This is a genomic window from Zhengella sedimenti, assembly GCF_046506625.1.
GTDB lineage: Bacteria > Pseudomonadota > Alphaproteobacteria > Rhizobiales > Rhizobiaceae > Zhengella > Zhengella sedimenti.
In genome coordinates, this window is sequence record NZ_JBKFFP010000001.1 from 275174 (window position 1) to 385458 (window position 110285).

The 110285-nt window shown below is 65.8% G+C and carries 110 protein-coding genes, 1 tRNA gene and 2 pseudogenes (2 of these 113 running past the window's edge); 55 read left to right on the forward strand and 58 right to left on the reverse strand.

Annotated elements, in window-relative coordinates; all coding sequences use genetic code 11:
- A protein-coding gene (locus ACLB6G_RS01420) for a SulP family inorganic anion transporter (RefSeq protein ID WP_410354322.1) crosses the window boundary here: on the forward strand, window positions 1–1633 show its 3' portion. It extends 62 nt beyond the left edge of the window; the window shows 1633 of its 1695 coding nt (coding positions 63–1695); the start codon falls outside the window, past its left edge; its stop codon occupies window positions 1631–1633.
- On the opposite strand, the gene ACLB6G_RS01425 is transcribed toward ACLB6G_RS01420, so the two are convergent.
- A complete protein-coding gene (locus tag ACLB6G_RS01425) occupies window positions 1625–2413 on the reverse strand; it encodes a C40 family peptidase (protein ID WP_410354323.1) in 789 nt (262 codons plus the stop codon). The genes ACLB6G_RS01420 and ACLB6G_RS01425 overlap by 9 nt on opposite strands.
- Before the next feature lie 156 nt (window positions 2414–2569).
- The gene (locus ACLB6G_RS01430; protein ID WP_410354324.1) at window positions 2570–3082 is read right to left on the reverse strand and encodes a CYTH domain-containing protein; all 513 of its coding nucleotides are present in this window, start codon (window positions 3080–3082) and stop codon (window positions 2570–2572) included.
- A gap of 137 nt (window positions 3083–3219) precedes the next feature.
- On the opposite strand from ACLB6G_RS01430, the gene mbfA reads away from it, so the two are divergent.
- Window positions 3220–4203, forward strand: coding sequence for an iron exporter MbfA (mbfA, locus tag ACLB6G_RS01435; protein WP_410354325.1), 984 nt, complete (start codon window positions 3220–3222; stop codon window positions 4201–4203).
- A 117-nt stretch (window positions 4204–4320) separates the two neighbouring features.
- Complete coding sequence (locus ACLB6G_RS01440) at window positions 4321–4479, forward strand: hypothetical protein (RefSeq protein ID WP_410354326.1); 159 nt, start codon at window positions 4321–4323, stop codon at window positions 4477–4479.
- An 89-nt stretch (window positions 4480–4568) separates the two neighbouring features.
- Here the strand turns inward: ACLB6G_RS01440 and cysK are convergent, their stop codons facing one another.
- The 10 genes and pseudogenes from cysK to ACLB6G_RS01490 form a co-directional block, all read right to left on the reverse strand.
- Window positions 4569–5531, reverse strand: coding sequence for a cysteine synthase A (gene cysK, locus ACLB6G_RS01445; protein ID WP_410354327.1), 963 nt, complete (start codon window positions 5529–5531; stop codon window positions 4569–4571).
- 128 nt (window positions 5532–5659) lie between these two features.
- Complete coding sequence (locus tag ACLB6G_RS01450) at window positions 5660–6676, reverse strand: proline racemase family protein (RefSeq protein WP_410354328.1); 1017 nt, start codon at window positions 6674–6676, stop codon at window positions 5660–5662.
- A gap of 1 nt (window position 6677) precedes the next feature.
- The gene (dut, locus tag ACLB6G_RS01455; protein ID WP_410354329.1) at window positions 6678–7136 is read right to left on the reverse strand and encodes a dUTP diphosphatase; all 459 of its coding nucleotides are present in this window, start codon (window positions 7134–7136) and stop codon (window positions 6678–6680) included.
- A 5-nt stretch (window positions 7137–7141) separates the two neighbouring features.
- Entirely contained in the window at window positions 7142–8452 is a 1311-nt protein-coding gene (gene pncB / locus ACLB6G_RS01460) for a nicotinate phosphoribosyltransferase (protein ID WP_410354330.1), read from the reverse strand.
- Window positions 8453–8521: 69 nt separating this feature from the next.
- Window positions 8522–9052 (reverse strand): GyrI-like domain-containing protein, encoded by a 531-nt coding sequence (locus tag ACLB6G_RS01465; protein ID WP_410354331.1) that lies wholly within the window; start codon window positions 9050–9052, stop codon window positions 8522–8524.
- An 11-nt stretch (window positions 9053–9063) separates the two neighbouring features.
- Window positions 9064–9544: pseudogene (locus ACLB6G_RS01470) on the reverse strand (VOC family protein).
- 42 nt (window positions 9545–9586) lie between these two features.
- The gene (locus ACLB6G_RS01475) at window positions 9587–10048 is read right to left on the reverse strand and encodes an SRPBCC family protein (RefSeq protein ID WP_410354332.1); all 462 of its coding nucleotides are present in this window, start codon (window positions 10046–10048) and stop codon (window positions 9587–9589) included.
- Complete coding sequence (locus ACLB6G_RS01480; protein ID WP_410354333.1) at window positions 10038–10412, reverse strand: DUF1428 domain-containing protein; 375 nt, start codon at window positions 10410–10412, stop codon at window positions 10038–10040. Before ACLB6G_RS01480 ends, ACLB6G_RS01475 begins: the two co-directional genes overlap by 11 nt.
- 30 nt (window positions 10413–10442) lie before the next feature.
- Entirely contained in the window at window positions 10443–10865 is a 423-nt protein-coding gene (locus ACLB6G_RS01485) for a VOC family protein (RefSeq protein ID WP_410354335.1), read from the reverse strand.
- 52 nt (window positions 10866–10917) lie between these two features.
- Window positions 10918–11547 (reverse strand): TetR/AcrR family transcriptional regulator, encoded by a 630-nt coding sequence (locus tag ACLB6G_RS01490; protein WP_410354336.1) that lies wholly within the window; start codon window positions 11545–11547, stop codon window positions 10918–10920.
- A gap of 200 nt (window positions 11548–11747) precedes the next feature.
- Here ACLB6G_RS01490 and ACLB6G_RS01495 point away from each other — a divergent pair, with 200 nt between their 5' ends.
- From ACLB6G_RS01495 to ACLB6G_RS01505, 3 genes are all read left to right on the forward strand, one after another.
- On the forward strand, window positions 11748–13334 hold the full coding sequence (locus ACLB6G_RS01495) for a peptide chain release factor 3 (RefSeq protein ID WP_410354337.1): 1587 nt from the start codon (window positions 11748–11750) through the stop codon (window positions 13332–13334).
- Between the two features lie 138 nt (window positions 13335–13472).
- Complete coding sequence (locus ACLB6G_RS01500; RefSeq protein ID WP_410354338.1) at window positions 13473–14297, forward strand: helix-turn-helix transcriptional regulator; 825 nt, start codon at window positions 13473–13475, stop codon at window positions 14295–14297.
- 144 nt (window positions 14298–14441) lie between these two features.
- Window positions 14442–15101, forward strand: coding sequence for a peroxiredoxin (locus tag ACLB6G_RS01505; RefSeq protein ID WP_410354339.1), 660 nt, complete (start codon window positions 14442–14444; stop codon window positions 15099–15101).
- Between the two features lie 81 nt (window positions 15102–15182).
- Here the strand turns inward: ACLB6G_RS01505 and ACLB6G_RS01510 are convergent, their stop codons facing one another.
- Window positions 15183–16103, reverse strand: a complete 921-nt coding sequence (locus ACLB6G_RS01510) for a pirin family protein (protein WP_410354340.1) — start codon at window positions 16101–16103, stop codon at window positions 15183–15185.
- Between the two features lie 232 nt (window positions 16104–16335).
- Between ACLB6G_RS01510 and ACLB6G_RS01515 the strand changes: the two genes are divergently transcribed.
- The gene (locus ACLB6G_RS01515) at window positions 16336–16641 is read left to right on the forward strand and encodes a hypothetical protein (protein ID WP_410354341.1); all 306 of its coding nucleotides are present in this window, start codon (window positions 16336–16338) and stop codon (window positions 16639–16641) included.
- A gap of 42 nt (window positions 16642–16683) precedes the next feature.
- Here ACLB6G_RS01515 and ACLB6G_RS01520 read toward each other — a convergent pair whose 3' ends face one another.
- The 4 genes from ACLB6G_RS01520 to ubiE all read right to left on the reverse strand — a co-directional run bounded on the left by ACLB6G_RS01520 (window position 16684) and on the right by ubiE (window position 21184).
- On the reverse strand, window positions 16684–17193 hold the full coding sequence (locus ACLB6G_RS01520; protein WP_410354342.1) for an adenine nucleotide alpha hydrolase family protein: 510 nt from the start codon (window positions 17191–17193) through the stop codon (window positions 16684–16686).
- A 144-nt stretch (window positions 17194–17337) separates the two neighbouring features.
- Window positions 17338–18759 (reverse strand): bifunctional phosphopantothenoylcysteine decarboxylase/phosphopantothenate--cysteine ligase CoaBC, encoded by a 1422-nt coding sequence (gene coaBC, locus ACLB6G_RS01525; protein ID WP_410354343.1) that lies wholly within the window; start codon window positions 18757–18759, stop codon window positions 17338–17340.
- A 66-nt stretch (window positions 18760–18825) separates the two neighbouring features.
- Complete coding sequence (gene ubiB / locus ACLB6G_RS01530; RefSeq protein WP_410354345.1) at window positions 18826–20400, reverse strand: 2-polyprenylphenol 6-hydroxylase; 1575 nt, start codon at window positions 20398–20400, stop codon at window positions 18826–18828.
- Window positions 20401–20407: 7 nt separating this feature from the next.
- Window positions 20408–21184 (reverse strand): bifunctional demethylmenaquinone methyltransferase/2-methoxy-6-polyprenyl-1,4-benzoquinol methylase UbiE, encoded by a 777-nt coding sequence (gene ubiE / locus ACLB6G_RS01535; RefSeq protein ID WP_410354346.1) that lies wholly within the window; start codon window positions 21182–21184, stop codon window positions 20408–20410.
- Between the two features lie 139 nt (window positions 21185–21323).
- Here ubiE and ACLB6G_RS01540 point away from each other — a divergent pair, with 139 nt between their 5' ends.
- The 3 genes from ACLB6G_RS01540 to ACLB6G_RS01550 all read left to right on the forward strand — a co-directional run bounded on the left by ACLB6G_RS01540 (window position 21324) and on the right by ACLB6G_RS01550 (window position 23731).
- Complete coding sequence (locus tag ACLB6G_RS01540) at window positions 21324–22316, forward strand: adenosine deaminase (protein ID WP_410355144.1); 993 nt, start codon at window positions 21324–21326, stop codon at window positions 22314–22316.
- Between the two features lie 92 nt (window positions 22317–22408).
- The gene (upp, locus tag ACLB6G_RS01545) at window positions 22409–23038 is read left to right on the forward strand and encodes a uracil phosphoribosyltransferase (protein WP_410354347.1); all 630 of its coding nucleotides are present in this window, start codon (window positions 22409–22411) and stop codon (window positions 23036–23038) included.
- A 144-nt stretch (window positions 23039–23182) separates the two neighbouring features.
- A complete protein-coding gene (locus ACLB6G_RS01550) occupies window positions 23183–23731 on the forward strand; it encodes a TIGR02281 family clan AA aspartic protease (protein WP_410354348.1) in 549 nt (182 codons plus the stop codon).
- 12 nt (window positions 23732–23743) lie between these two features.
- On the opposite strand, the gene deoA is transcribed toward ACLB6G_RS01550, so the two are convergent.
- The 7 genes from deoA to ACLB6G_RS01585 form a co-directional block, all read right to left on the reverse strand.
- Window positions 23744–25057, reverse strand: a complete 1314-nt coding sequence (deoA, locus tag ACLB6G_RS01555; protein ID WP_410354349.1) for a thymidine phosphorylase — start codon at window positions 25055–25057, stop codon at window positions 23744–23746.
- Complete coding sequence (gene deoC, locus ACLB6G_RS01560) at window positions 25057–25824, reverse strand: deoxyribose-phosphate aldolase (protein ID WP_410354350.1); 768 nt, start codon at window positions 25822–25824, stop codon at window positions 25057–25059. Before deoC ends, deoA begins: the two co-directional genes overlap by 1 nt.
- On the reverse strand, window positions 25817–26623 hold the full coding sequence (locus ACLB6G_RS01565) for a purine-nucleoside phosphorylase (protein ID WP_410354351.1): 807 nt from the start codon (window positions 26621–26623) through the stop codon (window positions 25817–25819). The genes deoC and ACLB6G_RS01565 overlap by 8 nt, the downstream gene beginning before the upstream one ends.
- Complete coding sequence (locus ACLB6G_RS01570) at window positions 26620–27012, reverse strand: cytidine deaminase (RefSeq protein WP_410354352.1); 393 nt, start codon at window positions 27010–27012, stop codon at window positions 26620–26622. The genes ACLB6G_RS01565 and ACLB6G_RS01570 overlap by 4 nt, the downstream gene beginning before the upstream one ends.
- 1 nt (window position 27013) lies before the next feature.
- A complete protein-coding gene (locus ACLB6G_RS01575) occupies window positions 27014–27988 on the reverse strand; it encodes an ABC transporter permease (protein WP_410354353.1) in 975 nt (324 codons plus the stop codon).
- Window positions 27988–29130, reverse strand: coding sequence for an ABC transporter permease (locus tag ACLB6G_RS01580; RefSeq protein WP_410354354.1), 1143 nt, complete (start codon window positions 29128–29130; stop codon window positions 27988–27990). The genes ACLB6G_RS01575 and ACLB6G_RS01580 overlap by 1 nt, the downstream gene beginning before the upstream one ends.
- Window positions 29131–29219: 89 nt before the next feature.
- On the reverse strand, window positions 29220–30755 hold the full coding sequence (locus ACLB6G_RS01585; RefSeq protein WP_410354355.1) for an ABC transporter ATP-binding protein: 1536 nt from the start codon (window positions 30753–30755) through the stop codon (window positions 29220–29222).
- Window positions 30756–30886: 131 nt separating this feature from the next.
- Here ACLB6G_RS01585 and ACLB6G_RS01590 point away from each other — a divergent pair, with 131 nt between their 5' ends.
- From ACLB6G_RS01590 to ACLB6G_RS01600, 3 genes are read left to right on the forward strand one after another with little or no spacing between them, the layout of a single operon-like run.
- The gene (locus ACLB6G_RS01590) at window positions 30887–32059 is read left to right on the forward strand and encodes an iron-containing alcohol dehydrogenase (protein WP_410354356.1); all 1173 of its coding nucleotides are present in this window, start codon (window positions 30887–30889) and stop codon (window positions 32057–32059) included.
- A gap of 1 nt (window position 32060) precedes the next feature.
- Window positions 32061–32507 carry an acyl-CoA thioesterase gene (locus ACLB6G_RS01595; protein ID WP_410354357.1) on the forward strand — a complete coding sequence of 149 codons (447 nt, stop codon included), beginning with the start codon at window positions 32061–32063 and terminating at the stop codon, window positions 32505–32507.
- Complete coding sequence (locus tag ACLB6G_RS01600) at window positions 32504–32713, forward strand: SlyX family protein (RefSeq protein ID WP_410354358.1); 210 nt, start codon at window positions 32504–32506, stop codon at window positions 32711–32713. The genes ACLB6G_RS01595 and ACLB6G_RS01600 overlap by 4 nt, the downstream gene beginning before the upstream one ends.
- A 93-nt stretch (window positions 32714–32806) precedes the next feature.
- Here ACLB6G_RS01600 and ACLB6G_RS01605 read toward each other — a convergent pair whose 3' ends face one another.
- The 3 genes from ACLB6G_RS01605 to ACLB6G_RS01615 form a co-directional block, all read right to left on the reverse strand.
- Window positions 32807–33796 (reverse strand): BMP family lipoprotein, encoded by a 990-nt coding sequence (locus ACLB6G_RS01605; protein WP_410354359.1) that lies wholly within the window; start codon window positions 33794–33796, stop codon window positions 32807–32809.
- Between the two features lie 180 nt (window positions 33797–33976).
- Window positions 33977–34636 carry a peptide-methionine (S)-S-oxide reductase MsrA gene (gene msrA / locus ACLB6G_RS01610; protein WP_410354360.1) on the reverse strand — a complete coding sequence of 220 codons (660 nt, stop codon included), beginning with the start codon at window positions 34634–34636 and terminating at the stop codon, window positions 33977–33979.
- Between the two features lie 31 nt (window positions 34637–34667).
- Window positions 34668–34997, reverse strand: a complete 330-nt coding sequence (locus ACLB6G_RS01615) for a hypothetical protein (protein WP_410354361.1) — start codon at window positions 34995–34997, stop codon at window positions 34668–34670.
- A 256-nt stretch (window positions 34998–35253) separates the two neighbouring features.
- On the opposite strand from ACLB6G_RS01615, the gene ACLB6G_RS01620 reads away from it, so the two are divergent.
- The 5 genes from ACLB6G_RS01620 (at window position 35254) to cysD (ending at window position 41446) form a co-directional block, all read left to right on the forward strand.
- A tRNA-Ser gene (locus ACLB6G_RS01620) sits at window positions 35254–35343 on the forward strand.
- A 349-nt stretch (window positions 35344–35692) separates the two neighbouring features.
- Window positions 35693–37258, forward strand: coding sequence for a proton-conducting transporter transmembrane domain-containing protein (locus ACLB6G_RS01625; protein WP_410354362.1), 1566 nt, complete (start codon window positions 35693–35695; stop codon window positions 37256–37258).
- A 16-nt stretch (window positions 37259–37274) separates the two neighbouring features.
- A complete protein-coding gene (locus ACLB6G_RS01630; protein ID WP_410354363.1) occupies window positions 37275–39674 on the forward strand; it encodes a YbcC family protein in 2400 nt (799 codons plus the stop codon).
- The gene (locus ACLB6G_RS01635) at window positions 39674–40510 is read left to right on the forward strand and encodes a DUF6671 family protein (RefSeq protein ID WP_410354364.1); all 837 of its coding nucleotides are present in this window, start codon (window positions 39674–39676) and stop codon (window positions 40508–40510) included. Before ACLB6G_RS01630 ends, ACLB6G_RS01635 begins: the two co-directional genes overlap by 1 nt.
- Before the next feature lie 42 nt (window positions 40511–40552).
- The gene (gene cysD, locus ACLB6G_RS01640; protein WP_410354365.1) at window positions 40553–41446 is read left to right on the forward strand and encodes a sulfate adenylyltransferase subunit CysD; all 894 of its coding nucleotides are present in this window, start codon (window positions 40553–40555) and stop codon (window positions 41444–41446) included.
- Between the two features lie 413 nt (window positions 41447–41859).
- On the opposite strand, the gene ACLB6G_RS01645 is transcribed toward cysD, so the two are convergent.
- From ACLB6G_RS01645 to ACLB6G_RS01670, 6 genes are all read right to left on the reverse strand, one after another.
- On the reverse strand, window positions 41860–42270 hold the full coding sequence (locus tag ACLB6G_RS01645; RefSeq protein WP_410354366.1) for a (R)-mandelonitrile lyase: 411 nt from the start codon (window positions 42268–42270) through the stop codon (window positions 41860–41862).
- A gap of 78 nt (window positions 42271–42348) precedes the next feature.
- Complete coding sequence (locus tag ACLB6G_RS01650) at window positions 42349–43008, reverse strand: class I SAM-dependent methyltransferase (RefSeq protein WP_410354367.1); 660 nt, start codon at window positions 43006–43008, stop codon at window positions 42349–42351.
- A 1-nt stretch (window position 43009) separates the two neighbouring features.
- Window positions 43010–44242, reverse strand: a complete 1233-nt coding sequence (locus ACLB6G_RS01655; protein WP_410354368.1) for a BtaA family protein — start codon at window positions 44240–44242, stop codon at window positions 43010–43012.
- Window positions 44243–44273: 31 nt separating this feature from the next.
- On the reverse strand, window positions 44274–45092 hold the full coding sequence (locus ACLB6G_RS01660; RefSeq protein WP_410354369.1) for a UDP-2,3-diacylglucosamine diphosphatase: 819 nt from the start codon (window positions 45090–45092) through the stop codon (window positions 44274–44276).
- 102 nt (window positions 45093–45194) lie between these two features.
- Window positions 45195–45755 carry a phosphonate metabolism protein/1,5-bisphosphokinase (PRPP-forming) PhnN gene (gene phnN / locus ACLB6G_RS01665; RefSeq protein ID WP_410354370.1) on the reverse strand — a complete coding sequence of 187 codons (561 nt, stop codon included), beginning with the start codon at window positions 45753–45755 and terminating at the stop codon, window positions 45195–45197.
- Between the two features lie 98 nt (window positions 45756–45853).
- A complete protein-coding gene (locus ACLB6G_RS01670; RefSeq protein ID WP_410354371.1) occupies window positions 45854–47011 on the reverse strand; it encodes an NAD-dependent epimerase/dehydratase family protein in 1158 nt (385 codons plus the stop codon).
- A 105-nt stretch (window positions 47012–47116) separates the two neighbouring features.
- Between ACLB6G_RS01670 and ACLB6G_RS01675 the strand changes: the two genes are divergently transcribed.
- Window positions 47117–48136, forward strand: a complete 1020-nt coding sequence (locus tag ACLB6G_RS01675) for a glycosyltransferase family 4 protein (RefSeq protein ID WP_410354372.1) — start codon at window positions 47117–47119, stop codon at window positions 48134–48136.
- Window positions 48137–48147: 11 nt separating this feature from the next.
- Here ACLB6G_RS01675 and ACLB6G_RS01680 read toward each other — a convergent pair whose 3' ends face one another.
- Window positions 48148–49230, reverse strand: coding sequence for a GGDEF domain-containing protein (locus tag ACLB6G_RS01680; RefSeq protein WP_410354373.1), 1083 nt, complete (start codon window positions 49228–49230; stop codon window positions 48148–48150).
- 313 nt (window positions 49231–49543) lie between these two features.
- Here ACLB6G_RS01680 and ACLB6G_RS01685 point away from each other — a divergent pair, with 313 nt between their 5' ends.
- Window positions 49544–50488 (forward strand): acetamidase/formamidase family protein, encoded by a 945-nt coding sequence (locus tag ACLB6G_RS01685; protein ID WP_410354374.1) that lies wholly within the window; start codon window positions 49544–49546, stop codon window positions 50486–50488.
- A 65-nt stretch (window positions 50489–50553) separates the two neighbouring features.
- On the opposite strand, the gene ACLB6G_RS01690 is transcribed toward ACLB6G_RS01685, so the two are convergent.
- From ACLB6G_RS01690 to ACLB6G_RS01710, 5 genes are all read right to left on the reverse strand, one after another.
- Window positions 50554–51495 (reverse strand): Gfo/Idh/MocA family oxidoreductase, encoded by a 942-nt coding sequence (locus tag ACLB6G_RS01690; RefSeq protein ID WP_410354375.1) that lies wholly within the window; start codon window positions 51493–51495, stop codon window positions 50554–50556.
- 12 nt (window positions 51496–51507) lie between these two features.
- Window positions 51508–52356, reverse strand: a complete 849-nt coding sequence (locus ACLB6G_RS01695) for a class III extradiol dioxygenase subunit beta (protein ID WP_410354376.1) — start codon at window positions 52354–52356, stop codon at window positions 51508–51510.
- Window positions 52356–52754 carry a protocatechuate 4,5-dioxygenase subunit alpha gene (ligA, locus tag ACLB6G_RS01700; RefSeq protein ID WP_410354377.1) on the reverse strand — a complete coding sequence of 133 codons (399 nt, stop codon included), beginning with the start codon at window positions 52752–52754 and terminating at the stop codon, window positions 52356–52358. Before ligA ends, ACLB6G_RS01695 begins: the two co-directional genes overlap by 1 nt.
- Before the next feature lie 26 nt (window positions 52755–52780).
- Complete coding sequence (locus ACLB6G_RS01705) at window positions 52781–53719, reverse strand: NAD(P)-dependent oxidoreductase (RefSeq protein WP_410354378.1); 939 nt, start codon at window positions 53717–53719, stop codon at window positions 52781–52783.
- A 108-nt stretch (window positions 53720–53827) separates the two neighbouring features.
- Window positions 53828–55057: a LysR family transcriptional regulator gene (locus tag ACLB6G_RS01710; RefSeq protein WP_410354379.1), complete on the reverse strand. Its 1230-nt coding sequence runs from the start codon at window positions 55055–55057 to the stop codon at window positions 53828–53830.
- Between the two features lie 153 nt (window positions 55058–55210).
- Here ACLB6G_RS01710 and ACLB6G_RS01715 point away from each other — a divergent pair, with 153 nt between their 5' ends.
- Genes ACLB6G_RS01715 through ACLB6G_RS01740 form a run of 6 tightly spaced genes read left to right on the forward strand, consistent with a single transcriptional unit; the run spans window position 55211 to window position 59894 of the window.
- Window positions 55211–55945 carry a PIG-L deacetylase family protein gene (locus ACLB6G_RS01715; RefSeq protein WP_410354380.1) on the forward strand — a complete coding sequence of 245 codons (735 nt, stop codon included), beginning with the start codon at window positions 55211–55213 and terminating at the stop codon, window positions 55943–55945.
- Between the two features lie 23 nt (window positions 55946–55968).
- Complete coding sequence (locus ACLB6G_RS01720; RefSeq protein ID WP_410354381.1) at window positions 55969–56661, forward strand: 4-carboxy-4-hydroxy-2-oxoadipate aldolase/oxaloacetate decarboxylase; 693 nt, start codon at window positions 55969–55971, stop codon at window positions 56659–56661.
- The gene (locus tag ACLB6G_RS01725) at window positions 56654–57724 is read left to right on the forward strand and encodes a 4-oxalomesaconate tautomerase (RefSeq protein WP_410354382.1); all 1071 of its coding nucleotides are present in this window, start codon (window positions 56654–56656) and stop codon (window positions 57722–57724) included. The genes ACLB6G_RS01720 and ACLB6G_RS01725 overlap by 8 nt, the downstream gene beginning before the upstream one ends.
- 16 nt (window positions 57725–57740) lie before the next feature.
- Window positions 57741–58631 (forward strand): amidohydrolase family protein, encoded by an 891-nt coding sequence (locus ACLB6G_RS01730; protein ID WP_410354383.1) that lies wholly within the window; start codon window positions 57741–57743, stop codon window positions 58629–58631.
- A gap of 55 nt (window positions 58632–58686) precedes the next feature.
- Window positions 58687–59049 carry a protocatechuate 4,5-dioxygenase subunit alpha gene (locus ACLB6G_RS01735; RefSeq protein WP_410354384.1) on the forward strand — a complete coding sequence of 121 codons (363 nt, stop codon included), beginning with the start codon at window positions 58687–58689 and terminating at the stop codon, window positions 59047–59049.
- Window positions 59050–59051: 2 nt separating this feature from the next.
- A complete protein-coding gene (locus ACLB6G_RS01740) occupies window positions 59052–59894 on the forward strand; it encodes a class III extradiol dioxygenase family protein (protein ID WP_371274587.1) in 843 nt (280 codons plus the stop codon).
- A gap of 77 nt (window positions 59895–59971) precedes the next feature.
- On the opposite strand, the gene ACLB6G_RS01745 is transcribed toward ACLB6G_RS01740, so the two are convergent.
- Window positions 59972–60787, reverse strand: coding sequence for an acyl-CoA thioesterase (locus ACLB6G_RS01745; RefSeq protein WP_410355145.1), 816 nt, complete (start codon window positions 60785–60787; stop codon window positions 59972–59974).
- A gap of 11 nt (window positions 60788–60798) precedes the next feature.
- Window positions 60799–63258: a DNA topoisomerase (ATP-hydrolyzing) subunit B gene (gene gyrB / locus ACLB6G_RS01750; protein WP_410354385.1), complete on the reverse strand. Its 2460-nt coding sequence runs from the start codon at window positions 63256–63258 to the stop codon at window positions 60799–60801.
- Window positions 63259–63491: 233 nt separating this feature from the next.
- Between gyrB and ACLB6G_RS01755 the strand changes: the two genes are divergently transcribed.
- Together ACLB6G_RS01755 and dxs are read left to right on the forward strand one after the other, a co-directional pair.
- Window positions 63492–64865, forward strand: coding sequence for a cytochrome P450 (locus ACLB6G_RS01755; RefSeq protein WP_410354386.1), 1374 nt, complete (start codon window positions 63492–63494; stop codon window positions 64863–64865).
- A 176-nt stretch (window positions 64866–65041) separates the two neighbouring features.
- A complete protein-coding gene (gene dxs, locus ACLB6G_RS01760) occupies window positions 65042–66973 on the forward strand; it encodes a 1-deoxy-D-xylulose-5-phosphate synthase (protein WP_410354387.1) in 1932 nt (643 codons plus the stop codon).
- Window positions 66974–66991: 18 nt separating this feature from the next.
- Here the strand turns inward: dxs and hemW are convergent, their stop codons facing one another.
- The 4 genes from hemW to rph are packed head-to-tail and all read right to left on the reverse strand — an operon-like array spanning window position 66992 to window position 69947.
- Window positions 66992–68158, reverse strand: a complete 1167-nt coding sequence (hemW, locus tag ACLB6G_RS01765; RefSeq protein ID WP_410354388.1) for a radical SAM family heme chaperone HemW — start codon at window positions 68156–68158, stop codon at window positions 66992–66994.
- Complete coding sequence (locus ACLB6G_RS01770; RefSeq protein ID WP_410354389.1) at window positions 68155–68820, reverse strand: non-canonical purine NTP pyrophosphatase; 666 nt, start codon at window positions 68818–68820, stop codon at window positions 68155–68157. The genes hemW and ACLB6G_RS01770 overlap by 4 nt, the downstream gene beginning before the upstream one ends.
- Window positions 68817–69227: a VOC family protein gene (locus ACLB6G_RS01775; protein ID WP_410354390.1), complete on the reverse strand. Its 411-nt coding sequence runs from the start codon at window positions 69225–69227 to the stop codon at window positions 68817–68819. Before ACLB6G_RS01775 ends, ACLB6G_RS01770 begins: the two co-directional genes overlap by 4 nt.
- 3 nt (window positions 69228–69230) lie before the next feature.
- The gene (gene rph, locus ACLB6G_RS01780) at window positions 69231–69947 is read right to left on the reverse strand and encodes a ribonuclease PH (protein WP_410354391.1); all 717 of its coding nucleotides are present in this window, start codon (window positions 69945–69947) and stop codon (window positions 69231–69233) included.
- A gap of 123 nt (window positions 69948–70070) precedes the next feature.
- Between rph and hrcA the strand changes: the two genes are divergently transcribed.
- The 3 genes from hrcA (at window position 70071) to ACLB6G_RS01795 (ending at window position 72647) form a co-directional block, all read left to right on the forward strand.
- Window positions 70071–71141, forward strand: a complete 1071-nt coding sequence (hrcA, locus tag ACLB6G_RS01785; protein WP_410354392.1) for a heat-inducible transcriptional repressor HrcA — start codon at window positions 70071–70073, stop codon at window positions 71139–71141.
- Window positions 71142–71243: 102 nt separating this feature from the next.
- On the forward strand, window positions 71244–71882 hold the full coding sequence (gene grpE / locus ACLB6G_RS01790; protein WP_410354393.1) for a nucleotide exchange factor GrpE: 639 nt from the start codon (window positions 71244–71246) through the stop codon (window positions 71880–71882).
- A gap of 90 nt (window positions 71883–71972) precedes the next feature.
- Window positions 71973–72647: a trimeric intracellular cation channel family protein gene (locus ACLB6G_RS01795; RefSeq protein ID WP_410354394.1), complete on the forward strand. Its 675-nt coding sequence runs from the start codon at window positions 71973–71975 to the stop codon at window positions 72645–72647.
- Window positions 72648–72653: 6 nt separating this feature from the next.
- Here the strand turns inward: ACLB6G_RS01795 and ACLB6G_RS01800 are convergent, their stop codons facing one another.
- Complete coding sequence (locus ACLB6G_RS01800) at window positions 72654–73646, reverse strand: adenosine kinase (protein WP_410354395.1); 993 nt, start codon at window positions 73644–73646, stop codon at window positions 72654–72656.
- Window positions 73647–73790: 144 nt separating this feature from the next.
- Here ACLB6G_RS01800 and ACLB6G_RS01805 point away from each other — a divergent pair, with 144 nt between their 5' ends.
- Complete coding sequence (locus ACLB6G_RS01805) at window positions 73791–74525, forward strand: sulfate transporter family protein (protein WP_410354396.1); 735 nt, start codon at window positions 73791–73793, stop codon at window positions 74523–74525.
- A 23-nt stretch (window positions 74526–74548) separates the two neighbouring features.
- On the opposite strand, the gene nth is transcribed toward ACLB6G_RS01805, so the two are convergent.
- Entirely contained in the window at window positions 74549–75304 is a 756-nt protein-coding gene (gene nth, locus ACLB6G_RS01810) for an endonuclease III (RefSeq protein ID WP_410354397.1), read from the reverse strand.
- Between the two features lie 22 nt (window positions 75305–75326).
- On the opposite strand from nth, the gene ACLB6G_RS01815 reads away from it, so the two are divergent.
- The 3 genes from ACLB6G_RS01815 to ACLB6G_RS01825 all read left to right on the forward strand — a co-directional run bounded on the left by ACLB6G_RS01815 (window position 75327) and on the right by ACLB6G_RS01825 (window position 77749).
- Window positions 75327–75818 (forward strand): DUF2244 domain-containing protein, encoded by a 492-nt coding sequence (locus ACLB6G_RS01815; protein WP_410354398.1) that lies wholly within the window; start codon window positions 75327–75329, stop codon window positions 75816–75818.
- Between the two features lie 76 nt (window positions 75819–75894).
- On the forward strand, window positions 75895–76767 hold the full coding sequence (locus ACLB6G_RS01820; RefSeq protein WP_410354399.1) for a methylated-DNA--[protein]-cysteine S-methyltransferase: 873 nt from the start codon (window positions 75895–75897) through the stop codon (window positions 76765–76767).
- Between the two features lie 85 nt (window positions 76768–76852).
- Window positions 76853–77749 (forward strand): ribokinase, encoded by an 897-nt coding sequence (locus ACLB6G_RS01825; protein WP_410354400.1) that lies wholly within the window; start codon window positions 76853–76855, stop codon window positions 77747–77749.
- A 3-nt stretch (window positions 77750–77752) separates the two neighbouring features.
- Here the strand turns inward: ACLB6G_RS01825 and ACLB6G_RS01830 are convergent, their stop codons facing one another.
- Window positions 77753–78694, reverse strand: a complete 942-nt coding sequence (locus tag ACLB6G_RS01830; protein ID WP_410354401.1) for a nucleoside hydrolase — start codon at window positions 78692–78694, stop codon at window positions 77753–77755.
- Between the two features lie 109 nt (window positions 78695–78803).
- Here ACLB6G_RS01830 and ACLB6G_RS01835 point away from each other — a divergent pair, with 109 nt between their 5' ends.
- Entirely contained in the window at window positions 78804–79229 is a 426-nt protein-coding gene (locus tag ACLB6G_RS01835; RefSeq protein WP_410354402.1) for an Hsp20 family protein, read from the forward strand.
- A gap of 101 nt (window positions 79230–79330) precedes the next feature.
- Window positions 79331–79588 (forward strand): BQ00720 family protein, encoded by a 258-nt coding sequence (locus ACLB6G_RS01840; protein WP_410354403.1) that lies wholly within the window; start codon window positions 79331–79333, stop codon window positions 79586–79588.
- 69 nt (window positions 79589–79657) lie between these two features.
- Here ACLB6G_RS01840 and ptsN read toward each other — a convergent pair whose 3' ends face one another.
- The 6 genes and pseudogenes from ptsN to lptC all read right to left on the reverse strand — a co-directional run bounded on the left by ptsN (window position 79658) and on the right by lptC (window position 84672).
- Window positions 79658–80122, reverse strand: coding sequence for a PTS IIA-like nitrogen regulatory protein PtsN (ptsN, locus tag ACLB6G_RS01845; protein ID WP_410354404.1), 465 nt, complete (start codon window positions 80120–80122; stop codon window positions 79658–79660).
- Between the two features lie 64 nt (window positions 80123–80186).
- Entirely contained in the window at window positions 80187–80768 is a 582-nt protein-coding gene (gene hpf / locus ACLB6G_RS01850; RefSeq protein ID WP_410354405.1) for a ribosome hibernation-promoting factor, HPF/YfiA family, read from the reverse strand.
- A 231-nt stretch (window positions 80769–80999) separates the two neighbouring features.
- On the reverse strand, window positions 81000–82532 hold the full coding sequence (gene rpoN, locus ACLB6G_RS01855) for an RNA polymerase factor sigma-54 (RefSeq protein ID WP_410354406.1): 1533 nt from the start codon (window positions 82530–82532) through the stop codon (window positions 81000–81002).
- 174 nt (window positions 82533–82706) lie between these two features.
- Window positions 82707–83435: pseudogene (gene lptB / locus ACLB6G_RS01860) on the reverse strand (LPS export ABC transporter ATP-binding protein); the annotation flags it as partial.
- Between the two features lie 126 nt (window positions 83436–83561).
- The gene (locus ACLB6G_RS01865) at window positions 83562–84107 is read right to left on the reverse strand and encodes an LptA/OstA family protein (protein WP_410354407.1); all 546 of its coding nucleotides are present in this window, start codon (window positions 84105–84107) and stop codon (window positions 83562–83564) included.
- A 4-nt stretch (window positions 84108–84111) separates the two neighbouring features.
- Window positions 84112–84672 carry an LPS export ABC transporter periplasmic protein LptC gene (gene lptC / locus ACLB6G_RS01870; RefSeq protein ID WP_410355146.1) on the reverse strand — a complete coding sequence of 187 codons (561 nt, stop codon included), beginning with the start codon at window positions 84670–84672 and terminating at the stop codon, window positions 84112–84114.
- Between the two features lie 356 nt (window positions 84673–85028).
- Between lptC and sppA the strand changes: the two genes are divergently transcribed.
- From sppA to olsB, 10 genes are all read left to right on the forward strand, one after another.
- Window positions 85029–85997, forward strand: a complete 969-nt coding sequence (sppA, locus tag ACLB6G_RS01875; protein ID WP_410355147.1) for a signal peptide peptidase SppA — start codon at window positions 85029–85031, stop codon at window positions 85995–85997.
- A gap of 54 nt (window positions 85998–86051) precedes the next feature.
- Window positions 86052–86333, forward strand: coding sequence for an integration host factor subunit beta (locus ACLB6G_RS01880; RefSeq protein ID WP_410354408.1), 282 nt, complete (start codon window positions 86052–86054; stop codon window positions 86331–86333).
- A 57-nt stretch (window positions 86334–86390) separates the two neighbouring features.
- Complete coding sequence (locus tag ACLB6G_RS01885; protein WP_410354409.1) at window positions 86391–86720, forward strand: LapA family protein; 330 nt, start codon at window positions 86391–86393, stop codon at window positions 86718–86720.
- 10 nt (window positions 86721–86730) lie between these two features.
- Window positions 86731–87699, forward strand: coding sequence for a bifunctional Delta(1)-pyrroline-2-carboxylate/Delta(1)-piperideine-2-carboxylate reductase (lhpI, locus tag ACLB6G_RS01890; protein ID WP_410354410.1), 969 nt, complete (start codon window positions 86731–86733; stop codon window positions 87697–87699).
- 392 nt (window positions 87700–88091) lie between these two features.
- Window positions 88092–89042, forward strand: coding sequence for an RsmD family RNA methyltransferase (locus tag ACLB6G_RS01895; RefSeq protein WP_410355148.1), 951 nt, complete (start codon window positions 88092–88094; stop codon window positions 89040–89042).
- Entirely contained in the window at window positions 89039–89890 is an 852-nt protein-coding gene (locus tag ACLB6G_RS01900) for a TrmH family RNA methyltransferase (protein WP_410354411.1), read from the forward strand. The genes ACLB6G_RS01895 and ACLB6G_RS01900 overlap by 4 nt, the downstream gene beginning before the upstream one ends.
- Window positions 89887–90378: a signal peptidase II gene (gene lspA, locus ACLB6G_RS01905; RefSeq protein ID WP_410354412.1), complete on the forward strand. Its 492-nt coding sequence runs from the start codon at window positions 89887–89889 to the stop codon at window positions 90376–90378. The genes ACLB6G_RS01900 and lspA overlap by 4 nt, the downstream gene beginning before the upstream one ends.
- Before the next feature lie 56 nt (window positions 90379–90434).
- Window positions 90435–91430, forward strand: a complete 996-nt coding sequence (gene acuI / locus ACLB6G_RS01910; protein ID WP_410354413.1) for an acrylyl-CoA reductase (NADPH) — start codon at window positions 90435–90437, stop codon at window positions 91428–91430.
- An 83-nt stretch (window positions 91431–91513) separates the two neighbouring features.
- Complete coding sequence (locus tag ACLB6G_RS01915) at window positions 91514–93766, forward strand: PAS domain-containing hybrid sensor histidine kinase/response regulator (protein ID WP_410354414.1); 2253 nt, start codon at window positions 91514–91516, stop codon at window positions 93764–93766.
- Window positions 93767–93931: 165 nt separating this feature from the next.
- Window positions 93932–94756 (forward strand): l-ornithine N(alpha)-acyltransferase, encoded by an 825-nt coding sequence (gene olsB / locus ACLB6G_RS01920; protein WP_410354415.1) that lies wholly within the window; start codon window positions 93932–93934, stop codon window positions 94754–94756.
- Between the two features lie 15 nt (window positions 94757–94771).
- On the opposite strand, the gene mutS is transcribed toward olsB, so the two are convergent.
- The gene (mutS, locus tag ACLB6G_RS01925; protein WP_410355149.1) at window positions 94772–97417 is read right to left on the reverse strand and encodes a DNA mismatch repair protein MutS; all 2646 of its coding nucleotides are present in this window, start codon (window positions 97415–97417) and stop codon (window positions 94772–94774) included.
- A gap of 204 nt (window positions 97418–97621) precedes the next feature.
- Between mutS and ACLB6G_RS01930 the strand changes: the two genes are divergently transcribed.
- From ACLB6G_RS01930 to ACLB6G_RS01955, 6 genes are all read left to right on the forward strand, one after another.
- A complete protein-coding gene (locus ACLB6G_RS01930) occupies window positions 97622–99907 on the forward strand; it encodes an NADP-dependent malic enzyme (RefSeq protein WP_410354416.1) in 2286 nt (761 codons plus the stop codon).
- 50 nt (window positions 99908–99957) lie between these two features.
- Window positions 99958–102753, forward strand: coding sequence for a [protein-PII] uridylyltransferase (locus tag ACLB6G_RS01935; protein ID WP_410354417.1), 2796 nt, complete (start codon window positions 99958–99960; stop codon window positions 102751–102753).
- Between the two features lie 31 nt (window positions 102754–102784).
- Window positions 102785–104368: a murein biosynthesis integral membrane protein MurJ gene (gene murJ, locus ACLB6G_RS01940; protein WP_410354418.1), complete on the forward strand. Its 1584-nt coding sequence runs from the start codon at window positions 102785–102787 to the stop codon at window positions 104366–104368.
- A gap of 147 nt (window positions 104369–104515) precedes the next feature.
- Window positions 104516–105583 (forward strand): tryptophan--tRNA ligase, encoded by a 1068-nt coding sequence (trpS, locus tag ACLB6G_RS01945; protein WP_410354419.1) that lies wholly within the window; start codon window positions 104516–104518, stop codon window positions 105581–105583.
- Window positions 105584–105702: 119 nt separating this feature from the next.
- Window positions 105703–106194 carry a universal stress protein gene (locus ACLB6G_RS01950; protein ID WP_410354420.1) on the forward strand — a complete coding sequence of 164 codons (492 nt, stop codon included), beginning with the start codon at window positions 105703–105705 and terminating at the stop codon, window positions 106192–106194.
- 110 nt (window positions 106195–106304) lie between these two features.
- Window positions 106305–106877, forward strand: a complete 573-nt coding sequence (locus ACLB6G_RS01955) for a NifU family protein (protein ID WP_410354421.1) — start codon at window positions 106305–106307, stop codon at window positions 106875–106877.
- Between the two features lie 85 nt (window positions 106878–106962).
- Here the strand turns inward: ACLB6G_RS01955 and ACLB6G_RS01960 are convergent, their stop codons facing one another.
- A complete protein-coding gene (locus ACLB6G_RS01960; RefSeq protein ID WP_410354422.1) occupies window positions 106963–107580 on the reverse strand; it encodes a L,D-transpeptidase in 618 nt (205 codons plus the stop codon).
- Between the two features lie 214 nt (window positions 107581–107794).
- On the opposite strand from ACLB6G_RS01960, the gene cueR reads away from it, so the two are divergent.
- Both cueR and ACLB6G_RS01970 read left to right on the forward strand, forming a co-directional pair.
- Window positions 107795–108196: a Cu(I)-responsive transcriptional regulator gene (gene cueR, locus ACLB6G_RS01965; protein WP_410354423.1), complete on the forward strand. Its 402-nt coding sequence runs from the start codon at window positions 107795–107797 to the stop codon at window positions 108194–108196.
- A 49-nt stretch (window positions 108197–108245) separates the two neighbouring features.
- Complete coding sequence (locus ACLB6G_RS01970; protein ID WP_410354425.1) at window positions 108246–108746, forward strand: MmcB family DNA repair protein; 501 nt, start codon at window positions 108246–108248, stop codon at window positions 108744–108746.
- Window positions 108747–108749: 3 nt separating this feature from the next.
- Here the strand turns inward: ACLB6G_RS01970 and ACLB6G_RS01975 are convergent, their stop codons facing one another.
- Together ACLB6G_RS01975 and ACLB6G_RS01980 are read right to left on the reverse strand one after the other, a co-directional pair.
- Window positions 108750–109313: an ActR/PrrA/RegA family redox response regulator transcription factor gene (locus tag ACLB6G_RS01975; RefSeq protein ID WP_410354426.1), complete on the reverse strand. Its 564-nt coding sequence runs from the start codon at window positions 109311–109313 to the stop codon at window positions 108750–108752.
- 64 nt (window positions 109314–109377) lie between these two features.
- On the reverse strand, window positions 109378–110285 hold the 3' portion of the coding sequence (locus tag ACLB6G_RS01980) for an ActS/PrrB/RegB family redox-sensitive histidine kinase (protein WP_410354427.1). The gene runs 427 nt beyond the window's last position; only the last 908 of its 1335 coding nucleotides appear in the window; its start codon lies off the right edge, out of view; the stop codon is at window positions 109378–109380.

Below are 110285 nucleotides of genomic sequence, written 5' to 3' on the forward strand. Positions count from 1 at the left end.
CGTGCTGCGCGAGGGCTACACGCTGGACTGGCTGCGCGCCGACGCGCTTTCAGGGCTGACGGTCGCCATCGTGGCGCTGCCCTTGTCGATGGCAATTGCCATCGCATCAGGCGTCGGGCCTGAACGCGGCCTCTACACGGCCATCGCCGGCGGTTTCCTGGTTTCGCTGCTCGGCGGCAGCCGCTACCAGATCGGCGGACCGGCCGGCGCCTTCATCGTGCTGGTCGCGGCAACCGTGACGGCCCACGGCGTCGAAGGGCTGATCCTGGCGACATTCCTGTCCGGCATGATGCTGGCCGTTGCCGGATGGCTGCGGCTCGGCTCCTACATCAAGTTCATCCCCTATCCGGTCACGGTCGGGTTCACCGCCGGTATCGGCATCATCATCCTGGCGAGCCAGTTGCGCGACCTGTTCGGCCTGACACTTGCGGGTTCGGAACCGGGACCACTGTTGGAGAAGCTTAGCGCGCTGGCAGCAGCAGCGGGGACGGCCAGTCCGGCGGCCATCGCGCTGGCCTTCGGCACCATCGCCTTCATTCTCGGCCTGAAGCGGGTCCGCCCGGGCTGGCCGGGCATGATCCTGGCCATCGCGCTGGCTTCGATCGTTGCGTGGGCGCTGGCCCTGCCCGTGGAAACCATCGGAACCAAGTTCGGCGGCATACCGCGCACCCTGCCCGCGCCCGCCCTGCCCGACCTGTCTCCCGCGCTGGTTGCCGCCGTGCTGCCGGCGGCCGTCTCCTTCACCCTGCTCGGCGCCATCGAATCGCTGCTGTCGGCCGTCGTGGCCGACGGCATGACCGGACGGCGGCACCGCTCCAATTGCGAACTGGTCGGCCAGGGCTTCGCCAACATGGGCTCGGCACTGTTCGGCGGCTTCTGCGTGACGGGCACGATCGCGCGGACCGCGACCAATGTCCGTTCCGGCGCCCGCAGTCCGGTATCGGGCATGCTCCATGCCGTCTTCCTGCTGGTCTTCATGGCGGTCGCCGCGCCGCTGGCCTCCTATATCCCGCTCGCGGCGCTGGCCGGCGTGCTGGCCATCGTCGCCTGGAACATGGTGGAGAAGCATGCCATAGCCGCGCTGGTGCGCGCCTCGCGCGGCGACGCGCTCGTGCTCGCGGTGACCTTCGTGCTGGTCGTGTTCCGCGACCTGACGGAAGGCATCGTCGTCGGCTTCGCGCTCGGCGCCATCCTGTTCATCGACCGCATGGGCAAGATCATCGCCGTCGAGCCGGACAAGCCCTTCGCCGTAACCGACCGGGCCGACCGGCTGACCGATCCCGCGACGGCCGAGACCGGCGACGATCCGGGCGTCGTCGTCTACCGGATTTCCGGCGCCTTCTTCTTCGGCGCGGCCTCGACGGTGGGGTCCGTGCTCGACCGCATCGCCGACAAGCACCGGGTCTTCATCCTCGACTGCTCGGCCGTGCCCTTCCTTGATTCCACCGCCGCCAACGTGATCGAGGGGAGCCTGCGCAAGGCGGAGCGGGCACAGGTGGCGATGATCATCTCCGGCGCATCGGATACCGTGCGGCACATGCTGGAAAGCCAGGGCGTGGCGCCGCCGCGCGTGCGGTTCGCCCCCGACATCGCCGCCGCGCGGGACATGGCGGCCGGCACGACGTCAGCCTGACCGGCTTTCCCGCTCCGGCTGACGGCCCCATACGATCTTGCGATAGTCGAAATCGCTCTCCAGCGTCGGTTTCACGATGGCGAAATAGGGCGACAGGTCGAAATCGCGCGGCGTGAACAGCGTGTGATGGCGGATGTGCAGGATTTCCGACCGCGAATAGGTGGAGGCCGCGGCGGCGCGGCCGGGCGCGCGCGTGACCTCCGGCAGGATGGGATAGGGCACCGACTGGAAGGCCTGGGCGATGAGCGATGAGCAGATGGCGCGCGTCGGATCGCCCGATCCGAAGGCGATCAGGCGGCGGCGCCAACGCACCGGAACAGGAGGAAAGGGCATGAAATAACGCAGCATGTCCAGGATATGCCGCATGTCATATTGCAGGCCGATGCCATCGACCATGAAGGCGACCACGCGGTTGCGGTCGGCCTTCGACAGGCCATGGGCGCGGCAGATGCGCGTATTGTAGGTGCGGTATTTCGAAAGCGGAACCGAAATGCAGCCTTCACCCAGCACCACCTCCACCAGGCGGTGACGCTCGCCGCCGTCGGCCGGCGGGTCCAGGGCATCGCCCACATAGACGGCGGCATGGCTCCATGTGGACTGGGTGAGGTACTTGATCGCGGCCGAGACATGCTGGTTGCCCTCGACAAGCAGGATGTCGCCCGGTTCGAGCACCGCCTTCAGGGTCTCCGGGTCGGACGGGGTATAGGGCGCGTAGCCGGACGACTCGGTTTGCAGCCAGCGGGCCAGGCGGCGGCCGATCCGGTCAAGCAGATTATCCATTGCGGGCCTCCCGTGCTTGCAACGCATTGGAGCAAGGCGGGCCGTCGCGATGCAAGGCATCAATGCCGCGTTCCGGCAGATGTGACCGGGCCGTGACCGGCGCGGGGGGAAGCCAAGGACAGTTCGGCGGGCAAGGGGGGAAGAAGGCGACGGCGCTCAGGCGACGTCCTCGGGAAGACCCTTCAGGGCAAGCTGGGTGTTGGACCAGCGCGGATCGCCGGTGACCTCGTCTCCGCACCAGGACGGCAGTGGCGGATCGTCGTCCTCGCTGTCCAGTTCGACCTCGCAGACGACCGCGCCTTCCAGCGCCCCGTGAAAGACATCGATCTCCCAGACAAAGCCTTCATGGGCGGCGAGATAACGGGTCTTCTCGATGACATTGCCGATACAGCGGTCGAGCAGGCGCCGCGCATGCGCGATCGGCACGGGATATTCGTATTCCTCGCGCACCATGCCGGTTCCGGCCTTGACAGTCAGCCAGGCAGAACCGTCACCCTTGATGCGAACCCGCACCGAATTGCCGTTGCTGATGGCGATATAGCCCTGAAGGACGAGCGTGCCCGAATCCGCCTCTTCCCGCCAGCCCGTGCCTGCGACAAGGAATTTGCGCTCGATCTCGATCATGTCACGGTTTCCCGTCTGGCCGGCATCCCCGGCAAGGTCGGCCATGGGCCGTCAGGCGTCAAGCCCATGCCGGCAAAATGCCTGGCGGACATTTCCACCCCGGTCCGGTGGGGCGTCATCTTGCCGCTTGACCGGGCCGGCCTGTGTTTCTAGTTTAGAATCATTCCAAACTGGAGCCTCCCATGCTATCGCGGTTTTTCGGAGCGTCGAAACGCTCATTCGACAGTCTGAGCGAACAGGAAATCCTGGCGCTGGCCATTTCCTCCGAGGAAGACGACGGGCGCATCTACCGGGCCTATGCCGACGGGCTTCGCGAAGACTATCCCTCTTCAGCCAAGGTGTTCGACGAGATGGCCGCGGAAGAGGACGAGCATCGCCGCCGGCTCATCGAGACCCATCGTCAGCGGTTCGGCGAGACGATCCCGCTGATCCGGCGCGAGCATGTGCGCGGCTACTACGAGCGCAAGCCCGACTGGCTGGTACGCCCGCTCGGCATCGAGAAGGTGCGCGACATGGCCGAGCAGATGGAAGCGCAGGCGCACCGCTTCTACCTGGAAGCGGCCAAGCGCACGTCCGATGCCTCGACGCGCAAGCTGCTCGGCGACCTGGCGGCGGCCGAAAAGGCGCATGAGAGCCTTGCCCAGCGCCTCGGCCTGAAGCACCTGACGGAGGACGCGCGGGCGGAGGAAGACGACACGGAGCGACGGCAGTTCATCCTGACCTATGTCCAGCCCGGCCTTGCGGGCCTGATGGATGGCTCCGTCTCCACGCTGGCGCCCATCTTCGCGACCGCCTTCGCGACCCAGGACACCTGGACGACCTTCCTCGTCGGCGTCGCGGCGTCGCTGGGCGCGGGCATTTCCATGGGCTTCACGGAAGTGGCATCCGACGACGGCGTGATTTCCGGACGCGGCTCGCCGATCAAGCGCGGCCTTGCCACCGGCATCATGACGACGGTCGGCGGCCTCGGCCATGCGCTGCCCTATCTCATCCCGCATTTCTGGACAGCCACGAGCGTTGCCATCGCCATCGTCTTCGTGGAACTCTGGGCCATCGCATGGGTGCAGAACCGCTGGATGGAGACGCCGTGGAGCCGCGCGATCTTCCAGGTGGTTCTCGGCGGCGCGCTGGTGTTCGCCGCAGGCATGCTGATCGGCAACGCCTGACAGCGCGGCGGCGGCCGTTCAACAAGGATTCATTTCTTTGTGCCATCATCCCCGGCATGACACCCATTCGGTCGCGGCCGGCGCGCAGCCGCCGCGCCGCATCCGGAGACCAGAGCGATGGACCTGCCCCGCGCCGTCCGCCGCACGACGGCGGCATTGTTCGAATTCATCTGGCCGAGCTACCAGCCGGAGCGCCATTACATGCGCGGCCCCGGACCGGCCTGCGCAAAGCGGCGCCAGAAAACCGGCGAGTTGCACGGCACCATGCCGTTCTGAAGAAGGCCGGCCCCCGGGCCTCCCGGCATTCCTGAACAGGACGGCCCGCCGCGCAGGCGGGCCCATGCCTGACCGATCCGGAGAAGCGGTCAACCCAGCCCGTCGAACAGCGCCGTCGAAAGATAGCGTTCTGCGAAGGACGGGATGATCACCACCATCAGCTTGCCCGCGTTCTCGGCACGCGATCCGACCTCGATGGCGGCCGCGAGCGCCGCGCCGGATGAAATGCCCACCGGCACGCCTTCCAGCCGCGCCACAAGGCGCGCATTCTCGAAGGCCCGGTCGTTGGACACGGTGACCACCTCGTCATAGACCGCGCGATCCAGAACGGCGGGCGCGAAGCCGGCGCCGATGCCCTGGATCTTGTGCGGGCCGGGATCGCCGCCCGACAGGACCGGCGAATCTGCCGGCTCGACCGCGACCACGCGCAGGTCCGGCTTGCGGGTCTTGAGCACCTGCCCGGCGCCGGTGATGGTGCCGCCGGTGCCGATGCCGGAGACGAGAATGTCGACGACGCCATCGGTATCATTCCAGATCTCCTCGGCCGTGGTGCGGCGGTGGATTTCCGGATTGGCGGGATTCTCGAATTGCTGCGGTATGACCGCGTCCGGCAGTGCAGCGGTCAGTTCCTCGGCCTTGGCGATGGCGCCCTTCATGCCCTTCGGCCCCTCGGTCAGCACCAGTTCGGCGCCGAAGAGCGCCAGCATCTTGCGCCGTTCCACGCTCATGGTTTCCGGCATGGTCAGGATCAGGCGGTAGCCCTTGGCCGCCGCCGCAAAGGCCAGCGCGATGCCGGTATTGCCCGATGTCGGCTCGACGAGCACCGTCTTGCCGGGCGCGATGCGGCCATCGGCCTCCATGGCCTCGATCATGGCCACGCCGATGCGGTCCTTCACCGAGGCTATGGGATTGAAGAACTCCAGCTTGGCCACGAGATCGGCTTTGATGCCCGTTTCGGCGGCGAATTTCGGCAGGCGGACCAGCGGTGTGTTGCCGATCGTCTGGGTGATGGAATCATAGATGCGGCCGCGGCCTTGCGTCCTGTCTGACATGGGTTCCTCCGGATGATTTTCTCCAGAGCCTAGTCGCGCGGCATGAAATTGGCGAGTGCCGGCGGCATGGCCGCTGCCCGGATTGTGGAAAATGATTCCTTTTGGAGACCAATAACAGGATTGAATTTCTATGTAACGAGAAAGCCGCCGCGCAGCGGATCGTCATCCTCGACGATGAACTGCGCCTTGCCGGTGTAGTGGGCCCGTCCGGAGACGCGCGCCACGATGGTGACGCCGGCAGCGTTGCGGTCGACCGCCGCGATCTCGCCCGTGAAGGCGGAACCGACAATGCTCTCGAAGACACGCGGCCGGCCGGCTTCGATCAGGCCGCGCGCATGCATGAGGGCAAGGCGGGCGGTAACGCCGGAGCCTGTCGGCGACCTGTCCACCTGACGTTCGGCGAAAACGCAGATGTTGCGCGTCGGCTCAGCCGGCCCGCCGTCCTTCCCGTCGGTCAGGATGGTGCCGTAGAGGAAGCCGAGGCGTGGATCGTCGGGATGGCTGATCGTGGCGGAGGCGCGCAAGGCATCGGTCACACGGGCAGCGGCATCGATGAAGGCTGAGGCCGGATCCTTCCCGAAGGCAAGGCCGAACTGCGCGGCCTCCGCCACCGCGTAGAAGGCGCCGCCATAGCCGAGGTCGTAGCGAACGGGGAAACAAGCGGCGCCGCGCCAGTCGATTTCGACCGTCTGGTCCAGCGCGGCGGCGAAGGCCGGAACGCTTTCGAACGAGACGGCGCCCGGCCTTCCGTCCTCGATGTCGACTGAAACGGTGACAGGCCCGCAAGGGCATTCGATGAGGAAGCGTGTTACCGGCTCCGTGACAGCGACGAGGCCCTCGTCGATGCACCAACGGCCGAGCGCGATCGTGGCATGGCCGCACATGGTGGACCATCCTGCATTGTGCATGAAGAGGACGCCCAGCACGGCACCGGGCACGCCAGGCGCGACCGGCAGGACGCCATACATGTCGAAATGACCGCGCGGCTCCCACATGAGCAATTTGCGCAAGTGGTCATGGTTGGCCATGGCGAAGGCGCGCTTGTCGAGAATGGTGGCGCCGGGCACGTCCGGCCAGCCGCCGGTGACGATGCGGACCGGTTCGCCGCCGGTGTGCATGTCGGTGACGGAAAGCGCGCCGGTCACGTCAGTTCGTGCCTGTCGAGCCGAAACCGCCGGCGCCGCGCGCCGTGCCGCCCAGATGGGTGCGTTCCTCCAGCACCGCCCGGGACACCGGCGCCACAACCAGTTGCGCGATCCGCATGCCCCGTTCGACCGTGAACGCCTCCTGTCCGAGATTGACCAGCAGCACCTTCACCTCGCCGCGATAATCGCTGTCGATGGTGCCCGGCGTGTTGAGGCAGGTGACTCCGTGACGGAAGGCAAGGCCCGAACGCGGGCGGACCTGCGCCTCGAAACCGGCGGGGATTTCCAGCGCGAGGCCGGTCGGGACGAGGGCACGTTCGCCTGGCGCCAGCACCAGCGGCGCATCGGCCTGCACGGCGGCACGCAGGTCCATTCCGGCGGCACCCGGTGTTTCATAAGCCGGCAAATCAAGACCGCGGCCATGGTCGAGCCGAACGACTCCAAGCACCGGATTTGTCATTGCGTTCAAACCTCGACCTTGTGCGAGACCCGTTCCTCGCCGCCGAAAATACGTACGTAGTCGGCGATGACGGCAGCATCGCCGGTCGCCTTTTCAGGGTTGTCGGACAGCTTGACCGCCGGCCTTCCGTTCGCCTCGGTGATCTTGCAGACCAGCGAAATGGCCTTCAACTGCTCGTTTCGCTGCGGCGCGCAGTCCTTGAAGTCGTTGGTGAGGTTGGTGCCCCAGCCAAAGGCCATGCGAACCCGGCCATGGAAATGGCGGTGGGTCTCGATGATCGTGTCGGTGTCCAGGCCGTCGGAGAAGATCAGGATCTTGTCGCGAGGATCGCGGCCATGGGCGCGCCACCATTCCACGATGCGCTCGCCACCCTCGACCGGCGGCGCGCTGTCGGGCCGGAAACCGGTCCAGTCGGCCACCCAGTCGGGCGCGTCGCGCAGGAAGGCCGCCGTGCCGAAGGCGTCCGGAAGAACGATCAGCAGGTTGCCGCCGTAAAGCTTGTTCCAGTCCTCCAGCACCCGGTAGGGCGCGGCCCGCCTGGCGGCGTCAGTATCGGCAAGCGCTGCATAGACCATGGGCAGTTCATGGGCATTGGTGCCGACCGCCTCCAGGTCGCTGTCCATGGCGAGAAGCACGTTGGAGGTGCCGGTGAAGGCATCGCCGATGCCTTCCTTCAATGCCTGAACGCACCAGCGCTGCCACAGGAAGGAATGGCGCCGCCGCGTGCCGAAATCGGAAATGCGCAGGTCCGGCAGGCGCTTCAGCCGCTCGGTTTTCTCCCACATCTTCGCCTTGGCGCGGGCATAGAGCACATCGAGCGCGAAGGGGCCCATGCCGCGCATGGCGGCGCGCGAGCGCAATTCGTTGATGATCGCCAGCGCCGGGATCTCCCACATCGTCGTCTCGGCCCAGGAGCCGGTGAACTCCAGCTCGAACTGGCCGTCGCGCACCGCCAGTTCGTAGGGCGGCAGGCGGAAGGTCTCGAACCATGAGAGGAATTCCGGCTCGAAGATCTGCTTGCGGCCATAGAAGGTGTTGCCGGCCAGCCAGATCATCTCCTTCTTCGACAGGGTCAGGGAGCGGGCGTGGTCGAGCTGGTCGCGCAGTTCGTGCACGTCGATCTCGTCGGCAAGGCGGACGCTCTGCTTGCGGTTGATCAGCGAAAAGCGCACCTGCACATCGCGATGCATCTTCCAGATCATCTGGAGCATCAGCAGCTTGTAGAAGTCGGTATCCAGAAGGGAGCGGACAATGGGGTCCAGCTTCCACGTATGGTCATAGACGCGCTTGGCGATATCCGTGGTCGTCGCAGTCATGGCGCCCCTTCCTTCGTGCCAGGCAAGAAGTCTTAGGCGAGGCGGCTGCGCAAGCCAAGGGGGCCGCTTTCAATCGGCGAGTTTGACCAGGAGATCCGTCTTCCAGCGCGCCGGATCGTCCGTATCCATCGGAGTCACCCGGTAGATCTCCGCTTGCGCCACTGGAAAGCGGCTTCCGGCCTCGTTCCGTTCATCGGCGGACAGGCCGCGGCCGCGCAGCCAACCGGAAAGCATGCAGAAGGCATCATGCAGTCGGTCGTAGGGACCGGTGAAGGTGGCCGTGGCATATCGTCCGGCGGGCAGCTCCCCGGCGAGGACTTGCGCGTCACCCGGCACGGCGTGTTCCAGCAACATGGCGACTTCCATTCCGACGCGTCCATCCGCACGGAACGCTTTGTAGCGGAAGCACCCCGCCATGCCGGTCAGGCCCCGCTCATGCATCCACCCATGAAGGTCCGGGAACAGCGGCGGCGCGAAACGCGGCAGGTCCGCCATGGCACCCGACGCGGCGATGGCGACATAGGGAACGGCGTCCCGGACAGTGACAGAGGGTACGGAAAGGCCCGCGCCCTCGAAGGCGGTTTCAGTGACAGGCAGCACGGGCGTCTCCCTCAATCCGCGCAGGCGGCTTCCAGCTTGGCGATGTCGATCCTCGTCATCGTCATCATGGATTCCATCGCCCGCCTCGCCTTGTTCCGGTCCGGGCCGGTGGTCAGTTCGATCAGGCGCCTCGGCGTGATCTGCCAGGAAAAGCCCCAGGCATCCCTGCACCATCCGCAGGCGCTTTCCGTACCGCCATGCCCGATGATCGCATTCCAGTACCGGTCCGTTTCCGTCTGGTTGTCCGTCAGCACCATGAAGCTGACCGCTTCGTCCGGCCTGAAGGCCGGGCCGCCATTCAGGCCCAGGAACGGCCTGCCAAGGACCGTGAATTCGACCGTCAGTTCATCGCCCTGCCGCCCCCCCGGGATAGTCCGAAGCGGCCGCATTAACCCTGCCGACATGGCTCTCGGGGAAGGTGGCGGCATAGAAGGCCGCCGCCCTGGCCGCCTCGCCGTGGTCGAACCAGATGCATGTCACCAGTTCGGGCATCGTCCTGTCCTCTCGTCTTGCCGGTCCGGCTTCCGGGTCCGGTTACAGCGTTTTCGCCAACGCCTCGAGCTGATCGGTGGCGGCGTTCCAGCCGGTGTGGAAACCCATCTCCTCATGCTGGCGCTTTGCGGCCTCTGTCCAGTGACGGGCCATCCAGCGATAACCCGTTGCGCCATCACCGGCATCGGCGAATTCGACAATCGCGACCATGAAAGGGTCGGGTTTCGGCTGCCAGTCCGGCATGAAGGCGTCGGTCATGACCAGGCGCCGGCCCTCCGTCACCTCCAGCCAGACACCGGGGCTGCCGTGGCTTTCGCCATCCGGCCCGTTCATGCGGGTAAAGAACTCGCCACCGGGGCGCAGGTCCGAGCGGACCTCGGAAACGAACCAGGGCTTGGGGCAGAACCACTGTTTCAGCAATTCCGGCTCGGTCCAGCAGCGCCAGACCCTGGCCCGCGGCGCATGAAGGACGCGGTCGACCACCAGTTGACGCTCATCGCTCATCGGTCTCTCCTCCGGCCTTCATCACGATATCGAAGCCGCCGAAGATCATGCGGCTGCCATCGAATGGCATGGGATTGGTTTCGGGCGACATGCGCGGATCCTCCATCATGCGCGCCATGCCGGCATCGGCGACCGCCTTCGACGGCCAGACAATCCAGGAAAAGACCACGATCTCATCATCCTTCTTGCGCACGGCCATCGGCATGGAGGTCTTTTCACCGTCGGGCACATCGTTTCCCCAGCAGTCGACGATTTCCAGCGCGCCATATTCCCTGAACAATTCGGCCGCCACGCGGGCATGATCGATGAAGGCCTGCTTGTTGGCTTCCGGTACGGCGGCCAGCATTCCCGTCACAAAGGTCATGGCATTTTCCTCCCTGTTGGTTCGCCGCGCTCAGACGGCCATCTTGTTGCCGGCAAAATTCAGCATCCACGGCGTGCCGAACCGGTCCGTGAACATGGCGAAGCGCTCGGCCCAGAAGGTCTCCGCCGGGGCCATCGAAACGGCCCGCGCGTCCCGCGCCAAGGCCGCGTATATGCGGTCGAACTCCTCCAGCGAGGCGGGCGCGAGCGAAACGGAAAAGCCCTGCGGCTTGACGTACCATTCCGCCGGAACGTCGGACGCCATGACGTTGGCCGTGCCGAGGCGCATGTTCATGTTCATGACCAGATCGTCGCCTCCGGGCATGCGGCTTTCCGCGCCGGGCGCGTCTCCATTGGTGAAGACCCCGGTGATCTCGCCGCCCAGGACTTCGGCGTAGTGTTTCATGGCTTCCATGCAATTGCCGGGAAAGTTCAGGTAGATGACAGGTTCCATGACATTGCTCCCTCTATTCGCCTTGATCCGGCCCGACGGCCGGCATTCCCGATCATTCCCGGCGTCCTGCTCGGCCTGGCGGTGCGTTCACGGGCCGCAGTCCGCCTGAACCGTGGGGAATGCCGAAGAGCAATTCGACATGGCGGCGCAGGTGATCGACCATGGCGCGGGCGGTGTCCGGCCCGCCCTTCGCCTTGGCCAGCACGAAAGCGCCTTGCAGCGCAGCCTGGGTGAACGCAGCAAGGCTTTCCGGCGACCAGTCGGCCTGCGGGCAACGCGCGGCCCTAGCCTCGGCGATATCGGCGACCAGCGTCTCCGCATGGCCAAAAATGGCCCCGGCGGCGGCGTCGCGGATGGCCGGACTTTCCAGGTGGATTTCCTGTGCCAGCGTTCCGGCCACGCATGTGAACTCCGCCGTCGAGCCTTCCAGGATCATGTGGCGGAAATCGACATAGCCCAGCACACGGTCCAGCGGATCGGCGAGGTCATGGTAGGGCGCATCCGCAAACAGGGACGATGTCACCTCGCCCCAATGCGTGGCGACCGCCGCGGCCCAATCCTCCTTGGAACGGAAATGATGAAAGAACCCGCCCTTGGTGATGCCGGCTGCTGCGCAGATGTCATCCACCCGCGTGGCCGCGTAGCCCTTTTCCCTGATGAGCGTGAACCCCGTATCCAGCAATTTCCGCCTCGTTTCCTCGCGTGCGGCCGTTTTCGCATTTCCGCGCATTGTCGAATTCACCCCAGCCCTTTCCAGTTTAAAATACCGACTAGTTGGTATGTTTGTCAACTTGCCCAGGCAAGTCATGCCATTTCGGGTTTGGCATGGCGCGGCTGACTTGCTACAAGCCCGGCCAATCGAGAGACCGGATTTTCCCACCCATGGCCGAGACAAACGAACAGGCGGTGGCGCGCCGCCGCACCTTTGCGATCATCGCCCACCCGGACGCGGGCAAGACGACGCTGACAGAGAAGCTGCTGCTCTTCGGCGGGGCGATCCAGCTTGCCGGAGAGGTCAAGGCGAAGAAGAACCGCGTGCAGAGCCGTTCCGACTGGATGACGATCGAGCGCGAGCGCGGCATCTCAGTCGTCACCTCGGTGATGACCTTCGAATACAAGGACTGCGTCTTCAACCTGCTTGACACGCCGGGCCATGAGGACTTCGCCGACGATACCTACCGGACGCTTTCAGCGGTCGATTCCGCCGTGATGGTGATCGACGCGGCCAAGGGCATCGAGCCGCGCACGCTCAAGCTGTTCGAGGTCTGCCGCCTGCGCGACATTCCCATCGTCACCTTCGTGAACAAGATGGACCGCGAAAGCCGCGACCCGTTCGAGATCCTTGACGAGGTTGAACAGAAACTGGCGCTGGACACCGCGCCGGTGAACTGGCCGATCGGCCGCTCCAAGACCTTCTGCGGCACCTATGAACTGGCCAGCAACGCGGTGCGCGGCTCCGACGAGGACGTCGAGCGGACCCCGGTGAACGGTCCGCAAGCCGAGGCGGCCTGCGGCAAGCTGCCGGAAAACGAGCGCGAAGCCTTCATCGAGGAAGTGGACCTCGCCCGCGAGGCCTGCAAGCCGTTCGACCGGCAGGCCTTCCGCGAGGGTCATCTCACGCCGGTCTATTTCGGCTCGGCACTGAAGAATTTCGGCGTCCGCGACCTGATCGACGCGCTGGTGGATTACGGGCCGGCGCCGCGTGCCCAGGAGGCCGACATCCGCCGCGTCGAGGCGACGGAAGACAGGATGACGGCCTTCGTCTTCAAGATCCAGGCCAACATGGACCCCAACCACCGCGACCGCATCGCCTTCGCGCGCGTCTGCTCGGGCACGCTGTCGCGCGGCATGAAAGCCAAGCTGGTGCGCACCGGCAAGCCGATCACGCTGTCGGCGCCGCAATTCTTCTTCGCCTCGCAGCGCCAGCTTGCCGACGAGGCGAGGGCCGGCGATGTCGTCGGCATTCCCAACCACGGCACGCTGCGCATCGGCGACACGCTGACCGAAGGCGAGGACCTGCTGTTCCATGGCGTGCCGAACTTCGCGCCGGAGATCCTGCGACGGGTGCGCCTGATGGACGCCATGAAGGGCAAGAAGCTCAACGAAGCGCTGCAGCAGATGGCCGAGGAAGGCGTGGTGCAGCTTTTCAACCCCGAGGACGGCTCGCCCTCCATCGTCGGCGTTGTCGGTGCCCTGCAGATCGACGTGCTGCGCGAACGCCTCGCCCAGGAATACCAGCTTCCGGTGGATTTCGAGCCGGCGCGCTTCTCCGTCTGCCGCTGGATGGAAGCGGAGAAAGGCGAATTGCAGCGGTTCATTGACGCCCATCGCGGTGACATCGCCCGCGATCTCGACGGCGATCCGGTCTTCCTGGCGCAGAACGCGTTCTCGCTGAACTACGAGGCCGAACGCTGGAAGGCGGTGACATTCAAGGCGGTCAAGGATTACCAGGTTCGCGCCGCGGCGTGACGCCCCGCAGAGGCTGAACCGGAAAAAGAATGAGGGAAAGCAGCAGGCCGGGGCAAGTGGCGTGCGGCTTTCCCTCATGAAAACGGGGCGATTGGGACCACCCCCTCCTGCCGCATCAGGAGTATAGTTAGTAAATTCTTGTTTATCCTTTTCGACAATATGGGGATTTCCCCAAGCGGTCACCGCCTGCTAATGAGAAGCAGGGCGGGGAATCAAATGCTACTTCCGGAATTCATCGAAAATCGTCTCGGCACGTTCGGGACAGAGAGTATCGACGCGGATTTACTCTGGTCGGCGCTGGAAGAGTGGCTGGCTGGTGAATTCGAGGTGGATGGTCTCTTCTACGGCACCTACCCGGTAGGCGTGACCGCCAACGGGCTTTCTTCCCTGCACGAGCGCGGCCTGTGGAAAGTCACCTATCCCGCCGCCTTCCTCGAGGCGGTGGCCAACAATCCGTTGAGCGATGATCGCGTGACCGCCTTCATCCTGGAACACCGGCGGCCCTGTTTCTGGCACCGCGATGAAACCTGGGCCGGTGCCACCGAAACCCAGATACAGCGGCGCGCGCTGAACCGCCTGCATGGCATGGATGTCGGCCTCGGCCTGCCGGTCCTGTACGGTTCGGGCCAGATCTGCGGCGGCTTCGGGTTGCGGCACGGTCCGCAGGACGCCGAAGCCTTCGACCGGCTGCTGGAGGGCCGGGTCGACAGTCTCGCGGAGCAGCTGGCAGCGTTCGATGCGGTCTTCCGCACGCCTTTCGCGCGGACCCGTTTCGCGCTGTCGCGTCAGGAAATCCGGGTGCTTTCGCTGGTTGCAGGGGGCATGACCGTTGCGCAGGCGGGCTGGGAAATGAACCTGTCCCCCAAGACAGCGGAAGCCTACCTCGCCGCAGCACGACGAAAGACACGATCGCGCAGCACGGCGGAGGCCGTTGCCAAGACGATCTTTTTCCAACTCGCCTGACGGCAGGCAGGACAGCCGCGTTTCGAGGCCCTGCCGGCTGAGCCTGTGCATGCTGCGGCGCACAGTCGCAGTCAAAACCGGCAGGCACTTTCAATATATGGGGAGGGAATCACTCTTCCCGAACAATCAATCTGAGGACCTGACATGGCGCTCCGCATCAATGATACCGTTCCGAACATCACCGTCGAGACCGATCAGGGCTCCTTCGCCCTGCATGACTTCATCGGCGACAGCTATGCCATCCTGTTCTCCCATCCCAAGGATTTCACGCCGGTCTGCACCACCGAGTTCGGTGCCGTCGCCCAGCTCAAGGACGCCTGGGAAAAGCGGGGCGTGAAGGTGCTCGGCATCTCTGTCGACAATGTCGAGGAGCACAGGAAGTGGAAGGGCGACATCGAGCAGGTCGCCAAGGCGCCGGCCTTCTTCCCCATCGTCGCCGACACGGACCTTGCGCTGTCCAAGGCGTTCGACATGCTGCCGGCGGAGGCCTGGCTGCCGGACGGCCGCACGCCCGCACACACGGCCACCGTGCGCTCCGTCTTCATCATCGGCCCGGACAAGAAGGTGCGCCTGATGATGACCTATCCGATGTCGGTGGGCAGGAACTTCGCGGAGGTGCTGCGCGCGCTCGACGCCGTGATGGCGACGGACGGCGTGCCGATCGCCACGCCGGCCAACTGGACGCCCGGCGAGGACGTGATCGTCGCCCTGTCGCTGACCACGGAACAGGCGAAAGAAAAGTTCGGCGAGGTCAATGTCGTCCTGCCCTACCTGCGCACCATCAAGGACCCGAAGGCGGCCTGAGGCATCGCGCCCGCAGAAAAACCCCGGCGGAGCATGAGGCTTCGCCGGGGCTTTTCATTTCGGCAGGTCAAGGCGATTGGCTCACTCGAACCGGGCGCCTTCCCTGATGAAGGAGCCGTTGCGCAGTTCCTTGAAGGCCTGCGCCAGTTCCTCCTGCGTGTTCATGACGATCGGCCCGTGCCACGCCACCGGCTCGCGGATCGGCTTGCCCGAAACCAGCAGGAAGCGCACGCCCTTTTCGCCAGCCTGCACCGTCACCTCGTCGCCGGTGTCGAAGATCACCAGGGTGCGGTTGCCCGACATGTCACGGACATGGATTTCCTCGCCGTTCACTTCCTTTTCCACCAGCACGCCGAAGGGGCGCGAGGCATCGCGGAAGGTGGCCGAGCCCTCGAAGATGTAGGCGAAGGCATTGCGGTAGGTGTCGACCTTGAAGGTCTTGCGCTTTCCCGCCGGCACGGTGATGTCGAGATATTGCGGGTCGGCCGCAATGCCGTCGACCGGGCCGGACTTGCCCCAGAACTCGCCCACGATCACGCGCACCTTCGCGCCGTCGTCATCGGTGATCTCGGGGATCTCCTTCGACTGGATGTCCTGGTAGCGCGGGCTCGTCATCTTCTTGTCGGACGGCAGGTTCGCCCAGAGCTGGAAGCCGTGCATGCGCCCGAAGGCATCGCCCTTGGGCATCTCCTGGTGCAGGATGCCGGAACCGGCCGTCATCCACTGCACGGAACCCGCCCCCAGCGTGCCGGCATTGCCGAGGCTGTCTGCATGATCGACCGTGCCCGACAGGACATAGGTGATGGTCTCGATGCCGCGATGGGGATGCCACGGGAAACCGGCGGCATAGTCTTCCGGGCGGTCATTGCGAAAATCGTCCATCATCAGGAAGGGATCGGTCAACGACGGATCGCCGAAGCCGAAGACGCGGTGAAGATGGACGCCGGCGCCCTCCAGTGTCGGACGGGTGCCGGAAATCTGGCGGATCGGACGAATGGACATGATCTGTCCTCCATGGTTGGGTCCCGGCGAAGATAAGCGTGGAAAATTCCGGCGCAATGCGCGCCATGGCAACGGATTGTTCAACGGAGGGATGCACAATGCCTCCCTGCCGGAAACCCGCCGGTGCCAATCGCGTTGTCCCGACGTTCACGAAGCGGCCACGATCGTGGTCCCTACTGCCAGGACCGGACGGAAACGCGCCGCGCAACCGGACCTCACCGCGGAGACCTCGATGCCACGCCTTGTCACCCTCGCCGGGCTTGCAGCCCTTCTCGCCACGTCGGCCCTGGCCGACGATCACCGCCGCCACAAGGACGACGGGCATGCCTGGATGGCGGAGCGCGTCTTTGTCTACCGCGCCGCGGACGGGCGGCTGCAACAGGGCAACTGGCGCGTGGTCGAGCGGTCGCAGCAGCGCTGCCGGATCGCGGTGCAACGCGCCGATGCACGGCTGAAGCGGCAGGCAGGCGGAGGCCTCTTGGAAAACAAGCGCTTCACGCCCTGCCACCGGATCCTGACCCGGTCCACGGTGAACTGAGGCGGCGCGGGAACGTCCGTCCCGCGCCTTCCGGAACGAAACTCAATAGCCGCGCCGGCATTTCGGGCAGATGCCGCATTCCCTGTCGATCATGCAACTGACGGTGGGGATTTCAGGCGCCATTTCGGCAAGATGCTTGCGCACCTCGGTTGCCGAAATCTCCCGCAAAGGCTCCACGATCTGGAAGTCCGGTGCAACCGGAGCAACGATCTCCCGGATGGCCTTAACCGGAACGCCGATATCATCCTTGTTGAAACCTAGGACGATGCCCCTCATGCCATGCTTGACTGCATAAATCGCGGCATCGGTGACCATGAAGCTGTCTTCAAGGCTATGATAGAGTCCGACCTCTCCGTCACGGGTGGGGTGCACGCCAATCGCCCTCAGATTGATTGACCGGTCGAGCGCCATTGCGTTCGCGACAGCCACCTTTGTCTTGAAAGCGTTCATACCCGTGTAGTGCAAGAGATGCCGCGCCGATTCGTTCTGCGCGAGTATGAAAGTGGAATCGGCACCACCCGAATAGAGAACGAGAAAACCACTGAAATCCATTTGCATCCTCCATCATGAGAGCGATGCGGAGAAAACCTGCAAATCGCCGCACCGGCCCGATCAGCCCCGCTCGTTTGATCGGACACTGCCAGGCCAATGTCAGTGACTTAAATCACTTTGGTTGTATTCATATATTATTCTATTTTAAATAGATGATTCACTCAGCCACTGTGCGATCAGTTGGGCGAGGCGCGCGGCGACCTCGTCCTTGCCCATTTCCGGCCAGGCGTCCTCGCCGGTCTTCGAGACGATGACGACGCGGTTGCGGTCGGCGCCCATGACGCCGGTTGCGCCGATGCCCGTCCCCGCCGAGACGTCATTGGCCACGATCATGTCGGCGCCCTTGCGCTCCAGCTTGCCGCGCGCATGCGTCACCACGTCATTGGTCTCGGCGGCGAAGCCGATGACGAGGCGCGGGCGTCTTTCATGGTGGCCGACGGTCTTGAGGATATCCGGGTTCTCGGCGAGTTTCAGTTCCGGGGCGCCTGACGAACCCTCCTTCTTGATCTTCCGGTCCGCCGCGTTCTGGACGCGGTAGTCCGCCACGGCAGCGACAAAAACGCCGGCATCGGCGGGCAACAGGCTCTCCACGGCCTGCAACATCTCGCGGGCGGTCTCCACGCGGGTCACGGTGACGCCAGCGGGATCGGGGATGGCGACCGGGCCGGAGACGAGTTGCACATCGGCACCCAGGCGCGCCAGGGCGCCGGCAATGGCATGGCCCTGCTTGCCGGACGAGCGGTTGGCGATATAGCGCACCGGGTCGATCGGTTCGTGCGTCGGGCCGGAAGTGACGACTATGCGCCGGCCCTTCAGCGGTTTCGGGCTGCTGTCCAGCATGGCCTCCACGGCGCCGACGATTTCCAGCGGTTCGGCCATGCGGCCCTCGCCGGCCTCGCCGCTCTCGGCCATCTCGCCGCGGCCCGGACCGGCAAAGGCGATGCCGTCGCGCGCCAGCGTCTTGCGGTTGCGCCGCGTGGCGGGATGGTTCCACATGGCCGGATTCATCGCCGGCGCGATCAGGACCGGGCGGTTTGTGGCCAGCAGCACGGTGGATGCCAGGTCGTTGGCCAGGCCGTTTGCCATCTTGGCCATCAGGTCGGCGGTCGCCGGGGCGACAACGATCAGGTCGACCTCACGCGACAGGCGGATATGGCCGACATCGTGCTCGTCGGCCCGGTCGAACAGGTCGGTGAAGACGCGGTCCGCCGTCAGTGCGCCAACGGCCAGTTCAGTGATGAACTGCTTCGCGGCCGCGGTCATCACACAGCGCACCGAAGCCCCGCGCTCGCGCAGGCGCCGGATCAGGTCGAGGCACTTGTAGGCCGCGATGCCGCCGCCGATGACGAGCAGGATCCGCTTGCCGGCCAGTGTCTGACGGATACCGGATGCCCTCTCGACGGGCGCATCCGCCGGGGCGATGGCCGGCGGAATATCCGTGGCCGCAGCGAGTTCGGCGAAATAGATGCGCGCTTCCTCTTCCATGGACCGGCCATTGGCGGCAGCCCGCTGGCGCAATGCATCCTTGATGGCGGGATCAAGATTGCGAATGGTGATCGAAGCCATGATTGCACTCCGGTTCAGTTGTGATTGCAATGCAATCACAATGCGCGCCGCGATGCAATCACCGCGTCACGTCACCTGCCAGGCAATCCAGAGCGCGCAGGCGGCGATGACCCAGAGTGCAACGCGTCCCGAACGCGTGTGCCGGGCCTCGGCCTTGCCGATGGCGCGGGCCGTCTCCTCGTCGAAACGCAAGCCGTTTTCCGCCATGGCGTCGATCTCGCGGGACAGGCGTTCGGCACGGCGGGAAAATTCCGGCGCCTGGCGGGCGAGGTTGACCAGCGCGCCGATGCCCTCGCGGGCATCCTCGGCCATGCCGCGCGGGCCGAGATTGGCACGGATCCAGTCGCCGACAACGGGCTCGGCCGTCTTCCACATATTGAAGGCGGGATCCAGTTCGCGCGCCACGCCCTCCACCACGACCATGGTCTTCTGCAGGAGGAGCAGTTCCGGCCGTGTCTCCATGTCGAAGAGTTCGGTCACCTCGAAGAGCAGGGTCAGCAGCTTGGCCATGGAAATGGTTTCGGCCGACTGGCCGTGGATCGGCTCGCCGATGGCGCGGATCGCCTGGGCGAAACTCGCCACGTCGTGGTGTTCGGGCACGTATCCGGCCTCGAAGTGCACCTCCGCCACCCGGCGGTAGTCACGCGTGATGAATCCGTAGAGGATCTCGGCGAGGAAACGGCGCTCCTTCTTGCCGATGCGCCCGGCAATGCCGAGATCGACGGCGACGACATGGCCGGCATCGTCGACGAAGAGATTGCCCGGATGCATGTCCGCATGGAAGAAGCCGTCGCGCAAGGCGTGGCGCAGGAAGGACTGGATGATGGTCGCCGCCAGCCTTTCAAGGTCGTGGCCGGAGGCGCGCAGCGCCTCGATGTTCGACATCTTGATGCCGTCGATCCATTCCATCGTCAGGACGTCGCGCCCGGTGCGCTCCCAATCCACCCTGGGCAGGCGGAAACCGGGATCCTCCTCGGTGTTCGCCGCCATTTCCGACAGCGCGGCGGCTTCCAGGCGCAGGTCCATCTCGATACGCGTCGATCGCTCCAGCGTGCGCGCCACCTCCACCGGCCGCAGGCGGCGGGTCGCCGGAATGAAGCGCTCCTGCAATTGCGACAGAAGCAGGAAGGCCTCGTTGTCATGGGCGAAACGTTCACGCACACCAGGCCGGATGACCTTGACCGCAACCTTTCGCCAGCCATCGGCATCTTCCACCTCGGCGGGATGCACCTGGGCGATGGAGGCTGCCGCGATGGGTGGCTCGAAGCGCGAGAAAACGTCATTGACCGGACGGCCGAGCGAGGTCTCCACGGCCTTGCGCGCGGCGGCTTCGGAAAAGAAGTCCATCCGGTCCTGCAGGTGGGCAAGGTCGAGGGCGATGTCGCGGCCCACCACGTCGGGACGGGTGGCCATGAACTGGCCCAGCTTGACATAGGAGGGCCCGAGGCGGTTGAGCGCCCGTGACAGCCGCTCGGAGCGGTCGCGCTCGCGCACGCGGCGGCGCGCCAACAGCTTCGCGGCCTGCCAGCCCAGCCGGGGCAGGCCTTCCAGATGCTCGCCGGGCGCGGCGGCGATGACGCCTTCGCGGACCATGATCCAGCCCGCTCGGGCCAGCCGGAAATATGCGCCGATCGTGCTCATCCCGACCCTACAGCTTCCATCCGGAATGCAGCGCGCAGATGCCGCCGGAATAATCGCGCCAGGTGACGCGGTCAAAGCCGGCGCGGCCGATCATGGTGGCGAAATCGCGCTGGTTGGGGAACTTGCGGATCGATTCGACAAGGTAGCGGTAGGGCTCGCCGTCGCCGGTGACCGCCTGGCCGATGCGGGGAATGGCGTTGAACGACCAGGCTTCATAGACCCGGTCGAGGAAAGGCATTCCCACCTCCGAGAATTCCAGCACCATCAGCCGTCCGCCGGTCTTGAGCACGCGGAAGGCTTCGGCCAGGGCCACCTCGATCCGGGGAACGTTGCGGATGCCAAAGGCAATGGTGTAGGCGTCGAAGGTCTCGTCAGGGAAGGGCAGTTCCTCGGCATTGGCCTCCACGAAAGTCACCCGGTCGGCAAGGCCGCGCTTGACCGCGCGGTCGCGGCCGACCGACAGCATGGAGCCGTTGATGTCGAGCACGGTGGCATCGGCATTGCGGGCGGAAGCCTCCACGATGCGGAAGGCAATGTCGCCGGTGCCTCCGGCCACGTCGAGCACACGCCAGCCGGGGCGTTTCGGCGGGTTGAGCCAGGCGACCATGGCGTCCTTCCAGGCGCGGTGCAGGCCGGCCGACATCAGGTCGTTCATGATGTCGTAGCGCTCGGCGACCTTGTGGAAGACGTCGTTGACCAGCCCCTGCTTCTCGCCCGTCTGCACGGTGCGGAAGCCATAGCTCGTCTCCATTCCGCCCGAAGCGGTCGTCCGGTTTCCTGACATAAAATCCACCTGTCACACGTCGCGCGGGACCATAGAAGATAATTTCCGGGCGCGCTATCGTGAAAACCGCGATGAAGCGGCGCAGCCATGGCGCCGCCCCGGCCATCCGGGCCCAACAGGAGGGAAGCACTGCGTGTCCATGCTGCCGAAAGCCGAAATCCACTGCCATATCGAAGGCGCCGCGTCGCCCGCGCTCGTCCTGAAGCAGGCGGAGAAATACAATGCCGACATGTCCGCCTTCATTCGCGGCGATGCCTATGTCTGGCAGGACTTCACCAGCTTCCTGGCCGCCTATGACGCGGCCGCCGCGCTGTTCAGGACGCCGGAGGACTATGCCCTGCTGGCGGAGGATTATCTCGTCTCCATCGCCGCGGAAGGCGCCATCTATGCCGAGTTCTTCACCTCGCCCGACCATGCCCGCCATGCCGGACTTTCGCCGGAGGCCTACACGGAAGGACTGGCGGAGGGGATGGCCCGCGCCAAGACCCGCACAGGCATCGAATCGCGCCAGATCGTGACCGGCGTGCGCCATTTCGGCGCCGAATCGGTGATGGAGGCCGCGCGGTTCGCGACGGGCTGCGACCGGTCCGTGGTGTCGGGCTTCGGCATGGCGGGCGACGAGCGGCTCGGCGCGCTGGCCGATTTCGTTCCCGCCTTCGACCTTGCCCGCGAGGCCGGACTCGGCATCACGGTCCATGCCGGCGAATTGTGCGGCTGGGAAAGCGTTGCCGGCGCGCTGGACCACTTCCGGCCGTCGCGTATCGGCCATGGCGTGCGCGCCATCGAGAACCCCGACCTGGTCGCAAGGATCGCCGGCGAGGGAATCGTGCTGGAATGCTGCCCGGGTTCCAATATCGCGCTCGGTGTGTTCCCGTCCTTCGCCGACCATCCGTTCCCGGCGCTGATGCGCGCGGGATGCCGGGTGACGCTCAATTCCGACGACCCGCCCCATTTCCATTCCACCATCGGACGCGAATACAGAATCGCGCGGGAGCATTTCGGCCTGGACGACGCGGCCCTTGCCGGCGTGACGAGAACGGCCATCGAGGCCGCTTTCGTCGACGGCGATACGCGGGCGGCCCTGCTGGCCAGGATCGACAGCTTCCAGACGGCGCAAGGCCAGGCGTCCTGACGATAAAAGCTGTGGCCTTGCGGCCCGTCCCGGTTTCTCCGGCGGTCAAGCACCGCTAGAGTTGGCCAAACAGAATGCATCCGGAGAAGATCATGGCGAACGTCACCGTCGTCGACCACCCGCTCGTGCAGCACAAGCTGACGATCATGCGCGACAAGCAAACCTCGACGGCCGGCTTCCGCCGCCTGCTCAAGGAGATTTCCCACCTGCTGTGCTACGAGGTGACGCGAAACCTGGAACTGACCACCAAGCACATCGAAACGCCGCTGATGGCGATGGACGCCCCGACGCTGGAGGGCAAGAAGCTGGTCTTCGCGTCGGTCCTGCGCGCCGGCAACGGCCTGCTGGAGGGGATGCTCGATCTCGTGCCCGCCGCGCGGGTGGCCCATATCGGGCTCTACCGCGACCATGACACGCTGGAGGCGGTGGAATACTACTTCAAGGCCCCCGGCGAACTCGACAACCGGCTGGTCATCGTCATCGACCCAATGCTTGCCACCGCCAATTCGGCCATTGCGGCCGTGCAGAAGCTGAAGGAGCGGGGCGCAAACAACCTGCGTTTCGTCTGCCTGCTGGCTGCGCCCGAAGGCGTGGCGAACTTCACAAGGGCACATCCCGACGTGCCGGTCTTCACCGCGGCCATCGACAGCCACCTCAACGAGAAGGGCTATATCGTGCCGGGTCTGGGCGATGCCGGCGACCGGATGTACGGCACCAAGTGACGGCCTGCCGCGGCCCTGTCGACCGCGGAAACGGGAAACCGCCTGTTAACGCTGCCAGGGAACAGTGCTCCTGATCATGCGCCGCGTTAAGGCGAATTGCACGCCTTTGCCCTAGAAAAACGCGCAACACGGGAGTCGCGCGTCATGAAGAAGCTGTTCCTGCTGGGCATGTTCGTCGGTGTCTCGGCATCGGTGCCAATGTTGATCCAGTCCAATCCGGACCTGGTGGAAACCGTTGCCGCAAGCATCAGGCAAGATGGCGACGTGCAGCTCTCCATGGTCAAAACGGCAGCGACACGAGAGCCCACCGGGCAGCTTTCCAGCCGGCATCACCTGATCCGAATCGACGATCTGGGCCATTTTCGTGACGAGTTCCGGCTGAACGGCCGTCCGCTCGAGGCCCTGGTGGATACCGGCGCCACCCTCGTGGCCATCAACAACTCGACGGCCCGGCGGATCGGCATCAGGCTTTCCCGCCCGGATTTCATCTATGAAGTGAACACCGCCAACGGCAAGACCAAGGCGGCTGCCGCCACCATCGAGCGAATCCGGATCGGGCGCATCGAGGTCAGGGACGTGAAGGCGGTCGTCATGGACGACAAGGCGCTTTCCGGCACGCTCATAGGCATGAGCTTCCTCAAGCGGCTGGACAGTTTCCGGGTCGAGGGAAACACGCTGCGAATGGAGCAGTAGCCGCGCCTGGCTTCAGCCGGTGATCCGCCTGAGCACCGCGCGGGCCGGTTTCGGCTTTTCCTGCGCGATCCGGAATGCGGCGGCCACCGCAGCTGCCGCACGTTTCGCGGCATCGGGGCTGCGGGCATGAACACAGGCCAGCGGATCGCCCTTTTCGACGCGCGTGCCGACCGGTACAAGGTCCGACAGCCCGACATGCGGATCGATCGTATCGGCCGCCGTCTGTCGTCCGCCCCCCAGCGCGACGACGGCCACGCCGATGGCGCGCGTATCAACGGCGGCGACATGGCCTGCCCGGGGCGCCGGCACATCCATCCGCTCGGGAGCGGCGCCAAGATGCTGCTGCGCCCTTTCCATGAATTTGGCCGGACCGCCGAGCCGCGTCACCATGCGGGCGAAGACCTCCGCCGCCCGGCCGCTTTCCAGCGCCTCGATGGCGCGTGAGGCGCCTTCATGGTTGGAGGCGGCGATACCGCTCAGCAACAGCATTTCCGCCGCCAGCGCCATGACCACCTTCTCAAGCCGCGGATCGCGGCGCCGGCCGGTGAGGAAATCGACCGCGTTCATGACTTCGAGCGCATTGCCCGCCGCAGAAGCCAGCGGCTCGTTCATGCCGGTGACGAGCGCGTGGGTCTTCAGGCCGGCGCCATTGGCGACCTCGACCAGCCTTCGGGCCAGTTTCGCCGCCTCGCGCCCCGTTTCCATGAAGGCGCCATTGCCGCACTTGACGTCGAGCACCAGGGACTCCAGTCCGGCGGCCAATTTCTTGGACAGGATGGAAGCCGTGATCAGCGGGATCGATTCCACCGTCGCGGTGACATCGCGTATGGCGTAGAAGCGCTTGTCCGCCGGAGCCAGATCAGCGGTCTGACCGATGATGGCGCAGCCGGCTTCCTTCACGCAGGCGCGGAAAAGCGCATTGTCGGGCTGGCTGCGGTAGCCGGGAATGGAATCCATCTTGTCCAGCGTGCCGCCGGTATGGCCGAGACCCCGGCCGGAAATCATCGGCACATAGGCGCCGCAGGCCGCCACGACCGGGGCAAGCATGAGCGAGACATTGTCGCCCACACCGCCCGTGGAATGCTTGTCGGTGACCGGTCCGGGCAGGTCCGACCAGTCGAGCACGGTTCCGGAATCGCGCATGGCGAGCGTCAGCGCCACGCCCTCCTCCGGTTCGAGACCGCGAAAGAAGACCGCCATGGCGAAGGCCGCCACCTGGCCCTCCGAGACGTCGCCAGAGGCAAGGCCCTTCACCAGATGACGGATCTCGTCGTGCGAAAGCGCCCCGCCATCGCGCTTCTTGCGGATGATCTCGCGGGTGAGCATCAATAGCCGCCCCGGTTCGTACCGGCTTCGCCGCCCGCCCCGGCACGGGCGAGAAGATCGGAAAGGATCCCCGAGGCGCCGATGCGGAAGGTTTCAGGCGTCGCCCAGTCCGGGCCCATGATCTCGCCGGCCAGATCGAGATAGGCCTTGCCGTCGGCCAGTGTCCGCACACCGCCCGAGGGCTTCAGCCCGACCGGCCTGCCCGATGCCCGGATCTCCTCAAGCATGGCGCGGGCCGCTTCCAGCGAGGCGCCATGGGCGGTCTTGCCGGTAGAGGTCTTGACGAAGCGCGCGCCGCCGGCGATGGCGGCGCGGGCAGCCGCGCGAACATCCCCGGCGCCCGCCATCTCGCCCGATTCGAGGATCGCCTTGACGGGACGGCCCTGCGCCGCGTCGACAAAGGCCGCGACCTGGGCTGTCACGAAATCCGGCTCGCCGGGAATTTTCGCCCGCGTGATGACCATGTCGATCTCGTCCGCGCCATCGCCAACGGCGCGGCGCGTCTCTTCCAGCGCCTCGGCGTAATCCGCCCCGCCATGGGGGAAGTTGACGACCGTGGCGATGCGGATGCCGGTGCCCGCGAGGCGCTCGCGGCACCGGGCGACGAAAGCCGGCCAGACGCAGACCGCGGCGACGGGCCCGACGGGCGTCACGGCCCGGTCGAGAAGCCGGTCGACATCATCTTGCGAGCAATTGTCGCCAAGCTCGGTGAAATCGAGGCAGGCGATGAGCCGGGCGGCAAGCGCCGCCTCGTCCGGTTCAGCCATTCAGTCCTCCTTGCGCCAGGGCGCGCGTGAGGATCGCGGCAAGCTTGCGTCCGCCTTCGGGCGCCATGTCCTTGGTTTCCTGGTGGGAGAGTTCAGCGCCCGTCATGCCGGCGGCGTAGTTGGTGATGACCGAACAGGCCGCCACGCGCAGGCCCAGGAAGCGGGCGAGGATCACTTCCGGCACGGTGGACATGCCGACCGCGGTCGCACCCATGACGCGGGCCATGCGGATTTCGGCCGGCGTCTCGAAGGACGGCCCCGAAAACCACATGTAGACGCCCTTGCCGAGCGCGATGCCCTCGGCCTGCGCGGCCTTTTGGATGGCGCGGCGCATGGCCGGGTCATAGGCCTCGGTCAGCCCGACGAAGCGGCGGTCGGTCGGTTCGTGGAAGAGCGGATTGGAGCCGGAGAAATTGATGTGATCCTCGATCAGCATGACCGAGCCGGGCGGGATCGCCTCTTCCAGCGAGCCTGCGGCATTGGTGAGGACGATCCGCTCGATGCCCAGGCCCTGAAGGGCCTCCAGCGCGGGACGCATGGCGGCGGCATTGGCGTGTTCGTAATAGTGGCTCCGGCCGGACAGCATCAGAACCGACTGACCGCCTAGATATCCGGCGACAACCTCACCGGCATGGCCCGTCACGCCGCTTTTCGGGAAACCCGGCAGATCGCCATAGGGGATGCGCACGGCCTTCTCCACCCCGTCGACCAGCGTGCCGAGGCCGGAGCCCAGCACGAAGGCGATGCGCGGCGCCAGGCCGTTCAGGCGCTCCACGAGGATATCCACGGTCTGGGTCATTTCAGCGCCTCTGTCCGGAATGCGAGCGGAAGGATGTCGGCCATGGTCATCTTGTCGACAATGCCGGTCTGGTCGCACAGGTAGAGCCGTGCCCCCGGGCCGGCAAACTCGGCGAGGCGCTGGCGGCAGCCGCCGCAGGGGGTGATGCGGTCCATCTTTTCGGCAACGACGCAGATCTCCGCGATCTCGCCGCCGCCATCCATCACATAGTGCGACAGCATGGTGGTCTCGGCGCACCAGCCTTCGGGAAACGACATGTTCTCGATGTTGGCGCCTGTGTGTATTCGCCCGTCAGCCGTGCGCAGGGCCGCGCCGACCGGGAATTTCGAGTAGGGCACGTGCGCGCGGGCCATGGCGGCGCGCGCAGCGGCGAAGAGGTCCGCGGCCATGTCAGCGCTCCTTGACATAGGGCACGCCACCGGCGCGCGGCGGGATGGCCTTGCCGATGAAACCGGCCAACAGGATGACCGTCAGGACATAGGGGAGCGCCTGCATGAACTGGACGGGCACCGCACCGACCAGCGGCAGCGGCTTGCCCTGGAGCGAGATGCCAAGCGCCTCGAGGTATCCGAAGAGCAGGCAGGCGAACATGGCGTTGACCGGCCGCCACTTGGCGAAGATGAGTGCGGCGAGCGCGATGAAGCCCTTTCCGGCCGTCATGTCCTTCACGAAACCGGCATTCTGGGCGACCGAGAGGTAGGCGCCGGACAGGCCGCACAGCACGCCGGTGATCATCACCGCGCGGTAGCGCAGGAAGGTGACCGAGATGCCGGCGGTGTCCACGGCGGCAGGGTTCTCGCCCACGGCGCGCAGGCGCAGGCCGAAGCGGGTGCGGAACAGCACCCACCATGTGACAGGCACCATCAGGAAGGCGACATAGACCAGCAGGTAATGGCCGGACACAAGCTCGCGGTAAAGGGGCCCGAGCACCGGAACGCCGGCGAGGCTGTCGGCGAAGGGCAGGGTCCAGGCCGCGAAACGCTCCTCGCCGACCAGCGATGGCGTGCGTCCGCCCTGCCGGAACCAGGCCTGGCCCAGGATGACCGCGCCGCCGGCGGCGATGAAGTTGATCGCCACGCCGGAGACGATCTGGTTGCCGCGCGCGGTGATGGAGGCGAAGCCGTGAATGAGCGCGAAGAAGACCGACACCAGGATGGCGAAGACGAGGCCGATCCAGGCCGAACCGAAGGCGGTGGCAGCCGCCGCGCCGGCAAAGGCGCCGGCCAGCATCTTGCCTTCCAGACCGATGTCGAAGACGCCGGAGCGTTCCGAATAGAGGCCGGCGAGGCAGGCCAGGAGCAGCGGCGCGGAAATGCGGATGGTGGAGTCGAGGACGTTGAGGCCGAGATAAAGCTGCCAGTCCATCAGTGGCTCTCCCCGCTGGAAATCGGCGCGGCGCGCACATCCTCCTGCATGATCCGGCCGAAGAAGGCCTGCACCGCCGGGCGGAAGAGATTTTCCAGCGCCCCGGCGAAGAGGATGACAAGGCCCTGGATGATGACGATCATGTCGCGGCTGATATTGGGCATCTCGAAGGCCAGTTCCGCGCCGCCCTGGTAGAGCATGCCGAACAGGATGGCGGCGGGGATGATGCCGGCGGGATGCGATCGGCCCATCAGCGCCACCGCGATGCCGACGAAACCCGCGCCGGTCACGAAGTCCAGTTGCAGGCGGTGCTGGTCGCCCATGACCGGGTTCAGCGCCATCATGCCGGCCAGCGCGCCGGAGATCATCATGGTGATGACGATGATGCGCGTTTCCGACACGCCGGCATAGCGCGCCGCGCGCGGCGAGAAGCCCTGGGTGCGGATCTCGTAGCCAAGTTTCGTTCGCCAGATCACCAGCCAGACCACGAAGCTCATCACCAGCGCGAGAATGAAGGACAGGTTGAGCGGCGTGGAGCGCAGCTTGAAGCCGAACATGGTGATCAGCCAGTCGAGCTTGGGCAGGTGGGCGGCGGCCTCGAAGGTGCGGGTCTGCGGCGCCATGGAGCCCAGTGGCTTGAGCGGCCCGACCAGAAGATAGACCATGACCGAGGCGGCAATGAAATTGAACATGATCGTCGTGATGACGATATGGCTTCCGCGGCGGGCCTGGAGCACCGCCGGGATGAACGCCCACAGCCCGCCGATCGCGGCCGATGCCAGAATGGCCAGCGGGAAGTTGATCCACCAGGGGAAGACCGTGTCGAATGCCAGGCAGACCAGCGCCACGCCGAGGCCGGCGATATAGGCCTGCCCCTCGCCGCCGATGTTGAACAGGCCGCAATGGAAGGCGACAGCCACGGCAAGGCCGGTGAAGATGAAGTTGGTGGCATAGAACAGCGTGTAGCCGATGCCAGAGCCGGATCCGAAGGCGCCGGAGACCAGGATGCCGGCGGCCTTGACCGGGTTTTCGCCTGCCAGCAGGACGACAAGCCCGGAAACGAGAAACGCCACCGTCAGGTTGATCAGCGGGATCAGGCCATAATCCGCCCAGGCGGGCAGCTTCGCGTAAGGTGTCGCCATCTAGAACCTGTCCACCGTATATTGCCGAGGTTGGGCGTGAGGCGCTTTTGCATCGCCGGAGCCGGTTTTCCGGCACGCTTCTTGCCAATTCATTCGGCGGCCTCCTGCGCCCCGGTGACGCCGGCCATGAGCAGGCCGAGTTCGCCTTCCGTGGCGTCCGGTCCGCGCTCGCCCGCAATGCGGCCGGCAAACATCACGAGGATGCGGTCGGAGAGCGAACGGATCTCGTCCAGTTCGACGGAGACGAGCAGCACGGCCTTGCCGGCATCGCGCATCTCGATGATGCGCTTGTGAATGAATTCGATGGCGCCGACATCCACGCCGCGCGTCGGCTGGGCGACGACGAGGACCGTCGGATCCTGCTCCATCTCGCGGGCAAGCACGATCTTCTGCTGGTTGCCGCCCGAGAAGTTCGCCGATTTCAGCCGGCAATTGGGCGGGCGGATGTCATAGGCCTCGATCTTGGCGGCGGCATCCTTGCGGATGGCCTCGATGTCGAGAAACGGGCCCTTCAGGTATTTCGCCTGGCCGTGATAGCCAAGAATCGAATTCTCCGCCTCCTCGAAGGGCAGGACGAGGCCGGTGTAATGGCGGTCCTCCGGCACGTGTGCGAGGCCGCGGCGGCGCAATTCCGCAGGGTCGGCGGAGCCGGTCACATGGATCGGCAGGCCGTCGAGCAGCACGCGGCCCGCCACGGCCTGGCGCATGCCGGCGATCGCCTCGATCAGTTCCGACTGGCCGTTGCCTGCCACGCCCGCGATGCCGACGATCTCTCCGGCCCGGACCTCGAAGGACACGTCGTCGACCATGGTGACACCGCGCCGGTCGCGCACGGTGAGGTTTTCCACGGCCAGCTTGACATCTCCGGGATGGGCGGCGCCCTTTTCGACGCGCAGCAGCACGTGGCGGCCGACCATGAGTTCGGCCAGTTCCTCGACGCTTGTCTCAGCCGTCCTGCGGGTGGCGACCATGGTCCCCTGGCGCATGACCGAAACGTTGTCGGTGATCGCCATGATCTCGCGCAGCTTGTGCGTGATGAGCACGATCGTCTTGCCCTGCTCCTTGAGCTGGGCCAGCACGTTGAACAGGTGATCGGCTTCCGCCGGCGTCAGCACGCCGGTCGGCTCGTCCAGGATGAGGATCTCCGCGCCGCGATAGAGGGCCTTGAGGATCTCCACGCGCTGCTGCAGGCCGACGGGCAATTCCTCGATCAGCGCCTCGGTATCGACCTCGAGCGAATAGGTCTTCTCGAGGCGGCGCAATTCGGCGCGCGCATCGGTGATGGCGCCGGACAGCATCTGGCCGCCCTCCGCGCCCAGCATGACGTTTTCCAGGACGGTGAAATTCTGCACCAGCATGAAATGCTGGTGAACCATGCCGATGCCGGTGGCAATGGCGTCGTTGGGTGTGTGGATCGTCACCGGCTTGCCGTTCACCCGGATCGATCCCGAATCAGCCTGGTAGAAGCCGTAGAGGATCGACATCAGGGTCGACTTGCCGGCGCCGTTCTCGCCGATGATGCCGTGGATGGTGCCCTTCTCGACGGTGAGATTGATGTCCCGGTTGGCCTTGACCGGGCCAAAGCTCTTGTTGATGCCGGTCAGTTCGATGGCTGGCGCAGACATTCTCCCCGGTCCCCTTCCTGGCGCCGGCCTTCTCCCTTGTGAATTGTCGGGACCCGCAGCCGGACGGTCGGCTTTAGTCTCGACATTTATTCGCGGCCTTGTCAATTTCCGTTACGCCAAGGAGGAGGCTGATGACACCGTTCACTTTCAACACCACGAAGAGCATCGTGTTCCGCAACGGCGCGGCCGCGGAACTGGCTGAAACAGCGGGGGGACTGCTGGGCCAGAGTGTCCTTCTCGTCACCGATCCGGGCCTCAGGGCGCTTGGCCTGTGCGATCCGGCCATCGATTCGCTTGAAAGGGCCGGGCACGCGGTCACCGTCTATGACAAGGTCGAGGCCGATCCGTCGCGCGCAACACTCATGGCGGCCACACAGGCCGCCCGCGAAGCCGGCGTGACGGGCGTCGTCGGCTTCGGCGGCGGTTCCTCGCTCGACATCGCCAAGCTGGCGGCGCTGCTGGCCGGTTCCGGCGAGGATATCGACGCGGCCTGGGGCGTGGGAAACGCGAAGGGTCCGCGCCTGCCGCTGGTGCTCGTCCCGACCACGGCGGGCACCGGATCGGAGGTCACGCCGGTCTCGATCATCACGGTGGAAAACGACGAGAAGCGGGGCGTCTCCTCGCCCGTCATCCTGCCGGACCTCGCCATCCTGGATGCCGAACTGACGGCCGGCCTGCCCGCGCACATCACGGCGGCGACCGGGGTGGACGCCATGGTCCATGCCATCGAGGCCTATGCCTCCAAGAGCGCCAACAACAACCCCCTGTCCCGCATGATCGCGCGCGAGGCGCTGGTGCTGCTCGGCGCCAATATCGAGGAGGCCGTGTTCAACGGGCGGAACATGGACGCGCGCGCGGCCATGTTGCTGGGCTCGATGCTGGCCGGCCAGGCCTTCGCCAATTCGCCCGTCGCCGCCGTTCATGCGCTGGCCTATCCGATCGGCGGCACGTTCCATGTTCCGCACGGCCTGTCCAATGCGCTGGTGCTGCCGCATGTGCTGCGCTTCAATGCTGCTGAAACCGTCAATGGCTCGCACCGGCTCTACGCTGAACTGGCGCCCTGCGCCTTCCCGGATCTGGGTGGCGAGGGCGGCAGCCAGGCCACATGCGCGGCCTTCATCGAACGGCTTGCAAGCCTTTCGGAGCGGCTCGGCCTGCAGACGAAACTGCGCGACGTCGGCATCGGCGAGGAGCACCTGGCGCAGATGGCAGCGGATTCGATGAAGCAGACGCGGCTGCTGGTCAACAATCCGCGCGCGGTCAGCGAAGCCGACGCGCTGGCCATTTACCGGGCGGCCTGGTGAGATGAGCCGTCCCGTTCCTTCCAGCCGCGCCGCCTACAGGGTGTTCCGCACCATCACCACGCGCTGGTCCGACAACGACATCTACGGCCACATGAACAATGTCGTGCACTACGCGCTGTTCGACACGGCGGTGAACGGCTGGCTGATCGAGGCCGGCGTGCTCGACATCCACCATGGCGGCCAGGTGGGCCTCGTGGTGGAAACCGGCTGCCGCTACTTCGCCGAGATGGCCTTTCCCGACACGGTGACGGCCGGCATACGCATCGCGAAGCTCGGCTCTTCGTCGGTGACCTACGAGATCGGCCTGTTCCGCAATGACGACGGGACGGCCGCCGCCGAGGGGCGTTTCGTGCATGTCTACGTGGACAGGGAAAACCGCCGGCCCATGCCGCTCAACGCCCGCCTGCGCGCCTTGCTGGAAACCGCGCTGTCGGAGGCGGCGCCATGACCGCGAATGACGAACGGATCACCGAACTGGAAATGCGCCTGGCCGAACTGGAACGCATGAACGAGGACCTTTCGGCCCAGCTTGCCGAGCAGTGGAAGGTGGTGGAAGCCCAGCGCGCGCGGATGGATGAACTGATCCGCCGCTTCCTGACCGTGGAACAGGCAGTCCAGCCCGAGATACCGGTCGACAAGCCGCCGCACTGGTAAACGCCCCGGCGGGAAACGCAAAGGCCCTTCCGGATGCAAAACCGCCCGGCGCAAGGACCGGGCGGCTGTTGTCACATGCTGGCACCCTGCCGGTCAGTAGGGGCAGGTTTCGTCCGACATGTAGTCATGGACCTGGATTTCCCCGGCGATGATCTTCGCCTTGGCGTCTTCCACGGCCTTGAGCATGTCCTCGGTCACGAGGTCCTTGTTGTTGTCGTCCATGGCATAGTCCACGCCGCCCTCGGCCAGGCCGAGCACGTTGATGCCGCTGGAGAAACTGTCGTTCTTGGCGTCCATGAACGCGTTGTAGACGGCAACGTCGACGCGCTTGAGCATGGAGGTCAGGACATGGCCGGGCTGCAGGCCGTTCTGGTTGGAATCGACCCCGATGCCGTACTTGCCCTCGTCGGCCGCCGCCTGGAGCACGCCGATCCCGGTGCCGCCGGCCGCGGCGTAGATGACGTCAGCACCCTGGGCGATCTGGCTCTTGGCGATCTCGCCGCCCTTGGTCGGGTCGTTCCAGGCCGCCGGCGTGTCGCCGGTCATGTTCTGGATGACTTCCGTCGCGCCGGCCGCCTTGGCGCCGCCGACATAGCCACAGCCGAACTTGCGGATGAGCGGGATGTCCATGCCGCCGATGAAGCCGACCTTCTTGGTCTCCGATTTCATCGCGCCCATGATGCCGACCAGATAGGATCCCTCATGCTCCTTGTAGACAACGGAGCGGACATTCGGCTTGTCGACCACCATGTCGATGATGGCGAACTGGGTGTCGGGGAATTCGGCGGCCACCTTTTCCAGCGCGGCGGCCCAGGAGAAGCCGGCCATCACGATGGGATTGTTGCCGTCCTCGGCGAACTTGCGCAGGGCCTGTTCGCGCTGCGCGTCGTTCTGGATCTCGAACTCACGGTAGGCGATACCGGTCTCTTCCTTGAACTTCTCGGCGCCGTTATAGGCCGATTCATTGAAGGACTTGTCGAATTTTCCCCCGAGGTCGTAGATGATCGCCGGATCGATGTCTGCGGCGAAGGCCGAGGCGCTCATCGCCGTCGCGGCCAGAAGGCCCATAATCATACGCTTCATGTGTTCGCACCCTGTCGGTTGGTTCTGGTTCAAGGCGGAGTTGCCCGGACAGGCAGCCACGCCCGGCAGACGGGCCGTGCCACGCCCTGGATCAGCATCCTTGCATGGATTTCGCGCCTTGACACCCACTATGTTGACCGGACGGTTCAAAAAAATGCCAGCGGCAGGCGGTGGCTCCCGTCAGCCTGCTTGAGGCGCGGGGAACCGCACGCCGGTCCCGCGCAGGCTGGCAGTTCCGGCGGGATTGCGCGCCAGATATTGCTGGTGCTCCTCGGCGGCGAAGTAGAAGGCCGGCGCGGCCCGTATCTCGGTGACGATCCTGCCGGAATGGACCGGCGCCAGCGCCTGCGCATAGGCATCGCGCGAGGCCAGCGCCGCCTGCTGCTGGGCATCCGTCGTGGTGAAGACGGCGGAGCGGTAACGCGTGCCGATGTCGCCGCCCTGGCGGTTGAGCTGGGTGGGATCGTGGTTTTCCCAGAACAGGCGCAACAGGTGGGTGAGGGGAACAACGGCCGGATCGAACACGACCTTCACGGTTTCCGCATGACCGGTCATGCCGGTGGACACTTCCTGCTGGGTCGGGTTCGGCGTGTAGCCGCCCATGAACCCGGCCGCAGTGACCCACACGCCCGGGGTCTGCCAGAAGAGACGTTCGGCACCCCAGTAGTTGCCCATGGCGAAAAAGACAATCTCATGTCCTTCAGGCGCGGGAGCGTGCAGGTCGCGGCCGCTGACGAAATGCGTGGATGCCGTGGCCAGCGGTTCGGATCGGCCCTTGAGCGCGTCTTCCGGCCTGGGCATGTGCAGCTTCTTGTCGAGCATGTTGCCAAGGAAATGCATGGTCGGTCATTCTCCGGGTGAACGAGGGCCTTCAGGCGTCGCGGGCGAAACGCCCGGCGACACGGCGCGGCGGGCGATAGCCCAGCACGTAGAACAAAAGGGCGAGCACGGCGAAAACGGCAAAGCCGGGCAGGCCCAGGACGGGAGCGAAACCGCTGTCCCAGACAAAGGCGGGCGCATTGCCGCGCACCGCCTGTTCGAGCGCCGCGAGGCTTGCCGGCGATGTCTCGCTCCAGCTTTGGGCCAGCGGCGTGAAAACGGCCCGGTTGGCCGCAAGCGAGCGCGCAAGATCCAGCACGCCCATGATGCAGGCCACGGCCAGGCAGGCCAGTGCGATGAAACGGATGACAAATCGAACCATGCACGCTCCCGTCAGGTCAGCGCCGTCGAGGCGCCCCGGAAAAGCCTTAGTCCAACCGGGCGCCGCGGGCAATTGCCGACCGGGCCGAACGCCCCGCGGCCGATCCGGCGGCATGGCGAAGCATGCTTGAAAATTCGACATCCGGCCTTCATTTAACGGTTGAACCGCAGCGCTTTCCGGCTATAGTCCGCGCCGTTCCAAGGGGGCGGTCGAACGCTCTTCCCGGTTGCAACCGCCGGGACGGAAAGCTGGACATGGTGAGGTGGCCGAGTGGTTGAAGGCGCACGCCTGGAACGCGTGTATACGGGAAACCGTATCGAGGGTTCGAATCCCTCTCTCACCGCCACCCTCTTTATCCAGATGATTGATTCATAAACGCATACCGGCCTCGGGCTTCAGCCTTCCCGCCTGCGTACCCACCTGATCGCCTTGCGTGTTCCCGGTTCGCCAACGCCGGAACCTGACTTCGTGACCGCTTGCCGCCCTGCAATGGCCCCACCGGTGCGAAGGGGAAGCGTCTCAACGATTCCGGATGACCCTCGCGGACGCGCGGCAAGCGCGGATGGCCGGAGGACCAGACCACACGATCATTCCATAAAACAGAACGATATTGAGAATATTATGTATTTTTCTCGTGGTTGGCGATCGCCTATGAGAACGCTCGAACGCAATTTCGACAGCGCCGGAGATATTCCATGACCTCCACATTCTCCCTGTCCTTCCTCTCCCCGCTCATTCTGCTCGCCGGGGCCCTGTTCGCGGCCACCAACGCCGGAAGGCGGCCGGGAGCATTGCCGCGCTGGTCGGAAGCGCTTGCCTTTCTCGCATTCCTGCTTTCGCTCGGCGGGCTTGTTCAACGCCTTGTCCAGGGACCCGCAACCCTCGGCGTGCTGGAGGGCTGGGCGCAAGCCACGCTGCGCGCCGACATTGTCAGCCTTTCGCTGGCACTTCTGGTGTCCTTCATCGGCTGGATCGTCATACGCTACAGCCGGACCTATCTCGACGGCGAGGCAAGGGAAGGCGCCTTTCACTGCCTGATGCTGGCAACCCTTGCCGCTGTCCTGGTCTTTGTGCAGTCGGGCAGCCTGCTGGTGCTCGTCACTGCAACCATCGCGGTCGGCCTGCCCTTGAAGCGGCTGCTGCTGTTCTACCCGGAAAGACCGGAAGCCCGGCGGGCCTCGGCCAAGTTCGCCATCGTCTGGCATGCGGGCGATGTTGCGCTCGCGCTTGCCGCCATCCTGCTGGCAGCTGCCTTCGGGACCGGCGACCTGGCTCTCCTTGCCGCCGTTGCCGGTCAGCAGGGGCTCGGCATCGCGGGTACGCTGGCCGTCATGCTCCTTGTCATTGCCGCGGTTTTCAAGACGGCGGCCTTTCCGCTTCATGGCTGGCTTACCGAGGTCATGGAAGCGCCAACACCCGTCTCGGCGCTGCTTCATGCCGGAATCATCAACTCCGGCGGGGTGATCCTTCTCGCCACGGCGCCGCTGGTCCAGATGAACGCCGGTGCCATGGCGGCCCTGGTGATGATCGGCGGTCTGACCGCACTGTTTGGCGCGGCGGTCATGCTGACGCAGAGTGCCATCAAGACCTCGCTTGCCTGGTCCACGGTTTCCCAGATGGGGTTCATGCTCCTGCAATGCGGTCTCGGCCTCTGGCCGCTTGCGCTGCTGCACATCATCGCCCACTCGCTCTACAAGGCCCACGCATTCCTTTCTTCCGGCGGCGCCGTGTCCGCTGTTGCCGCGCTGCGCCGGCCCGGTCCGGTGGCCGTGCCAAGTTTCGCGGTCGTCCTGCGGTCCTTTGCGCTGGCCATGCTGGTCTATGCGGCAATCGTGGTTCTCTTCACGGTCGCGCTCGGCCCGAAGTCCGCTCAGGCGCTCGCGCTGGGTGCGATCCTGATCTTTGGCGTTGCCTATCTCGTTGCACAGGGTCTGGCCGATCTGGCGCCGGCCGAACTGACAAGGCGCACCATGACCGCGTCCGTGGCCGCGGCAATCGCCTATTTCTCCTTCCAGGCCGCCGCGACCATGATCTGGGGCAGCGCGCTTCCGGCACCACCTGTCCCGGGACCGCTCGAATGGGCGTTGATCGTACTGGCGTTGTTGTCCTTCGGACTTGTCGCCGTCGCGCAGGCCCTGTTCCCGCTGTGGGCACACCACCCGTCGACCGCCGGCCTGCGCGTCCACATTGCAAACGGGCTGTATCTCAACACGCTGCTCGACCGGGCCATTGGCGGCTTCCGGACGGCCGGAACGAAATGAATTCGCGGAGACAGACATGTTCATGAAACATTCCCAGATCGTGCCGGCACGGCTTGCCGAAATCACCAGGGCGGCTGAAAATTCGGCTCGCGCAATTCCGCCAGCCTTCCCGCTGGAAGCCACAGTCGCGGTCAATCCTTTCCTTGGCCAGACCGGCGAGGATCTCGCGACAGCATCCGCCAGGCTTCAACGCGTCGCCGGAATCCGGGCGACACAATCGCCGGCCGATTTCGCCGCCGGGATCAGGACGGGACGGATCAGCGACGGCGATCTCGCTGCCGCCCTTGCCGCCTCGGACTCCGAATCGAAGCCCCCCTCTGTGGAAGCACTCAAGGAGATCGCCGGTCGCGACGTCGAGGCCGGTGCGCCGCTCCCCACGGTTGCCTGGCTTGCCGCCGAAGCCACGGGAACCGACTGGCCATCGATCATCGAAAAAACGATCGGCCTTTGGGCAGCCGGCCATTTCGACAAGGGGCAGGCGCTGTGGTCTCCCGCGCCGGGCCTCGACGCCTATGCCGCATGGCGCGCCTGGGCGACCCACGACCTCACGCCGGAAATCGCCGGCCTTGCGGGTTTCTGCGCCCATGTCAGCACTGCGCCCGATACCGCCGAGCGGGCGATCCTGCGGGCGTCCGATGCGCTCGGCCTTGGCAACGGATCAGCCGAAACGGCCTTTCACCGTCTCTACATGGACCTGGGCGGCTGGTCCCAGCATGCGCGCTGGATGCTGTGGCAGGCCGAATTGAACGGCAGAAGCGACAACACGCTGATCGGGCTTCTGGCCATTCGGCTGGTCTGGGAGGAAGCACTTCTTGCCCATGTGCCTTCCGTCGCGGACAAATGGGCGCAAACCGTTGCCGCCCACGCAAATCCCGTCGCGGCCAGCGAGCAGGATGTGGCGCTCGCCATCCTGCAGGATGCGGCGGACCGCTCTCACCAGCGCCAACTGGCGGCCGCGCTCGCCGGATCGGGAACGCCGGCCATTGAGGACGGCACGTCTCGCCCGTTCCTGCAGGCGGCTTTCTGCATCGATGTCCGCTCCGAGGTGTTCCGCCGGGCACTGGAAAGCGTCGATTCGTCGATTGCGACGATCGGATTTGCCGGTTTCTTCGGCTTGCCGCTCGAGCACAAGGCGCAAGGGTCCGACGTCCCGGAGGCGCATCTGCCGGTGCTTCTCAAACCGGCCATCGAGACGACGAGCCATTGCGATGCGGCCTGCGAGCATCATGTGCGGATCGCGGCACGGACCACCCGCGCATGGGGACGGTTCCGCCAGGCGGCGGTTTCGTCCTTCGCCTTTGTCGAAGCGGCGGGTCCGCTTTACGCCACCAAGCTCGTCAAGGACGCACTTGGCCTTGGCCGGAAGCAGGCCAAACCGGAACCTGCGCCAAGGGTTGAAGGCGGGCTTTCGGCCGACGCCAAGGCGCAAACCGCTGCTGCCGTGCTGAATGCCATGAGCCTGACGGAAGGCCTCGGGCGCTACGTGCTCCTGGCCGGTCATGGCGGGCATGTCACGAACAACCCCCATGAGAGCGCATATCATTGCGGCGCCTGCGGCGGATATACCGGCGAGGTCTCCGCGCGGCTTCTGGCGGTGCTCCTCAACGATCCGGAAACACGGGCCGGCCTGGCGAAGCGCGGCATTGAAATACCCCACGACACGGTGTTCATTGCCGGCCTGCACGACACGACCACCGATACGGTCACAGTGCATGATGACGACTTGCGCTCCAGCCAGCATGACGATCTGCGCAAGATCGAAAAATGGCTTGATGCAGCCGGCCACGCAGCAAGGACAGAGCGCGCGGCAAGGCTGCCTGGCGCGACGCCGCAATCGGTTGCCGCCCGCGCCTACAACTGGGCGGAGGTCCGGCCAGAATGGGGCCTTGCAGGATGCGCCGCCTTCATCGCCGCGCCGCGCGCGGCGACCGCTGGCAAGGATCTCGGCGGCAGAGCCTTCCTGCACAGCTATGACTGGCAGGCGGACAAGGGTTTCGCAACGCTCGAACTCATTGTGACCGCGCCCGTCGTCGTCGCCAGCTGGATCAGCCTGCAATATTACGGCTCCACCATTGCGCCCGATGTCTTCGGCGGTGGCAACAAGCTGATCCACAACGTGGTCGGCGGCATCGGCGTTATCGAGGGAAATGGCGGGCAGCTGAGGCCCGGCCTGCCCCTCCAGACGGTGCACGACGGCGAAAAGCGGGTCCATGAACCCTTGCGGCTGTCAGTGATGATCGAGGCCCCGCGCGAGGCGATCACCGGGGTTCTGGACAAGCACCCGAACGTGCGCGCGCTTTTCGACAATGGCTGGCTGCATCTGTTCACGCTGAAGGAGGGCAGGATCGATGCGCGTTACCGGCCGGGCTTGTCCTGGTCAGATGAAAACGCGACAGGCCAGCCGCGGCCGGCGTGATGTTGCCAAGCCGGGTCGCGCTGGGAACGATGCACGGCAAGGAGGCGGTGATCGCACCGCCTCTCCGGGCGCTCGGCATTGCGCTGGAAGTTCCCGGGAGCCTCGATACCGACCGTTTCGGAACCTTCACGGGGGAGACGGCACGGGCCGGCTCGATGAAGGATGCCGCGCGTGAAAAGGCCCTGGCCGCCATGCGCGCCACCGGGCTCCGGTTCGGCATTGCGAGCGAAGGTTCCTACGGGCCTCATCCGCAGATCCCCCTGATCGCGGCGGGTATCGAAATCCTGTTGTGGAAGGATGACGTGACCGGCTACGAGATTGTGGAGCAATTGGCCGACGAGACCCCGGTTTTCGCGCATGTCGAGACCAGGAACGCCGGGGATGCAGGCGGATTCCTGGAACGGGCCGGCTTTCCGGATACGGGTCTCATCGTGGCTCCGTTGTCATGCCGGACTTCACCTCTGGCCAAAGGAATACGGGACAGGACCACGCTGGACCGTCTCGTGACCGAGGCTGCCCTTGCCAGTGATTGCGGCATGGCCTTCGTGCAGACGGACATGCGCGCGCACATGAACCCGCGCCGAATGAAGATGATCGGCAAGCTTGCAGAACGGATGGCGGCGCGCCTGGCGATGTCCTGCAGTTCATGCGGAGCGCCGGGTTGGGGGCAATTGCGCACCGAGCCGGGCTTGCCATGCGATTGGTGTGGCGGACCGACCTTGCTGCTCAAGCACGAGATCCACGGATGCCCGGCGTGTGGCGCAACGGAGGAAATACCGCGCCGTGACGGTCTCGCGCGTGCCGATCCCCGCTACTGCCCGGCGTGCAATCCTTAGCCGGAAAACAGATCTGTTCCATTGCGAAGAGGACCTTGTGAATTGAGCAAGCTGCCGAACCTCCAACGCCTCGAAAGCGAGGCCATCCAAATTCTTCGCGATGGCGTGGCGGAGGCTGAAAACCCTGTCATCCTGTTCTCCGGCGGCAAGGATTCAACCGTCCTTGCCTGGTTGGCACGCAAGGCGTTTTATCCCTCCCCTCCGCCCCTGCCGATTCTGCACGTCGATTCCACCTGGGAGTTTGCGGACGTCATCGCATTCCGCGATGACTTTGCGCGTGCCCACGGGTTCAAACTGGATGTCTATCGCAACGAGGAAGGTTTCCTACAGGGCCTGAATCCGGTCGATCACGGCGATTACTACACGACAGTGATGCGCACGGAGGCCTTGAAACAGGCGCTTGTGCGGGGCGGCTATGACGTGATTTTCGGCGGTGCACGGCGCGACGAGGAAAGTGTCCGCGCCAAGGAACGCATCGTTTCGGTGCGTGGAAGGGGTCATGAATGGGATCCGAAAAACCAGCGCCCCGAACTCTGGTCGCTCTACAACTGGCACCGCTCCGACGGTCAGTCGCTGCGCGCCTTCCCGCTTTCCAACTGGACGGAACAGGACCTCTGGACCTACATCGTGACACAGGGGATCGCCCTGTGCCCGCTCTATTTCGCAAGGCCGCGGAACGTCACCATGCATCGCGGAAGCCTTGTCGTGGTCGACGATCCGGTCCGGGCCAGTCGATGGGGCTGGACGGTCACGCAAACGCAGAACGTGCGCTTCCGCTCGCTTGGTTGCTGGCCGGTCACCGGAGCAAGCGTGTCCGAGGCCAGCGGTATGGAAGCTGTCTTCCTTGAAACCCTGAGCGCCAATCATTCCGAACGTGGCGGGCGAATTGCAGACGGCAAATCGCTCGAAGAGCAAAAGCGCCAGGGATATTTCTAGGTTCCGGGCGATGTTTCCTGACCGGTCCGCTCCCGGAAGGCATCGGGGACCGGCCTCTCGCGCGCGGCCCACTTCAACATGCTGATCAGGAGCGCTGGATCGCCCGATCCGTTCGGCGCTGGTGTCAGCGGTCGTCTTCGCCGTCTGTGCCGTGCTTCCTCTGATCGCCGCGCAGCTTGCCCCGAAATGCGGACCTGTCTTCCGGTGGCGGAGCCGCCGTGGCTTGCGGGGCCGGCAGGGTGACGTCCCCGGGACGGCGCTGGCCATCGGCGCGACAGCCGCGACCGGTTCTTTGTTCGGAGCCGATGCCGGGCAGGTTTGCCAGGCGTTGCGGGCGGAGGACAATGGGGCATCGACCCCTTTCCTCGCTCTGGTTCCCCATCGCAGCCGTCAAGCCATCTAGGCCGCGCCGGTCAGTGTCCGGGCTGGGCTGCGGCGTAGTCTTCCGGCGTGACCTGTTCGGCCCAGGCCACGGCTGAGCCATTCACCTCTCCCTGGATCGCCATGTGCACCATGGCGCGTTCGGCGGTGGCGCCGTGCCAGTGGCGGAGGTTTTCCGGAATCCAGACCGTGTCGCCCGCGCGGATGAGGCGGGCGGGGCCGCCCTCTTCCTGAACCAGACCCTCGCCGGACAGCACATGCAGCGTCTGGCCCTTCGGATGGGTGTGCCAGGCGGTGCGGGCGCCGGGCGCGAAGGTCACGATGGAACCGTTGAGCGCGGCGGGTTCCGGCGACTGGATGACCGGTTGCAGCAGGACATCGCCGGTGAAATAGTCTTCCGGACCGCGCCGCGTGGGCTGCATGGCGGAAATGGTGATGGGCATGGATCGTCCTTTCACTTGTTCCCTTTCCGCCCGACCCTGACAGATCATGCGGTCCGGTGCCAGCGAAAGAGGCCGCGGTCAGGCCGGACGGCGGATCACGCCATATCGGGCATAATCGCGATGCAGCGATGCGACGCCGTGTTCGCCGCCGATGGCCATGGCCGCGCGCCGCATCCCGTGGTCCAGCGAGGCTCGCGGGGTGACATGGAAGCGCGCCAGCCAGGCATGCAATGCGGCGCGGAACCAGACCGGCAGGCCGTCCTGCTGGCCGAAATCAACGACGTGCAGGCTGCCGCCCGGTTTCAGCGCCATGGCGGCCTGGACGAGCGCGCTTTCCCATTCGGGGATCATGGACAGGGAATAGGAGATGAAGACGCGGTCGAAGGCGGCGTGGCCGAAATGGCGCTGCGTGTCGAGCGCGGTGGCGTCGCCCAGGGCAAGCCGCGTGCGGGCCATCGCGCCGTTTCGTGCCAGCGTCCGGCACGCCGACTTGAGCATCTCGGCGGAAATGTCGATCCCGAAAAGACGGGCGGAAGGATAACGCGCCGCCACTGCCGCCAGGTTGCGACCCGTACCGCAGCCGATTTCAAGCACCGTTCCGCCGGCCGGCGGCTGCAACTCGCCGATCAGATGGTCGCGGCCGAGCAGGTAGAACTTGCGCGTGACGTCATAGACGTGGCGCTGGTGCCGGTAGACGGCATCCATGAGATTGGCATGGGCGGGGGCCGCATTGTCCATGTCAGCGATCCTTCACATAGAGATGGAAGCCGCCGTAGATGGCCGAGCGGTCGCGCCCGGACAGGGCCTGGGATTGCGCCTCGCGGTAGGACCATTGCGACAGGATCGCTTCATCCACGCGCCCCGGCAGCAGGCTGGGCCTGGCGGCAGTGCGGAAGATGACGCGCGCGCCCCGCGCGGCTGTCCGCGTGATCTCGCTCCAGAGGTCGTTGAGTTGGCGGTCCGTCATCCAGTCCTGCGCATCGAGCAGCACATAGGCGTGGCGCGAAGCGGCCGGAAGCGTGCGCAAGTGGTCGGTCACGCTCTCGTTGAGAATTTGCGCGCGGCGGGCATTGGCGCGCAGGGTACGGAAGTTCGCCGCTTCGAGATAGGGCGGCAGCGATGCGAAGCTGCTGCGGTCGTATCGGCGGGCAAAGGCCTGCCAGGCAAAATAATTGTCCGACAGCGCAAAGCCGCAGGCCAGCTTGCGGGTCCGTTCGCGCAGGACACCGGCCATGTCGCCATCCGGCCCGGCCAGCGCCTCGTATTGGGCGGGCGGAATGCCCAGACCGAAAAGCGAGGCCCGGCGCGATGTCAGGAAGCGCACGAAAGGACGGTCGAAGAGCGGGGCGAGCCTTTCCTCGAAGAACCGCTCCTGCTCCTCCCGCGTGGTACATGCCACCAGATCGCGCGGATCGACGCCATGCAGGCGCGCCAGCAAGTGACCGGCGAGGATGAACCGGCCAAGCAGGCCCTGCCGGTGGAATCCGCGGGTGAACATGGAGATGCGGCGACGCCCGTCGAGGCCGCGACGCTCCCACCAGGCGCGGGTCTCGCGGTCGAGGTTGTCGGCGATGAAGCGCTCATAGGCGATGACATTGACGGGATCGTCGCCATGGCCGAAGAACCGCATGAAATCGCCGGGGCCGGGGAGATGAGACGCGGCGGCGAGCTTCAGCCGGCCGAGCGCGACATGGGCAGGCGACAGATCGACCGCCGTGATCGAGCGTGGGCTCGCGGTCAGGTAGGACAGGACATTGCAGGAGCCGGACGCGATGCAGACCATCTCGTGATGGGGCCGGATCTCCAGCGCTTCCATGTCGACGACCGGATCCTCCCAGATCTGCGGATAGACGAGGCCGCGAAACGCGCTGGAGAAAATGCGCTCCAGGAGGCCATCCGGCGAAAGGGCCGGGTTCCGGTGCACGGCTTCGCCCAGCCGCTTGCCGACCGTCAGTGCATTGCCCTGTGTCATCGTGGTCTCTTCCCTTTTCCGGACGGGTTCATCAGGCCGCGCGGCGTGCGCGGGCGGCAGCGGCGGGGACCGGCTCGACATTGCCCGCGCGGGCGCGGGCGGCAGCGATGCGCGCCCAGTCGATGATCTCGAGCCGGCCATCCTCGTGTTCGACAATGGCCGTGCAGCTTTCCACCCAGTCGCCCGTGTTGAGATAGCGGATGGAGCCCATCATCTCGTTGGCGGCATGATGGATATGGCCGCACACGATGCCGTCGGCGCCTTCCTTGCGGGCCTCCTCGGCCAGCACCGTCTCGAAATCGCCGATATAGTTCACCGCACGCTTGACCTTCAGCTTGGCCCATTTCGAAATGGACCAGTATTCCATCCCCAGGAGGCGGCGGCCGCGGTTGAGCCACTTGTTGGCCCACATGGCCAGGGCATAGGCCCAGTCGCCCAGGTGGGCGAGCCACTTGTGGTTCAGCACGACCATGTCGAACTGGTCGCCATGAAGCACCAGCAGGCGCTTTCCGTCCGCCGTTTCATGGATCAGCCGGTCGCAAACCTCGATACCGCCGAAGTGGACACCCTGGTATTGCCGGAGAACCTCGTCGTGATTGCCGGGCACGTAGACGATGCGGGCGCCGGCACGGGCCTTGCGCAGCAGTTTCTGGACCACGTCGTTGTGGCTTTGCGGCCAGTAGAAACCGCGGCGCTTCATGCGCCAGCAATCGACGATGTCGCCGACGAGGTAGATCGTTTCCGCATCGTGTTCGCGCAGGAAGTCCAGGAGCATGGGCGCCTGGCAATCGGGCGTCCCGAGATGGACGTCGGACAGGAAGAGGCTTCGAAACTTTGCCGGCTTGGTCATGCGTGCGATCCGGTCACTGGCTGCGTTCGCCGCCTTAGAACCGATTTGCGTTGCAGTCGTGTGACGGTCCCCGTCGCAACCGCCCTCGTGCACGGCGCGGGATCAGTCCCGAGCGGGACGGTCTTCTTCCATCAGCGCAAGAACACGCCGCCCGGCCGCTTCCACCGGGCCGCTGTTGTCGACCTCGACAATGGCCCCGTTGCGCGCAAAGTCGAGACGCGCGCGCTCCAGACGTTCGCGGATTTCCGCCTCGGTCTCGCGGCCCCGTTCGCCGAGGCGGCGGCGTAGTTCGGCCGGATCGACGGTGAGAAGAATGACAAGCACATTGTCAAATACCGCGCGAATGACCGGAAGGGCCTTTCGCGACCCGTTGACGACCGCCGTGCCGCCGGCGCGCACATGATCGAGCGTGCCGGCAGGAATGCCATAGGAGAGGCCATGGGCCTGCCAGGTGACACAGAAGGCACCCTCGCGCTCCATGGCCTCGAACCGCGCGGGCGTGGCGGCTTCATGGTCCTCGCCGCCTGCATCGGCAGGCCGGGTGATGACACGCCGGACGAAGAGGACGCCGGCATCTTCGCCGACATGGCGGCGCAACCAGCCGATCAGCGTATCCTTGCCCGAACCGCTCGGGCCGACAATGACTACGAGCCTGCCCTGCATGGCCAGCCCTCTCATGCGCGCGCCGAATGGCGCCTGATCGAAAACAGGTAGACGGACGTGTCCCGGCCCGCAAGGCCAGGCGCGCAACCCGTAACGGCCTACCAGCGGGCGGTGGCGACGATCCTGGATCTGTCGCAGCGGTTGGCATGGCGCATGGCCACATCGAAGACCTCCTGCATCAGCCCGTCGGAAAGGCGAGTCGGCTTGAGGCCGAGATTGACCAGCGTGTCATTGGCCACGCGCAGGTCGTTCTCGGGCGCCTCCTTGCGCGGGTTCTCCATGGCCTGGACCGGCACGCCGGTCATGCCCGAGATCATCGCCGCGAGATCGCGGACGCGGTGCGTTTCCGTCATCTGGTTCATGATCCGCACCCGTTCGCCGCGCCGCGGCGGATTGAGGGCCGCCAGTTCGATGCAACGCACCGTGTCGCGAATGTGGATGAAGGCCCGGGTCTGGCCACCGGTGCCGTGAACCGTCAGCGGATGGCCGATGGCCGCCTGCATCAGGAAACGGTTGAGCACCGTGCCATAGTCGCCGTCATAGTCGAACCGGTTGACCAGCGTGTCGACCAGATCGGTCTCGGGTGTGTTGGTGCCCCAGACAATGCCTTGGTGCAGGTCGGTGATCGCCAGACGATCGTTCTTCGCGTAGAACTGGAACAGAATCTGGTCCAGCGATTTCGTCATGTGATAGACGCTGCCCGGATCGGTCGGGTAGAGAATGTCCACGTCGGCGCTCTGGCCGCCCGAACGCAGCGTCGCCCCGATATAGCCTTCCGGGATTTCCATCCCCCTGGTCTTTCCGTAGCCATAGACACCCATGGTGCCCAGATGCACCAGATGGGCATCCGGCGCCGCCTCGACCATGGCGCAGAGCACCCCGTGGGTGGCCGACACGTTGTTGTCCACCGTGTAGCGCTTGTGGCGCGGCGACTTCATCGAATAGGGCGCGGCGCGCTGTTCGGCAAAGTGCACGATCACCTCAGGGCTCAGCCGCTTCAGCAGCGTAACAAGACCGTCATAGTCGCGTGCCACATCCAGCCGGATATCGTTGACCGGGCGATTCCCTGTCGCCCTCCAGGCGGAAAGACGTTCCCCGATGGGTGCAATCGGCGTCAGGCTTCCACAGCCCAGTTCGCGATCGGTTTCGCGGCGGACCAGATTGTCGGCAATCGTGACCTCATGGCCACGGGCCGCGAAATGCAAGGATGTGGGCCAGCCGCAGAAACCGTCGCCGCCCAGAATGAGGACTTTCATGTTCCCTCTCCCGATGGTGCCATTGCCAAATCGGCCACGCGGCCGCCTTTCGCGGCGCACAAGAGCGCAATCACATGAAATCCGTGCGACAGCGGGAGACATGCCATGCGCATCATGATTGCCAGCGATGCCTGGCACCCGCAGATCAACGGCGTCGTGCGCGTCTTCGAGACGACGCGCCAGCATCTTGCCGCCGAAGGGCATGCCGTATTGGTGACGGGACCGGACCGGTTCCCCTCGCTTGCCGCGCCCGGCTATCCGGAAGTCCGGCTGGCGCTGTTTCCCGGGCGCAGCCTGCGCGCGCTGGTGGAGGAGTTCCGGCCGGATGCCATCCACATCCCGGTCGAAGGCCCCATCGGGCTTGCCATGCGGCGCATCTGCCGCAAGGAGGGATGGCAGTTCACCACCTCCTTCCACACCCGCTACGGGGACTATCTCCGGCACCGGACCGGCATGAACCCGGATCATGCGCATCTTTTGCAGCGCTGGTTCCACAATGCCGGCGCGCGCATGATGGTGCAGACGAAGAGCCTGGAGGACGAACTGACCGGGCGCGGCTACCGCAACATCACGCAATGGGGCCGGGGCGTCGACACCACGCTGTTCCGGCCGTGGCGGGGCGTGCCGGGCTATGACCCGGATTTCCTCGATTTGCCGCGCCCGGTCTTCATGTATCTGGGCCGTGTCGCGAAGGAAAAGAGCCTGGAGGACTTCTTCCGCCTCGACCTGCCGGGTTCCAAGGTGGTGGTGGGCGGCGGGCCGAGCCTGAGTGCCTACAAGGCCGCCTGGCCGGATGTCCATTTCCTCGGATACCGCACGGGCGATGACATCGCCAGGCATCTTTCCGCGGCCGACGTCTTCGTCATGCCGTCGCGCTTCGAGACCTTCGGAATGGTGGTGCTGGAAGCGCTGGCCTGCGGCACACCGGTTGCCGCCTATCCCGTGCACGGGCCGGCCGACATCCTGGGCGGGGCCTCCTGCGGCGTGCTGTCGGAAGACCTGCGGCAGGCCGCGCTCGACGCGCTGGCCATCGACCGCCAGGCTTGCCGCGATTTCGCGCTGCAATTCTCCTGGTCGGCCTGCACGGACCAGTTCGCGCACAACCTGGTGCCCTTGCGGGCCTGATTGCCCGCCGTTCAGGCCTCGACGCGGTTTCGCCCGTTCTGCTTGGCGATGTAAAGCTGCCGGTCGGCCCGCTCGATGAAGGACACGTAGTCGTCGTTGGAGGCGAATTCGGCAACGCCGAAGGACGCGGTCACCGTGCCGATGGGCACGTTTGTCTTGGTGACAACCAGTTTCGTCTTCGCCAGGAGATCCCGGATCTGGTTGGCCTTCTTCCATGCCTCGCCCGATTTCGCGCCCGGCAGCAGGATGGCGAATTCCTCGCCGCCGTAACGCGAGGCGATATCGCAATCGTCGGTCTGGGTCTTGAGCAAGCGGCCGAAATATTTCAGCACCTCGTCGCCGATCACATGGCCGAACGTGTCATTGATCTGCTTGAAATGGTCGATATCGGCGAAAACCATGCTCAAGGGCCGGTTGGTCTTCGCGGCCTCCTCCATCTCGCGGGCAAGCCAGATCTGGAATGCGCGCCGGTTGGCAAGCCCGGTCAACGGATCGGTCATCTCGTTGCGCTGTGATTCCTGCAAGGCATCGTGCAGCTTCTCGATCTGGGTACGCGACTGCTCAAGACCGCGCGAGAGGGCCATCGTGTCGTCGCGCATCTTCTCGTTTTCGCTGATGAGGCCGGCAATCGTCTCGCGAATCAGGTCGAGGCTGCTGCTTTCGTGAATGCTGGAAGACTTCGCCGACAGGTCGTCGCAGTATCTGTCGCTCGACAGGACATGCAGGCGGATCATGTTGAGGATGTCGTTGATCTCGGTGTCGAGCCGGGCCTTGGCGTCATCCAGTTCGCCTTGCCTCGCCATGTCAGTGGCCAGGAACTCGTTGTGGATCTGCAGCAGGTCGTAGGTACTGATGGTCGACGATCCGGCGAGCAGGCTGTCCACACGATGACGGATCTCCTCGTTGGACCCTTCCACGTAATTGTACCAGACATCGTAGATCGGCGGCAGCGGTGCGGTCAGGTGACGTTTCGCCCTGGCCATCGCGGCGTCGCCGATCGCGGCGATGCGGTCCAGTTCTTCCATGCCGGACCCGGCCCTGAACGGACGGCCCGCCACCTCTTCGCCTTCGCATTCCTTCGGATTTGCATTCATCACAGCCGTGTCCAGTTTTTCAGAACCGTTCGTCGAGCGCCGCCGCCGCAGCCAAAAAGGTGGATCGGTTGGCCATCGCCTCGCATCCGGAAACCGGCCGGGGCCGTCGCCGGATCAATCGCCACCGATCTGGAAAATCATCCGGCACGAAGGCCGTGAAGTGAAAGGCGTCATGCCACAGGAACCTGTCTTCGATGCGAAATTTAGCGTGCGCTTGTTAACAATCTGTCTAAGGTCCTGACGTTTTTTTCCGGACGGTCAGACCTTGAACGAAGTTGCCCGGACTGCCAGTCTTCCGGCGGAGGAGGCTGCCATGTCGCCACTCCACGCGCACACGATCCACAACCACCATCACCATTTCGGCTGGAACCGGGACAACAGCCCCGTCCTGACGGTGGCGCCTGGCGAGACCGCCGCCTTCGAATGTCTCGACGCCGGCTGCGGACACTATCATCCGGGCAGCACGGCGGCCGACATTGCCACCATGGCGCCGGAAAAGGTCAATCCGGTCACCGGACCGGTCTTCATTGACGGGGCAAGCCCCGGCGACACGCTGAAAATCACCATCGAGGCCTTCAGGCCATCGGGCTTCGGCTGGACGGCACTCATACCGGGTTTCGGCCTGCTGGCCGACCAGTTCCCCGACCCGCGCCTGCATCTGTGGCAATACGATGCGTCAGGACGGCAGGACGCGCTGTTTTCCGGTTTCGCACGCATTCCCGTCCGCCCCTTTGCCGGCACGCTCGGCGTCGCCCCGCACGCGGCCGGAACCCATCCGGTCATCCCGCCACGCAATGTGGGCGGCAACATGGACATCCGGCACCTGACCGCCGGGGCGACGCTCCATCTGCCGGTGGAAGTGGAGGGCGCGCTGTTCTCCATGGGCGATACCCACGCCGCCCAGGGCGACGGCGAGGTCTGCGGCACGGCCATTGAAAGCGCTATGGAAGCAGTCGTGACGTTCGACGTCATCAAGGGCAAAGCGCCGCCGTCGCCACGCTTTCGCACGCCGGGCCGGGTGGCGGACGACATCGGGCGGGAGGGCCACGAGGTGACGACGGGTATCGGCCCGGACCTGATGCAGGCGGCGCGGGAGGCCGTTTCCCGGATGATCGACCTCATGGCGCATGAGCACGGGATGACGCCGGAGGATGCCTACATGCTGTGCTCCGTCTGCGCCGACCTGCGGATCAGCGAGATCGTCAACGCGCCCAACATGGTGGTCAGCCTGCACTTCCCGCGATCCGTGCTCTCCTGAAACGCCAAAGGGGCGCACGGCCCGCCGCACGCCCCTCCGGAACTGTTCCTATCCGGCGTGAAACGTCAGAAGCACTTCTCGATCTTGTCGAGCGTTTCCATGGCGCCCAGCACCTGCCCGACCGCGCCGTTCGGCTCGCGGCCTTCACGGATCGCGGAGACGAATTCCCGGTCGATCAGTTCGATGCCGTTGTTGGAGACGGCGACGCCCGACAGGTCGACGGGCTTTTCGTAGCCGTCATAGAGATCGTCATAGCGGGCGATATAGGTGCCGTTGTCACAGATATAACGGAAGAAGGTCCCGAGCGGCCCGTCATTGTTGAAGGACAGCGACAGGGTGCAGATGGCGCCTGACGGTACCTTCATGCCTATGGACATGTCCATGGCGATGCCGAGTTCGGGATGGATCGGGCCCTGCAGGCCAAAGGCCTGCGAGCAGGTCTCGCCGGTCTGGTACTGGAACAGGTCGACCGTGTGGCAGGCATGGTGCCAGAGCAGGTGGTCGGTCCAGGAGCGCGGCTCGCCCTTGGCGTTCATGTTGGACCGACGGAAGAAATAGGTCTGGACGTCCATCTGCTGGACCTTCAGTTCGCCGGCCTTGATGCGGTTGTGGATCCACTGGTGGGACGGGTTGAAGCGGCGCACCTGGCCGGCCATGGCCACGAGCCCGGTTTCCTTCTGCTTTTTCACCACGGCAATGGAATCGGCCAGGCTGTCGGCCATGGGGATCTCGACGAGCACATGCTTGCCGGCCTCCATGCAGGCAATGGCCTGTTTCGCGTGAAGCTGGGTCGGGGTCGACAGGATGACCGCATCCACGTCCTCGCGCGCGATGCATTCCTCCAGCGTGGTGGCGGCATGGCCAATGCCACGTTCGCGCGCCAGCGCCTCGATCTTCTCCTTCGTCGGGCCCATGACGGACGTGACCTGCACGCCCTCGATATTGGCCAGTGCATCGAGATGCTTGATGCCGAATGCGCCATAGGCGCCGGCGACACAGATCCGCATGAAACTGCTCCCTTAAACGTTTTCCAGAATGATATGGCCGACGGCGGTGTTGGAGGCCGGCACATGGTAGTGGCGATGCACCTCCCGAACCTTGTCGTTCAGCGCGCCGCGCATGACATACCACATGACCATCTCGATGCCCTCGGAGCCGGATTCGCGGAGATATTCGACATGGCTGATATTGGCGCCGGCTTCCGGGTCCTCCGTCAGCAGATCGAGGAAGCGCTTGTCGAAATCCGCGTTGATGAGACCGGCGCGGCCTGCCTGCAACTGGTGGCTCATGCCGCCCGTTCCGAAGACCATGACGTTGAGGTCTTCCGGGTAGCTCTCGATGGCCTTGCGGATGGCCTTGCCCAGCGCATAACAGCGGCGGCCGAGCGGGGCGGGATACTGCACCACGTTGACGGCCAGCGGGATGACCTGGCAGGGCCATTCATCATCCGGCCCGTGCTCGCCGAACATGACCGACAGCGGCACGGTCAGGCCATGATCCACCTCCATCTCGTTCATGATGGTCAGGTCGAACTCGTCGAGGATGACCGACTGGGCGATATGGCTGGCCAGCTTCTGGTGCCCCTTGACAACCGGCACGGGGCGCGGCCCCCAGCCCTCGTCGGCCGGCTGGAACTCGGCCGCGCAGCCCAGCGCGAAGGTGGGAATGCAGGAGGCGTCGAAAGCCGTGCAATGGTCATTGTAGACTAGGAAGATGACGTCGGGCTTGTTCTTCTTCATCCAGTCGCGGGAGAATTCGAAGCCCTTGAAGACCGGCTGCCAGTAGGGCTGGTCCGTGATGCCGGTATCCATCGCCACGCCGATGGCGGGCACGTGGGAGCAGCCCACGCCTGCGGTGATCTTGGCCATTATTCTTTTCCTTTTTCTTCCCACTCGCTCTTGAAGCGGTTGCCTTCGATGGAGCGGCCGCCATGCAGCATCATGTCGCGATAGTCCTCGCGGCTCATGCCGGTCATCTTGGCGGCGAGATCCTGGAAGGTGATGCCGTCGAAGGCGGCGAGCTTGGACGTGTAGTAGATGTTGCCGCCCAGTTCGAGCAGCCGGTTCCAGGCGCGGTCGCGCACGGCCTGCTTCTGGTCCTCGGTCATGGCGAATTTCGCCATGTAGGCTTCCGGGTCGTCGCGCAATTGCTGCCGGTTCTTTTCCAGCCGAAGCGAGATGCAGAACTGGTTGAGCCAGTAGCCCTCGCGGGAGCGGTCGGCATCGAACACGAACGTGCCCGGAATGTCCTCGTATTCCTTTTCCATGGGCCTCTTCCCTTGTTTCCGCGCCTTCAGGCGCGCTTCCTTTCCGCTGAAGCGGCGATGCTTTCCAGGAGTGCGTCGGCCAGCGCGCCGGCATCCTCGCTGATCGACGCGGCATCGAGCTTCATCGCGCCGACCTCGTCCTGCCATTCGGCGGTGGCGCGCGCCATGCGGCCCTGCAATCCGGCCTCGTCCACGGTCAGCGCCACTTCCCGCATCTCGGCGGCGCGGCGGATGCCGTGCGTCATCACGCGCTCCATCATGTAGGCCGCGCGCCGGCGCCAGTCGAATCCGGGGAAGGACGCATCGAGCGAATCGAGTACCGCATCTTCCACGCCATTGGCGCGGCCGGTCAGCACACATTCCAGCACGAGGGCTTCCAGCCCCTTGATCATGACCGAGCGGGTCATCTTGATGGCCGAGGCGGCGCCGACGCCACCATCGACCGGCTTCGCCTTCATGTCCAGCGACGCCAGAAGCGCAAGCGCATCATCGACATGGGAACCGGCGACCAGCAGCGGCGTGCGGTGCAGACCGGGATGGACCGGCGCCATGACGGCGGTATCGACATAGCGCCCGCCCGCAGCCTCGATGGCCGCCTGGGAGTGGCGCTTGGCACCCGGCGAACAGGAATTGCAGTCGAAGAACAAGGCGCCGCGCGGCAGGCAGGCAGCGGCTGCTTCGGCCGCGGCGTTGGCCTGGTCGGCGGTGACGAGGGAAAAAACAACATCCGCGCCATCGAGGGCTTCGGAAAGCGTGTCGAAGCCGTCGGCGCCGCAGCGGTCATAGTCGGCCTGCTTGGCGGCGCGCGCCGCGGGATCGGCGGTCTTGACGTCGAAGGCGCGTGGCGCGAAGCCGTCGACCGCGGACTGCCAGCCGGCGGTGAAGGCCTGTGCGGCCTCGCCGAAACCGATCAGCGCGATGGCCCCCCGGCGCGACGCATCCGGCAGGTCCTGGCGTTCCTGCATGGCGTTTCCCTCGAAATCTTCCTTCATTGCCGCAAACATAGCAGCAAGGCAGCGGCGGCGCACATTGGAACGCCAAGGGCGGTATTGATTTTCTGTATAGCGACAGACTCAGGCAGGATTTCCGATCGCTTCGCGCGCGGCATCGCGGACAAGGCCGAGAAACAGCGATTGGGCCGGGGTCGGACGCCATCCCTCCCGGAAAGTCAGGCCGATGGCACGGCTGCTGGCTTCAAGGGGAACATCGAGCGGCACCAGAAGGCCCTGCTCGATCTCGTGCCGGATCTGGTGCGCCGATATAATGGTGATGTAGTCGCCGCTCGTCAGCAGGCCGCGCAGGAGCGCCAGCGAGGATGACACGACACGCACCGGTGTCTGCTCGCGCTCGTGAATGCGGAGCGTATCGAAAAGGTAGCTCCCGGCCGGTGTCGGGCGGGGCGGCGCCACCCACGGCCAGTCCAGCGTTTCGGCGATGGACACGTTGCGCCGGCCGGCGAGCGGATGGCGGGATCCGGCCACTATGGTCAGCGGATCGTCGAACAGGCGTTCCTGCGCCAGGTCGTCGGCCGGCGGCGGGTAACGCAGCGCACCGATGAGGACGTCGATCTCGCCGGAGCGCAGGCGCGCCAGCAGGGTTTCATATACGCCGTCGATGACGCGGATCTGCACATTGGGACGGGCGGCGACCATGGCATTTATCGCGCGCGGCATGATGAAACTGCGCGCCAGCGGCAGCGATCCGACCGTGATGACGGAGGAATCGCGTCCCAGGTGCTCGCCGATCTCCTCGAAGCCCTGCTTCAATTCGGCAAAGGCCAGCTTGGTGCGCTGGGCGAGGGCCTGGGCGGCATGGGTGAGCGAGACGCCTTCGGGCGCACTCCGGAACAGTTCGATTCCCGTGACTTTCTCCAGGTTGCGCGCGGCGCGATGGACCGAGGGCTGCGAAACCCCGAGCGCGCGTGCCGCCATGGAGAAGTTCGACGCGTCCGACAGGGCGGCCAGCGCACGCAGTTGCGCCGAGGTGATCAGGCGGTCGAAGCGCGTGAAGCCGCGCCCGGCATGGCGAAGGCCGACGCGGCTGGCCTCGCGGGCGCCGGCCTCCACATGGTCGAGCGCCGCCGCCACGCGCTCCAGAAACGTGGCGCCGATCCCGGTGAGGTACATGCCGTCGCTGCGGCGCTCGAACAGGGCTGCGCCCAGTTCGCCCTCCAGCTTGGCAACGGCCTGGGTGACGGCGGGCTGCGACAGATGGACCTGTTCGGCGGCGGCGCTGACCGAATGAAGACGGGCAACCTCGCGAAAGACCCGCAGGTGTCGGAAATTGGGCAGGTTTTCGGTCATGACAAAGCCCCGGGCGTTTGCGCTGGATCATATCCTATAGCAAAAGCTTATGCCATGGCTTGTCTTCGGATTGGCGGGCTGGCCGGTGGCGGCGCTACAGTGAGAAAACGACCATCACGGCAGTCCGCCGTCTGCCACGGGAAGGAAACGCACATGTCCGCCAACAAGACCGCCCTGATCATCTCCGCCCATGCCGCCGATTTCGTCTGGCGGGCCGGCGGTGCCATCGCCCTGCACCAGGAGCTGGGCTACAACGTCACCGTCTGCTGCCTGTCCTATGGCGAGCGCGGCGAGAGCGCCAAGCTGTGGAAGCAGGACGGCATGACGCTGCAGGTGGTCAAGGACGCACGCCGCAAGGAAGCGGAGAACGCTGCCAAGGCGCTCGGCGTGCATGACATCCAGTTCTTCGACCTGGGCGACTACCCGCTCGATTTCGGGCCGGAAGCCCGCGACAGGACCGTCGATCTCATCCGCGCCGTCCAGCCGGCCTTCATGATGAGCCATTCGATGTGGGACCCCTACAATACCGACCACATGAACACGACCAAGTTCGTGCTGGAATGCCGCATGATCGCCCAGGCCTGGGGCCACAATCCGGGCCAGAAGGTGCTCGGCGCGCCGCAGCTTTACCTGTTCGAGCCGCACCAGACCGAGCAGATGGGCTGGAAGCCGGACGTGTTCCTCGACATCACCCCGGTCTGGGAGAAGAAGAAGGCGGCCATCGAATGCATGGAGGGCCAGGAGCATCTCTGGCACTTCTACACCAATGTCGCGGAAAACCGCGGCAACCATTTCCGCCGCAATTCCGGCGGCCAGTCGGGCGGGCGCAATGCGCGTTTCGCCGAGGGTTTCCAGTCGGTCTTCCCGCGCACCGTCGACGAACTCTGATCGCAGAACAAGGAGGCAAGGCCATGGCCGGTTCCACCACGCAAGCGGGCGTCGTCGTCCAGACCATCGAGCGGGCAGATCCGGACGTCATCAAGGGGCTGGCGGAAGCCGGCGTCGCCACCGTTCACGAGGCGCAGGGCCGCAAGGGCCTGCTGGCCTCCTACATGCGGCCGATCTATTCCGGTGCGCAGGTGGCGGCCTCGGCTGTCACCATTTCCGCGCCGCCCGGCGACAACTGGATGGTTCACGTGGCCATCGAGCAGGTCAAGGCCGGCGACATTCTCGTGCTGGCACCGACCAGCCCCTGCGAGGACGGCTATTTCGGCGACCTGCTGGCGACCTCCATGCAGGCGCGCGGCGGCGTCGGCCTGATCATCGATGCCGGGGTGCGCGACACGCGCGACCTGACGGCCATGAAATTCCCGGTCTGGTCGAAGGCGGTGTTCGCCCAGGGAACGGTCAAGGAGACGCTCGGATCGGTGAATGTCCCGATCGTCTGCGCCGGGGAATATGTGCGCCCCGGCGACGTGATCGTCGCCGACGATGACGGCGTCTGCGTGGTGCGCCGGGAGGAAGCGGCCGACGTGCTGGCCAAGGCACGCAAGCGCATGGATGCGGAGGAAGAGAAACGCAAGCGGCTGGCCGCCGGCGAACTCGGCCTCGACATCTACAACATGCGCGGGCGGCTGGCCGAAAAGGGCCTGAAATATGTCTGAGGCGCCCGATAGTGGCATCCGCTGCATGTGGATGCGCGGCGGCACCTCCAAGGGCGGTTATTTCCTGGCCGGCGACCTGCCCTCCGACACGGCCGCGCGCGATGCCTTCCTGCTGGCCATGATGGGTTCGCCCGACAGCCGCCAGATCGACGGTATGGGCGGGGCCGATCCCCTGACCTCGAAGGTCGCGGTTGTAAGGAAATCGGACCGGCCGGGCGTGGATGTGGATTACCTCTTCCTGCAGGTCTTCGTCGACCAGGCCATCGTGACCGACGCGCAGAACTGCGGCAATATCCTTGCCGGGATCGGCCCGTTCGCCATCGAGCGCGGCCTCGTGGCGGCACAGGACGGCGAGACCGGGGTCTCGATCTATATGGAGAACACCGGCCAGATCGCGGTCGCCCGCGTGCAGACGCCGGGCGGGCGCGTGACCTACCGGGGCGACGCCCGCATCGACGGCGTTCCAGGCACGGCTGCCGCCATTCCGCTGACCTTCCGCGACACGGCAGGTTCCTCCTGCGGCGCGCTGCTGCCGACCGGCAATGCGGTGGACGTGGTGGAGGGTGTGGAGGTGACCATGATCGACAACGGCATGCCCTGCGTCGTGCTGCGGGCCGGGGACATGGGCATCACCGGCACCGAGACGCGCGAGGAACTGGAAGCCAACGAACCCCTTCGCGCCAGGCTGGAAGCGATCCGGCTCAAATGCGGGCCGATGATGAATCTCGGCGACGTGGAAAGGAAATCCGTGCCGAAGATGACCATGGTCAGCCCGGCGCTGAATGGCGGCGCGATTTCCACGCGCACCTTCATCCCGCACCGCTGCCATGCCTCCATCGGCGTGCTGGGCGCAGTGTCGGTGGCAACCGCCTGCCTGCTGCCCGGTTCGCCGGCCGCGGACATGGCGTCCATCCCCGAGGGCAGCCGCAAGGCGCTCGCCATCGAGCATCCCACCGGCGAGATGACCGTGATCGCCGAGATGAACGAGGACGGGACGATGGAGAGCGCCGGCATATTGCGCACCGCGCGCAAGCTTTTCGACGGCACCGTCTTTGGCGCCTGACGACGAAGGAAAGAGAATGACCCAATTCACCATGGATCCGGACTGGCTGCCCTTCCACCCGAACCCGTCGAAGCCGGCCTTCACGCCGCCGCCGGGCGCTGTGGATGCCCATTGCCACGTCTTCGGACCCGGCGACGTGTTCCCTTACGCGCCGGAGCGCAAATACACCCCCTGCGACGCACCGAAGGAAAAGCTGTTCGAACTGCGCGATTTCCTCGGTTTCTCGCGCAACGTGATCGTGCAGGCCACCTGCCACGGCAAGGACAACCGGGCGCTGGTGGATGCCTGCCGCGCGGCCGGCGACAAGGCGCGCGGCGTAGCTTCCGTCGGCCCGGACATCACCATGGATGAACTCAAGGCGATGGACGAGGCCGGCGTGCGCGGCGTGCGCTTCAACTTCGTCAAGCGGCTGGTGGACGCCACGCCCAAGGCGGTTTTCCTCGGCATCGCGGACAAGATTGCCACGCTCGGCTGGCACATCGTGGTCTATTTCGAGGCGCAGGATCTCGAAGACCTGACGCCCTTCCTCAAGCAATTGCGCACCACCATCGTCGTCGACCACATGGGCCGGCCGGACATCGCGGCCGGCGTGGACAGCCCCGGTTTCCAGCGCTTCGTCGACCTGATGGCCGGCAACGAAAACATCTGGTCGAAGGTCTCCTGTCCGGAGCGCCTGTCCGTCACCGGGCCGGACGGCTATGATGACGTGGTGCCGTTTGCAAGACGGATCGTGGAGACCTTCCCGGACCGCGTGTTGTGGGGCACCGACTGGCCGCACCCGAACATGAAGTCGCACATGCCCGATGACGGCAAGCTGACCGACTTCATCCCGAAGATCGCCGTCAACGAAGAACTCCGGAAAGCGCTTCTGGTGGACAACCCGATGCGCCTTTACTGGGGTCGATAAAAGAAGGGCCAGCGTGCCCGGAGGGACAGGAGAAACGACGAGAAAGGAAGGGCCCATGGAACAGGCTCCATTCGACCATCACGTCTCCATCCCGGGGACAACGCTCTTTGACGGCCGCCAGGCCATGAAGGGTTACCAGCTCAACAAGATGTGCTACTCGTTCAACGAGGCGGACAACCGGGCGGCCTTCAAGGCGGACCCGGAAGCCTACATGACGAAATACAAGCTGACCGACGCCCAGAAGGACGCGGTGCGCTCGCTCAATGTCCTCAAGATGATCGAGGCGGGCGGCAACATCTACTATCTCGCAAAGCTCGCCGGCATTTTCGGCCTCTCGGTGCAGGATGTCGGCGCGCAGCAGACCGGCATGACGACGGAAGCCTTCAAGGAAAAACTGCTGGCGGCGGGGAGGAAGTAACCATGGCCACGATCATCGGCGGACTGACCACATCCCACATTCCCGCGGTCGGCAACGCGATCGCGAAGAAGCTTTATGACGATCCCTACTGGAAGCCGTTCTTCGACGGCTATCCGGCGGTTCACCAATGGCTGGCCGACCACAAGCCCGACGTGGCGGTGGTCATCTACAACGACCACGGCCTCGCCTTCTTCCTGGACCAGATGCCCACCTTCGCCATTGGTGCGGCACATGAATACCAGAATGCCGACGAAGGCTGGGGGCTTCCCGTCATGGCCCCCTATCCGGGCTATCCGGAACTGTCCTGGCACATCATCGAGCACATGGTGGAACACGAGTTCGACGTGACGTCCTGCCAGGAATTGCCGGTCGACCACGGCTTCACCGTGCCGATGCAGCTTTTCTGGCCCGATCGCGGGCCGGACATGCCGCGCGTGATCCCCGTTTCGGCCAACACCGTGCAGCACCCGATCCCGACGCTCAAGCGTGCCTATGATTTCGGCCGCGCGATGGGCGACGCCATCCGCGCCTGGCCGGAGGACATCAAGGTGGTGGTGCTGGGCACCGGCGGGTTGTCGCACCAGCTCGACGGCGAGCGGGCGGGCTTCATCAACCGCGACTTCGACGAGATGTGCATGGAGAAGATCGTCGACGACCCCGTCGCGCTGACGAAGATCACGCGCCACGAACTGGTGGAGAAGGCCGGCGCGCAGGGCACCGAATTCCTGATGTGGATGATGATGCGCGGCGCGCTGGGCGACAAGGTGACCAAGGTCACCGAGAATTACCACATCCCGATCTCGAACACGGGCGCAGGCACGATGGTTCTCGAGAGCGCCGCCTGAGGCACTTTGCCTTTTCCATGAACAAGGGCCGGAGGCAGCAAGGCTTCCGGCCTTTTCACTTTACCGGAATTCGCGTGTCAGGTCTTGTACCAGGCGACCTGCGCGCCGGTGGCCAGAAGCGTTCCGTCAGCGGCCCAGAGTTCCATGTGCTGGTCGAAGAACTGCGCATGCATGCGCTTGGAGATGGCCTGGCCGAGGACCGGGCCGTCGCCGTGCCGGGAGATCTCGTCCGCCGTGGCGTGGAAATAGGTGGTCAGCGACACGGTGCCCATGGGCGCCCAGGTGCCGCGCACCTTCAGAAGGCGCAGCAGGAAACTGTCGGCGATGGCGGCCAGCGACAGGTGATCGAGCGGGCGGCGCGGCCGGTCGGCGATCCACAACAGCGAGCGGCTGTCGCGCAACGGCTCGAAGGGTTCCGCCGCGATTTCCGGACGGCCCTCGACAAAACGGAACTCATAGGCGTCGATCCACTTGAGCGGGCCCGGCATGGGCATAACGTCCACGGTTTCCGGCGCCGGAGCATCGGGCATGGCGGTGTCGTGATGGGAAAAGACCTCGCCGCGCGCGCCTGTGACGATGGTGGCCGTGCCGCGCGTCTCGCCCTGCTGCGTCAGTTCCAGCAGCCAGTGCTGCGTGTATTTTCCGCCGCGCACCAGCCGGCAGGCGATCTCGAAATCGCCATCGGCAATCGCGCCGCAGAAGTTCACCGTCTGGGCTACCGGATCGCCGGCATTGTCAGGATGAAGCATGACCGCATTGAGGAAGGTCGCCGCGGTCACACCGCCAAAGGGGCCGGCCATGTTGGCATAGACCGGCGACGTCCTTCCGGCGAAGCGGCCTGGCCCCAGTTCCTCAAGCGCGATGGCGGCGTCAAGGGGATGAACGGCTTGCACGGCGTCCAAGGTCACACGTCCAGATTGGCCACGGACAGGGCGTTGTCCTGGATGAACTCACGGCGCGGCTCCACCTCGTCGCCCATCAGGCGGGCAAAGAGCGAATCGGCGTCGGTCGCGTCGTTCACCTTGACCTGGAGCAGGGAACGGGCCGAGGGATCGAGCGTCGTCTCCCAGAGCTGTTCGGAATTCATCTCGCCAAGGCCCTTGTAGCGCTGCATCTGGATGCCCTTGCGCCCGGTTGCGAATACGCCTTCGAGCAATTGCAGTGGGCCGGCAATGGTTTCGGCCTTGTCCTTGCGGCGCAGGACCGGCAGCGTGCCGTAGATTTCACCGAGACGCGCGGCATAGCGGTTCAGCGCACGGGCATCGGCGGAACCGATCAGCGCGCCATCGAGATGCACGGCCTCCCTGACGCCGCGCACCGTGCGTTCCAGCACATAGCCGCCGGAGCCCGACGCATCGGGGTCGTTGGCCGGGCTGACGCGCCCTTCCCAGCCGCGCTCGGTTTCCTCGGCGATGAGATCGAGACGTTCGGCAATGCGGGCCGCCATCTCCGCAGCGCGGGCGGGATCGGCCAGGATGGCGGAATCGAGCGCACCGGCAATCGCGGCCTGTTCGACGGCGGAGCGGTCGTAGCGCGAATGCAGGCCCTGGACCAGGGTTCGAACGGCCAGCGCATCGTCGATCACGGCGCGCAGGTCCTGCCCGGATCGCACCTCGCCTGTTCCCAGTTCAAGCGATGCTTCGTCCAGCCCGCTCTCGATCAGGTAATTCTCGAAGGCCGCCTCGTCCTTCAGGTAGACCGAAGACTTGCCGCGCGTCACCTTGTAGAGCGGCGGCTGAGCGATATAGAGGTGCCCGCGCTCGATCAGTTCGGGCATCTGGCGGAAGAAGAAGGTGAGCAGCAGGGTCCGGATATGGGCGCCATCGACATCGGCGTCCGTCATGATGATGATCTTGTGGTAGCGCAGCTTTTCCGGGTTGAACTCGTCCTTGCCGATGCCCGTGCCGAGCGCCGTGATCAGCGTGCCGATCTGGTCGGACGAGATCATCCGGTCAAAGCGCGCGCGTTCGACATTGAGCACCTTGCCGCGCAGCGGCAGGATGGCCTGGTTCTGGCGTGACCGGCCCGACTTGGCGGAGCCACCGGCGGAATCACCCTCGACGATGAAGATTTCCGACTTGGCGGGGTCCTTTTCCTGGCAATCGGCCAGCTTGCCTGGCAGCGAGGTGATGTCGAGGACACCCTTGCGCCGCGTCAGTTCGCGGGCCTTGCGGGCCGCCTCGCGGGCGGCGGCGGCTTCCACGACCTTGCCGACCAGGGCCCGCGCCTCGGCCGGATGCTCCTCCAGCCATTCGGCAAGCTTCTCGTTCATGAGGCTTTCGACCACGGGCCGGACTTCGGACGAAACCAGCTTGTCCTTGGTCTGGGAGGAGAATTTCGGGTCCGGCACCTTGACGGAGAGAACGGCGGTGAGGCCCTCGCGGCAATCGTCGCCTGTCAGCGTCACCTTTTCCTTCTTCATCATGCCCGACGAATCGGCATAGCCGGTGATCTGGCGCGTCAGCGCACCGCGGAAACCGGCCAGATGCGTGCCGCCATCGCGCTGGGGGATGTTGTTGGTGAAGCAGAGCACGTTCTCGTGGTAGCTGTCGTTCCACCACAGCGCCACTTCCACGGTGATGCCGTCCTTCTCGCCGAGAATGGCGATCGGCGCCTCGACCAGCGGCTTCTTTGCGCGGTCGAGATAGCGCACGAAGGCTTCCAGCCCGCCGTCATAGTGCAGTTCCACCTGCCGGACATCGGCATGGCGGTTGTCGGTGAGCACGATTCGCACACCGGAATTCAGGAAGGCGAGTTCACGCAGGCGGTGTTCCAGCGTGCCATAGTCGAATTCGGTCTTGGTGAAGGTCTCGGACGAGGGCAGGAAGGTCACCTCGGTGCCCGTATAGTCGCCGGCATCGCCAATGACGGCGAGCGGGGCGTCGGCCACACCATGGGTGAAGGTCATCTCGTGCCACTTGCCCTTGCGGGCGATCTTCAGCCGGAGCATGACGGACAGCGCGTTGACCACGGACACGCCGACGCCATGCAGGCCGCCGGAGACCTTGTAGGAATTCTGGTCGAACTTCCCGCCCGCGTGAAGCTGGGTCATGATGACCTCGGCGGCCGAGACACCCTCGCCGGGATGGATGTCGGTGGGAATGCCGCGGCCATTGTCCGTCACGGTCACCGATCCATCGGCATTCAGCGTCACGGTGACGCGGTCGGCATGGCCGGCGAGCGCCTCGTCAATGGCGTTGTCGACAACCTCATAGACCATGTGATGCAGGCCCGAACCGTCGTCGGTATCGCCGATATACATGCCGGGGCGCTTGCGCACCGCATCCAGGCCCTTGAGAACCTTGATGGAATCAGCGCCATATTCCGGGCTTTCGCCGGGCGTTGTCTCGGGCGTTTCGCTCATGGAGATCCGTTTCTTCTTCTCGGGTCCTGGAATGCGCAAGACAGCAGGCGAATCATGCATGCGCACATGCCCAAGATATAGGCGACCCAAGGGTTTTTTCCAAATCCGGAACCCCATTGCGCTGGGGATTTCAGCCCTTCCCGGCAAGGCGGTCCCCTGCCCTGTTTCCAGCCGCCGACTGGCGGACCCGGGCGCAGCGACCTATCTTCAAGGCGAGCCGGAGTGACACGCCCATGGACAGCCGCCCGCAGCCCTTTTTCCCGCCCGCGCCGAAACCGCGGACGTCACCCCCTTCCTTCCTGCAGATGGTGCGCATCGTCTATCGCAATCCGCTGGAACTTTGGGGCGAGCCTTCCTACAACGAACCGGTCATCCATATCCGCGGCGGCATCGGCGGGCCGCTTCTCATCGTCAACGATCCGGTGCTGGTGCGCCATGTCCTGGTGGAAAATGCCCGCGATTTCCGCATGGCGCGGGTGCGCCAGAAGATCCTGCGGCCGATCCTTCGCGACGGCCTGCTGACGGCGGAAGGCGAGACCTGGAAGCGCGGACGCAAGGCCATGGCGCCGGTGTTCACACCGCGCCACATTCGCGGGTTTGCCGGACCCATGCTGGAGCGCGCGGAGCGTTTCGCCAAGGTCTACGAGACTCGGGACGGGCCTTTCGACATGGCCCATGACATGACGCAACTGACCTATGAGATCCTGGCCGAAACGCTCTTCTCCAACGAGATCGCCGGTGAGCCGGAACAATTCGGCGACCGCGTCGAGCGCTTGCTGGAAACCATGGGCCGTGTCGACCCGCTCGACCTGCTGGCCGCGCCCGACTGGCTGCCGCGCATCACGCGGCTCAGAGGACGCAAGGCGCTGGCCTTCTTCCGACAGATCGTGCGCGAGACGATGGAATTGCGGCGTGGCAAGCTGGAACGCGGCGACAATGCGCCGGAAGACTTCCTCACCCTGCTGCTGGAGGCGGAGGGACCGGACGGACTGACGCGCGACGAGGTGGAGGACAACATCATCACCTTCATCGGCGCCGGGCACGAGACCACCGCGCGGGCGCTCGGCTGGACCTTCTACCTTCTGGCGCATGCACCGGAAGAGCGGGCGCGCATCGAGGAGGAGGTGGACCGGGTGACCGCGAGCGTGCCCGATCCCTATGACTGGCTCGCCGCCATGCCGTTCACGCGTGCCGCCTTCGAGGAGGCGCTCAGGCTCTATCCGCCGGCCCCGTCGATCAACCGCGAGGCGATCCGGGACTTCGAGTGGCAGGGCGACACGATCAGGGCCGGCACGCAGGTGCTCATCATGCCCTGGACGCTGCATCGCCACCGCCTCCTGTGGGAGAAGCCCGAAGCCTTCATGCCCGAGCGCTTCTGGCCGGAAAACCGCGAGGCCATCGACCGTTTCCAGTATCTGCCCTTCGGCGCGGGGCCGCGCATCTGCATCGGCGCCGCCTTCGCACTGCAGGAAGCCGTCATCGCCATGGGCGTGCTGATGCGCCGCTTCCGTTTCGCCATGGCACCGGGCGCGCCGGAGCCCTGGCCGGTGCAAAAACTGACGACGCAGCCCGATGGCGGGTTGCAGATGGTCGCCACACCGCGCTGAGGCGGGCGAAACCGGCTCAAACGCCATGCCGCCGCCTCAACTTGCGCCAAAGGTGCACCCCGCTGGTGTCTTTACGCCCGTTGCAAAGATGTGACGGCTGAACTAGTTGAGACCGCAGAAAAATGCATTGCCGCGCGCCCCGCGCAGCGGCATCAACTTCCGGAGGGGCAAAGACCGTGACCCAGGACCGGCCGCATACGCCGCTTCTCGACCAGGTGAAAAGCCCGGCTGATCTCAAGCGCCTGACGGACGGCGAGCTTGCCCGCCTGGCCCAGGAACTGCGCGCCGAAACGATTTCCGCGGTCTCGGTGACAGGCGGGCACCTGGGCGCCTCGCTCGGCGTCATCGAACTGACCGTGGCGCTGCATTCGGTTTTCAATACGCCGCGCGACAAGATCGTCTGGGATGTCGGCCACCAGGCCTATCCGCACAAGATCCTGACGGGGCGGCGCGACCGCATCCGCACGCTGCGCCAGGGCGGCGGGCTATCCGGCTTCACCAAGCGGACGGAAAGCGAATACGACCCGTTCGGCACGGCCCATTCGTCCACCTCGATCTCGGCGGCGCTGGGCTTTGCCGCGGCGCGCGACTTCGGCATGGACACGGGTGACGCCATCGCGGTGATCGGTGACGGCGCCATGTCGGCCGGCATGGCCTACGAGGCGCTCAACAATGCCGGGCACCTGGGCAAGCGCCTGTTCGTCATCCTCAACGACAACGAGATGTCGATCGCCCCGCCGGTGGGCGCCATGTCGCGCTATCTCTCCCGGCTCTACACGGAAAAGCCGCTGCAGGATTTCAAGACCATCGCCAAGAGCGCGCTGGAGCTTCTGCCGCCGCCCTTCCGCGAAGGCGCGGAGCGGGCAAAGCACCTCGTCAAGGGCATGGTCGTCGGCGGCACGCTGTTCGAGGAACTGGGCTTTTCCTATGTCGGACCCATTGACGGGCATGACATGGAACAGCTTCTCTCCGTGCTGCGCACGGTCCGGGCGCGCGCCACGGGGCCTGTGCTCATTCACGCGCTGACCCGCAAGGGCAAGGGCTATGCGCCGGCCGAGCAGGCGGCCGACAAGTATCACGGCGTCGCCAAGTTCGACGTGGTGACGGGCGAACAGAAGAAGGCGAAATCGAACGCGCCGTCCTATACCAGGGTCTTTGCCGAAAGCCTGATCCGCGAGGCGGAAGAAGACGACCGCATCGTGGCGATCACCGCGGCCATGCCGTCCGGTACCGGCCTCGATCTCTTCGGCAAGCGCTTTCCCGCCCGCACATTCGACGTGGGCATCGCCGAGCAGCATGCCGTGACCTTCGCCGCGGGTCTCGCCGGCGCGGGCATGAAGCCGGTCTGCGCCATCTATTCCACTTTCCTGCAGCGCGGCTATGACCAGGTCGTCCACGACGTTGCGATCCAGGGGCTTCCGGTGCGTTTCGCCATCGACCGGGCCGGCCTGGTGGGCGCCGACGGCCCCACCCATGCCGGCTCCTTCGACATCGCCTACCTGGCGAACCTGCCCGGCTTCGTGGTGATGGCGGCGGCGGACGAGGCGGAACTGAAGCACATGGTGGCGACATCGCTTGCCATCGACGACCGGCCCTCCGCCTTCCGGTTTCCGCGCGGCGAGGGCGTGGGCGTGGACATGCCGGAGCGCGGCCAGGTGCTGGCGCTGGGCAAGGGCCGCGTCGTGCGCGAAGGCACGAAGATCGCGCTTTTGTCCTTTGGCACGCGGCTGGCGGAGTGCGTCCGCGCGGCGGAAGAACTGGAGACGCGGGGCCTTTCGACCACCGTGGCCGACGCCCGCTTCGCCAAGCCGCTGGACGAGGACCTGATCGCGCGGCTGGCCCGCGAGCACGAGGTGCTGATCACCGTCGAGGAAGGCGCGGTCGGCGGCTTCGGCAGCCATGTGCTGCACTTCCTGGCGCAAGGCGGCCATCTCGACCATGGCCTGCGCATCCGGTCCATGGTGCTGCCGGACAGCTTCATCCAGCATGACAGCCCGTCGAAGATGTATGACGAGGCCGGCCTCAACGCGCCGCACATCGTGGCGCAGGCGCTTTCGGCACTGGGGATGGACGAAGCCATGGCCGCGACGCCGCCATCGCGGGCGTGAATTTTCCGGCAGGCGCGATCAGCGCGCCAGGTCCGCGACCACGGCGTCGAGAACGATCATGCCGGCCGGCGTGACACGCAGGCGTGAATTGCCCAGGGTTTCGACCAGGCCCTCGCCCTGCAGGAGCGCGATGCGCTCCGCTTCCAGGCCGCGTCCGGAAAGCATCTCGTATCGGGCCAGGTCGAGCCCCTCGCGCAGGCGCAGGCCCATCAGCAGCATTTCGTCGGCTTCCTGCCCGCGGGTCAGCACCTCGCCATCGGCGATGCCGTGGCCCTTGGCTTCCACCTGTTCCAGCCAGGCCTCGGGTTTTCGCTCGGCCATGGTGACGACGCGCCGGCCGTCCTCGATGAAACGCCCATGGGCGCCGGGACCGGCGCCGGCATATTCGCCATAGCGCCAATAGGTCAGGTTGTGCCGGCTTTCGGCGCCCGGTGCGGCGTGATTGGAAATCTCGTAGGCAGGCAGGCCGTGGCTTTCGGTCACCGCCTGCGTCATTTCGTAGAGCGCTGCGCCGGTTTCGGCATCGGGCGTGCTGATCTTTCCGGCGGCATGGAGCGCGAAGAAGGGCGTGCCTTCCTCGATGGTCAACTGGTAGAGCGACAGGTGGTCGGCGGCATGGGCGATGGCCGCTTCCAGTTCGGCCTTCCACGCAGCCGGCGTCTGGCCGGGACGCGCATAAATCAGGTCGAAGGAGAGGCGCGGGAAGGTCCGCCGCGCCAGTTCGATGGCCTGCAAGGCCTCGCGCGCATCATGCAGGCGGCCGAGGAACTTCAGGTCGGCGTCATTCAGGGCCTGGACACCCAGCGAAAGCCGGTTGACCCCGGCCGACCGGTAGCCGGCAAAACGCCCGGCATCGGCGCTCTGCGGGTTGGCCTCCATGGTGATCTCGATGCCGTCCGGCACGGTCCAGAGTTCCGCGATGGCTTCGAGGATCGCCGCAACCGTCGCCGGCTGCATCAACGAGGGCGTGCCGCCGCCCATGAAGATGGAGGTCACTTCCTTCGGCCCGGTGCGCTCGCGCATGGCTGCCAGTTCACGGCGGAAGGCGGCGGCGTAGCGGTCCTGGTCGACCGGCTTGTGGCGGACATGGGAATTGAAGTCGCAATAGGGGCATTTGGCCGCGCAGAACGGCCAATGGACATAAACGCCGAATCCCGGCGTTCCATCGTCGCGGTTCAGGCTCATTGAGCGCCCAGTTTCTCGCGTGCGAAAAGGGCGAAGGCGCGGGCGCGGTGCGACAGGCCGAGGTCGCCACGGCCGGCCTCCCAGCCATGCTTCTCGGTGGCCGGCATCTCGCCGAAGGTGCGTTCGTGTCCTTGCGGCCGGAACACGGGATCGTAGCCGAAACCCTGTGTCCCGCGCGGGGGCCAGACCAGCGTGCCTTCCACCTCGCCGCGGAAAAACTCGGCATGACCATCCGGCCAGGCGAGGCACAGCACGGCGACGAAACGGCCGGTGCGCCGGTCCTCGTTCACCGCTCCGGCCGCCTGCATGCGCTCCTCGACATTGCGCATGGCCATGGCGAAATCGCGCGTGCCGTCGGCCTTCTGCGCCCAGTCGGCGGTATGGACGCCCGGCTGGCCGCCGAGCGCATCGACACACAGGCCGGAATCGTCAGACAGCGCCGGCAGGCCCGTGGCCCGGGCCGCCGCGAGGGCCTTGATGGCTGCATTTTCCTCGAAGGTCGTGCCGGTCTCTTCCGGCTCGGGCAGGCCCAGTTCGCCGGCGGATTTCGCCGCGAAGCCGAAGGGGCCGATCAGGTCGCGGATCTCGGCCAGCTTGCCGGCATTGTGCGTGGCGACAACGATCTCGCGGCTTTCCAGCGGGCGCGCGGTTTCAGCGGTCATTCAAGTCCCCAGATGGATGGCTCGGCGAATTCGATGGAATTGCCGGCCGGATCGCGAAAGAAAATGGAGCGGGCGCCGTTCGGCCAGCGGAAATCGGCTTCAATCGCCACGCCGTGGCCCTGCAGATGGTCGCGCCAGGCATCAATCTCATCGCCGGAAGCGCGGATGCAGACGTGACCCGGGCCATGGGCGCCATGGGGCGGAACGGGCATTTTGGGGTCGGAGGGCGGGCTTGCGGTCGCATCCGGGTTGAACACAAGGAGGACGCCGTCGCCGCAGCGGAAAAAGACGTGCCGGCCCTCGACCTTCAGGATGCGTTCGAGCCCGATCACATCGCGCCAGAAGGCCTCGGCGGCCTCCAGGTCGCCGGCATAGATCGCCGTTTCGAGGATGCCGCGGGCCTGCATGGATCAGCCGATCGCCATCTTCTGCAGGTCGACAATGCGGTTGATGCCCTTGCGGGCAAGGCCCATCAACTGGCCGAATTCCTCCTCGGTGAAGGCTTCGCCCTCGGCCGTGCCCTGGATCTCGACGATCCCGCCCTTTCCGGTCATGACGAAATTGGCGTCCGCCTGGGCCGAGGAATCCTCGATGTAATCAAGATCGAGCACGGGAGCGCCGTTGTAGAGCCCGCAGGAAATGGCCGCGACATGGTCTTTCAGCACATCCGCGACGCGGATCATGGAGCGCGCCTCCATCCAGGAGAGACACTCGTGCAGTGCCACGAACCCGCCGGAGATGGACGCGGTGCGGGTACCGCCATCGGCCTGGATGACGTCGCAATCAACGGTGATCTGGCGCTCGCCGAGCGCATCGAGATCGACCACGGCGCGCAGCGAACGGCCGATCAGGCGCTGGATTTCCAGTGTGCGGCCGCCCTGCTTGCCGGCCGAGGCCTCGCGGCGCATGCGGTCGCCGGTGGCGCGCGGCAGCATGCCGTATTCGGCCGTCACCCAGCCGCGGCCGGAATTGCGCATCCAGCCGGGAACGCGCTCCTCGAGGCTGGCGGTGCACAACACATGGGTGTCACCGAACTTCACCAGGCACGACCCCTCGGCATGTTTCGACACGCCGCGTTCGAACAGGACGGGGCGCATTTCATCGGGCTGGCGTTTCGACGGACGCATGGAAAACCTCGGGCTCGCTCTTGTGGGTCTGACTGGCCTTCTAGCCTTCCCCCGTAGCGCTGGCAAACATTGAGTTCGCCGCCGGTCCGATTATATATTCGTTGTTATGGCAAAGGTTGACCCATGACACAGCATGTGACCGACAGCGCGCTGCAAATGCTCGACGCGCGGGCGCGCGACATCTTCAGGCTGATCGTCGACAGCTATCTGAAGGACGGGGAACCGGTCGGATCGCGCAACCTCTCGCGCCTGCTGCCGCAATCCTTGTCGCCGGCCACCATCCGCAACGTGATGTCGGATCTCGAACATCTCGGGCTCGTCTATTCGCCCCATGTCTCGGCGGGACGGCTGCCCACGCAGGCAGGCCTGCGCTTCTTCGTCGACGCCTTCATGGAAGTGGGCGCATTGTCGGAGGACGAGCGGCGCATGATCGACGCCCAGGTCACCGCATCGGGCGCCGGCCACACGCTGGAGCACATGCTGACGGAGGCCAGCCAGATGCTGTCCGGCCTGACGCGCGGCGCCGGGCTGGTGCTGGCGGCCAAGAGCGAGGCGCCGCTCAAGCATATCGAATTCATCCAGCTCGAACCCGGCAAGGCGCTCGCCGTCCTCGTCTCGCAGTCCGGCGACGTGGAGAACCGCGTCCTGGACCTGCCGGCCGGCGTGACGCAGAGCCAGCTTGTCGAGGCGTCCAACTTCCTCAACGCCAATATCCGCGGCCGGACACTCGCCGAGGCGCGCGGCGAAATCGCACGGGTCATGGAGAAAACCCGGCAGGCGCTGGATTCGCTGTCCGCTGATCTGGTGGAACGGGGCATCGCGGTGTGGTCCGACGACGGTTCGGGCATGCCGGCAAGGCTCATCGTGCGCGGGCGCGCCAACCTGCTGGAACATATCTCGGCCCAGGCGGAACTCGACCTGCTGCGCCACCTCTTCGATGACCTGGAAACGAAGGAAGCACTGGTGCAGCTCCTCGACCTGGCAGAGGAAGGGTCCGGCGTGCGCATCTTCATCGGGTCGGAGAACAAGCTTTTCTCCCTGTCGGGCTCCTCGCTGGTGGTGGCACCCTACCGGGATGCCGAATCGCGCGTTGTCGGCGCATTGGGCGTGATCGGGCCGACCCGGCTCAATTACGCGCGCATCGTGCCGGTGGTCGACTATACCGCGCAGGTGATCAGCCGCATGATCCGCTAGGTGCAAGCCGGCGACCGCTGCGCGCGTCTTGATTTTTGGCCGTCAAAGCTCGATATGCGGCGCAACGCAAGACAAAAGCCCTGCAGTTACAGGACGATTGACATGACAGATGCCTCCAAGGAAACCGGAATGGCCGACGAGACCGGCATGACCGAAGAAAACCCGGAGATGGAAACACAAACCGGCGCGCAAGACGCGGGCAAGGACGATGCCATGGCCGCGCTGGAGACTGAAAACGCCGAATTGCGCGACAGGCTGCTGCGCATGGCGGCGGAAATGGAAAACCTGCGCAAGCGCGCCCAGCGCGACGTGGCGGATGCCCGTTCCTATGCCATCGCCAATTTCGCCCGCGACATGCTGGGCGTCGCCGACAACCTGTCGCGCGCCATCGAGGCGCTGCCCGACCACGCCCGCCGTTCCGAAGAGGCCGGGTTCATCGCGCTCATCGAAGGCGTGGAGATGACCGCGCGCGACATGGGCGGCGCGCTGGAACGCCATGGCGTGAAGAAACTCAGCCCGGAAGGCGAACGCTTCGACCCGAACTATCACCAGGCCATGTTCGAGGTGCCCAATCCCGACGTGCCGAGCCAGACGGTCGTGCAGGTGGTACAGGCGGGCTACGTGATCGGCGACCGGGTGCTGCGCCCGGCCATGGTCGGCGTTTCGTCCGGCGGGCCGAAGGCGGCGCCGCAGGCAGCCGAACCCGGCCCGGTGAACCCGCAGGCCGAGCGCGACGCCTGACACCGGGCTCCGCAAGGACAAAACGGAAGCGGCTCCCCCGGGGCCGCTTTTTTCGTTGAGCGGGCCGAAAACGCGTGGCATGGCTTGGCGATGAACGCGCTGACCCTTCTCGATCTCGCCGGCGTGGCGGTCTTTGCCGCGACCGGGGCGCTGGCCGCCTCGCGCCGGCAGCTCGACATCATCGGCTTCCTGTTCTTTGCCGTCATCACGGGCATTGGCGGCGGTACGCTGCGCGACCTGATCCTGGGCCAGGCACCGGTCTTCTGGGTGCGCGATCCCTCCTACATCCTCACCTGCGCGGCCATCGCCGTCGCCGTCTTCTTCACCGCCCATCTGGTGGAAAGCCGCTACCGCTGGCTGCTCTGGCTCGATGCCGTGGGTATCGCCGCCTACGGGGTGATGGGCGCGGCCAAGGGCCTGGCGGCGACGGGTTCGGCCACCATTGCCATCGTCACCGGCATGCTCACAGCCACATTCGGCGGCGTGGCGCGCGACACGCTGGCCGGTGAACCGTCGGTGCTGATGCGGCCCGAAATCTACGTGACCGCGGCCATGGCGGGCGCGGCGGTCTTCACCACGCTCAGCCTTGCCGGTGCGCCGGTCTGGCTGTCGGCGAGCCTCGGTTTCGCCGTTGCCTTCGGCGTTCGTGGCGGCGCCATCATCTTCGGCTGGCGCATTCCCGGCTACCGGCCCCGGCCGGGCCGGTCGGAGACGGAACTGAAGGCGGACGGCGTGTTGCGGAACACGCAGAAGGACACGGATTGACGGTTTTCAGATCAGTCCGTGCTGGCGGGCCTGCCCACGCAGGTCGACTTGAGGGCGCGGCCCGATCTGCTGGATGACGATGCCCGCCGCCAGCGATCCCAGTTCGCCGCAGGTGGACAGCGGCAGGCCTGCCGTATAGCCGAAGAGGAAGCCGGCGGCGTAGAGATCGCCGGCGCCGGTGGTGTCTGTGACCTCTTCGACGCGCAAGGGTTCGACGGGGATGGTGCTGCCGCCTTCAAGAATGAGCGACCCCTTTTCCGACCGCGTCACCGCGGCAAGCCGGCAATCGGCCCGCATGGCCGAGACGGCCGTGTCGAAATCGCCCGTCTGGTAGAGCGACTTCAGTTCGTGTTCGTTGGCAAAAACGATATCGACCGTGCCCGAGCGCATCAGGTCGAGGAATTCGTCGCGGTAGCGGTCGACGCAGAACGGGTCCGACAGCGTCATGGCCACCTCGCGTCCGGCCTCGTGGGCCAGAGCGGCGGTCTGGCGGATCGCTTCCTTGGCGCGCGGCGGATCCCACAGGTAGCCCTCGAAATAGGTGACCTTCGCCCCCTTTGCCTTGTCTTCCTCGACATCCTCCGGACCGAGTTCGACACAGGCGCCGAGATAGGTGTTCATCGAGCGCTCGCCGTCCGGTGTCACGAAGATCATGGAGCGGGCGGTCGGCGGATTGCCGTCCAGCGGACGGGTGTCGAAGGCGACGCCCTGGGCGCGGATGTCATGGGTGAAGATGCGGCCGAGGCTGTCATTGGAAATCTTGCCGAAATAGGCGGCCCGGCCGCCGAGCGAGGCGATGCCGGCGGCCGTGTTGCCGGCACTGCCGCCCGACATCTCCACCGCCGGGCCCATGGCGGCGTAAAGTGCCTCGGCCCGTTCGGCGTCGATGAGGTTCATGGCGCCCTTGTGGATGCCGTTGGCGACGAGAAAATCATCCTCGCAGCGGGCAATGATGTCGACAATCGCATTGCCGACGCACAGGACATCATATTCACTCATCGCCGGTTTCCCCGCTGCGGCCCGCTCGGCCTTGTATCCGTTCCCTTCGTCTCTACCGCAACGATGCTGCATTGCAAGAAAAACCGGGCTTGCAGGCCCGGCGGGCAATGCCCATGTGACAATCTGCCCGACAAGGAGACGATCATGATCCTCGACGCCGCAAGGCTTGCCGCCAGCCGCCTGTTCACGCCGGAATTCCGTTCCGTGCTGTTCAAGTCGATCGGCCTGACCGTGCTGCTGCTGATCGCCTCCTGGTTCGGCCTGAAGGAAATCTTCGAATGGCTCGCCCTACCCTGGCTCGACACGCTGATGCCGGGCCTGCCCTCATGGGCCAGCTGGCTGGGCTTCGTCGCCGCGCTCTTCGCGGGCCTTGGCCTGGCGCTGGGCCTTGCGCTGCTGGTGGCCCCGGTGACGGCCATCATCGCCGGCATCTTCCTCGATGACGTGGCCGAGGTGGTCGAACGCGAGGACTATCCGGCCGACCGGCCCGGCACGCCCGTGCCGGTGGTCCGCGGCGTCATCCTCTCCGCTAAGTTCCTTGGCGTGGTCATCGCCGGCAACATCGTGGCGCTGCTGCTGCTGCTCGTGCCGGGCGTCAACGTGATCGCCTTCTTCCTCGTCAACGGCTACCTGCTCGGCCGCGAATTCTTCGAGTTCGCCGCCATGCGCTTCCGTCCGGAAGCCGAGGCAAAACTGTTCCGGCGCAAGCATTCCACGACCGTCTTCATGGCCGGCCTCATCATCGCGGCCTTCCTGGCCGTGCCGCTGCTCAACCTGATGACGCCGCTTTTCGCCGCCGCCATGATGGTCCACCTGCACAAGCTGCTTTCAAGGGCCGATCCGGATTTCGGCGCGCGCGAGGCCGCGCGGGCCGCCTGAAACCTGCCACCGGGCGGCCGGCGTCAGCCGATCACCTGGGGCGGCAATTCCACCAGCGCGGCTGGAACGTCGCAGGTCTTGTCGGGCGCCTTGCAGATGTCGGCGATGACGCATCGCTCGCAGTCCGGCTTGCGGGCCTTGCAGACATAGCGTCCGTGCAGGATCAGCCAGTGGTGCGCATGGAAGAGGTAGTCCTCCGGGATCACCCGCATGAGGTTCTCCTCCACCGCGTCCGGTGTCTTGCCGGGCGCCAGGCCGATACGGTTGGCGATGCGGAAGATGTGCGTGTCGACCGCGATGGTGGGAATGCCAAAGGCCATGGACATGACCACGTTGGCGGTCTTGCGGCCCACGCCAGGCAGGGTGACGAGTTCCTCGCGGGTCCGCGGCACCTCGCCGCCGAAATCGTCGACCAGCTTTTGCGACAGGGCGATCACGTTCTTCGCCTTGTTGCGCCACAGGCCGATGGTGCGGATGTATTCGCCGACCTTCTCCTCGCCGAGCGCCAGCATCTTCGCAGGCGTGTCGGCGACCTTGAACAGTTCCTTCGTGGCCTTGTTGACGCCGGTATCGGTCGCCTGGGCGGACAGCGCCACGGCCACCACGAGGGTGAAGGGGTTCACATGGGCCAGTTCGCCCTTCGGCTCGGGCCGCTGGACGGAAAAGCGGCGGAAGATTTCGCGCACCTCGTCCCTTGTGTAGCGGGTGCGCGCACGGGCCGGCTTTCGTTTCCGTGACGGCGAAACGGATGCGGCTTTTTTGATGTTTGGCTTGTCCATTTTTCCCCTATAATATGCAGCCATGAACCACGCTACCGCCGTTGACAGCGAAGAGCCGGTTTTCGATGCGCTCCTGACGCCCCATCGCTCGATGGGAAAGACGGGGTTCTACGTCGTGATGGGCATCTTCGGAACCATCTGGTTCGCCACCGGGCTCCTCTTCTGGTCGCTCGGGGCATGGCCCGTGCTCGGCTTCTTCGGGCTCGACCTGTTCCTGCTGTGGCTCGCCTTCCGGCTGAACTACCGCGCCGCGCGGGCACGCGAAGAGGTTCGGGTCTGGCGCCATGCCATGCTGATCCGCAAGATCGAACCGTCCGGCAAGGTCGCGGAGCACCGCTTCAACCCGTTCTGGGCCAAGTTCCATGTCAGCCGGCACGAGGAAATCGGCGTCACCGGCATGGCTGTCAGCGAGCGCGGGCTTTCCGTACCCGTTGGTGCGTTCCTCAACCCGGATGACCGGGAGAGCTTCTCGCAGGCCTTTGCCGGCGCGCTGGCCACGGTCAAGCGCGGCTGAACGTATTCATCTCACGCAAGAAACGGGTGGCGAGGAGGCATTGCGTCAGCCATTGTCGCGGCATGGAGACCAAGCCATGAACCTTCAGACCCCCATCCTCACCCATGACATCACGCCGCAGGGCACGGATTACGAGACCGTGCGCCAGGTGATCGAGACGCTTTCGCTCGACTATCGCGACCAGCCGTCGCTGGACGCGCTGGCGGCGCGCGTGGGCGAAACGCCGACCGGCCTGCAGAAGCTGTTCACCCGCTGGGCAGGGCTTTCGCCCAAGGCCTTCCTGCAGGCGGTGACGCTGGACCATGCGCGCCGCCTGCTGGACGAGGGCGCACCCATTCTCGACGCCGCGCTGGAACTGGGCCTTTCCGGGCCGGGACGCCTGCACGACCTGTTCGTGACCCACGAGGCGATCACGCCGGGCGACTACAAGGCGCGCGGCGCGGGGCTGACCATCCGCCACGGCTTTCACTCCTCGCCCTTCGGGCAGGCGCTGATCATGGCCACCGAACGCGGGCTTTGCGGCCTTGCCTTCGCCGATCCGGGCGGCGAGGCGGCCTGCTTCGAGGACATGGCGCGGCGCTGGCCGAATGCGCGCTTCGTGGAGGACGCATCCGCGATCGCGCCCTATGCGGCGCGCGTCTTCGATCCCGCGCGCTGGCGGGAAGAGGAACCCTTGCGCGTCGTCATGATCGGCACGGACTTCCAGGTCCGGGTCTGGGAGGCGCTGATGCGCATCCCGATGAACCGGGCCGCCTGCTATTCCGACATCGCGAACGCGATCGGAAAGCCGAAGGCGAGCCGGGCGGTGGGCGCGGCGGTGGGCGCGAACCCTGTCTCCTTCGTCATTCCCTGCCACCGGGCGCTGGGAAAATCCGGCCAGTTGACCGGCTATCACTGGGGCCTGACCCGCAAGCGCGCCATGCTGGGCTGGGAGGCCGGGCAGGCCTGACCGCATTTGCCTGCCGGCTGCCGATTGTGATCCCCGGCGCGGCGCGATAGCTTCGCGCCGCCATGTCCTGCCCGGAGGTTCGTCCATGATCACCGTCATCGGTTCCATCAATCTCGACCTGATCGCCACGGTCGCGCGCCTGCCGGAACGAGGCGAGACGGTGCCGGGCGACGGCTTTTCCACCGCGCCGGGCGGCAAGGGTGCCAACCAGGCACTGGCGGCCGCGCGGGCGGGGGCTGCCACGCGCATGACAGGAGCCGCGGGAAGCGATGCCTTCGCGGGGCAAGCGCTGGCACTGCTGGCCGATGGCGGGGTCGACCTTTCCGGCGTGGCCACCGTGGACGGCCCGACCGGAACGGCGCTCATCCTGGTGGGCGGGGACGGGGAGAACATGATCGCCGTGATCCCGGGCGCCAATGCCGGCGTCACCCCGGAGATGGCGCGCGCGGCGGCCGCATCCGGCGGGCATGTGCTGCTCCAGCACGAGATCCCGCTGGAAACGGTGGACGCGGCGCTGGAGGCCACGCGGGCGGCAAACGGCGTGAGCCTGCTCAACACCGCGCCCTATCGCGCCGAGGCCGCACCGCTGCTGGCAAAGGCGGACTACGTGATCGCCAACGAAACGGAATTCGACCTTTACGCCGGGGCGCTCGGCCTCGCGGGCGCGTCGCGCGAGGCGCGCATGGCCAATTTCGTCCACGTGACGGGACGCACGGTCATCGTCACGCTGGGCAGCGCCGGGGCGCTCGCCATGACGCCGGAGGGCAGCATCGCGGTGCCGTCGCTGCCCGTGACCCCCGTCGACACGGTGGGTGCGGGCGACACGTTCTGCGGCTATTTCGCCGCGGCGCTGGATCGCGGCCTGATCCTTGAAGACGCGCTGCGGCTGGCGGCGGCGGCCGGGTCGCTTGCCTGCCTGAAGCCCGGCGCGCAGCCGGCGATCCCCTTGCTGGCCGAAGTCGAGGCCGCCGTGGCGGCCTGATCCTCAGAGCCGCGCCAGCCGCTCGGTCAGCAGCGCGAAGAAGCCGTCGGCGTCTATGTCACGCATGACATGGGCGTTCCTCGGCCGGTCGGTGACACCCCACCAGTCCACCACGGTGGCGCCCATCGTCAGTTCGGACATGGTCTCCACCGTCACGTTGCAGTGCCGGCCGGAAAACAGCTCCGGGCGCAGCAGCCAGGCGATGACGCAGGGGTCGTGCAGCGGTCCGCCGTCGGTGCCGTATTTCGCCTCGTCGAAGCGCTCGAAGAAATCGAGCAGCGCGGCCGTCGCCTCGCCGACCGGCGTTCCCAGCGCGCGGATGGCCTCGACGCGGGCGCGCGTGGTCAGCGCCTTGTGGGTCACATCGAGCGGCATCATGACGATGTCGATGCCGGAGTTGAACACGACGTCGGCGGCGTGCGGATCGACATAGATGTTGAACTCGGCCGACGGGGTGACGTTGCCCTGCTCGAAATAGCCGCCGCCCATCATCACGATCTGGCGGATGCGCGGGGCGATGCGCGGCTCCCGGTTGAGCGCCAGCGCGACGTTTGTCAGCGGACCGAGCGTGCACAGCGTCACCGTGTCGGGTTCCTCGCGCATCACGGTGTCGATGATGAAGTCCACCGCATGGCCGGGTTGCAGGGCCATTTGCGGCTCAGGCAGGTCGGGGCCGTCGAGACCGGTCTTGCCGTGGACTTCCTCGGCGGTGACGAGGTGGCGCAGCAGGGGCCGCACGGCACCCTTGTAGACCTTCGTCTCCGGCCTGCCGGCCAGTTCGCAGATCTTGCGGGCATTGCGCTCGGTCAGGTGGAGGGGCACGTTCCCGGCGACCGCGCAAATGCCCAGAACGTCGAGTTCGGGGCTGGCCAGCGCCAGCAGGATCGCCACGGCGTCATCCTGCCCCGGATCGGTGTCGATGATGATCTTGCGCGTCTCCGCCACGATTTGTCCCTCTCTTGAATCGGTTCGTTTTCGCGACCATATCAGGTCCATGCAATACGGCGCCAGACGGGCCGGATTGCCAATGGTCGCTTCCCGGAGGACTTTTGACATGACGCGCATGACGCCCTTCTCGAGCCCGCTCATGCTCGGTTTCGACGCGATGGAGAAAACCATCGAACGCATCGCCAAGAATGGTGACGGCTATCCGCCCTACAACATCGAGCGGATTCGCAGCGAGGACGAGAAAAGCATCCGCCTGCGCATAACCCTGGCAGTGGCCGGTTTCCGCGAGAGCGAACTTGAGGTTTCAACCGAGGAAAACCAGCTCATCATCCGCGGCCGGCAGCAGGACGACGAGGACCGTGAATACCTGCATCGCGGCATCGCGGCGCGCCAGTTCCAGCGGGCCTTCATGCTGGCCGACGGCATGCGCGTGCTGGGCGCGGAACTGAAGAACGGCCTGCTCTCCATCGATCTCGACCGGCCGGAACCGGAACGGCTGATCCGCAAGATCGATATCGCGATCCGCGACTAGGGCGGCCTTGCCGGAACCATTCCGTTTCACGACTTGTTAACAGCTCTATGAGGGGATTGTCCCGTGGAGGAGATCCCTTCTTGCCGAAGGAGGCTGATTCCATGACGGAAGACCACGTGAATTCGATCCTGACCGCCAGCGAACTTGCCCATCTGGGCGAGGGCAAGGTCGGTTACGTGCGAAAGATGAAGAGCGACGACCTGCTGGCGGCCTATCCCGGCATCGCGAATATCGCGCCCGGTCTGGATGTCTGGACGCTGTTTGCCGCCGACGGCAACCCGATCCTGCTGGCCACCGCACGCGAGGCCGCGGTCGCAGGCGCCTGGGAGAACGATCTCCAGGAAGTCAGCGTCCACTGACCGGCGGCCTTGCCGAAAAAGAAAAAAGGCGGAGCCAAGGCCCCGCCCGATGCTTTCCCCTGCCGGTTTTCAGGCCGCGTTCGAGGCGGGCGTGCCCGAAAGGAGCGCGTGGATGGCCTCGACATCGGCCGCGCCACGGATCTTGGCCACGGTGTCGGGGTCGCGCATCACCCGCGCAATGCGTGAAAGCGCCTTGAGATGATCGGCGCCGGCCCCTTCCGGCGCCAGCAGCAGGAACACCAGATCGACAGGCTGGTCGTCGATCGCCTCGAAATCGACCGGCGTTTCCAGCCGGGCGAAAAATCCCGTGATCCGGCCGATCGAGCGCAGCTTGCCATGCGGAATGGCCAGGCCATTGCCCGCGCCCGTGGAGCCCAGGCGCTCGCGCTGCAGGATGGTGTCGAAGATCTCCCTTTCGGGAATCCCCGTCAGCCCTGCCGCCTTCTCTGCCAGAAGCTGGAGAAGCTGCTTCTTGGAATTGGCCTTCACCGCCGGGAATATGGCGTTGATGCTCACGAGATCGCCGAGAGCCATGGTCAGCCTTTCTGCCGGTTGCCGGCCCGAAAAAGGAGCAACGCAACCGGAAGCTTGTTGTTTCTTATTCCGCCGCCACCGATCCCGCGTAAGGATCGATCCAGCCGATGTTCCCGTCGGCGCGGCGATAGACGATGTTCACGTGATCATTGGCGGAGTTGCGGAACACGAAGACAGGGCTGTCCTTCATGTCGAGTTCCATGACAGCCGAAGCGACCGTCATCTGCCGAAGGGAAACGGTCGACTCGGCCACGACGGTCGGGGCGAAATCTTCCGGCACTTCCTCGTCCTCGTCGGCCACCGGCGCCATGACGCGGTAGGCGATGTCGAAGCCGGGTTCGCTGTCACGGTGATGATGGCTCTTCAGGCGCCGCTTGTAGCGCCGCAGGCGCTTCTCCAGTTTTTCGGCCGCTTCGTCGAAGGCTGCCTGGGGATCCATGGCACGGCCCGACGACTGCAGCACGAGACCGGTGTCGATATGCAGCGTGCAATCGGCGTCAAAGCGCGAGGCATTCTTCTCGACCGTGACCTTTCCGGAGAACCCGCCGTCAAAATACTTGTCGATCGCCTCGCCGATGCGATCCTCGATGCGCGTCCTGAACGCGTCGCCGATCTCCATCTGCTTTCCCGAAATACGCAAGCTCATGTGGAAAGTCCTCTCTTCCGAAACAGGGCTTCGATTCTACACCGGTGCCCGCAACAGACAAGGCGTCGGGCGCATCCGCCCCGACCGGATTTTTCCGCATGCCCGGTTTCCACAGGTGCGGCACGGAGAACCGCCGGGCCGGGCCTCCGATGGGCCGCGCTCTTAGTGCCGGAAGTATCCGTTGTCAATGAAATAGCCCGGCCGCCGGCAAACACGGGGCGCCGCAGCCTCTCAACCGCGCGCCTTTTCCAGGGCGCGCTTTTCCCGGCGCCGCTGGACCGAGGACGGAATGTTCATGCCTTCACGATACTTGGCGACAGTGCGGCGCGCCACGTCGATGCCGCCGTCGCGCAGTTTCTCCATGATCGCGTCATCGGAGAGGACCGTCGACGCTGTCTCCTCCTCGATCATCTGGCGGATGCGGTGACGCACCGATTCGGCGGAATGGGCGTCGCCACCCTCGGCCGAGGCGATGGCAGCGGTGAAGAAGTAGCGCATCTCGATGATACCGCGCGGGGTCATCATGTACTTGTTGGCGGTCACGCGGCTGACAGTCGATTCATGCATCGAAATCGCATCGGCGATGGTGCGCAGGTTGAGCGGGCGCAGATGCGAGACGCCGTGGACAAGAAACGCATCCTGCTGCCGGACGATCTCGGATGCGACCTTGAGGATGGTGCGCGCCCGCTGGTCGAGGCTGCGCGTCAGCCAACTGGCATTCTGCATGCATTCGGCAAGGAACTCCTTCTCCTCCCGTGTACGGGCGCCGGCCTGCACCTTGCTCGCATAGGCCTGGTTCATCAGCACGCGCGGCAGGGCATCCTGGTTCAGTTCGACCGCCCAGGAGCCGTCGGCGGCCCGCGAGACAAACACGTCGGGCACGACCGGGTCGGCGACGGCGCCCTCGAAGGCGGTTCCGGGGCGCGGATCGAGGCTGCGGATTTCGGCCAGCATGTCGACGAGATCCTCCTCGTCGACGCCGCACAGCCGCTTGAGGCTCTGGAAATCACGGCGTGCCAGCAGTTCCAGGTTCTGCACCATGGCCTGCATGGCCGGGTCGAACCGGTCTTTCGCCTTCAGTTGCAGGGCGATGCATTCGGCCAGCGAACGGGCAAACAGGCCCGGCGGGTCGAAGCGCTGGCACTGCGCCAGCACCGCCTCGACCTCGCCGGTTGCGACACCGAGACGCGTGGCCACGTCCTGCATGTCACCGGAATACCAGCCGCCCGGATCGAGGCCGTCGGCCAGTTCGGCGGCGATGAGGCGGGCCGCCGGCTCGCGGATGGCCAGGGCGATCTGTTCGCGCACGTGGTCGGCCAGCGTGACCGGCGCGGCGGTGACCTGGTCGAGATCGAACGGCTCGCCGCCGCCACCGCCAGATGGCGCCGACTTCCAGTTCGTCTCCATCTGCAGCGGAACGGCCTCGCGCGTACCCGGATCGTCGGGAAACACGTTTTCCAGCGAGGAATCCAGCTTGCCCGATATGTCGGCGGCGCTCCACTCCAGGTCGTCCTGCATCCATCGGTCATCGCCGTCGGCAGCGGCCTGCGGCCCGTCGCCATCGGCTTCCCCGCGCCGGTCGTCCGATCCGTCACGGTCATCGCGTTCGTCGCGCTCGATGAGCGGATTGCGCTCGATTTCCTGCTCGACGAAGCGTTCCAGTTCCATGGAGGTGTACTGAAGCAGCCGGATCGACTGCATCAGCTGCGGCGTCATGACCAGCGATTGCGTCTGCTTGACCTGCAGTTTGGCAGAAAGCGCCATCGGTTTTCCTTGCCCCGGGCCGAAGCCCGCCCTTCGTCGCGCCACCGCCCCCTGCCGCAGCGCACAACAGCCTTGCATAAGACTTGGCCTGAACCTTGCTTGTCAAGAACTACCAAAAGGTATCCGGCCGCGAAATTGCGGGCACGGTGACGCAGCCGGATGACGGACTGGTTATCAGAGGGTGAAGGCTTCGCCGAGATAGAGACGGCGGACATCCGGGTTGGCGACGATATCGCCGGGCCGGCCGTGGGTGAGAACCTGGCCCGCGTGGATGATATAGGCCCGGTCGATCAGGCCGAGCGTCTCGCGCACATTGTGATCGGTGATGAGCACACCGATGCCGCGGGCGGTGAGATGGCGGACGAGTTGCTGGATATCGGCGACCGCGATGGGGTCCACGCCGGCAAACGGCTCGTCCAGCAGCATGAAATTCGGCCGGCTGGCCAGCGCCCGCGCGATTTCCAGGCGCCTGCGCTCGCCGCCCGACAAGGCGATGGAGGGCGACTTGCGCAGATGGGCGATGTGGAATTCCTCCAGCAACTGGTCAAGCTGCCGGGCGCGCTCCTTGCGGTCCGGTTCGACCACCTCCAGAACGGCGCGGATATTGTCCTCGACCGACAGGCCGCGGAAGATGGAGGCTTCCTGCGGCAGATAGCCGATGCCCAGGCGCGCGCGCCGGTACATCGGCAGATGGGTCACGTCATGCCCGTCGATCTCGATGGATCCCCTGTCCGCCGCCACCAGACCCGTGACCATGTAGAAACAGGTCGTCTTGCCCGCGCCGTTGGGACCCAGAAGACCCACCGCCTCGCCGGACCGCACGCCGAGCGACACGCCGTCGACCACCTGCCTGCCCTTGTAGCTCTTGGACAGGCCGCGGGCGATCAGCGTGCCCTTGTAGCGGTCGTCCGGCGGCACGGCTCCGGCCGAGGCGCCGGCGCCACCCGTTCCCGTCCTGCCACCCGGTCTCATTCGCTCAAAGAAGCCCACGCGCCCGTCCCGTCCTGCCCGGTCCCCGTCGTCCCCGGTTCAATTTCCGCCATTGTTCCTGGAATCGCCCGGCGTCAGCAGCATCTTCACGCGCCCGCCGGTACTCCTGCAGGGCTCCAGCTTCGCCAGTCCGGATTTCGTGTTGACCGTCAGCTTGCAGCCGACGATGACATTGGCGCCCTCCGTCAGGACAACCTTGTCCCCCGACAGGACCAGCGTTTCGCTGGACATGTCGTAGACGCCCTTCTCGGCGGTTGCCTCCTGGGTTTCGGAGCGCACATAGACCGTGCCGTCCACCTCGAGGCGGTCGATATCGGCCGAACCGGTGGTCGCCGACCCGCCGTCCGTCTTGTAATAGACCTTCATGCGGCCCGCCTTGAGGACGGTCTTGTCCTGCTGGACGGCGACGTTGCCGGTGAAAATGGCGACGCTCTCGGCCTCGCGCACCTCCAGATTGTTGCTCTCGATCTGGATCGGCTTGCTGGAATCGAGCTTCAGTCCCGTCGCCCGGTCCTGTGCCATGGAAGGCGCAATGAGCCCGGCAAGGACCGCCGCGGCCAGGGCCGGCACGAGGAGAGGTTTCATGGCGTCATTCCTTCCCGGCGGCATCGGCCGCGCCGCGTCCACGTGATTGCTCCGGATCGAGCGTCATCCGCACATTCCTGTCGAACACAAGCACCTTGCCATTGTCCGTGACCCGCATGGAATCGGCGGTAATGCTCGATCCGTCAAGACTGATCTCGACGGGTTCGCCCGTCTCCAGGCTACCTGACCCGACATCGATGCGCGCTCCGGAGAGACGCGCCCGCAGACCGTCGGTCGTGACGATCGAGATCGGGCTGTCGATGTTCAGCGTTCTCGTCGTGTTGTCGTAGCGGCCGCTCGCCGCGGTGACGTCGGCCATCTGCTCGGCGGACAGCGGCAGGCGGGCGACGATGTCTTCCAGGTCGAAGCGCTCCATGTTGCCCGGCTCCTGGATGGCGCGGCTGGCCGTCATCGAATAGGGCAGGTTGTCGCGGGTGTAGCCGTCCAGTTTCGGCGAGGCCATGATCAGCTTTCCGTCGACGAAACCGCTGGACGCCACGTCGATGGAGACCTTTCCAGGTGTCACGACCCAGGAATAGACCGCAAAGACGAGGGTGATGGCCACCGCCGTCAAGGGCAGGACCTTCTTGAGGAACCTTACGCGGCGGGTATGGCGGCGGGCGGCCCGGAAAGCGTCTTCGCGCGCATGTCCATGCGCCGGCGCGGCAGGCCGGGAGCGGCCTGCATTCGGGGCTGTGGCTACGGCCGTTGACAGCGTCATTCTCCTTCAGGCTGATCCGGATGGCGGCATGCGCCGCCACGCTGCAGCCAGCGATTGACCCAACCGTTTCCGCATTGCAAGCCATTGTGGTTATTTTTCGATGAAGTCCCGCCTTCGTCCATCCGGCGGCAAGCCTATGGCATCCGCCATGCAATCGCGCTAGGACTCGCCGCTGCATGCGTTTCGAGGGAGCGACGACCATGGCGCAGGACGCGGACACGATCATCGACAGGCGCCGGCTGCGGCGCAAGGTCACATTCTGGCGCGCGACAGCCTTCGTCGTGGCCGCCATCGGCATCATCGCCGTGGCCACGGCCGGCATGCGCGGCGAGATCGGCGGCAAGTCACGCGATCACATCGCCCAGATCCGGATCGAGGGAACGATCACGGAGGACGAGGAGCTGATCAAGCGGATCGGCGAAGCGGCGGCTTCCGACCATGTCAAGGGCGTTGTCCTGACCATCGATTCGCCAGGCGGGACGACGGTCGGCGGGGAAGCCATCTTCGAGGCGGTGCGCAAGCTCGCGGAAAAGAAGCCGGTGACGGCGCAGGTCGGCACGCTGGCTGCTTCGGCGGGATACATGATCGCCAGCGCGACCGATCACATCATCGCCCGGCAGTCCTCCATCGTCGGTTCGATCGGCGTCATCGCGCAGATTCCGAATGTTTCGGGACTGCTCGACAATATCGGCGTGGAGGTCGACACCATAAAGTCCGCGCCGCTCAAGGCCGAGCCATCGCCGTTCAACGAGACGACGGAAGACGAGCGGGCCATGATGCGGGCCATGATCATGGACAGCTACGAATGGTTCGTCGGGCTGGTGACCGACCGGCGCCCGCTTTCCGAAAGCGAGGTGCGCCTGCTGGCCGACGGTTCGGTGTTTACCGGCCGCCAGGCGCTGGAGCGCAAGCTGGTGGATGCGCTGGGCGGCATGGACGAGGCAAAGGCCTGGCTTTCGGAAAAGGGCGTCGACAGCGGCCTCAAGGTCATCGAGTGGAAGAAGCCGGCCGAGAGTTCCCTTGGCGGCCTGCCGCTGGCCGTGGCCTCGCGCCTGCTCGGGCTGGATGGCAGCGAACTGGCGGCAATTCGCGCGCTGGCCGGCGAAGGACTCTTCCTTGACGGGCTGCTTTCGCTCTGGCAACCTGTTGGCTCAATTCAGGAAAATTGAAATTTCGAGAATGCTGTCGGGTTGCGGGCGGCATGTGCGCAAAAAGGGAACGACATGATCAAATCGGAACTCGTGCAGATCATTGCCACCAAGAACCCGCATCTCTTCCAGCGCGACGTGGAGAACATCGTCAACGCGATCTTCGACGAGATCACCGATGCGCTTTCCAAGGGCAACCGCGTCGAACTGCGTGGTTTCGGCGCCTTTTCCGTCAAGAACCGGCCGGCGCGCGCCGGGCGCAACCCGCGCACCGGCGACACCGTCCATGTCGAGGAAAAGTGGGTTCCGTTCTTCAAGACCGGCAAGGAGTTGCGCGAGCGCCTGAACGCGGACTAAAAGCAGGCCGGGGCGCATCGAGGCGTCCAGGCCGCAATTGCAGGGACCACGATCGCCATGCTCAACCGTCTTGTCACCGTTCTCGTGCTGGTTCCGGTCGCCATCGTGCTGATCGCCCTGGCCGTTTCCAACCGTGGCGCCGTGCCCTTCACCCTCGATCCCTTCAATCCCGGCAACCCCATGCTGACGGTGCAATGGCCGCTCTTCGTCTACCTGTTCCTGGCGCTCGTCACGGGCATGATCCTTGGCTCGGCTGCGACATGGTGGAAGCAGGGCCGCTACCGCAAGCAGGCGCGCCAGCGCGGCCGCGAGGTGAAGGAATTGCGGGCGGCAGAGACAACGAAGGCCACGTCATCCTCCACCGCGCTTGCCGCACCGCGCCAGTAAAGGCGAAGCCATGAAGGTCATCGGTCCGGAAGCGGTCGATTCCGCGCTTGACTATCCTCGTCTCGTCGAGGCGCTGAGAACCGCCTTCCGCGAGGGCATGGTGCAGCCTGTGCGCCATCACCACACCATCGAGCGGCCGGACGATGCGGATTCCGTGCTGCTCCTCATGCCCGCCTGGAACGACTTCATGAAAGCCGGCACATCGGATGGCGGGCATATCGGCATCAAGATCGTCACGGTCAGTCCGGAAAACAACAGCCGCGCCCTGCCCGCGGTCATGGGGCAATACCTGCTGCTCGACGGGCGGACGGGCGCCCCTCAGGCGATCATCGACGGGCAGCGGCTGACCGCGCGGCGCACGGCGGCGGCCTCGGCGCTTGCCGCATCCTTCCTGGCGCGCGAGGATGCCAGCCATCTCCTCGTCTGCGGCGCGGGCACGCTGGCCGGCGAACTGGTGCAAGCCCATGCCAGCCAGCGGCCGATCCAGCGCGTCACCGTCTGGAACAGGTCACCCGCCAATGGCGAGGCGCTGGCAAAACGGCTCAGCGATGCCGGGTTCGAGGCTTCCTTCACACGCGACCTAGACCAGGCGCAGCAGGAGGCCGACATCATTTCCTGTTGCACGCTCTCCACGGTCCCGCTGGTCAGGGGCGCGCTCGTGAAGGACGGCACCCATGTCGATCTCGTCGGCGCCTTCACGCCTGCCATGCGCGAAAGCGACGACGACCTCATGCGGCGCGGCCTGGTGTTCGTGGACACGCGCGGCGGCGCGCTGAAGGAGGGCGGCGACATCGTGCAGGCGCTGGCCTCCGGCGCGCTGAGCGAAGACCGGATCGCGGGCGACCTCTTCGACCTGACGCGCGGCGCTTGTCCCGGACGGACCGACGGCAAGGCGGTAACCGTCTTCAAGTCGGTCGGCGCGGCGCTGGAAGACCTCGCCGCCGCAATCGCGGTCTGGGAGCAGCAGGTTCCGGGCTGAAACCGGGTTCAGCCGATCACATAGACGACGATGGCAAGCGCAAGGCAGACCATCAGGCCCCAGAAGGTGACGGCGGCGGCATTCTCGCGATAGGGCTCCGGCATGACAGGCTTTCCGCTTGGGTTCGGCGAACATCCGCAAGGTGGCGCGGCCTGCGCCACCGGTCAAGCCGGGGCCGATGGACAGGATGGCGGGCCTGTGGCAGAAGCGGCGCGACCATCAAGCTTCGAGGCGGCACGTTGAAGAACAAGGGCAAACCGGCACAGGCCAGTGGCAAGCGGGGGAACCGCAACAGGCGGCCCGGCCCTGCCGGCAGGGCTGGCGGACCGTCCGGGCAGGCGCATGTTTCCGCGCCGAAGCCGCGCCGCGCCGGCGCCGGTGCCAAGGACGCGGTGCCCGACAGGAGCGAGGCGCAACCGGTCCGCGTGGCACGGCGCGGCGGCCCGCTTCCGGCCGAACGCCTGCCTGTCATCCTCGAAGTGCCGCCCGGCGAGAACTATGCCCTGATCGACAGCGGCGACGGCCGCAAGCTGGAGCGTTACGGACCCTACCTGATCGACCGGCCCGAAGGGCAGGCGATCTGGCGGCCGGCCCTTGACGCCGGCGAATGGGACAAGGCCGATGCGGTCTTTACCGGCGACACGGACGAGGAGGGCATGGGCCGCTGGCGCTTCCCGCACGATGCGCTGGGCGAGACGTGGCCGATGAAACATGACGGCATCGACTATCTCGGCCGCTTCACCTCGTTCCGCCATGTCGGCGTGTTTCCCGAACAGGCAACGCACTGGCAGCACATGGAGAGCCTGATCCGCGGCGCGGGACGGCCGGTCAAGGTGCTCAACCTGTTCGGCTATACCGGCCTTGCCTCGCTGGTGGCCGCGCGGGCCGGCGCGGAGGTGACTCATGTCGACGCGTCGAAGAAGGCGATCGGCTGGGCGCGGGAGAACCAGGAAATGGCGCGGCTTTCCGACAAGCCGATCCGCTGGATCTGCGAGGATGCGATGAAGTTCGTCGAGCGCGAGGCACGCCGCGGCAACGGCCACGACATCATCCTGCTCGACCCGCCGGCCTATGGCCGCGGCCCCAAGGGCGAAGTCTGGCAACTGTTCGACAACCTGCCCGTGATGGCGGACCTGTGCCGCCAGATCCTGACGCCGAAACCGCTGGCGGTGGTGCTGACCGCCTATTCCATCCGTGCCTCCTTCTTCGCCATCCATGCGCTCATGCGCGACAGCTTCGCCGGCATGGGCGGCCGCGTCGAGTCCGGCGAACTGGTGATCCGCGAAGCCTCGGCACAGCGCGCGCTCTCCACCTCGCTTTTCAGCCGATGGGTGGCGTCATGAGCCGGCAAACAGGTGTCGGGGCGCCCGGCCGGGTGAAGGAAATCACCAGCCTGTCCAATCCCTTGGTCAAGGACATCAAGGCGCTGGCGCTCAAGAAGTACCGCGACCAGAGCCACAGCTTTCTCGCGGAGGGCCAGAAACTGGTCATCGACGCGCTGGACGCGGGCTGGCACATCCGGATGCTGGTCTGCTCGAAAGCGGTCAAGGCGCGGGCCGACATCCAGGCGCTGGCCGCGCGAACGATCGCGGCAGGCGGCGACGTGCTGGAGGTCAGCGACAAGGTGCTGGCCGCCATCAGCCGCAAGGACAATCCGCAGATGGTGGCGGGCGTGTTCGAGCAAAGCCATGCGCGCCTCGCCGACATCCGGCCCGGCGGCGACGATGTCTGGATCGCCCTCGACCGGGTGCGCGATCCGGGCAACCTGGGCACCATCCTGCGCACCGCCGATGCGGTGGGCGCGAAGGGCGTGATCCTGGTCGGCGAGACCACGGACCCGTTTTCGCCGGAAACGGTGCGGGCCACCATGGGGTCCATCTTCGCCGTTCCGGTGGCCCGCGCCACGCAGGAGCAATTCCTCGCCTGGCGGGCCGGGTGGCCCGGCATGGTGGCGGGAACGCATCTCAAGGGATCGGTCGACTACCGGACAGTGGATTTCGCCGGCAAGCCGGTGCTGCTGGTCATGGGCAATGAAAGCCAGGGCCTGCCGGACGCCATCGCTGAAAGCTGCGACGCGCTCCTGCGCATTCCCCAGGCCGGGCGCGCCGATTCGCTCAACCTGGCGGTGGCGACGGGCGTGATGCTCTATGAAATCCGAAGGAGCGCACTGTCGCTGGAGGCCGGCGCATGAGGCTGTCGCGCACCGTCCGCCTGCACGGCCTGCTGGCTGCCGGCCTGATCGCGCTCGACCAGTGGATCAAGCACCTGGTCGAGACCGGCATGGCCTATCACGAGCAGATCGACCTGCTTCCCTTCTTCGCGCTGTTCCGCACGCACAACACAGGCATTGCCTTTTCGCTGCTGGCCGATTTCGGGGCCGGAGGACTGATCGCCCTGTCGCTGGTCATTTCGTGTTTCGTTCTCTGGCTGGCCTGGATCTCCGGACCCGAACAGCGGCTGGCCCATCTGGGCTTCGCGCTGATCATCGCCGGCGCCATCGGCAACCTGATCGACCGCGTCCTGCTCGGCTATGTGGTCGACTATTTCCTCTTCCACACGCCGGCCTGGTCCTTCGCGGTGTTCAACCTCGCCGATACATGGATCACGATCGGTGCGGGGCTGGTGCTGCTGGAGGAAATCCTGTCATGGCGGCGTGCTGCCGGGACCGGAGACGATTGACGCGCAGGCCGGGGCGGGGCCACATCACCATCTCAGACAGACCGGGAGACATCATCATGCGTTCGACCTTCAAGGCCATCCTGATCTCGCGCGGCGAGGACAAGAAGCAGTCCGTTTCGGTCACGGAACTCTCCGAAGACGACCTGATGGAAGGCGATGTCACCGTCGCCGTCGAGGCAACCACGGTGAACTACAAGGACGGGCTGGCGATCACCGGCAAGGCGCCGGTCGTGCGCCACTGGCCCATGGTGCCCGGCATCGATTTCGCGGGCACGGTCACCGCCTCGTCGAATCCGCAGTGGCAGGAAGGCGACAAGGTGGTCCTCAACGGCTGGGGCGTGGGCGAGACCCATTGGGGCGCCTATGCGGGCATGGCACGGGTGAAGGGCGACTGGCTGGTGCCGCTGCCGGCGGGCATGTCGGCGCTTCAGGCCATGGCCATCGGCACGGCCGGCTATACCGCCATGCTCTGCGTGATGGCGCTGGAGCGCTACGGCATCCGGCCCGGCGACGGACCCGTGGTGGTCACCGGGGCCGCCGGCGGCGTCGGCACGGTGGCCATCTCCATCCTCGCCAGGCTCGGCCACGAAGTGATCGCCTCGACAGGCCGGCCGGACGAAGCGGACTTCCTCAAGGACCTCGGCGCGGCCGCGATCATCGACCGGGCGGAGTTTTCCGAGCCCGGACGGCCGCTCGGCAAGGAGCGCTTCGCCGCTGGCATCGACGTTGCCGGATCGCACACGCTGGCCAATGTGCTGGCGCAGACGCGCTATGGCGGCGCGGTGGCGGCCTGCGGGCTGGCGCAGGGCATGGACCTGCCGGCGACGGTCGCGCCCTTCATCCTGCGCGGCGTGGCGCTGCTCGGTGTCGATTCGGTGATGGCGCCCAGGGAAAGACGGCTGGAAGCCTGGCAGCGCCTGGCAAGCGACCTCGACATGGCAAAGCTCGAGGCGCTTTCCGAAACGATCGGGTTCGACGGCATCATCGACACGGCAAAAGCGATCGTCGACGGAAAGGTGCGCGGCCGCGTCGCCGTCGACATGACAGCCTGAAACAACCCGTTTCGACGCGGACCGTTAAAATGCGGTCGCGCGGTCGAACGCTTCGCTAAGCAAGTCCATGGCATTGTCGTGCCATGGACGCAAAGGAACCAGACCCTGCCATGCATGCCGCGCCGCCGGAACCGTTCCGGACGGCGGGGACGGGCGCGCGCGGCAAGCGGCGCCTGCCCGAGGAAACGGGTGCCGGCAAGCTGGTGACGGCAGCCGGACTGATGACGGTCATGCTGGCCGGGCTGGCAGGTCTTGGCGGCTCGCCCGGCCTTGTGACGATGCTTCTGACCGGCTTCGGCCTTGCATGCTTGGCGACCGGGATCGTGCTCGACCGGCGCGAACGGCGCCAGCTTTCGGCCATGGCGACGACGGCGGAAGCGCAGGACGCCGATTACGAAGCCCTCGCCGACCGCATGTGGGAATTGCAGGAAAGCGAGGAACGCTTTCTCGGCCTGATCGACGCCCTGGGCGACCTCGTGGTCCATCGCGACCGGACCGGGCGCATCGTCTACGCCAACGACGCCCTTGCCCGCCTTCTTAACATGGACATGCGCAGCATTCGCGGTCTGCGGCTTTCGGATCTCGGCATCGCGCTCGACAACGCGCCAGACCCGGATCTCGCCGGAGCGGGCAGCCTGACATCCTGCGACGTTGCCGTGCAGACGGATTCGGGCGTGCGCTGGTTTTCCTGGATCGAGCATTCGATCCGCGACAGCGCGACGGGTGACGTTTCCCACCGCGCCATCGCCCGCGACATCACCGCGCGCAAGAAGGCCGAGCACGACCTGATCGAGGCGCGCGAGCGCGCGGAGGCCGCGAGCCAGGCCAAATCGCGCTTCCTGGCCACGGTCAGCCACGAAATCCGGACGCCCATGAACGGTATCGTCGGCATGGCACGGCTGCTGGCCGACACGGGCCTGACGCCGGAGCAGAAAACCTATGTCGATTCGGTGTCGACATCGGCGGACGCCCTCCTGCTGCTGATCGAGGACCTGCTCGACTTTTCCAAGATCGAGGCCGGGCGCATCGAGATCGCGCCGCAAACGGTCCCGCTGCGGGAGACGATCGACAGCGTGGTGGAACTGCTGGCATCGCGTGCCTATGCCAAGGGCATCGCCATTGCCGCGCATGTCGATCCGCGTGTGCCTGCGAGCATCGTCACCGATCCGGGAAAGCTGCGCCAGGTGCTGCTGAACCTTGCGGGCAACGCCGTCAAGTTCACCGAGACCGGAGGCGTCCGGCTTGGCGTTGCGATGTCGGCGGGGCCAGAGGGGCCGGCCGTCGCCTTCGACGTGATCGATACCGGTCCCGGCCTGAAGCCGGAAGACCAGGAGCGGATTTTCGGCGATTTCGAGCAGGCCGACGGTTCCCCGACCCGCCGCCACGGGGGCGCGGGTCTCGGACTTGCCATCTCGCGCCGGCTGGTGACCGCGATGGGCGGAACGGTTTGCGTCAAAAGCGAGCCCGGCGCCGGATCGGTCTTCACCGTCACGCTGCCATGCGAGGCCTGCCCCGCGGCCCGTCAGCCGAAGCTGGCCGGACGCCGCTACCTCCTGCTTTTGAAAAACCGGACCGAGGCCGAAGCCATCGCGGCCACGCTGACATCGGAAGGCGCGGAAGCCCTGCTCTGCGACGGGCCGCAACAGGCCTTCGCAAACGCTCCCGACCGGTTCGACGCCATGCTGATCGACGCCGACCTGGAGCAGGGCGACACCCTGGAGCGGCTGCGGGCGGCCGGCTTGAGCAGCGCCAACCCGGTCATCCTGATCGCACCGGGCGACCGCGGCCGCCTTGGCACGTTGCGCACCTTCGGCTATCTCAACTTCCTTGCGCGTCCGGTGCGCGGGACAACGCTGCTGCGCATTCTCGGCGGCGAACCGGCCGGCGGAACGGCGGCGGCCTTGCCGCCAAGGCCGGCGCGGGCACCGGGGAAAACGGGGGTGCAGGGCCTGTCGATCCTGCTTGCCGAGGACAACCCGGTCAATGCCATGCTGGCGCGCGCCGCGCTGGAGCGGGCCGGACATCATGTGACGCTTGCGCAGGATGGCGGGCGCGCGGTCGAACTCTACGCACAGAACAACAGCACCCTTTTCGATGTCGTGCTGATGGACCTGCACATGCCCGTGCTCGACGGTCTGGACGCCATCGACCGTATCCGCGCCATGGAACAGGCGGGCGGGTGGACGGAAAAACCGGTCCTTGTACTGACAGCGGATGGCCAGGAAGAGACCCGCGCACGGGCCATCGCCCATGGCGCAAACGGTTTCCTGACCAAGCCGCTGGACCCGGACCGACTCACCGCCGCCGTGCTCGATGCCACGGACGCGGCGGCCTGACGCCGGTTGCGAAATCCGTCATCGCCGCGTGACAGCGCCGGCCCGCTGTCACCGGCCTGTTGCATTGGGCCTGTATCGGGACCGGCAACAGCACCGCAATGGAGATTCGCCGCCATGCATGGCCGCTTGATTGCCCGCGAGATTCAGCCTAACGCATCCTTTGTGATGGAACATGCCCACGCAATCAGCGCGCTCGCGGAGCCGAAGGGCGTTCTCGGGCGGATCGGCACGATGGAAGTGCGCCTGGCGTGCAGCAGCGCCGAAATCGCGGCAGCGCAGGCTGTGCGATTTCGCGTCTTCTATGAGGAACTGGGTGCGCGGCGCGCCGAAATCCACGATCTGGAACGGCGCGACGCCGACCGCTTCGACACGATCTGCGACCACCTGCTGGTCATCGACACGGCGATCGACGGCCCGGAGGATCAGCAGATCGTCGGCACGTACCGGCTGTTGCGCCAGGAGCGGGCGCTTGCCGGCGGCGGCTTCTACACCAGCGGCGAATTCAACCTGGACAGCCTGATCCGCCGGCATCCCGCCCGCAACTTCCTGGAGCTCGGCCGCTCCTGCGTGCTGCCCGCCTATCGCCACAAGCGCACGGTGGAACTGCTCTGGCAGGGCATCTGGACCTATTGCAACCATCACAGGATCGACGTGATGACAGGCTGCGCGTCGCTGCCGGGTACCGTGCCCGCGGCCCATGCCGAATCGCTGAGCTTCCTGGCCCACAACTTCACGGCGGCCGGCCATTGGCGGGCCAGCGCCCTGCCGGCCCATTACCAGACGATGGATCTCATGCCGGCCGAGGCGGTGAACCCGAAGACGGCGGTCGCCGCCCTGCCGACCCTGGTGAAGGGTTATCTGCGGCTCGGCGCCATGATCGGCGACGGCTGCGTGATCGACCCGGATTTCCGCACCGTGGATGTCCTGATCATCCTGCCCGTCGAGCGGATCGGAGAGCGCTATCTCCAGCATTACGCGCCGAAGCAATAGCCTCGGCGGTCCCGGTCATCGCCGGGACGTCAGCAGCGCCTTGAGCCTGTAGATGGCGTCGAGCGCCTCGCGCGGGCTCATCTCGTCAGGCAGAAGCTCAGCCACGGCCCGTTGCAATTCATCGTCAGCGCGCGGTTCCGGTTTCGCGGTGCGGACCGTGGCGCTGAACAGCGGCAGGTCGTCGGCGAGCCGTGCCGCCGGCGAAGCCGTTTCGCCGGCTTCCAGTTTCTGCAGAACCTCGCGGGCGCGCTCCACGACCGGTTCGGGCAGGCCGGCAAGCCGCGCCACCTGGACGCCATAGGAGCGGTCGGCGGCGCCGCGCGCCACCTCGTGCATGAAGATCACCTCGCCGTTCCATTCGCGCACCTTCACGGTGACGGAATGAAGGCGCGGCAGGCGCGCCGTCAGGGCGTTCATCTCGTGGAAATGGGTGGCGAAGATGGCGCGGCAGCGGTTGCTGTCATGCAGGAACTCCATCGCGGCCCAGGCAATCGACAGCCCGTCGAAGGTGGCGGTGCCGCGCCCGATCTCGTCGAGGATCACCAGCGAGCGCGGGCCGGCCTGGTTGAGAATGGCCGCCGTCTCGACCATTTCCACCATGAAGGTGGAGCGGCCGCGGGCGAGATCGTCGGAGGCGCCCACCCGGCTGAACAGCCTGTCCACGACGCCGACATGGGCCGAGGCCGCCGGCACCCAGGCACCCATCTGCGCGAGGATGGCAATGAGCGCGTTCTGGCGCAGGAATGTGGACTTGCCACCCATGTTGGGACCGGTCAGCAGCCAGATGGCGCCGTCACCGCCATCGCTTCCCGGCGACAGGTCACAATCATTGGCGACGAAGGGATCGCCGGCCTGACGGCGCAGCGCCTGCTCCACGACCGGATGGCGGCCGCCTTCGACATGGAAGGCGAGGCTGTCATCGACTTTCGGCCTCACCCAGTTTTCGGCCTCGGCCAGCACGGCCAGCGCCGCCGACACGTCGATGACGGCGAGCGCGCCGGCGGCGGCGCGGATGGATTCCGCAGCGGCGACCGTTTCGGCAACCAGCGTGGAAAAAATGGAAAGCTCGATTTCCAGCGCACGGCCGGCGGCATTGGCGATGCGGCTTTCCAATTCCGCCAGTTCGGTGGTGGTGAAGCGCATGGCGCTGGCCATGGTCTGGCGGTGGATGAAGCGGGCCTTGGCCTCGGGTGTGCCGGTCAGAACATCCTGATGGTTGGCCGTCACCTCGATATAGTAGCCCAGAACGTTGTTGTGGCGGATCTTGAGCGAGCGGATACCCGTCTCCTCGATCAGGTCCGCCTGCATGGCCGCGATGACACGGCGCGACTGGTCGCGCAGCGCGCGCATCTCGTCCAGTTCGCCGTGATAGCCCCCGGCGACGAAGCCGCCGTCGCGTTTCATGAGCGGCAGGTCCTCGCCCAGGGCGCGGGAAAGATGTTCGCCCAGCGCCTGCGGCAGGGCGGCGAGCGCTGCACGGGCGCTTTCCAGTTCGGCGGGCAGCATGGCGCCTGCCAGCATGCGCGCCGCCTCGCCGGCCGCGGCCAGTCCGGCGGCGATGGCACCCAGGTCGCGCGGGCCGCCCCGGTCGAGGGCCAGCCGGGTCAGGGCACGCGGCATGTCGGGCGCGGCCTTCAGAAGCGCGCGCAGCCTTGAACACAACTCCGGATCGTCGAGAAAGAAGGCGACGGAGTCCTGCCGCGCGGCAATGGCATCGGGGTCTGTGAGCGGGGCGGTCAGCCGGGCCGCCAGCAGGCGCGCGCCGCCGCCGGTGACGGTGCGGTCGACCGCCTTCAGGAGCGAGCCATCACGGCTGCCCGACAGGGTGCGCAGCAGTTCCAGGTTGGCGCGCGTGGCCGCGTCGATGTACATGGCCGCGCCGTCTTCCTCGCGGCGGGGCCGTTCGAGCGGCGGGCGGCCCTCGATCTGGGTCTTCTCGACATAGGCGACGACGCCGGCGATCGCCGACAGTTCGGCGCGGGAAAACTGGCCGAAGCCGTCCAGCGCGCCGACCCCATAGAAACGGGCGATGCGGTCCGGCGCCGCGGCCGAATCGAACAGGCTGGCCGGCTGGGGATTGGCGACCCGGCCCATCATGTCGATCAGCGGGCGCAGGCCCGGATCGTGGAACAGCGGTTCGGCGAGCACGAGTTCACGCGGATCGACGCGGGCAATGCCGGCGGCCAGCCCGGTCTCGTCCAAGGCGGCGACACGAAACTCTCCGGTGGACATGTCGGCCCAGGCGAGCGCGTAGCCCTCGCCCTTGACGCGGCCGAGCGCTGCAAGGTGGTTGGGTGCTGCCGGGTCGAGAAGCTTCTCCTCGGTCAGCGTGCCGGGCGTGACAAGGCGGATGACATCGCGGCGGACGACGGATTTCGAGCCCCGTTTCTTCGCTTCAGCGGGATCCTCCACCTGCTCGCAGACGGCGACGCGGTGACCCGCGGCGATCAGTTTCTGCAGGTAATCGTCGGCGGCATGGACCGGCACGCCGCACATGGGAATGTCCTCGCCCAGGTGCTTGCCGCGTCTGGTGAGCGTGATGCCCAGCGTGCGCGCGGCAATCTCGGCGTCGGCAAAGAACAGTTCGTAGAAATCGCCCATCCGGTAGAACAGCAGCGAATCCGGGTTGGCCATCTTGATCTCGATATACTGCTCCATCATCGGCGTGGCCGAGGACAGGCTTTCGGGCGAGCCAAGCGATTGCAGGCCGTGGGGATGGCTGTCTTTGCTGTCTTTGTCCGTTTGCAAGGCGGAAAGTCCCCCTGTCGCGACCCGCAAGGGTCCGAATTTCCCGTTTGGCGATTTACACGCCCGATGTGTAGCCTTATCGAAACTGCTCCACAGCAAAAACTTCCGGAATCGCCCATGCCATCGTCAAAGAAACCCCGCCAGGCCGGCACCACCGTCACAGCGCAGGAAGCGCTCGATTTCCACGCGCGGGGCCGGCCCGGGAAGCTGGAGATCACGCCGACAAAGCCGATGGCGACCCAGCGCGACCTGAGCCTGGCCTATTCGCCGGGCGTGGCGGTGCCGGTGAAGGCCATCGCGGAAAACCCGAGCCGGGCCTTCGACTACACGACGCGCGGCAACATGGTGGCGGTCATCTCGAACGGCACGGCGATCCTGGGCCTCGGCAATCTCGGCGCGCTGGCCTCCAAGCCGGTGATGGAGGGCAAGTCGGTGCTGTTCAAGCGGTTTGCCGACGTCGATTCCATCGATCTCGAGGTCGATACGCAGGATGTCGACGAATTCGTCAACTGCGTGCGTTTCCTCGGTCCCTCCTTTGGCGGCATCAACCTGGAAGACATCAAGGCGCCTGACTGCTTCATCATCGAGCAGCGTCTGCGCGAGATCATGGACATTCCCGTCTTCCACGACGACCAGCACGGCACGGCGATCATCGCCGCGGCGGGCCTCGTCAACGCGCTGCACCTGACGGGGCGCGACCTGAAGAACACGAAGCTCGTGTGCAACGGTGCGGGCGCCGCCGCCATCGCCTGCATCGAACTGATCAAGGCCATGGGCATGCCCGGCGAGAACATCATCCTGTGCGACACCAAGGGCGTGATCCACAAGGGCCGGACCGACGGCATGAACCAGTGGAAATCGGCCCATGCGGTCGAGACCGATGCCCGCACGCTGGCCGATGCCATCAAGGGCGCGGACGTGTTCTTCGGCCTTTCGGCCAAGGGCGCGCTGACGCCGGACATGGTGTCCGACATGGCCGCCAGGCCCATCATCTTCGCCATGGCCAATCCCGACCCGGAGATCACGCCGGAGGAAGTGGACGAACTGCGCGACGACGCCATCATGGCGACGGGGCGGTCGGACTATCCCAACCAGGTCAACAACGTGCTGGGCTTTCCCTACATCTTCCGCGGCGCGCTGGACGTGCGGGCGACGACGATCAACGAGGAAATGAAGATCGCCGCCGTCAACGCGCTGGCCGAACTGGCGCGCGAGGACGTTCCCGACGACGTGGCCGCCGCCTATGGCGGCACGCGGCCGCAATTCGGCCCGCAATACATCATTCCCGTTCCGTTCGATCCGCGCCTGATCTCGGCGGTTCCGGTGGCCGTGGCCAGGGCGGCGATGGACAGCGGCGTGGCGCGCGTGCCGATCCTCGACCTGGAAGCCTATGCCCAGCAGCTTTCGGCGCGGCGCGACCCGATCGCGTCGACCCTGCAACGCATCTACGAGCGGGTGCGCCGCCAGCCCAAGCGCGTCGTCTTCGCCGAGGGCGAGGAAGAGCAGGTGATGCGCGCGGCCGTGGCCTATGTGAACCAGAGGCTCGGCACCGCCATCCTGCTGGGGCGCGAGGAGCAGATGCGGCAGACGGCCAGGGAAGCCGGCGTCGACCTCGACAGGCCCGGCATCGAACTGGTCAATGCCAGGCTGTCCCGGCGCAATGCCGTTTACGCGGAATTCCTCTATGAGCGCCTGCAGCGCAAGGGCTACCTGTTCCGCGACTGCCAGCGCATGATCAACAATGACCGCAACCATTTCGGCGCCTCCATGGTGGCGCTGGGCGACGCGGACGCCATGGTTTCGGGCGTGACGCGCAATTATTCGACCGTGCTGGAGGACGTCTGCCGCGTCATCGACGCCAAGTCCGGCCATCGCATGATCGGCGTTTCGCTGGCGCTGTGCCGGGGCCGCACGGTGCTGGTGGCCGATACGGCCGTGCATGACATGCCGACATCGGAACAGCTTGCCGACATCGCCGAGGAGGCGGCGGAAATGGCACGCCGCATGGGTTACGAGCCGCGCGTGGCGATGCTCGCCTATTCCACCTTCGGCCATCCGCGCGGCGAACGCTCCGACCGGGTGCGCGAGGCGGTGCAGATCCTCGACAAGCGCCGGGTGGATTTCGAGTATGACGGCGAGATGGCCGCCGACGTGGCGCTGAACGAATCGCTGATGGAGCAATATCCCTTCATCCGGCTTTCCGGTCCGGCCAACGTCTTGGTGATGCCGGCCTTCCATTCGGCATCCATCGCTACCAAGATGCTGCAGGAACTGGGCGGCTCGACGGTGATCGGACCGCTGCTGGTCGGCCTGGAGAAATCGGTGCAGATCGTGCCGATGAACGCCAAGGATTCCGACATCGTGAACATGGCGGTGATCGCGGCCTACAACGCGGGAAGCTGATTCCCCGGACAACGCATGGCCGCCCTCGCCGACGACAAGGACATCCGCCCATGGCCCGCGTGCCGCTCAAGCTGAACGAGATGATCGACGCCGACGCGCTGCGCGCGGACCTGACGGCGCTGACCGGCACGGATGGCGACGGCTCGGACCTGGCGATACGGGCGCGCGTTCTGGAGAAGCTGAAGCAGGCCATGGCGGACGGCCGCGAACGGGCGGAGGCCATGCTGCTGGCCGATGGCGGCGGCACGGCCTGCGCGGTGCGGCTTTCGCACCTGATGGACGAGGTCATCCGGGTTCTCTACGATTTCGCCGTCACCCACGTCTACCGGTCGAAGAACCCGAGCCAGGCGGAACGGATGTCCGTGGTTGCCGTGGGCGGCTACGGACGCGGCACGCTGGCGCCCGGCTCCGACATCGACCTGTTGTTCCTGCTGCCCTACAAGCAGACGCCGTGGGGCGAGCAGGTGGTGGAGTACATGCTCTACATGCTGTGGGACATGGGCCTGAAGGTGGGCCATGCCACCCGCAACATCGAGGAGTGCATCCGCCTGTCGCGCGGCGACATCACCATCCGCACCGCCGTGCTGGAAGCGCGCTACCTGTGGGGTGACGAGGGGCTTTTCGAGGAACTGTTCACCCGCTTCGACGAGGAAGTGGTCAAGGGCTCGGGGGCGGAATACGTACAGGCCAAGCTCGCCGAACGCGACGAGCGCCACGCCAAGCAGGGCGAGAGCCGCTACAAGGTCGAGCCCAACATCAAGGAGGGCAAGGGCGGCTTGCGTGACCTGCACACCCTGTTCTGGATCGGCAAGTATTTCTACCGGGTGCGCACGGCGGAGGAACTGATCGGCAAGGGCGTCTTCACGCGCAAGGAATACAACATGTTCCGCCGCGCCGAGGATTTCCTGTGGGCGGTGCGCTGCCACATGCATTTCGTCACCGGCAAGCCGGAGGAGCGGCTGCATTTCGAATTGCAGCGCGACGTCGCGGAACGGCTGAACTACCAGTCGAAGCCGGGGCTTTCGGCGGTCGAGCGCTTCATGAAGCATTACTTCCTCGTCGCCAAGGACGTGGGCGACCTGACCCGCATCTTCTGCGCGGAACTGGAGGAGGAACAGGCCAAGAAGGCGCCCGGTTTCAACCGCTTCCTGTCCGGTTTCTCGCGGCGCAAGCGCAAGATCCCCGGCACCCAGGACTTCATCATCGACAATGACAGGATCAACATCGCCAACGAGCAGGTGTTCGAGAAGGATCCGGTCAATCTGGTGCGCCTGTTCTGGTTTGCCGACAAGCACGGGCTGGAATATCATCCCGACGCGATGCAGCTTGTCACGCGTTCGCTGAAACTCGTGAACCGCGACCTGCGCCGCGACGCGGAAGGCAACCGGCTGTTCATGGACGTGCTGACATCGGACCGCGATCCGGAAATGACGCTGCGGCGGATGAACGAGGCCGGCCTGCTCGGCCGCCTCATCCCGGATTTCCGCAAGATCGTGGCGATGATGCAGTTCAACATGTATCACCACTACACGGTGGACGAGCATCTCCTGCGCTGCATCGGGGTGCTTTCCTCGATCGAACGGGGCAGCGAATCGGCGGCGCATCCGCTGGCCAGCCAGCTCATCCCGGAAATCAAGGCCAACCGGCGCATCCTCTACACCGCCCTTTTGCTGCACGACATCGCCAAGGGCCGGCCGGAGGATCACTCTGTGGCGGGTGCGCGCATTGCCCGGCGGCTCTGCCCGCACATGGGCCTTGACGCCGCGGAAACGGAAACCGTCGCCTGGCTGGTGCAGGAACACCTGACCATGTCGATGGTCGCGCAGTCGCGCGATCTCAACGACCGCAAGACCATCGAGGACTTCGCCGACACCGTGCAATCGGTGGAGCGGCTGAAGCTGCTGCTCGTGCTGACCGTCTGCGACATCCGCGGCGTGGGTCCGGGTGTGTGGAACGGCTGGAAAGGCCAGCTTCTGCGCACGCTGTTCTACGAGACCCAGCTTCTCCTGACCGGCGGCTTTTCCGAAGGATCGCGCCGCGAGCGCACCGCCCATGCCCGCGCCCGCCTCGCCGAAGCGTTGAAGGACTGGCCCGCCGAAGAGGTCGAGGCCTATACCGACCTTCATTACTCGGCCTACTACCTGGTGACGAGCCTGGAAGACCAGATCCGCCACGCGCGTTTCATCCGGGAAACCCAGAAGGCCGGCAAGGCGCTCGCCACCGAAGTCCGCACGCTGGCCTTCGAGGGCGTGACCGAAATCACCGTCCTGACGCCCGACCATCCGCGCCTGCTGTCGGTCATCGCCGGGGCCTGTGCGGCCGCCGGCGCCAACATCGTGGACGCGCAGATCTTCACCACATCGGACGGGCGGGCGCTGGATACGATCATGGTCAACCGCGAATTCGACCAGGACGAGGACGAATTGCGCCGCGCCGCGCGGGTCGGCCGGCTGATCGAGGAGGCGCTCGCCGGCAAGACGCGGCTGCCCGAAATGATCGAGAAGAAGAGCAGGCCCAGGCGCAAGTCGAAAGCCTTCCGGATCGCGCCGGTGGCGGAAATCCGCAACACGCTGTCGCACAAGTTCTCGGTGATCGAGGTGGAGGGGCTGGACCGGCCCGGTCTGCTGTCGGAGCTGACCGGGGCCATCGCCGACCTGTCGCTCGACATCGCCTCGGCGCATATCACCACCTTCGGCGAGAAGGTGATCGACACATTCTACGTGACCGATCTTGTCGGCCACAAGATCGAGAACCCGACGCGGCAGGCGCGCATCAAGGCGGCGCTGACCGGCGTGCTGGAGGACAACGGCGCCACAGGCAAGCCGCGATCGGCGGCCATGTCATGAGCCGCCGGGCCGTGCGGGGGACGCTGAAGCCATGAGCCTCGTCAACAAGTTCGCCAGCGTGGGCGCCGCGACCATGGCCAGCCGCGTCCTGGGTTTCGTGCGCGAGGCGCTGATCGGCGCGGCGCTCGGCGCCGGTCCCGTGGCGGACGCCTTCTACGCCGCCTTCGGCTTTCCCAACCTGTTCCGGCGGCTGTTCGCCGAAGGCGCCTTCAACTCGGCCTTCGTGCCGCTGTTCGCCAAGGAAGTCGAGAAGGGGGGCCTCGCGGCCGCGCGGGCCTTCGCCGAACAGGTGCTGGCGGTGCTGTCGGCGGTGCTCATCGCGCTGTCGGGCCTTGCCATCCTTTTCATGCCCGGCCTTGTCGCCACCGTGGTGGCGCCGCTCTTCGCCGATACGCCCGACAAGTTCGCCATGACGGTGGACATGACGCGGATCATGTTTCCCTATCTCTTCTGCATGTCGCTGGTGGCAATGTTCTCCGGCATCCTCAATTCGCTGAGGCGGTATTTCCTCGCGGCCATCGTGCCGGTGCTGCTCAACGTGATCCTCGTCGCGGTGGTGGGCCTTGCGCTGTGGCTCGGCGCCGATGCCACGCTCACCGGCTACTGGATGGCCTGGGGGGTGTTCGCCTCCGGCTTCGCACAACTGGCGCTGCTGGCCATCGGCGTGGCGCGCGAGGGGCTGAAGCTCGGCCTCATCCGCCCGGCGCTGACGCCCCAGGTCAGGCGCCTGCTCGTGCTGATGGGACCCGCCATCGTGACCGGCGGCGTGGTGCAGATCAACATCATGATCGGACGCATCATCGCCTCGGCGCAGGACGGCGCCATCGCGCTCCTGAACTATGCCGACCGCATCAACCAGCTGCCGCTTGGCGTCATCGGCATCGCCATCGGCGTGGTGCTGCTGCCGGAACTGTCGCGGGCACTGGCGGCCGGCGACGACCGCGACGCCCAGCACCTGCAGAACCGGAGCCTGGAATTCGCCCTCGGCCTGACGCTTCCGGCGGCCGTGGGCTTCATGGTCATGCCCGAACCGCTGGTCAACCTGCTCTATGAGCGCGGTGCCTTCACGGCGGAGACGACGCGGCTGACCGCGCAGGCGCTAGCCGCCTTCGCCGCCGGCCTGCCGGCCTATGTCCTCATCAAGGTGTTCCAGCCGGCCTATTTCGCGCGCGAGGACATGAAGACCCCGTTGTGGTTCTCCATCGTGGCGGTCGTGGTGAATGTCGGCTTCTCGCTGATCTTCTTCGAAGCGATGGGTCACGTCGCCATCGCGCTCGCCACGGCGGTATCGGCCTGGGTGAACTTCCTGCTGCTGGCCGTGACGCTCTGGCGGCGCAACGACTTCCGGCCCTCGCCCGCCACGTTGCGGCGCGTCACCATGATCGTACTGGCGGCGGCCGTCATGGGCGCGGCCGTCGCGGCCATCCAGTGGGCGTTGCCGGGCTGGTTCGCAAGTCCGTCGCTCGGCCTGCGGCTCGCGGCCACGGCCGGCACCGTGCTCGCGGCCATGGTGATCTATTTCACGCTGGTGATCGTCACCGGCGGACTGGACCGGCAGGAACTGGCCCGCGCCGTGCGCAGGCGGCGCAAGACGCCGCCCACCACCGGAGTCTGACACGCAATATCGCCGGGCAGAGGCGGTCCGGCGCAAAACAGGGCCTTGATCGCAGGCACGGGCTCGGCCATAAGCCGTGCCGACAAACCCGCGGGGCGGATGAGCCGCCGCCGGAGCCCTCCACCAGCTTCACGAGAGTTCACGCCCATGAGCAGCTTCAAACCCCTCGTCTTTTCCGGCGTCCAGCCGACGGGCAACCTGACGCTCGGCAACTATCTCGGCGCGATCCGGAAGTTCGTCGCGCTGCAGGACAGCCATGACTGCATCTATTGCGTCGTCGACATGCATGCCATCACGGTCTGGCAGGAACCGGCCGAACTGATGGCGGCAACGCGTTCGGTGGCCGCCGCCTATCTGGCCGCCGGCATCGATCCGGCGAAACACATCGTCTTCAACCAGTCGCGCGTTGTCCAGCACGCCGAACTGGCATGGATCTTCAACTGCGTGGCCCGCATGGGCTGGCTGAGCCGCATGACGCAGTTCAAGGAAAAGGCCGGAAAGGACCGGGAGAACGCCTCTGTCGGCCTGTTCGCCTATCCCAACCTGATGGCGGCCGACATCCTCGTCTACCGCGCGACCCACGTGCCGGTTGGCGACGACCAGAAGCAGCACCTGGAACTGACCCGCGACATCGCCCAGAAGTTCAACAACGATTATTCCGACCGCATCGCGGACCTGAAGCTCGGCGTGGAAATGAAGGTCGGCGAAGAGACGGTCAACGGCTATTTCCCGGTGACAGAACCGCTGATCGAGGGACCGGCAACGCGCGTGATGAGCCTGCGCGACGGCACAAAGAAGATGTCGAAGTCCGATCCCTCCGACCTGTCGCGAATCAACCTGACGGACGAGGCGGAAGCCATTGCCCGCAAGATCCGCAAGGCCAAGACGGATCCCGACGCCCTGCCCTCCGAGGTGGCGGGCCTTGAAGGCCGGCCGGAGGCCGCCAACCTGGTCGGCATCTTCGCGGCGCTCAGCGATGTGAGCCGCGACGACGTGCTGCGCGATTTCGGCGGGCGCCAGTTCTCCGACTTCAAGCCGGCGCTGGCCGACCTCGCCGTCGCCAAGCTCGATCCGATCGCCTCGGAAATGCGCCGCCTCATGGCCGATCGCGGCCATATAGACCAGGTGCTGCGCGACGGCGGCGAACGGGCGTCGGTCCTCGCCGAGGCAACAATGAAGGACGTGCGCAGGATCGTCGGCCTCCTGACCGGCTGAATCAAGCCGGAGGGCGCGGAAGCGGCGCGGACAAGCTGACGCGGACCGCCGGCTTGCCGCCGGCTCGCGGGGGTGGCAATGTGGCGCCCGCGCGAAAGCGGGAAACAGGAAGATGGCGCATGGTTTCGAAACGGCTGAGCCATGAGGCGGGGCATCGCCGCAAGTTCCTGGCGGTGATCGACGGCACGCCGGAATGCGAACGGGCCGTCGCCTATGCGGCGCGCCGGGCACTCAATACCAATGGCGCGCTGGTACTCGTCTTCGTGACGGAGCCGGGCGACTTCCAGCACTGGCTCGGCGTGGAGCAGATCATGCGCGAGGAAAACCAGGCTGCGGCGAACGAGGCGCTCAACACGCATGCGGAACGCATCCGCGCGTCGCTGGGCATCGAACCGGAACTCGTCGTGCGCGAAGGCAAGAAGTCCGAGGAAATCCATGCCCTGATCGAGGAGGACCAGGATATCGCCATCCTCGTCCTGGCGGCGGGCACGTCTTCGGAAGGCCCGGGCCCGCTGGTGGCCTCGGTGGCCGGAAAGGGCGCGCCCTTTCCCATTCCCGTCACGGTCGTTCCGGCGAACCTGACCGATGAGGACATCGAAAGCCTGGCGTGATACGGGCTTGCCGTCCGGCGCTCGACGCCTTATGTTTAGAACGGTTCTAAACGAACCCCGACGACACGGTCTGCGGACCTTGACCCGCAGGACGCATGGAGGTTTTGAAGATGTTCATCCAGACAGAAGCGACGCCGAACCCGGCGACGCTGAAATTCCTGCCCGGGCAAGTGGTCCTGGGCAGCGGAACGGCCGATTTCCGGACGGGCGAGGACGCCGAGGCCCGCTCGCCTCTCGCGGCCCGGCTGTTTGCCGTCCCCGGCGTGACCGGCGTATTTTTCGGCTACGATTTCGTGACCGTCAGCAAGGATGACGGCCTGGACTGGCAGCACGTCAAGCCGGCCGTGCTCGGTGCGATCATGGAGCATTTCATGACCGGTGCGCCGGTCATGGCAGAGGAGTCCGCCGGCGCGGAGGCCGCCTCCGGCGAGGAATTCTATGACAAGGCCGACGAAGACCTCGTGGCCACCATCAAGGAACTGCTCGACACCCGCGTTCGGCCCGCTGTCGCGCAGGATGGCGGCGACATCACCTTCCGCGGCTTCGAGAACGGCACGGTCTATCTGCACATGAAAGGCGCTTGCGCGGGCTGTCCGTCGTCCACGGCGACGCTCAAGCACGGCATCCAGAACCTGCTGCGCCATTTCGTGCCCGAAGTCGAACAGGTCGAGCAGATCGCCTGACCCGGACCCGGCACGGCGAGATCGCCCCATGAAAAAAGCCGGGTCTATGCCCGGCTTTTTGACGTTGAGGCGGCGCGGACGCCGGTCACATGACGATCACCTTGGCGCCGACCTTGACGCGTTCGTAGAGATCGATGACATCCTGGTTCATCAGACGAATGCAGCCGGAGGAGACATTTCCGCCGATGGAGTTCCATTCCGGCGATCCGTGCAGGCGATAGCCCGTGTCACCGCGCTTGTTGAAGAGATAGAGCGCGCGGGCACCGAGAGGGTTCGTCAGGCCGGGCTTCATGCCGCCGCGATACTTGGCGAGCTTGGGTTCGCGCTGGATCATCTCGGCGGGCGGCGTCCAGGTCGGCCATTCGCGCTTCATGCCGACGCGTGCGGTTCCCGACCACTCGAAGCCCTCGCGGCCGACGCCGATGCCATAACGCATGGCACGGCCGTCTTCCATGACGAGATAGAGGAACTTGGCCCCGGTATCGACAATGACCGTGCCCGGCTTCTCATCGGTCTCGTAACGGATGAGCTGACGGTGATACTTGCTCGGAACCTTGGAGATCGGGATCCGCGGCAACTGGTAGCCCGCATCCTTCACGGAGCCGTAGGACATGGAATAGGTGCGAATGGCGGTTCCCGAACAGCCGGCGAGAACAGCGGCCAGCGTCACGGCGACAGCAATGGCAAGCGGTTTGAACGTCATGGTGGAGACCGATCCCTCAGATTCATCCGGGCCCGAATCGAGCCTTTATTTCGACACAGGAATTAATATGCGAATTTCATGGTTGCCAAGTGGTTAATACCGCGGAGAGACAGACTCCGCGTCACGCCGGGCAAAACCTATGGTTTTTCAGCCACAGAAACGTGAGATACTTCTCATCGGAATATCCGGATGAACGAGAAAAAAGAGGTGCGCCATGAATATTGGCACCGCGGCCAAGCATTCCGGCCTGCCGGCCAAGACGATCCGCTACTACGAGGACATCGGCCTGATCTCGCCGGACCGGACCGCCAATGGATATCGCGACTATTCCCCCGACGACGTCCATTTCCTGAGTTTCCTGCGGTCGGCGCGCGAACTCGGCTTTTCCATCGATGAATGCCGCCAGTTGATGGCGCTCTACAAGGACAGGAGCCGGGCGAGCCAGGACGTGCGGCAGATCGCCGTCGACCATGTGCAGGCCATCGAGGAGAAGATTGCGGCGCTGGAGGCTATGAAGGCCACCCTCAACCGGCTGATCCGGGCCTGCCATGGCGACGAGCGACCCAATTGCCCGATCCTGGAAGGGATCGCAGGCAACGCAACGCGCCGCCCGTAGACGGCTGGCCAGGCTTTTCAAGCCTGTCTGTTCATGGCATGTTCCGTTGATGGCCCTTCTCGCGACACCGATCCCCCACCCGCTTTCCGATGGCCGGCAATCGGCCCGCGCGTTGCTGGTGCGCCGCGGCGTGCAGCGCCTCCTGCACGAGATGCAGGCGGTCATGCTGCCGGAAGTCACCCTCGCGACAGGACGGCGGGCCGATCTCCTCGTCATGACCGCCAAGGGCGATTTCTGGATCGTGGAGATCAAGTCGTCGGTGGAGGATTTCCGCGCCGACAGGAAATGGCCGGACTATCGCGACTGGTGCGACCGGTTCTTCTTCGCCACGCATCCCGATGTGCCCGCGGACATCTTTCCCGGCGAGGCGGGCTTCATCCTGTCGGATGGCTATGGCGCGGAACTGATGCGTGAGGCGCCCGAACACAGGCTTGCGCCGGCCAGGCGAAAAGCCTTGACCGCCCGCTTCGCGCGGATCGGGGCGCAGCGCCTCCTGTCGGCGGAATGGGCCGGCGTGGCAATCGGCACGGACAGCGACGAGACCACGTGACCCTCAGCGCGGCGCCCGCTTGGCAAGGATGCGCTGCAACGTGCGGCGATGCATGTTCAGCCGGCGCGCGGTTTCGGAGACATTGCGGTCGCAGGCCTCGTAAACCCGCTGGATATGTTCCCAGCGGACACGATCGGCCGACATCGGGTTTTCGGGCACCTCGGCCTTGCCGTCAGGATCGCGGACCAGGGCCGCGAAGACCTCGTCGGCATCGGCGGGCTTGGCCAGGTAGTCGATCGCGCCGAGCTTGACCGCGGTAACGGCGGTGGCGATGTTCCCATAACCGGTGAGGACGATGATGCGGGCCTCCGGCTGGACCTTGCGGACGGCTTCCACCACGTCAAGACCGTTGCCGTCGCCCAACCGCATGTCGACGAGCGCGTAGTCGGGCGCGACGCGCTCCAGATGCGCCAGGGCCTGGGCCACGGAATCGGCGGCCAGGACCTCGAATCCCCGGCTCTCCATCGCCCTGACCATGCGCGTCTGGAACGGCTTGTCATCCTCGACGATCAGCAGCTTTGCGCCGTCCACCGACACCGGATCCCCCAGGCCTTCGGAATCGCTCATCCGGACTTCCTTTCGCGTTTCTTTGCCGCGCGCCAAACTGACGCGGATTTTAAACATGCAAACCTTATGCAGGATTTGCGAGCTCATTCCCTTGCGCCAGATCAACCGGCGCCTCCACAGCATCGCGGCGCCATTCGGCGCGGACGCGTGCGCCCAGGCGTTCGGTGGTGGCATTGGTGAAGATGATGGCGGCGCCCGAGCGTTCCAGCAGGGTCTTGGCAATGAACAGGCCAAGGCCCAGTCCCCCGCCCGAGGACTGCTCGCTTCCGGCCCGCGACGTCATGTAGGGCTCGCCGATGCGCGCCAGGATTTCCGGCGAATAGCCGCGCCCGTCGTCGGTGATCTCGATCCAGAGACGGTCCGCGGTCCAGCCCCAGTCGACGACAACGGCGGAGGAGGCGAAGTCGACGGCGTTTTCAAGGAGATTGCCGAGGCCGTATATCATGCCCGGATTACGCTTGAGAACCGGTTCCGGACCATCGCCGGGGTGCGGCTGCATGCGGATTTCGATGTCGAAGGCGCGGTGCGGCGCGGTCACCTCGTCGATCAGGGAGGACAGGGGCAGGCGGCCGATATGCATTTCCCCCTCGCTCGACAGCGTGGTCAGCCGGCGCAGGATGTCACGGCAACGCTGCGACTGCGAACGCAGAAGGCTCACATCCTCGCGCAGCGGGGAATCGGCGGGAAGGTCGCGCTCCATCTCGCGCGAGACGAGCGCGATGGTGGCCAGCGGGGTTCCGAGTTCATGGGCCGCGGCGGCGGCCAGCCCGTCGAGGGCGGAAAGATGCTGCTCGCGCTGGAGAACGAGTTCGGCGGAGGCCAGCGCGGTCGCCAGCGTGCGCGCCTCGTCGGCGACGCGGAAGGCGTAGATGCCGGTGAAGGCCAGGCTGGAGACCAGCGCCATCCACATGCCCGCGACATAGAGGAAGGGCAAGGGCAGGTCCTCGCCACCCGTCCAGGGCAGGGGCAGAT

What these genes read in the sequence shown, in the direction of transcription:
- ACLB6G_RS01425 (WP_410354323.1), bottom strand. Translation starts at nt 2,413, where the DNA reads ATGGATAATCTGCTTGACCGGATCGGCCGCCGCCTGGCCCGCTGGCTG.
- ACLB6G_RS01430 (WP_410354324.1), bottom strand. Translation starts at nt 3,082, where the DNA reads ATGGCCGACCTTGCCGGGGATGCCGGCCAGACGGGAAACCGTGACATG.
- mbfA (WP_410354325.1), top strand. Translation starts at nt 3,220, where the DNA reads ATGCTATCGCGGTTTTTCGGAGCGTCGAAACGCTCATTCGACAGTCTG.
- ACLB6G_RS01440 (WP_410354326.1), top strand. Translation starts at nt 4,321, where the DNA reads ATGGACCTGCCCCGCGCCGTCCGCCGCACGACGGCGGCATTGTTCGAA.
- cysK (WP_410354327.1), bottom strand. Translation starts at nt 5,531, where the DNA reads ATGTCAGACAGGACGCAAGGCCGCGGCCGCATCTATGATTCCATCACC.
- dut (WP_410354329.1), bottom strand. Translation starts at nt 7,136, where the DNA reads ATGACAAATCCGGTGCTTGGAGTCGTTCGGCTCGACCATGGCCGCGGT.
- pncB (WP_410354330.1), bottom strand. Translation starts at nt 8,452, where the DNA reads ATGACTGCGACGACCACGGATATCGCCAAGCGCGTCTATGACCATACG.
- ACLB6G_RS01475 (WP_410354332.1), bottom strand. Translation starts at nt 10,048, where the DNA reads ATGAGCGATGAGCGTCAACTGGTGGTCGACCGCGTCCTTCATGCGCCG.
- ACLB6G_RS01480 (WP_410354333.1), bottom strand. Translation starts at nt 10,412, where the DNA reads ATGACCTTTGTGACGGGAATGCTGGCCGCCGTACCGGAAGCCAACAAG.
- ACLB6G_RS01485 (WP_410354335.1), bottom strand. Translation starts at nt 10,865, where the DNA reads ATGGAACCTGTCATCTACCTGAACTTTCCCGGCAATTGCATGGAAGCC.
- ACLB6G_RS01495 (WP_410354337.1), top strand. Translation starts at nt 11,748, where the DNA reads ATGGCCGAGACAAACGAACAGGCGGTGGCGCGCCGCCGCACCTTTGCG.
- ACLB6G_RS01505 (WP_410354339.1), top strand. Translation starts at nt 14,442, where the DNA reads ATGGCGCTCCGCATCAATGATACCGTTCCGAACATCACCGTCGAGACC.
- ACLB6G_RS01510 (WP_410354340.1), bottom strand. Translation starts at nt 16,103, where the DNA reads ATGTCCATTCGTCCGATCCGCCAGATTTCCGGCACCCGTCCGACACTG.
- ACLB6G_RS01515 (WP_410354341.1), top strand. Translation starts at nt 16,336, where the DNA reads ATGCCACGCCTTGTCACCCTCGCCGGGCTTGCAGCCCTTCTCGCCACG.
- ACLB6G_RS01520 (WP_410354342.1), bottom strand. Translation starts at nt 17,193, where the DNA reads ATGGATTTCAGTGGTTTTCTCGTTCTCTATTCGGGTGGTGCCGATTCC.
- coaBC (WP_410354343.1), bottom strand. Translation starts at nt 18,759, where the DNA reads ATGGCTTCGATCACCATTCGCAATCTTGATCCCGCCATCAAGGATGCA.
- ubiB (WP_410354345.1), bottom strand. Translation starts at nt 20,400, where the DNA reads ATGAGCACGATCGGCGCATATTTCCGGCTGGCCCGAGCGGGCTGGATC.
- ubiE (WP_410354346.1), bottom strand. Translation starts at nt 21,184, where the DNA reads ATGTCAGGAAACCGGACGACCGCTTCGGGCGGAATGGAGACGAGCTAT.
- ACLB6G_RS01540 (WP_410355144.1), top strand. Translation starts at nt 21,324, where the DNA reads ATGCTGCCGAAAGCCGAAATCCACTGCCATATCGAAGGCGCCGCGTCG.
- upp (WP_410354347.1), top strand. Translation starts at nt 22,409, where the DNA reads ATGGCGAACGTCACCGTCGTCGACCACCCGCTCGTGCAGCACAAGCTG.
- ACLB6G_RS01550 (WP_410354348.1), top strand. Translation starts at nt 23,183, where the DNA reads ATGAAGAAGCTGTTCCTGCTGGGCATGTTCGTCGGTGTCTCGGCATCG.
- deoA (WP_410354349.1), bottom strand. Translation starts at nt 25,057, where the DNA reads ATGCTCACCCGCGAGATCATCCGCAAGAAGCGCGATGGCGGGGCGCTT.
- deoC (WP_410354350.1), bottom strand. Translation starts at nt 25,824, where the DNA reads ATGGCTGAACCGGACGAGGCGGCGCTTGCCGCCCGGCTCATCGCCTGC.
- ACLB6G_RS01565 (WP_410354351.1), bottom strand. Translation starts at nt 26,623, where the DNA reads ATGACCCAGACCGTGGATATCCTCGTGGAGCGCCTGAACGGCCTGGCG.
- ACLB6G_RS01570 (WP_410354352.1), bottom strand. Translation starts at nt 27,012, where the DNA reads ATGGCCGCGGACCTCTTCGCCGCTGCGCGCGCCGCCATGGCCCGCGCG.
- ACLB6G_RS01575 (WP_410354353.1), bottom strand. Translation starts at nt 27,988, where the DNA reads ATGGACTGGCAGCTTTATCTCGGCCTCAACGTCCTCGACTCCACCATC.
- ACLB6G_RS01580 (WP_410354354.1), bottom strand. Translation starts at nt 29,130, where the DNA reads ATGGCGACACCTTACGCGAAGCTGCCCGCCTGGGCGGATTATGGCCTG.
- ACLB6G_RS01585 (WP_410354355.1), bottom strand. Translation starts at nt 30,755, where the DNA reads ATGTCTGCGCCAGCCATCGAACTGACCGGCATCAACAAGAGCTTTGGC.
- ACLB6G_RS01590 (WP_410354356.1), top strand. Translation starts at nt 30,887, where the DNA reads ATGACACCGTTCACTTTCAACACCACGAAGAGCATCGTGTTCCGCAAC.
- ACLB6G_RS01595 (WP_410354357.1), top strand. Translation starts at nt 32,061, where the DNA reads ATGAGCCGTCCCGTTCCTTCCAGCCGCGCCGCCTACAGGGTGTTCCGC.
- ACLB6G_RS01600 (WP_410354358.1), top strand. Translation starts at nt 32,504, where the DNA reads ATGACCGCGAATGACGAACGGATCACCGAACTGGAAATGCGCCTGGCC.
- ACLB6G_RS01605 (WP_410354359.1), bottom strand. Translation starts at nt 33,796, where the DNA reads ATGAAGCGTATGATTATGGGCCTTCTGGCCGCGACGGCGATGAGCGCC.
- msrA (WP_410354360.1), bottom strand. Translation starts at nt 34,636, where the DNA reads ATGCATTTCCTTGGCAACATGCTCGACAAGAAGCTGCACATGCCCAGG.
- ACLB6G_RS01615 (WP_410354361.1), bottom strand. Translation starts at nt 34,997, where the DNA reads ATGGTTCGATTTGTCATCCGTTTCATCGCACTGGCCTGCCTGGCCGTG.
- ACLB6G_RS01625 (WP_410354362.1), top strand. Translation starts at nt 35,693, where the DNA reads ATGACCTCCACATTCTCCCTGTCCTTCCTCTCCCCGCTCATTCTGCTC.
- ACLB6G_RS01630 (WP_410354363.1), top strand. Translation starts at nt 37,275, where the DNA reads ATGTTCATGAAACATTCCCAGATCGTGCCGGCACGGCTTGCCGAAATC.
- ACLB6G_RS01635 (WP_410354364.1), top strand. Translation starts at nt 39,674, where the DNA reads ATGTTGCCAAGCCGGGTCGCGCTGGGAACGATGCACGGCAAGGAGGCG.
- ACLB6G_RS01645 (WP_410354366.1), bottom strand. Translation starts at nt 42,270, where the DNA reads ATGCCCATCACCATTTCCGCCATGCAGCCCACGCGGCGCGGTCCGGAA.
- ACLB6G_RS01650 (WP_410354367.1), bottom strand. Translation starts at nt 43,008, where the DNA reads ATGGACAATGCGGCCCCCGCCCATGCCAATCTCATGGATGCCGTCTAC.
- ACLB6G_RS01655 (WP_410354368.1), bottom strand. Translation starts at nt 44,242, where the DNA reads ATGACACAGGGCAATGCACTGACGGTCGGCAAGCGGCTGGGCGAAGCC.
- ACLB6G_RS01660 (WP_410354369.1), bottom strand. Translation starts at nt 45,092, where the DNA reads ATGACCAAGCCGGCAAAGTTTCGAAGCCTCTTCCTGTCCGACGTCCAT.
- phnN (WP_410354370.1), bottom strand. Translation starts at nt 45,755, where the DNA reads ATGCAGGGCAGGCTCGTAGTCATTGTCGGCCCGAGCGGTTCGGGCAAG.
- ACLB6G_RS01670 (WP_410354371.1), bottom strand. Translation starts at nt 47,011, where the DNA reads ATGAAAGTCCTCATTCTGGGCGGCGACGGTTTCTGCGGCTGGCCCACA.
- ACLB6G_RS01675 (WP_410354372.1), top strand. Translation starts at nt 47,117, where the DNA reads ATGCGCATCATGATTGCCAGCGATGCCTGGCACCCGCAGATCAACGGC.
- ACLB6G_RS01680 (WP_410354373.1), bottom strand. Translation starts at nt 49,230, where the DNA reads ATGAATGCAAATCCGAAGGAATGCGAAGGCGAAGAGGTGGCGGGCCGT.
- ACLB6G_RS01685 (WP_410354374.1), top strand. Translation starts at nt 49,544, where the DNA reads ATGTCGCCACTCCACGCGCACACGATCCACAACCACCATCACCATTTC.
- ACLB6G_RS01690 (WP_410354375.1), bottom strand. Translation starts at nt 51,495, where the DNA reads ATGCGGATCTGTGTCGCCGGCGCCTATGGCGCATTCGGCATCAAGCAT.
- ACLB6G_RS01695 (WP_410354376.1), bottom strand. Translation starts at nt 52,356, where the DNA reads ATGGCCAAGATCACCGCAGGCGTGGGCTGCTCCCACGTGCCCGCCATC.
- ligA (WP_410354377.1), bottom strand. Translation starts at nt 52,754, where the DNA reads ATGGAAAAGGAATACGAGGACATTCCGGGCACGTTCGTGTTCGATGCC.
- ACLB6G_RS01705 (WP_410354378.1), bottom strand. Translation starts at nt 53,719, where the DNA reads ATGCAGGAACGCCAGGACCTGCCGGATGCGTCGCGCCGGGGGGCCATC.
- ACLB6G_RS01710 (WP_410354379.1), bottom strand. Translation starts at nt 55,057, where the DNA reads ATGACCGAAAACCTGCCCAATTTCCGACACCTGCGGGTCTTTCGCGAG.
- ACLB6G_RS01715 (WP_410354380.1), top strand. Translation starts at nt 55,211, where the DNA reads ATGTCCGCCAACAAGACCGCCCTGATCATCTCCGCCCATGCCGCCGAT.
- ACLB6G_RS01720 (WP_410354381.1), top strand. Translation starts at nt 55,969, where the DNA reads ATGGCCGGTTCCACCACGCAAGCGGGCGTCGTCGTCCAGACCATCGAG.
- ACLB6G_RS01725 (WP_410354382.1), top strand. Translation starts at nt 56,654, where the DNA reads ATGTCTGAGGCGCCCGATAGTGGCATCCGCTGCATGTGGATGCGCGGC.
- ACLB6G_RS01730 (WP_410354383.1), top strand. Translation starts at nt 57,741, where the DNA reads ATGACCCAATTCACCATGGATCCGGACTGGCTGCCCTTCCACCCGAAC.
- ACLB6G_RS01735 (WP_410354384.1), top strand. Translation starts at nt 58,687, where the DNA reads ATGGAACAGGCTCCATTCGACCATCACGTCTCCATCCCGGGGACAACG.
- ACLB6G_RS01740 (WP_371274587.1), top strand. Translation starts at nt 59,052, where the DNA reads ATGGCCACGATCATCGGCGGACTGACCACATCCCACATTCCCGCGGTC.
- gyrB (WP_410354385.1), bottom strand. Translation starts at nt 63,258, where the DNA reads ATGAGCGAAACGCCCGAGACAACGCCCGGCGAAAGCCCGGAATATGGC.
- ACLB6G_RS01755 (WP_410354386.1), top strand. Translation starts at nt 63,492, where the DNA reads ATGGACAGCCGCCCGCAGCCCTTTTTCCCGCCCGCGCCGAAACCGCGG.
- hemW (WP_410354388.1), bottom strand. Translation starts at nt 68,158, where the DNA reads ATGAGCCTGAACCGCGACGATGGAACGCCGGGATTCGGCGTTTATGTC.
- ACLB6G_RS01770 (WP_410354389.1), bottom strand. Translation starts at nt 68,820, where the DNA reads ATGACCGCTGAAACCGCGCGCCCGCTGGAAAGCCGCGAGATCGTTGTC.
- ACLB6G_RS01775 (WP_410354390.1), bottom strand. Translation starts at nt 69,227, where the DNA reads ATGCAGGCCCGCGGCATCCTCGAAACGGCGATCTATGCCGGCGACCTG.
- rph (WP_410354391.1), bottom strand. Translation starts at nt 69,947, where the DNA reads ATGCGTCCGTCGAAACGCCAGCCCGATGAAATGCGCCCCGTCCTGTTC.
- hrcA (WP_410354392.1), top strand. Translation starts at nt 70,071, where the DNA reads ATGACACAGCATGTGACCGACAGCGCGCTGCAAATGCTCGACGCGCGG.
- grpE (WP_410354393.1), top strand. Translation starts at nt 71,244, where the DNA reads ATGACAGATGCCTCCAAGGAAACCGGAATGGCCGACGAGACCGGCATG.
- ACLB6G_RS01795 (WP_410354394.1), top strand. Translation starts at nt 71,973, where the DNA reads ATGAACGCGCTGACCCTTCTCGATCTCGCCGGCGTGGCGGTCTTTGCC.
- ACLB6G_RS01800 (WP_410354395.1), bottom strand. Translation starts at nt 73,646, where the DNA reads ATGAGTGAATATGATGTCCTGTGCGTCGGCAATGCGATTGTCGACATC.
- ACLB6G_RS01805 (WP_410354396.1), top strand. Translation starts at nt 73,791, where the DNA reads ATGATCCTCGACGCCGCAAGGCTTGCCGCCAGCCGCCTGTTCACGCCG.
- nth (WP_410354397.1), bottom strand. Translation starts at nt 75,304, where the DNA reads ATGGACAAGCCAAACATCAAAAAAGCCGCATCCGTTTCGCCGTCACGG.
- ACLB6G_RS01815 (WP_410354398.1), top strand. Translation starts at nt 75,327, where the DNA reads ATGAACCACGCTACCGCCGTTGACAGCGAAGAGCCGGTTTTCGATGCG.
- ACLB6G_RS01820 (WP_410354399.1), top strand. Translation starts at nt 75,895, where the DNA reads ATGAACCTTCAGACCCCCATCCTCACCCATGACATCACGCCGCAGGGC.
- ACLB6G_RS01825 (WP_410354400.1), top strand. Translation starts at nt 76,853, where the DNA reads ATGATCACCGTCATCGGTTCCATCAATCTCGACCTGATCGCCACGGTC.
- ACLB6G_RS01835 (WP_410354402.1), top strand. Translation starts at nt 78,804, where the DNA reads ATGACGCGCATGACGCCCTTCTCGAGCCCGCTCATGCTCGGTTTCGAC.
- ACLB6G_RS01840 (WP_410354403.1), top strand. Translation starts at nt 79,331, where the DNA reads ATGACGGAAGACCACGTGAATTCGATCCTGACCGCCAGCGAACTTGCC.
- ptsN (WP_410354404.1), bottom strand. Translation starts at nt 80,122, where the DNA reads ATGGCTCTCGGCGATCTCGTGAGCATCAACGCCATATTCCCGGCGGTG.
- hpf (WP_410354405.1), bottom strand. Translation starts at nt 80,768, where the DNA reads ATGAGCTTGCGTATTTCGGGAAAGCAGATGGAGATCGGCGACGCGTTC.
- rpoN (WP_410354406.1), bottom strand. Translation starts at nt 82,532, where the DNA reads ATGGCGCTTTCTGCCAAACTGCAGGTCAAGCAGACGCAATCGCTGGTC.
- ACLB6G_RS01865 (WP_410354407.1), bottom strand. Translation starts at nt 84,107, where the DNA reads ATGAAACCTCTCCTCGTGCCGGCCCTGGCCGCGGCGGTCCTTGCCGGG.
- sppA (WP_410355147.1), top strand. Translation starts at nt 85,029, where the DNA reads ATGGCGCAGGACGCGGACACGATCATCGACAGGCGCCGGCTGCGGCGC.
- ACLB6G_RS01880 (WP_410354408.1), top strand. Translation starts at nt 86,052, where the DNA reads ATGATCAAATCGGAACTCGTGCAGATCATTGCCACCAAGAACCCGCAT.
- ACLB6G_RS01885 (WP_410354409.1), top strand. Translation starts at nt 86,391, where the DNA reads ATGCTCAACCGTCTTGTCACCGTTCTCGTGCTGGTTCCGGTCGCCATC.
- lhpI (WP_410354410.1), top strand. Translation starts at nt 86,731, where the DNA reads ATGAAGGTCATCGGTCCGGAAGCGGTCGATTCCGCGCTTGACTATCCT.
- ACLB6G_RS01900 (WP_410354411.1), top strand. Translation starts at nt 89,039, where the DNA reads ATGAGCCGGCAAACAGGTGTCGGGGCGCCCGGCCGGGTGAAGGAAATC.
- lspA (WP_410354412.1), top strand. Translation starts at nt 89,887, where the DNA reads ATGAGGCTGTCGCGCACCGTCCGCCTGCACGGCCTGCTGGCTGCCGGC.
- acuI (WP_410354413.1), top strand. Translation starts at nt 90,435, where the DNA reads ATGCGTTCGACCTTCAAGGCCATCCTGATCTCGCGCGGCGAGGACAAG.
- ACLB6G_RS01915 (WP_410354414.1), top strand. Translation starts at nt 91,514, where the DNA reads ATGGACGCAAAGGAACCAGACCCTGCCATGCATGCCGCGCCGCCGGAA.
- olsB (WP_410354415.1), top strand. Translation starts at nt 93,932, where the DNA reads ATGGAACATGCCCACGCAATCAGCGCGCTCGCGGAGCCGAAGGGCGTT.
- mutS (WP_410355149.1), bottom strand. Translation starts at nt 97,417, where the DNA reads ATGATGGAGCAGTATATCGAGATCAAGATGGCCAACCCGGATTCGCTG.
- ACLB6G_RS01930 (WP_410354416.1), top strand. Translation starts at nt 97,622, where the DNA reads ATGCCATCGTCAAAGAAACCCCGCCAGGCCGGCACCACCGTCACAGCG.
- ACLB6G_RS01935 (WP_410354417.1), top strand. Translation starts at nt 99,958, where the DNA reads ATGGCCCGCGTGCCGCTCAAGCTGAACGAGATGATCGACGCCGACGCG.
- murJ (WP_410354418.1), top strand. Translation starts at nt 102,785, where the DNA reads ATGAGCCTCGTCAACAAGTTCGCCAGCGTGGGCGCCGCGACCATGGCC.
- trpS (WP_410354419.1), top strand. Translation starts at nt 104,516, where the DNA reads ATGAGCAGCTTCAAACCCCTCGTCTTTTCCGGCGTCCAGCCGACGGGC.
- ACLB6G_RS01950 (WP_410354420.1), top strand. Translation starts at nt 105,703, where the DNA reads ATGGTTTCGAAACGGCTGAGCCATGAGGCGGGGCATCGCCGCAAGTTC.
- ACLB6G_RS01955 (WP_410354421.1), top strand. Translation starts at nt 106,305, where the DNA reads ATGTTCATCCAGACAGAAGCGACGCCGAACCCGGCGACGCTGAAATTC.
- ACLB6G_RS01960 (WP_410354422.1), bottom strand. Translation starts at nt 107,580, where the DNA reads ATGACGTTCAAACCGCTTGCCATTGCTGTCGCCGTGACGCTGGCCGCT.
- cueR (WP_410354423.1), top strand. Translation starts at nt 107,795, where the DNA reads ATGAATATTGGCACCGCGGCCAAGCATTCCGGCCTGCCGGCCAAGACG.
- ACLB6G_RS01970 (WP_410354425.1), top strand. Translation starts at nt 108,246, where the DNA reads ATGGCCCTTCTCGCGACACCGATCCCCCACCCGCTTTCCGATGGCCGG.
- ACLB6G_RS01975 (WP_410354426.1), bottom strand. Translation starts at nt 109,313, where the DNA reads ATGAGCGATTCCGAAGGCCTGGGGGATCCGGTGTCGGTGGACGGCGCA.